This window comes from Klebsiella sp. PCX, from assembly GCF_021869705.1.
Lineage (GTDB): Bacteria > Pseudomonadota > Gammaproteobacteria > Enterobacterales > Enterobacteriaceae > Klebsiella > Klebsiella quasipneumoniae.
In genome coordinates this window covers 690,537-805,110 of the sequence record NZ_CP091527.1, presented here as the reverse complement: position 1 = coordinate 805,110, position 114,574 = coordinate 690,537, and the positions used below count along the sequence as shown (strand labels likewise).

Genomic DNA, 114,574 nt, shown 5'->3' with positions numbered 1-114,574 from the left:
GTCGAGTGGCTGATGGGCTACCTGACCAGCCATCGCTCGCAGAAGGTACTGGTGATTTGCGCCAAAGCCGCCACCGCGCTCCAGCTGGAGCAGGTGCTGCGCGAGCGCGAAGGTATCCGCGCCGCCGTGTTCCATGAAGGGATGTCGATTATCGAACGCGACCGCGCCGCGGCGTGGTTTGCCGAAGAAGACACCGGCGCCCAGGTGCTGCTGTGCTCTGAGATCGGTTCCGAAGGTCGTAACTTCCAGTTCGCCAGCAATCTGGTGATGTTCGATCTGCCGTTTAACCCGGATCTGCTGGAGCAGCGTATCGGACGTCTCGACCGTATCGGCCAGGCGCACGATATCCAGATCCACGTCCCGTACCTGGAAAAGACCGCGCAGTCGGTGCTGGTGCGCTGGTATCACGAAGGCCTCGACGCCTTTGAACATACCTGCCCGACCGGACGGACCGTCTACGACAGTGTCCATGACGAGCTGATCAACTACCTTGCGGCGCCGGAATCCACCGACGGCTTTGACGATCTGATCAAATCCAGCCGCCAGCAGCATGACGCCCTGAAAGCGCAGCTGGAGCAGGGCCGCGACCGTCTGCTGGAGATCCACTCCAACGGCGGCGAGAAAGCCCAGGCCCTGGCGGAGAGCATCGAAGAGCAGGATGACGACACCAGCCTGATCGCCTTCTCGATGAACCTGTTCGATATCGTCGGCATCAACCAGGACGACCGCGGGGAAAACCTGATCGTCCTCACCCCTTCCGACCATATGCTGGTGCCGGATTTCCCGGGCCTGCCGGAGGACGGTTGCACCATCACCTTCGAGCGTGACGTGGCGCTGTCCCGTGAAGACGCGCAGTTCATCACCTGGGAACACCCGCTGATCCGCAACGGCCTCGACCTGATCCTCTCCGGCGATACCGGCAGCAGTACTATTTCCCTGCTGAAGAACAAGGCGCTGCCGGTCGGCACTCTGCTGCTGGAGCTGATCTACGTGGTCGAAGCGCAGGCGCCGAAGCAGCTGCAGCTCAACCGCTTCCTGCCGGCGACCCCGGTTCGCATGCTGCTGGATAAAAACGGCAACAACCTCGCCGGCCAGGTGGAGTTTGAAAGCTTCAACCGCCAGCTGAGCGCGGTCAATCGCCACACCGGCAGCAAGCTGGTCAACGCGGTGCAGCAGGACGTTCATGCCATTCTGCAGCAGGGCGAAGCGCAGATCGCCAAGGCGGCGCAGGGGCTGATCGACGCGGCGCGTAGTGAAGCCGACGATAAGCTGACGGCGGAGCTCTCCCGTCTGGAAGCGCTGAAGGCGGTCAACCCGAACATCCGTGACGACGAACTGGCGGCGATTGAAAGCAACCGCCAGCAGGTGCTGGAGGCGCTGGGACAGGCCGGATGGCGTCTGGACGCGCTGCGTCTGATCGTCGTCACTCACCAGTAACGGAACGCGAAATGGCGATGGAAAACTACAATCCGCCGCAGGATCCCTGGCTGGTGATCCTGTATCAGGATGAGCACATCATGGTGGTCAACAAGCCGAGCGGCTTGTTGTCCGTGCCGGGTCGTCTTGATGAGCATAAAGACAGCGTGATGACGCGCATTCAGCGCGACTTCCCGCAGGCCGAATCGGTGCATCGCCTTGATATGGCCACCAGCGGCGTGATTGTGGTGGCGCTGAATAAGGCGGCGGAGCGCGAACTGAAGCGCCAGTTCCGCGAGCGCGAGCCGAAGAAGCAGTACATCGCCCGCGTCTGGGGCCATCCGCAGCCGGCGGAGGGCCTGGTGGATTTACCGCTGATTTGCGACTGGCCGAACCGGCCAAAGCAGAAGGTGTGTTATGAAACCGGCAAAGCGGCGCAGACCGAGTATGAGGTGCTGGAGTACGCGGAAGATAATACCGCCCGCGTGCGCCTGAAGCCAATTACCGGACGGTCACACCAGCTGCGCGTGCATATGCTGGCGCTGGGACATCCGATCCTTGGCGACCGCTTTTACGCCACGCCGGAGGCGCTGGCGATGGCCCCGCGCCTGCTGCTTCACGCCGAGACGCTCACCATCACCCACCCCGCCTACGGCAACGCGATGACCTTCCGCGCGCCGCTCGACTTTTAGGACCTCCCCGGCAGCGCTCTGCTGCCGGGGAATGCTAACCCGTTAATCGCGGGCAAACCACGCGTCAATCATCTGCTCAACGCGGGCAACGACGAGATCGGTGTCGTGACGACGGCTACGCGCGCAGGCGTGCGCCGGCTCATCGCACAGCAGGCAGCGGCGCTGCGACTCGCCCAGCGACTGGCGTCCCACCTGCCCGCTCTGCGGACAGATCACATCGATATCCCACAAGCGTCCCAGCGGATGGCTCTGCTCCAGCGTACTGCACATCGCTTTGATTTCGCTGGCCGGATGCGCCACGCACCACAGCGCTTCAGGCCCGGTCGGCAGCCACAGCACCTGACGATCCAGCGTTTGCCAGCGGTGCTTCCAAAGCAGCTGATCGCAGGCCTGGAGGGCTACGCCCATCATGTTGCGATAGCGAATGCTGTCCTTCACCGCCCCGGGGGTCACCAGGGTCAGGGAAATAACAGGCTGCTGATAATGGGCCAACCAGTCGGCCTGGCGGGCTGCACGCTGCTCTTTCGCCGCCAGCAATGCGTCGATGCTGACGCCCGCCTGGGCGGGAGTATCCACTGACATTAATTCCTCTCCTACATATGATAAATGCGACAGCGCCTGGACTGTCATAATGATGGTTGCGATAGCCGATCGCGCGCTGATTGTAACGCTAAATGCGGAGCATTTAGGATACAGAACGCAGATATTTTCGGCGTTCTGTAGCGGAAAATAGCAGTTTTATTGCTGAGCGTAGCGTTATATCACGCCTGATAGTGGCTGAGGAACAGCAACCCCAGAGAGACATTTATCGCCCCGCCAATCCGGGTAGCGATCTGCGCGAACGGCATCAGGCTCATGCGGTTACCAGCGGTCAGGATCGCCACATCGCCGGTGCCGCCCTGCCCGCTCTGGCAACAGGAGACAATCGCCACATCGATCGGGTGCATCCCTATCTTTTTACCGACCAGGAAACCGGTCGCCACCAGCGCGGAGACGGTGCTGACGATCACCAGCAGGTTAGTGAAAGTGAAGGCGTTCACCAGCTCCTGCCACGGGGTGATCGCCACACCAACGGCAAAGAGGATCGGGTAGGTGACCGCGGTGCGGAAGAATTTATACACCATCTGCGATCCCTCCTGCAGGCGCGGAGACACCACATTAGCCAGCTTTAACAGCACCGCGAGAAACAGCATGCCCACCGGCGCCGGCAGACCAATCAGTTTGTGGCCGAGCATCCCCATCATATACAGCAGTACCGCCAGCAGCGCGCCGGAGGCCAGCGTCCCGACGTCGGTTTTACCGCTCATGCCTTCACTCTCGCCGAGGCTGCGGGTTTCATGGCTACGGTTCGGCATCAGTTGCCCTTCGCCGGTCAGATGCGGGAAGCGCTTGCCGAGCTGGTTGAGGCAGCCGGAGATAACGATCGCCGTCAGGCTGCCGAGCATCACCATCGGCAACACCCGGCCCAGGGCCACCCCCTGCTCCATATGCATCAGCGCGGCATAGCCCATCGACAGCGGGATCGCCCCTTCCCCCACGCCGCCGGCCATGATCGGCAGCACGATAAAGAAGAACACCTGAAACGGCTCCATGCCCAGCAGCGTGCCAACGCCGATGCCCACCAGCATGCCGACCACCTCGCCGCACAGCATTGGGAAGAAGATCTTCAGGAAGCCCTGAATCAGGGTGGTGCGGTTCATACTCATGATGCTACCGACGATAATGCAGCAGATATAGAGATAGAGGATGTTGGTGGATTTATAGAATTTGGTGGTGGATTCCACGACCACGTCTGGCAGCAGGCCGTAATGGACCAGCGCGGAAGGAATAAAAGTGGCGCAGATCGCCGCCGCGCCGAGTTTCCCCAGCACCGGCAGGCGTTTACCAAACTCGCCGCAGGCGAAACCAAAGAAAGCCAGAGTGGCCACCATCACCACGATATCGCTCGGCAGTTTACCGCCAAGGCAGTCGAGGGCAATCAGCCCCCCGGCCAGCAAAAACAGCGGCAGCGGGACGATCCCTACCTTCCAGTTATCCATGATGTGCCACCAGCGCTGCCTGAGCGTGGCTTTCGGCGTATTGATCGGTTCAAGGGTTGCAGAGAATGCATTGTCTGTCGTGCTCATAAATTCAGCCCTGTCGTTATTATTCATTTTCAGCGTAAAGGGACAGCGGCGTCGTTAATGTGAAGCTCCCCGAATTAAAAAAGAAGTTTTAATGGTCACTATGGTTTTTATGGTTTCTATTCGCGGATCCGCGCAGGGGTGATATATCTCTGATTTATTATCGTGGTTTTTATGGTTTTTATTTCCCATCACGCCTTATATCCACCGCAACTGCTGGCGGCAGCCCGCGCCTGCGCCACTGATCACAACTTTCCTTTAACATTTACGTCACGTGACAGAAAAATGATAGAGTGCCGGTATGGTGAATACGTCGTCCGGGACCTATGAAATTATCTTTTCAATATAAGCTGTTTATTTCGCTGGTCGCTTTTTTCTCAGTCCTCTTTATCGCGCTGGGTATTTATTATTACTTTGATGCCAGCCGCCAGCTTTATCAGGAAATGAGCGCCCGGGCCAAAATTCAGGCCGAAGAGATAGCCCTGATGCCAAATTTACGTCAGCAGGTCAGCCGGCATGACCCACAGGCGATTCAGGCGTTTATGCAGCAAATCGCCGCCCATAGTGACGCCAGCTTTATCGTCATCGGCGACCGCCAGGGGGTGCATCTGTTTCATTCGGTCCATCCGGAGTGGGTCGGCACGCGGCTGGTTGGCGGCGACAACCAGGCGGTACTGGAGGGAAAATCCATTACCACCATTCGCAAAGGCGGACTTGGGGTCTCGCTGCGCAGCAAAACGCCGATCGTCGATGACGAGGGGCGGGTGATCGGCATTGTCTCCGTCGGCTACCTCACCAGCTATCTCGACAGCATTACCCTGACCAAAGTGATCAATATTTTTATCGCCGCCGTCCTGCTGCTCATCGCCCTGTTTATCTTCTCCTGGTACTTTACCCGCAGCATCAAAAAGCAGATTTTTTCGCTCGAGCCGCGGGAGATAGGCCTGCTGGTGCGACAGCAAAAAGCGATGATGGAGTCGATCTTTGAGGGGGTGATCGTCATCGATCGCCAGCGGCGCATTGAGGTGATAAACCATGCCGCCCGCAGCCTGCTGGGACTCAGCCAGCCCGCCAGTCAGCTGCGCGGTCAGTCGATTGACAGCGTGATTTCCCCGCAGCCCTTTTTCGCCAGCGGCGACATGCTTGAGCGCGACACCCACGATGAGCTGTGCCGCTTCAACCAGTTGACCGTGCTCGCCAGTCGGGTACGCATTATGCTGGAGAATACCCTGCAGGGCTGGGTGATCACATTCCGTGACCGCAATGAAATCAATGCCCTCACCGCCCAGCTGAGCCAGGTGAAGCGCTATGTCGACAATCTGCGCATCATGCGCCACGAGCAGCTCAACCGGATGACTACCCTCTCCGGCCTGCTGCATATGGGCCATTATGACGAAGCGATCCGCTATATTCAGGCCCAGTCGGAACATGCTCAGGAGCTATTGGACTTTATCTCCTCGCACTTCCACTCGCCGACGCTGTGCGGTCTGCTGCTCGGCAAAGCCACCCGCGCCCGCGAAAAAGGCGTGGCGCTGAGCTTCGACCCGGCCTGCCGCATCGACCGTCCCCTGCCGTCGCTGATGGAATCCGAGCTGATCTCCATCATCGGCAACCTGCTGGATAACGCCATCGAAGCCACGCAGCGCGCCGAGCTTCCGCATGAGCCGGTGGAAGTCCTGATCCAGCTCAACGCCCGGGAGCTGATTATCGAAGTGGCCGACCGCGGCGTCGGCATCCGCCCCGATATCCGCGAGCGCATTTTTGAACGCGGCGTCACCACCAAAACCCGTGGCGATCACGGCATTGGTCTGTATCTTATTGAACATTATGTCACTCAGGCGGGCGGCACCATCGAAGTCGCCGATAATGCGCCGCGGGGAACGATCTTCACCCTGTTTATCCCGGCCGACGCACCTGCCCGTCCGCACCCGGAGGCCCACGATGCATCATGACCTGGTCGATGTGCTAATCATTGAAGATGAGAGCGAGCTGGCGCGCCTGCACGCCGAGCTTGTGCAGAAACACCCGCGTCTGCGGCTGGCGGGCATGGCGGCCTCCCTCGCCCAGGCCCGCCAGTTGCTCCACGCCACCCCGCCGCAGCTGGTACTGCTGGATAACTATTTGCCGGACGGCAAAGGGGTGACGCTGATGACCGATCCGGCGCTGGCGACCAGCCAATGCTCGGTGATCTTTATCACCGCCGCCAGCGATATGGAAACCTGCAGCCAGGCTATCCGCAACGGCGCCTTCGACTATATTCTTAAGCCGGTATCATGGAAGCGGCTGAGTCAGTCGCTGGAGCGTTTTATCCAGTTCTACGATCAGCAGCGGGAGTGGAAAATCGTCGATCAGCAGAACGTCGATTCCCTCTATCAACTGCAGGCGAAGAACTATCGCGTAGATAGTGGCAGCAAGGGGATTGAAGAGAAGACGCTGGCGCTGGTGCAGGGTCTGTTTAGCGGCCGGGAAGCGCACTGCTTTTCCGTTGATGAGGTGGTCAGCGCCGCCGGACTCAGCAAAACCACCGCCCGCCGCTATCTTGAACACGGCGTTGAGACCGGGTTTCTGGAGGTGGAGATGCTGTATGGAAAAATCGGCCATCCGCGGCGGCTGTATCGCCGCGCACAGGCCAAACGCTAACCCCTCTCGCCGGGCGAGGGGCTGAAAAACTCAGAAGCCGCGCTGTTCTTTGATCAGCTCCCAGGCCTTCTGGATCTCCTGGGCTTTCTGTTTGGCCATCTCCATCATCTCCGGCGGCAGCCCTTTCGCCACCAGCTTGTCCGGATGGTGCTCGTTCATCAGCTTACGATAGGCGCGCTTCACCGTCGCCGCGTCGTCAGTCGGTTTCACCCCCAGCACGTTGCAGGCGTCCTCCAGCGTTGGCCCGCGCTGCGCCTGCTGCCAGCCGGCGTTGCCGCCGTGCTGACCATAAGATTGCTGCTGCGAACCGCCGCCAAACTGGGCGCCGCCCTGCATCATTCGCAGGAATTGATCGAACTGGGCGCGAGAGATGCCAAGCTCATCGGCGATGACGAACAGCACTTCACGTTCGTTAGGGTGCAGTTCGCCGTCAGCGAACGCCGCCTGCAGCTGAATTTCCAGAAACATCCGAATCAGATCGAAGCGGCCAAAGCAGACGCTGCGCAGCTGGCGCATCTTCTCGCGCAGCGGATAATTGTCGGCTTTGCCGTCGCGAAACGCCTGCTGCGCCGCGGTACGCGAAGCGCCGTGCAGATTCATGCGATCCATCAGCACATTGGCGACGTGAATATCCGCCTCGGTAACGCGACCCTTGGATTTGGTCAGATGCCCCATCACTTCAAAGGTGGTGGAAAAGAAGAGCGACTGACGCTCCTGTTGATTGGCGAAGAGATTCAACCGGCGGCTGCGCGCCCGGTCAAACATATGGCCGACCAGGAAGCCGAGCACCACGCCCCAGAACCCACCGCCCATCAGCAAAGCTACTGCCACGCCAATCACTTTACCCAAATACTGCATAGACTCCCCAACTGTTTGTCGCCGTTAAGCACGAATATGACCGCACGTTACCCGGCACTCGCGCCTCGGTCAATTGTGGGACATAGCCTATAATTTGCTTTATCATACTCGTCATTCAACAGGGTGCCTAACGCTCGGGCTCGAAACGGGCAGGATTAACACTAGCGTGATAAAGTTGAGTAAGTTAGGCTCTGACCGTTTGCAAGCCGCTGCCACAAGATGATGGAACAATAAATACAACGTATGAAAAAACGTATTCCCAGCCTCCTGGCTACGATGATTGCCAGCGCCTTGTATAGCCAACAAGGCCTCGCTGCCGATCTCGCAACGCAATGTATGCTTGGCGTGCCAAGCTTTGATCGTCCGCTCGTGGAAGGGCGGCCTGGCGATCTGCCGGTGACGATTAACGCCGATCATGCGAAGGGCAATTACCCGGACAACGCCGTCTTTACCGGCAACGTCGATATCAACCAGGGGAATAGCCGCCTCCGCGCCGACGAAGTTCAGCTGCATCAGCAGCAGGCCGCGGGCCAGGCGCAGCCGGTGCGCACGGTGGACGCGCTGGGCAACGTGCATTACGACGATAACCAGGTGATCCTCAAAGGACCAAAAGCCTGGTCGAATCTGAATACCAAAGATACCAACGTCTGGCAGGGCGATTATCAAATGGTCGGACGCCAGGGACGCGGTACTGCTGACCTGATGAAACAGCGCGGTGAAAACCGCTATACCATTCTGGAAAACGGCAGCTTTACCTCCTGTCTGCCGGGCTCCGACACCTGGAGCGTCGTGGGCAGCGAAGTTATCCACGATCGCGAAGAGCAGGTCGCCGAGATCTGGAACGCCCGCTTCAAGCTTGGCTCCGTGCCGATTTTCTACAGCCCCTACCTGCAGCTGCCGGTGGGCGATAAGCGTCGTTCAGGCTTCCTGATCCCGAACGCGAAATACAGCACCAAAAACGGCGTGGAGTTCTCCCTGCCGTACTACTGGAACATCGCGCCAAACTTCGATGCCACCATCACCCCGCACTATATGAACAAGCGCGGCGGCGTGATGTGGGAAAACGAATTCCGCTACCTGACCCAGCTCGGCAGCGGCTTAACGGAGTTCGACTACCTGCCGTCGGATAAAGTCTACGAAGATGACCACTCCAGCGACAGCAACAGCCGCCGCTGGCTGTTCTACTGGAACCACTCCGGGGTTATCGATCAAGTGTGGCGTCTGAACGCTGACTACACCAAGGTCAGCGATCCTGACTACTTCAACGATTTCAGCTCGAAGTATGGTTCCAGTACCGACGGCTATGCGACGCAGAAATTCAGCGCCGGGTATGTCAATCAGAACTTTGACGCCACGGTCTCAACCAAGCAGTTCCAGGTCTTCGATCGGGAGTCGAGCAATTCCTACTCGGCTGAGCCGCAGCTCGACATCAACTACTACCAGAACGATGTCGGTCCGTTCGATACCCATCTGTACGGCCAGGTCGCCCATTTTGTTAACTCGAATAACAACATGCCGGAAGCGACCCGCGTTCACTTCGAACCGACGATCAACCTGCCGCTGTCGAACGGCTGGGGCAGTCTGAATACCGAAGCCAAGCTGCTGGCGACCCACTACCAGCAGAGCAACCTCGATAAGTACAACGCCGCCAACGGCACGGACTACAAAGAGTCCGTTAGCCGCGTGATGCCGCAGTTTAAAGTCGACGGCAAAATGGTCTTCGAGCGCGACCTGCAGGAGGGATTCACCCAAACGCTGGAACCGCGCATGCAGTATCTGTATGTGCCGTACCGCGATCAGAGTGAAATCGGCAGCTACGACTCCACGCTGTTGCAGTCAGACTACTCCGGCCTGTTCCGCGACCGTACCTATAGCGGTCTCGACCGCATCGCGTCGGCCAATCAGGTCACTACCGGTATCACCTCGCGCGTGTACGACGCCGCCGCGGTGGAACGTTTTAACATTTCCGTTGGTCAAATCTACTATTTCACCGAGTCACGCACCGGTGATGACAACATCAACTGGGAGAACAACGACACCACGGGTTCACTGGTATGGGCCGGCGACACCTACTGGCGCATTGCCGATAACTGGGGTCTGCGCGGCGGGATCCAGTACGATACGCGTCTGGATAACGTCGCAACCGGTAACGGCACCATTGAATACCGTCGCGATGAAAACCGCTTAGTCCAGCTTAACTATCGTTACGCCAGCCCGGAATATATTCAGGCCACACTGCCGTCATATTCCACCGCGGCGCAATATAAAGAGGGTATCTCGCAGGTGGGGATGACCGCCAGCTGGCCGATCGTCGATCGCTGGTCCGTGGTCGGTGCCTACTACTACGATACCAATACCCGAAAAGCAGCAAACCAGATGTTGGGTGTCCAGTATAACTCCTGCTGCTACGCCATCCGTCTTGGCTACGAACGTAAAGTCAACGGCTGGGATAGCAACAACAACGGCGGCGAGAGCAAATACGACAACACCTTCGGAATCAATATCGAATTGCGCGGTCTGAGCTCTAACTACGGCCTCGGCACCCAGCAGATGCTGCGTTCGAACATTTTACCGTACCAGAGCTCCCTGTGATGCGGCTGGTTTACAACATCATCCGCATTTGCGGTTAATCGAAATGGAAAAAGTATGAAGAACTGGAAAACGCTGCTTCTCGGTATCGCCATGATCGCGAATACCAGTTTCGCTGCCCCCCAGGTGGTCGATAAAGTAGCGGCCGTCGTCAATAATGGCGTCGTGCTGGAAAGCGACGTCGATGGTTTGATGCAATCGGTTAAGCTCAATGCTGGTCAGGCTGGCCAACAGCTGCCGGATGACGCGACCCTGCGCCATCAGATCCTCGAAAGACTGATCATGGACCAGATCGTGTTACAGATGGGGCAGAAGATGGGCGTGAAGGTCTCTGACGACCAGCTCGATCAGGCCATCGCCAACATCGCTAAACAAAACAACATGACCATGGATCAGATGCGCAGCCGTCTGGCCTATGAAGGCATCAACTACAACACCTACCGTAACCAGATCCGTAAAGAGATGCTGATTTCGGAAGTGCGTAACAATGAGGTGCGTCGTCGCATCACCGTGCTGCCGCAGGAAGTGGAAGCGCTGGCCAAACAGATCGGCGACCAGAACGACGCCAGCACCGAGCTCAACCTGAGCCACATCCTGATCCCGCTGCCGGAGAACCCGACCTCCGATCAAGTCGCCGCGGCCCAGGAGCAAGCGAATGCTATCGTTGAGCAAGCGCGCAACGGCGCCAACTTCGGTAAACTGGCGATCACCTACTCCGCCGACCAGCAGGCGCTGAAGGGCGGCCAGATGGGCTGGGGTCGTATCCAGGAGCTGCCGGGCATTTTCGCCCAGGCGTTAAGCACCGCGAAGAAAGGGGATATCGTCGGTCCGATCCGTTCCGGCGTCGGCTTCCACATTCTGAAAGTGAACGATCTGCGCGGCGGGACCCAGAACATCTCCGTCACTGAAGTGCATGCCCGTCATATTCTGCTGAAGCCATCGCCAATCATGAACGATGCGCAGGCTCAGGCTAAGCTGGAGCAAATTGCCGCCGACATTAAGAGCGGGAAAACCACCTTCGCTAAAGCGGCGAAAGCGTATTCTGAAGATCCGGGCTCGGCGAACCAGGGCGGTGATTTAGGCTGGGCCACGCCGGATATCTTCGACCCGGCGTTCCGCGATGCGCTGATGCGTCTGAACAAAGGGCAGACCAGCGGACCGGTGCACTCCTCCTTCGGCTGGCACCTGATCGAACTGCTGGATAGCCGTCAGGTCGACAGAACCGACGCCGCGCAGAAAGATCGTGCTTACCGTATGCTGATGAACCGCAAATTCTCTGAAGAAGCGGCAACCTGGATGCAGGAACAGCGCGCCAGTGCGTATGTTAAAATTCTGAGCAACTAATATCGATGCCTGAAACCCGTAAAGTTGTTATCACTCCCGGCGAACCAGCCGGGATTGGCCCTGACCTGGTCGTGCAGCTTGCCCAGCGCGACTGGCCAGTTGAGCTGGTGATCTGCGCCGACGGCGCCCTGTTAACTGACCGAGCCCAAAGGCTCGGTCTTCCTTTATCTCTCCTGCCATACGATCCTGCGCAACCGCCCGTTCCGCAGCGTGCCGGTACGTTGACGCTGCTTAACGTCCCGCTGAGCGTCCCGGCGGAGCCCGGCGTGCTGAACGTACAGAACGGCGCCTACGTGGTCGAGACGCTGGCGCGCGCCTGCGACGGCTGCCTGAGCGGCGAATTCGCGGCGTTAGTGACCGGCCCGGTGCACAAAGGCAACATCAACGACGCCGGCATCGCCTTCACCGGTCATACCGAGTTCTTCGAAGAGCGCGCACAGGCCAGCAAAGTGGTGATGATGCTGGCGACCGAGGAGCTGCGGGTGGCGCTGGTGACGACCCATCTGCCGTTGAAAGCCATCAGCGAGGCGATAACGCCCGACCTGCTGCGCGAGATCATCACGATTCTCGATCACGACCTGCGCACGAAATTTGGTATTGCCCAGCCGCACGTGCTGGTTTGCGGGCTTAACCCGCATGCTGGCGAAGGCGGTCATATGGGAACGGAAGAGATAGACACCATCATTCCGGTGCTGGAAGAGATGCGCGCGAAGGGGATGAACCTCAGCGGTCCGCTGCCAGCTGACACCCTTTTCCAGCCCAAATACCTTGACCATGCCGATGCAGTACTCGCGATGTACCACGATCAGGGCCTGCCCGTGCTAAAATACCAGGGCTTTGGCCGCGGCGTGAACATTACGCTCGGTTTACCTTTTATTCGCACCTCCGTCGACCACGGCACCGCACTGGAATTAGCGGGCCAGGGAACAGCGGACGTCGGCAGTTTTATCACGGCGCTTAATCTCGCCATCAAAATGATTGTTAATACCCAATGAATAATCGAGTCCATCAGGGCCATTTAGCCCGTAAACGCTTCGGGCAGAACTTCCTCAACGATCAGTTTGTGATCGACAGCATCGTCTCGGCGATTAATCCGCAGAAAGGCCAGGCGATGGTTGAAATCGGCCCCGGTCTCGCCGCGCTGACCGAGCCGGTCGGCGAACGCCTTGACCAGTTGACCGTCATTGAGCTGGACCGCGATCTGGCGGCACGCCTGCAGACGCATCCGTTCCTCGGGCCGAAGCTGACCATCTATCAGCAGGATGCGATGACCATGAACTTCGGCGAACTGGCGGAGAAAATGGGTCAGCCGCTGCGCGTCTTCGGCAACCTGCCGTACAATATTTCGACCCCGCTGATGTTCCATCTGTTCAGCTATACTGATGCCATTGCCGATATGCACTTTATGTTGCAGAAGGAAGTGGTGAATCGTCTGGTTGCCGGACCGAACAGTAAGGCGTATGGTCGGTTAAGCGTGATGGCGCAATATTATTGCCAGGTGATCCCGGTACTCGAAGTGCCGCCGAGCGCATTCACCCCGCCGCCTAAGGTCGATTCCGCGGTGGTCCGTCTGGTGCCGCACAGCACGATGCCGTATCCGGTCAAAGAGATCCGGGTGCTGAGCCGCATCACCACCGAAGCGTTCAACCAGCGCCGCAAGACCATCCGCAACAGTCTCGGCAATCTGTTCAGTGTGGAAGTGCTGACCGAGCTGGGCATCGACCCGGCCATGCGTGCAGAAAATATTTCCGTGGCGCAGTACTGCCAGATGGCCAACTGGCTGTCTGACAATCTGCCATCGAAGGAGAGCTAACCATGATTAATTCGCCTCGTGTTTGCGTCCAGGTGCAAAGCGTCTATATCGAATCGCAATCTTCTCCGGAAGAAGAGCGCTACGTCTTCGCTTATACCGTCACCATTCGCAATCTGGGGCGGAGTCAGGTTCAGCTGCTTGGCCGCTACTGGCTCATCACTAACGGCCACGGTCGTGAGACTGAAGTTCAGGGTGAAGGGGTGGTCGGCGAGCAACCGCATATTCCCGCCGGTGGTGAATATCAATATACCAGCGGCGCGGTCATTGAAACGCCGCTGGGAACCATGCAGGGTCATTATGAGATGATCGATATCGACGGCGCGCCCTTCCGTATCGAGATCCCTGTTTTCCGTCTCGCAGTTCCAACGCTCATTCATTAAAACAATGTCAACATACCTTATTGGCGACGTTCACGGTTGCTACGATGAACTGATCGCATTATTAGCGCAGGTTGAATTCGACCCGCGGAGCGATACGCTGTGGCTGACCGGCGATCTGGTAGCCCGTGGCCCGGGGTCGCTGGAGGTTCTGCGCTATGTCAAATCTCTGGGCGACAGCGTGCGACTGGTGCTGGGCAATCACGATTTACACTTGCTGGCGGTCTTCGCCGGCATCAGCCGCAACAAGCCGAAGGATCGTCTGAAATCACTGCTGGAAGCGCCGGATGCCGATGAGCTGCTTAACTGGCTGCGTCGTCAGCCGCTGCTCCAGGTGGACGAAGAGAAAAAGCTGGTGATGGCCCATGCCGGCATCACTCCGCAGTGGGATCTGGAGACCGCCCAGCAGTGCGCGCGCGATGTTGAAGCGGTGCTCTCCAGCGACTCCTACCCTTTCTTCCTTGATGCCATGTACGGCGACATGCCGAATCACTGGAGCAACGAGCTGAGCGGCCTGGCGCGCCTGCGCTTTATCTCTAACGCTTTTACCCGCATGCGCTACTGCTTCCCGAACGGCCAGCTGGATATGTACTCGAAAGAAGCGCCCGAGGACGCCCCGGCGCCGCTGAAGCCGTGGTTTGCCATTCCTGGTCCGGTCAGCAGTGCCTACAGCATTGCCTTTGGTCACTGGGCGTCGCTGGAGGGACGCGGTACGCCGGAGGGCATTTACGCGCTGGATACCGGCTGCTGCTGGGGCGGTGAACTCACCTGCCTGCGCTGGGAGGATAAGCAGTACTTTACCCAGCCGTCGAACCGGCAGAAAAGCCTCGACGAAGGCGAAGCCGTCGCGTCCTGAAGAAACAGGCGCACTCCCCCGGGCCCGCGCAAGCGCAGCGCTGCCGGGCAAGAACTGCGGACGCGGAGCCGCTTTTGTGTCGGGTGGCGGCTAACGCCTTACCCGACCTACGTTTAGGTGCCATTTGTCAACCGGGCAGCACTCTGGAAAGACGCATCCCGCGACGGGTAACATGGCGCAGTCCCGTAGGCCCGCGCAAGCGCAGCGCCGCCGGGCAAGAACTGCGGGCGCGGAGCCGCTTTTGTGTCGGGTGGCGGCTAACGCCTTACCCGACCTACGTTTAGGTGCCATTTGTCGCCCCGGGCAGCGCTGCAGAAAAACGCCTCCCGCGACGGGTAACATGGCGCAAAAAAGTAGTGGCAGCGTCATCGGCGCTGAATTCACGCCAAAGAAAACCCCGGTCACGCCAGACGCGACCGGGGTTTTTCATTGCTATCCTTCCCGCTTAACGGCGTTCGAGGATCTCAAAGCAGTAGCTGTGGGAGTTCTGCGCGTCGGCGTCATGAAACTCGCTGAACACCGATTCCCACTGGTCCGGATCGTAATCCGGGAAATGGGTATCGCCTTCCACTTCCGCATCGATATGGGTCAGATAGAGCTTCTGCGCCTTTGGCAGGAACTGCTCATACACCCGACCGCCGCCGATCACCATGATCTCTTCCACATCGCCGCAGGCGGCAATCGCTTCGTCAACGGAGGAGACCCACTGCACGCGATCGTCGCTGCCTGGCTTGCTGCTGATCACGATATTTTTACGCCCCGGCAACGGGCGCCCAATGGATTCCCAGGTCAGACGCCCCATCACTACCGGCTTATTTAATGTGTTGCGTTTGAACCAGGCGAGATCGGCAGGCAGGTTCCATGGCATGGCGTTTTCCATACCAATGACGCGATCTACCGCTAACGCCGCAATCAGACTGATCATTCATTCATTCCTGAGTACAAAAAATTGTCGCCACTATACGGAAAGCGTACAACTTCGTCGACTGGCCGGAGGGTAAAGAATAAGAAAATTTTCTGATTTGCTGGCAAGCCCACGTTCACACCGTGGGCCGCCAGAACAGGATCCAAACGAAAACAGAATGTTACTGATTAGCGTCAGGCGGAGGGCTTATTTCCCGGCTCATCGGCGATATCGCCGGTATGCCTGCCCTCTTCCGTCCCCTGCCAACCGTGCCGCTGCACCAGCGACAGATGATGACGATCTTCGTTGATGATGCCGGTCAGCATATCGCTGGTCCGCTTGAAGACCGCCACCCGCGACGCCGCGTCGTTTTCCGCCATCGCCACCATCTCTTCGACCATCTGCAGGTTGAAACGACGGAACAGATCGGCCCGCTCGCGCGCTTCATACGCGCCGAGCCCCAGCGCCTCCAGGGTCATTCGGCCGGATTTCAGTGCCGCCTCGAAGGTTTCACGCTCCGGGGCATCAACGCCAGCCTGACGCAGCTGGATATAGTGATCGACATCGCGGGCGCGGGAGATAATCTGCAGATGCGGAAAATGCTCTTTTACCCTCGCCACCAGCTCCAGGCTGACGTGCGGATCGTCAATGGCATTGATCAGTACCTCCGCCTTTTCGGCGCCGGCCGACTCCAGCAGATCGACCCGGGTGGCGTCGCCGTAGAAGACCTTCATATCAAATTTGCGCAGAGTATCGACATGGTCCGGGTCATGATCGAGGATCACCATCTTCACCCCGCTGGAGAGCAGGAGTCGCCCGGCGATCTGCCCGAAGCGGCCAAAGCCGGCGACAATCACCCGCGGCTGCTCTTCATCAATCTCGTCCGCATCCCGCGCCTGGCCGCTGGACGATTTCTCCAGACGGGTCAACAGCACCAGCAGAATGGGGGTTGCCGCCATCGACAGCGCCACCGCCAGGGTCAGCGCCTTTGCCCATTCGCCGTCCAGCACCTCCGCCATCCGCGCGGCGCCAAAGACCACAAACGCGAACTCACTCCCCTGCCCCAGCAGCACCGCAAACCAGCGGCGCTGAGCGCGAGGCACGCCAAGCGGCCTGGCGATAAGCCACAGCATCAGCATTTTTATCGCCAGGAAACCCACCAGCAAAATCACGATACGCAGCGGATGGGTGACCAGGGTGCCGAAATCAATCGACATCCCGACGCCGATAAAAAACAGCCCCAGCAGCAGGCCTTTAAACGGCTCAATATCGCTTTCCAGCGCATGGCGATACTCGGAGCTGGCCAGCAACACCCCGGCGAGAAACGCCCCCATCGCCATCGACAGCCCCACCTCCTCCAGCAACAGCCCAAAGCCGAAGACCAGGAACAGGGCCACGGCGCTGAATACTTCGCGCAGACCGGAACGGGCGACAAAGCGCAGCAACGGACGGGTCAGATAGCGCCCCAGCACCACCACCAGCGCCAGCGCCGCGGCCACCTTCAGCGCGGAAAGGGCAAAAGCCATCAGCGAAGTGGCGCCGCCGCTGGCCGCCAGCAGCGGGATCATGGCCACCAGCGGGATCGCCGCGATATCCTGGAACAGCAGCACCGCGAAGGCGCTGCGCCCCATCTGCGATACCGTCAGATTGCGCTCATTCATCGCCTGCATGGCGATCGCGGTTGAGGAGAGCGCCAGGGTCATACCGATCAGCTCGGCCACCTGCCAACGCAACCCCAGCAGCATGCAGAAGAGGCCGATCAATACCCCACAGGCCACCATCTGCAGCGCACCGCCGCCAAACACCGAAGCGCGCAGCTTCCACAGACGCTGCGGATCCAGTTCCAGACCAATGACGAACAGCATCAGCACCACGCCAATCTCGGCAAAGTGCAGAATCGCCTCGGCATCGGTCACCAGCCGCAGCCCCCACGGCCCAATAATACAGCCGGCGATGAGATAGCCCAGCACCGACCCAAGCCCAAGGCGGACGGCGATGGGCACAATCAGCGCCGCGGCGCCCAGGTAAATCAGCGCCTGTATCAGCGTATGGCTATCCATTCTGATGTGCCTCCTGCCAGTCGATTAAGCGTTGACGATAATGGCGGGCCTGCGCCTGCAGCGTTTCGTCATCGCAGATAAAGGTGCAGTGCATGGCGAACGGCGGCAGCCATTTCATCCCGCAGTAGAGCGCCGTGGCCTGCAGCGGCTGCGCCAGCACCGGGAAACCGGGAAACGAACCGATATCAAAGTGGCTTTCACCGCCGCCGGTGGTCACCGCCCACATCAGCGATTTACCGCGCAGCGCAATACCGTTATGGCCATAGGCCCAGCCGTGCGACAGCACTTTGTCCATCCACAGCTTCAGCAGCGGCGGCACGCTATACCACTGCATCGGGTGCTGCCAGATAACCAGATCGGCACGGGCGAGCGCCGCCTGCTCGGCGGCGACATCGATATTAAAGTCGGGATAGAGTTGATAGAGGGAGCGTATCTCTACGCCTTCAAGCGTCCCTGCTTGTTCAAGCATTCGCTTATTCGCATGCGAATGCTGCGGATAAGGATGCGCATAAATTATCAGAATCATTGATTGGCCTGCGTTAGCTCTTGTCGTAATCAGCAAGAGTGTAGACAGTTAAATGAACCGCTTACAATGATAACTGTGATTTATGTCGCGGTGGTGGACACAACGCGCGCCTGAATGGCAAACGTCAGGCCTTAATTATCCAGCTCATCCATAGATTTCACCTGATCGCGGTTAATCTGCTCCACGCGTCCGGTTTCGGCATTTTTGTAAGAGACCAGACCGGTATCATCATCCACCTGCGGTTTACCGCTGGTGACAATGGTCTTGCCGTCGGTGGTTTTGATCGACTGATTCGATGAGCAGCCGGCCACGAACATGATTGCCGTCGCTGCCAGTGCGGATGCCACCAGAATATTGTTCCGCATTGTATCCTCCTGTCTTTTCATCAATAGGTATCGTTATGGTGCTAACTATAGTTAGCCTGACCCGACAGGGGGTTAAAAGCAGAACTCTCTGAAGATGGCCGCAGCCAAAAAAATGGGCTGACGAAGTCGTCAGCCCAGGTGTGTTGCTATCCGGCCAGGCCGGAGCGCTTATTTGGTGATTTGAGCGTGCATTTCCTGAACCGAAATCACCTTGTCGGTGGCGTCAGCGTTCAGCGCCATCGCGGTGGCAAAGCCGCCGTTCAGGGTGGTGTCATAGTGCACCTTGTACTGCAGCGCGCTGCGGCGAATCAGCTTGGAGTCTTCAATCGCCTGACGACCTGCGGTGGTGTTGATGATGTAGGTATATTCGCCATTCTTGATACGGTCCTGAATGTGCGGACGACCTTCATGCACCTTGTTCACCAGACGCGGGTTGATGCCCGCTTCACCCAGCACAATCGCCGTGCCGTGAGTCGCATCCAGCTCGAAGCCAAACTTCAGCAGCTTCGCTGCCAGGTCAACCACGCGCTCTTTGTCGCCTTCGCGGACGGAGAGCAGCGCGCGACCCTGTTTCTTCATGGTCGAGTTGCTGCCCAGCTGCGCTTTGGCGAACGCTTCGGCAAAGGTACGGCCAACGCCCATCACTTCACCGGTGGAACGCATTTCTGGCCCTAACAGCGGGTCAACGCCCGGGAATTTGTTGAACGGCAGGACCACCTCTTTCACCGAGTAGTACGGCGGGATGATCTCTTTGGTCACGCCCTGCTGCGCCAGCGTCTTACCGGCCATCACGCGCGCCGCCACTTTCGCCAGCGGTACGCCGGTGGCTTTGGAGACGAACGGCACGGTGCGCGCCGCACGCGGGTTGACTTCAATCAGATAGACTTCGTTATCTTTCACCGCGAACTGGACGTTCATCAGACCGCGAACCTGCAGCTCGAAGGCCAGCTTCTGCACCTGCTCGCGCATCACATCCTGAATCTCTTTGCTCAGGGTATAGGCTGGCAGGGAACAGGCGGAGTCGCCGGAGTGGACGCCTGCCTGTTCGATATGCTCCATGATGCCGCCAATCAGCACCATTTCGCCATCGCAGATGGCATCGACATCCACTTCAATCGCGTCGTCGAGGAAGCGGTCCAGCAGCACTGGCGCGTCGTTGGAGACGCTGACCGCAGTCTGGAAGTAGCGGCGCAGATCCTGCTCGTCATAGACGATCTCCATCGCCCGACCGCCGAGCACGTAAGACGGACGCACCACCAGCGGGTAGCCAATCTCTTTCGCTTTCTCTACCGCCTGCTCAATGGCGGTAACGGTGGCGTTCGCCGGCTGCTTCAGCTTCAGACGGTCAACCGCGTGCTGGAAGCGCTCACGATCTTCCGCCCGGTCGATAGCGTCCGGGCTGGTACCGATAACCGGTACGCCTGCGGCTTCCAGGGCGCGCGCCAGCTTCAGCGGAGTCTGCCCGCCGTACTGCACGATAACGCCTTTTGGCTTCTCGATGCGCACGATTTCCAGCACGTCTTCCAGGGTGACCGGCTCGAAGTACAGACGGTCGGAAGTGTCGTAGTCGGTAGAGACGGTTTCCGGGTTACAGTTGACCATGATGGTCTCGTAACCGTCTTCGCGCAGCGCCAGCGAGGCGTGTACGCAGCAGTAGTCAAATTCGATACCCTGACCGATACGGTTCGGGCCGCCGCCGAGGACCATGATTTTATCGCGGTCAACGGACGGGTTGGACTCGCACTCTTCTTCATAGGTGGAGTACATGTAGGCGGTATCGGTGGCGAATTCCGCGGCGCAGGTGTCCACGCGCTTGTAGACAGGGTGCAGGTCATACTGGTCGCGCAGTTTACGGATTTCCGCTTCCCGCACGCCAGCCAGCTTCGCCAGACGCGCATCGGCAAAGCCTTTACGTTTCAGGGTGCGCAGGAAGTCAGCGTCGAGGCCGTTGATGCCCACTTCCGCCACTTTCTCTTCCAGACGGACCAGCTCTTCAATCTGCACCAGGAACCAGCGGTCGATGTTGGTCAGGTTGAAGACGCCGTCAACCGAGAGGCCCGCGCGGAACGCGTCGGCGATGTACCAGATACGCTCAGCGCCGGCGTCTTTCAGCTCGCGGCGGATTTTGGTCAGCGCTTCCGGATCGTCGAGGCTCACTTTCGGGTCGAAGCCGGTGGCGCCCACTTCCAGACCGCGCAGCGCTTTCTGCAAGGATTCCTGCTGGGTACGGCCAATCGCCATCACTTCGCCGACGGACTTCATCTGGGTGGTCAGACGGTCATTGGCGCCGGCGAATTTTTCGAAGTTAAAGCGTGGGATTTTAGTGACCACGTAGTCGATGGACGGCTCGAAGGAAGCCGGGGTACGGCCGCCGGTGATGTCGTTCATCAGCTCGTCGAGGGTGTAACCTACCGCCAGCTTGGCTGCCACTTTGGCAATCGGGAAACCGGTGGCTTTGGAGGCCAGCGCCGAGGAGCGGGAAACGCGCGGGTTCATTTCAATAACGATCAGGCGACCGTTTTTCGGGTTGACCGCGAACTGAACGTTAGAGCCGCCGGTTTCGACGCCGATTTCACGCAGCACCGCCATCGAGGCGTTACGCATGATTTGGTATTCTTTGTCGGTCAGGGTCTGCGCCGGCGCAACGGTAATGGAGTCACCGGTATGGATCCCCATGGCGTCGAAGTTTTCGATAGAGCAGACGATGATGCAGTTGTCGTTCTTATCGCGCACCACTTCCATCTCATACTCTTTCCAGCCGATCAGCGATTCATCAATCAGCAGCTCGTTGGTAGGAGAGAGATCCAGGCCGCGGGTACAAATCTCTTCAAACTCTTCGCGGTTATAGGCGATGCCGCCGCCGGTGCCACCCATGGTGAACGACGGACGGATGATGCACGGATAGCCGACGTCAGCCGCTACCGCCAGCGCCTCTTCCATCGTATGGGCGATACCTGAACGCGCGGTGTCGAGACCGATTTTTTTCATCGCGATATCGAAACGGCGACGGTCTTCGGCCTTGTCAATCGCATCGGCGGTGGCGCCAATCATGGTCACGCCGAATTCAGCCAGCACCCCCTGACGCTCCAGCTCCAGCGCGCAGTTCAGCGCCGTCTGGCCGCCCATGGTCGGCAGCACCGCGTCCGGGCGCTCTTTTTCGATGATTTTGCGCACCACTTCCCAGTGAATCGGCTCGATGTAGGTGGCATCGGCCATTTCCGGGTCGGTCATGATGGTCGCTGGGTTAGAGTTCACCAGGATAACGCGGTAGCCCTCTTCGCGCAGGGCTTTACAGGCCTGGGCGCCGGAGTAGTCAAACTCGCACGCCTGACCGATAACAATCGGGCCCGCGCCCAGAATCAGGATACTTTTTATGTCTGTACGTTTTGGCATGGCTCTTTTACTCCTGATTATTTCGCGGACTGACGGTATTGCTCAATTAACTCGATAAAGTGGTCGAACAGCGGCGCGGCATCATGCGGCCCCGGGCTCGCTTCAGGGTGCCCCTGGAAGCTGAACGCCGGCTTGTCGGTGCGATGGATCCCCTGCAGGGTGCCGTCGAACAGCGACTTGTGGGTCACGCGCAGGTTGGCCGGCAGCGTCGCCTCATCCACGGCGAAGCCGTGGTTCTGGGCGGTGATCATCACCACGTTGTTATCAATATCTTTCACCGGGTGGTTGCCGCCGTGGTGGCCGAACTTCATCTTAATGGTCTTGGCGCCGCTCGCCAGCGCCAGCAGCTGATGGCCGAGACAGATGCCGAACACCGGAATATCGGTCTCGAGGAATTTTTCAATCGCCTCGATAGCGTAATCACACGGCGCCGGGTCGCCTGGGCCGTTGGAGAGGAAAATGCCGTCCGGATTCAGCGCCAGCACATCCGCCGCCGACGTCTTCGCCGGCACCACCGTCAGGCGGCAGCCGCGGTCAACCAGCATGCGCAGGATGTTGCGTTTCGCGCCGAAGTCATACGCCACGACGTGGAACGGCAGCTCGCTTTCCGCTTTCGCTTCCGGCAGGTCGCCCGCCAGGGTCCAGCTGCCTTGCGTCCAGCTGTAGGTTTCTGCGGTGGTCACTTCCTTCGCCAGGTCCATGCCGTTCAGGCCCGGGAACGCTTTCGCTTTTTCCAGCGCCAGCTGGGCATCCGGGCTGTCGCCCGCGATGATGCAGCCATTCTGCGCCCCTTTCTCACGCAGCAGACGCGTCAGCTTGCGGGTATCGATATCGGCAATCGCCACGATGTTATGGCGCTTCAGATAGGAAGAGAGGTCTTCGGTACTGCGGAAGTTGCTGGCAATCAGCGGCAGGTCGCGAATAACCAGACCCTGAGCATGTACCTGAGAAGATTCTTCATCGGCGGCGTTGGTGCCGACATTACCAATATGAGGATAAGTAAGAGTGACGATTTGGCGGGAATAGGAAGGATCAGTGAGGATTTCTTGATAACCGGTCATTGAAGTATTGAAAACGACTTCCCCAACCGCCGTGCCGGTTGCCCCGATGGCCCGACCGTGAAACTGGGTTCCGTCTTCCAGAACCAATAGCGCTGACTTAATCAAAACATCCTCCAGAGAATATCCACTCACTTTATTTGCATATTAATTCATAAACACGATCTGAATCAATGCAAATCTGTTGCCCGCAGATTTTTGGCAAACGGCGGCATTCTGGAGAGATGTCGGATAAAAGTCAACTTAAAGCGGAGATTTTTAATGTCATTTTACGCCACTGGCGCATAACACGTGATTTTTACGCCAAAAAGATCAACAAACCTGGCTGAGAAAACGCTTGCGGACGGCGAAGAGTGTAAAATCTGGCGCTGGACGGCAAAAAAGTGGACCAGATGGTCAAAATTTACATTTCATTCACTTAAAAACCGAACAATATCCTAACTTATAGCCGATTAAGAAAAATAACAACCTAAAGCAGCCAAAAATAAAAAAGGGCAACAAAATATTGCCCTTTGCATCAATAACTTATTGATAGCAATAACCACATCACGATGGGTAATAATCGTTATAAACTATTCAGATCCAGCACGTCACGCATATCAAAGAGTCCGCTTTTCTTGCCTTTCAACCACAATGCAGAGCGAACCGCGCCATTAGCAAAGGTCATTCGACTGGAGGCTTTATGGGTGATCTCGATACGTTCGCCAATATCAGCAAACATCGCCGTATGCTCCCCGACGATATCCCCCGCGCGGACGGTGGCGAAGCCAATGGTGCCCGGGACGCGTTCGCCAGTGTGGCCTTCACGGCTGTAGACCGCGCAGTCCTTGAGATCTTTGTTCAACGCTCCGGCGATCGCTTCGCCCATCGCCAGCGCGGTGCCTGACGGCGCATCCACTTTATGCCGATGGTGCGCTTCGATAATTTCGATGTCGGTGTAGTCGCCCATCACCTTCGCCGCCTTCTCCAGCAGCTTTAACAGGACATTGACGCCGACGCTAAAGTTAGCGGCGAAGACAATGGCAATCTCCTGCGCGGCGTCGCGAATCGCCTGCTTGCCGGCGTCGTCAAAACCGGTGGTGCCGATGACCATCCCTTTGCCGTGGTCGCGGCAAAACGCCAGATGGTTCAGCGTGCCTTCCGGGCGGGTAAAATCGATCAACACGTCGAAATCATCTTTTACCGCCGTCAGGCTGCTTTGCACCGTGACGCCCGCTTTGCCGGCACCCGCCAGCTCGCCGGCGTCGCTGCCCACCAGGCTGGACCCTTCGCGCTCCAGCGCCGCGCCCAGCGCCACTCCATCCATCTGCAGCGCAGCCTGAATTAACTGGCGTCCCATCCGGCCGCCCGCGCCGGCGATGGCCACGCGGATTTGTGCATCATGCATAGCTATTCTCTTTTGTTAACATTACGTAAATTGTTTTCAGAGTAACCAGCCCGTCAGCGGGCCGCTACTCAAAAACGCCGATAATTAGAAATTTATGACAAACGGCGGACGATATCAGTAAAAACTATACGATGGTGCCGCAATTCCTCGTTTACGCAGTGATAACCAGGATGGCGAATGATGATGCCCCGCCCGCACGGTGCGGGCGAAGGCCATGTTGCAGAGGGTTACAGCGGGAAAAGCGCGCCGGCGGGAAACGCGGATAAAAACCAGGTCACCGCCAGCAGATCGGCGCTACCGCCGGGGCTGAGATGGCGGGCAATCAGATCGTCATCAAACTGGCGCAGCGCCTCCAGGCCACCGTCAGCCAGTACGCCGCCCTGCCACAGCAGCCGCTGCGCCTCCTGCTGGACATAGTTCAGCCCGGCCAGCCCGCCGCGAGACACCAGATTGGTGTCATCATTCCATGCCATCAGATGCAGCAGGGTTTGCAGCAGCGCCAGATTGCTGTCGCCAGTCTCCTCCATCATGCGGTTAAAGACCGGTAACGCCTGGGTACGCACGGTCAGGAATCCGCTCTCCGCCTCGCCGCGGGCGCCGGAGAAACCGTAGCGCAGAAAATGAATCTCGCCTTTGCTCAGCCGTTCCCCGCTGGCGGAGGACAATTCCTGCATAACCATGCCGCGACAGAATCGCGCCACCTGGTCGCACAGCCGATGCTGTTCAATCGGCTCGCCTTTCGATACCAGCCTTCCCGCCGCCGCGCTCAGCAAACCGAAAGCGAAGATCGCCCCGCGATGGGTATTCACCCCGCCGGTGACCTCCAGCATATCGTTCTCGCAGGCCATTCCCACTGGACGCAGCATCATTAACACCTGTTCCGGCACGATCGCTGCGGTATCGTGGCCCATGATGAAAAATTTCTCCATCCACGGCGCCACCACCGCGGTACTGGCCTCAAACGAGGCCAGGTCCATATCGTGATGGGCGCCAGCGTTACGAATATCCACCAACCCGGGCTTTGGGGTCAGGCGAACTTCGGTCAACAGCGCGCGCTCTACCGCGCTGACCACCTCTTCAGCGTTCAGCGGTTTCACGCGCAGCGAACGCTGCGGATTGATTAACACTTCGCTCATTGCCCTTCCCCCCCTGCATTTAGTCGCTGTTTTTCACCTGACGAATAACATCAAGCACGGAGCCATCGCGATAGCGCACCACCGCCACCACCCGATCGGTAAACTCGATCGGCTGCGGCTTGCCGGTTAGCAGTTCCGCACGCTGCTGCAGTTCCTCAATAGTCATCAGCGGAATGCCCGCGTTGCGCAAATTGTCGATCAGATCCTGGCGCGCCGGGTTTACCGCAATGCCGTGGTCGGTGACCAACACATCTACGCTGGCCCCCGGCGTGACGCGGGTCAGTACTTTTTCCACGACGCAGGGAATACGGCCGCGAACTAACGGCGCGGTAATGATGGTCAAATCCGCGCCGGCGGCGGTATCGCTATGGCCGCCGGACGCGCCGCGCAGCACGCCGTTAGAGCCGGTCATCACGTTAACGTTAAAGTCGGTATCGATTTCCAGCGCGCTGAGCATCACCACGTTTAAGCGCTCGCAGGAGGCGCCTTTAGAGCCCGGGCTGGCATACTGGTTGGTGGAGATCTCAACGTGGTTTGGGTTCTGCGCCAATGAACGCGCCGCGTCGCCATCGAACGATTGGGTGTCGAGCAGCGTTTTAATCAGCCCTTTCTCATGCAGGTCGACCATCGTCCCGGTGATGCCGCCAAGGCCGAAGCTGGCGGTAATGCCGTTGCGGCGCATTTTGTCTTCCAGGAAGCGGCTCACCGCCAGCGAGGCGCCGCCGGTGCCGGTCTGCAGCGAGAAACCATCTTTAAAGTAACCGGAGTGTTCAACCACTTTCGCCGCCTGGCGGGCGATCAGCAGCTCGCGCGGGTTGCTGGTCAAACGAATGGCGCCCGCGGTGATTTTTTGCGGATCGCCCACTTCGTCCACCTGAACGATCAGATCCACCTGATCCTGGGCGATACTGGCCGGGTAGTTAGGGTAGTCCACCCACTCTTCGGTCAACAGCACGACGCATTTGGCATGTTCCGCATCAACGCGCGCGTAGCCCAGCGAGCCGCAGCGCGACTTACCGCTAAAGCCGTTGGCGTTGCCAAATTCATCGCAGCAGGGAACGCCGAGGAACGCCACGTCAATGGACAGCTCACCGCATTGGATCAGCTGTACGCGACCACCGTGAGAGTGGATCTGCACCGGATTTTCCATCAGGCCGGCGGAGATCTCCTCGCCAAGCTTGCCGCGCAGGCCGGAGGTGTAGATCTGACGGATCACGCCGTTTTTAATATGCTCAATCAGCGGCCAGTGGGCGTCGATCAGCGAACTGGACGCCAGGGTCAGATCGCGAAATCCCATCTCCGCTAGCTTCGCCACCACCATATTGACCACTTTGTCACCGCCGCGAAACGCGTGGTGGAACGAGATGGTCATGCCGTTTTGCAGGCCGGAGCGACGGATTGCCGTTTCCAGCGAGTCGCAGATTTTACGCTGACGCTTTTCCGTCTCACTAGCCAGCCACGGACTTTTCGCCGTCACGCCGTTGTAAGGGGTCAATCCTTCCGGCATCACGTACTGCTGATTAAGCATTGCTACTGTCTCTTTCATCTTATTCCCCTTAATCACGAATACCGGAAGCCGAAAGCGCCACCACTTTGCGCGCGTGGTCGATAATCGGTCCATCGATCATCTTACCGTTCAGCGACACCACGCCCAGACCGCGCGACTCTGCCTCTTCCGCCGCGGCAATCACCTCCAGCGCATGGTCGACCTCTTTTCGCGTCGGGGCATAGACCTGGTGCAGCAGTTCGATCTGGCGCGGGTTGACCAGTGATTTCCCGTTGAAGCCGAGGTTCTTCGCCAGATTCGCTTCCGCAAGAAAGCCCTCTTCATTATTAATATCCGACCACACCACGTCATAGGCGGCGATGCCGGCAACCCGCGCAGCATGCAGCACGGCGCAGCGGGCATAGAACAGCTCAGTGCCGTCGCCGCGGGAGGTGCCCATATCCATCACGTAATCGAAAGCCGCCAGCGCGATGGCCGACAGACGCGGGCTGGCGCGGGCGATCTCGACCGCGTTTACCACCCCCAACGCCGACTCGATGGCCGCCATGAGCCTGGTGCTGCCCACTTCGCGGCCGCACGCACGCTCAATACGCTCAACGTGAGCTTCCAGCTCATGGATATCTTCTTTGCTGTCGGTTTTCGGCAGGCGCACCATATCCACGCCCGCACGAACCACGGCTTCCAGATCGGCCAGTCCAAACGGGGTATTTAGCGGGTTAATACGCACCACCGTTTCGATATCCTGATACAGCGGGTGCTGCAGCGCCTGATACACCAGCAGACGAGCGGTATCTTTCTCGCGCAGCGAAACGGCATCTTCAAGGTCGAACATCACCGCATCGGCGCCGTAGACGAATGAAGTACTTAACATGGCGGCATTGGCGCCGGGGATAAACAGCATACTGCGACGTGGTTTCATAGCTGGCTCCATTGCAATTGAGACTGTTGCGCCGCGCGCAGGGCCGCAGCCTGAACTCGGGCGCGCAGAACGCACTCCAGCGCCCCTTTATCATCCACCACCACGTTGGCCTGGCTAACACCGAGCTGCATCAGGGTTTCTCTGACCACTCGCTCAATCGCATCGCCAAACTGCTGCTTCACAATGCTGTCGATCTCCAGTTGAATGCCCGGCTGCGTCGCCGGCCCAATCCTGACCATCACATCGCTGGACTCCAGCGTGCCGGCCAGGGCGTCAATCTTCATTTCCATAGAGGTAAATCCTTTGTTATGGCGTAAAAATCAGGCGGTTTGATGTTCGCTTTCCGCCAGTTGCATCAGAAAAGAGAGGGTTCCCGGCGGCACCAGCGCCGCCACCGCCTGCCAGTTGCGCTGCCGGTACAGTTCGCGCACCCTGGAAGCCGATATCGGCCCGCCGTTTTTTTCGATCCGCGCCAGCTCAACGACCTCAACAGGCGGCGCGTCGCCCGGCGCTGCCAGCAACGCTTTCATACGCTGGTTGTAATGGCGGGTCAGCGAACACAGCGGCTCGGTGCCGACAAAACGATGGGTTATCTTCAGCGCCGGGGCTAAATGTTCGCGGAACAGCTGGAGATCGATCTGGTTGTGGCAGTCATCCACCCCCCCCTGTTCTTTGAGGAAGTAGCCGGGGAAGGTGGCCCGCGAGATGAGGTATGCCGAACCGGGATGCAGCGTCACCTTGTCGATGCCGGCAATCCCTTTTTCGATTAGCGTGTAGCGATCCTGATACGTGAAACGGGAGGCATCCTCTTTCACCACAAACAGGTGTAGCCAGTCGCATTGACGGGCCGCCTGCTCCACCAGCCAGCGGTGGCCGAGCGTGAACGGGTTGGCGTTCATCACGATAGCGCCGATTTTGCGTCCCGGCTGACGGTACATCGCCAGCTGGCGGCAGTAGCGGGTCAGCCGTTCGCGGCTATTTTCCAGTAACACGGCGAGATTGCCGGCCTGCGCAATTGGCCAGAAGCCGGCGCCGGCAAAGAGCGCGGCGTTACAGGGCTTAGTGAATAAAAACAGTTCGCTGCGCCCCAGTTCGTAAGCCAGGGTGAGTAATTCTGTCAGTAGCTTAAGGCTCAGCCCCTCCCCCTGCAGCGAGGGGTCGATAGCGATGCACTTCAGCACGTTGCCGGCGATGGCGCCGCAGCCGACCAGCCGCTGCCGGTACTCGGCGATAATGGCCATTTCGCAATCAGCCTCTAATGAGAGCTGATGCTGACGGAGAAAGAGGTCAATCGCCTCTCGCCGCGATTTATCCTTCCGTAGCTGAACGCGTTTTAATATCAGAGTCATTTTTTAGCGCTTCGTTATTCCAAAACGACCTGTATTTCGCCAGCGTTCGGCTATCGATTCTTGTATTTAAATCACAGTTTTTCTCGTCGCTTAATTGGCTTTATGGTTTTTATGTTGTTAATTCATTCAGCATAATAAAAATAATTAAATTAATTAAAAACACGAGTATTCAGTGAAGGTTATCACACCTTAACACTGAGTCTATTTATTACTATGCGCCGGTCTTATTACTTCATTGATAAACAGGATAACGTTTATGACTAACATGAGCCAGGCTCCGGCGACGGAGAAAAAAGGCGTGAGCGACCTGCTGGGATTTAAAATCTTCGGCATGCCGTTACCCCTTTATGCGTTTGCGTTAATTACGCTATTACTTTCCCACTTCTTTAATGCGTTACCCACCGACCTGGTTGGCGGCTTTGCCATTATGTTTATTATCGGCGCCCTGTTTGGCGAAATAGGTAAACGCCTGCCGATATTCAACAAATATATCGGTGGTGCGCCAGTGATGATCTTTCTGGTGGCAGCATATTTCGTTTATGCCGGTATTTTCACGCAGAAAGAGATCGATGCCATCAGTAACGTCATGGATGAGAGTAACTTCCTTAACTTATTCATCGCCGTATTAATTACCGGCGCGATCCTGTCGGTAAACCGTCGTCTGCTGCTGAAATCGCTGCTCGGCTACATCCCGACCATTCTGATGGGCATTGTCGGCGCGTCGATTTTCGGTATCGTCATCGGCCTGGTGTTCGGCATCCCGATGGATCGCATTATGATGCTGTACGTCCTGCCGATCATGGGCGGCGGCAACGGCGCGGGCGCGGTACCGCTGTCGGAAATTTATCACTCCGTTACCGGTCGGTCTCGCGAAGAGTACTATTCAACCGCTATCGCTATTCTGACCATCGCCAATATCTTTGCCATCGTCTTTGCCGCCGTACTCGATATCATCGGTAAAAAACACACCTGGCTGAGCGGCGAGGGCGAGCTGGTGCGCAAAGCCTCGTTTAAAGTCGAAGAAGACGAAAAAGCGGGCCAGATCACTCATCGCGAAACCGCCGTCGGCATGGTGCTGGCCACCACCTGCTTCCTGCTGGCCTACGTGATGGCGAAGAAAATCCTGCCCAGCATTGGCGGCGTATCGATTCACTATTTTGCCTGGATGGTGCTGATCGTCGCGGCGCTGAACGCCTCTGGCCTCTGCACACCCGAAATCAAAGCTGGCGCCAAACGCCTGTCGGATTTCTTTTCCAAACAGCTGTTGTGGGTGCTGATGGTCGGCGTCGGCGTCTGCTACACCGACCTGCAGGAAATCATCAACGCTATTACCTTCGCTAACGTCGTCATCGCCGCGGTTATCGTCGTTGGCGCGGTGGTTGGCGCGGCCCTGGGCGGCTGGATGATTGGCTTCTTCCCGATTGAATCAGCGATCACCGCGGGTCTGTGCATGGCCAACCGCGGCGGTTCCGGTGACCTGGAAGTGCTCTCTGCCTGTAACCGTATGAACCTTATCTCTTATGCGCAAATCTCCTCCCGTTTGGGTGGCGGTATTGTGCTGGTCATCGCCAGCATCGTGTTCGGCATGATGATTTAACCCATTTGCACGATGGCGCCGTTGAACGGACGACGACTAGCATCGCCAGGGTCCAATGCCGGGAGCGGCAGAGGGAAATCCACCCTGCTCCTTAGCCGGGAATGCCAGAAACGTCGCCAGGCAGCGCGCCATCGTGCCCCTATTTTGAGAGGTATACATGACTGATGCTGCGCTGCTAGGCGAAGGCTTCACCCTGATGTTTCTCGGCATGGGCTTTGTGCTGGTGTTCCTGCTGCTGCTCATCTTCGCCATCCAGGGGATGTCCCTCGCCGTTAACCGTCTGTTTCCCGAGCCGCTTCCGGCGTCAAAACCGGCACCGGCCGCCGTCGCGCCCGCCGACGACTTCGCCCGCTTAAAGCCGGCGATTGTCGCCGCCATTCACCACCATCGCCGTTTGCACCCTTAATTCACGGAGGAATTCATGACCGTTGCCATTACCGATGTCGTCCTGCGCGACGCCCACCAGTCCCTGTTCGCCACCCGCCTGCGCCTCGACGATATGCTCCCCGTCGCCGCTCAGCTTGACGACGTCGGCTACCGCTCCCTCGAGTGCTGGGGCGGGGCCACCTTTGATGCCTGCATCCGCTTTCTCGGCGAGGACCCGTGGGTCCGCCTGCGCGAGCTAAAAAAAGCGATGCCGAAAACCCCGCTGCAGATGCTGCTCCGCGGCCAGAACCTGCTCGGCTACCGCCACTACGCCGATGACGTGGTGGCGCGCTTCGTGGAGCGCGCCGTCAAAAACGGCATGGACGTCTTCCGTGTCTTCGACGCCATGAACGACCCGCGCAACATGCAGGCCGCCCTGCAGGCGGTGCGCAGCCACGGCGCCCACGCCCAGGGCACGCTTTCGTACACCACCAGCCCGGCGCACACCCTGCAGACCTGGCTCGACCTCACCGAACAGCTGCTGGAGACCGGCGTCGACTCCATCGCCATCAAGGACATGTCCGGCATTCTGACGCCGCATGCCGCCTTTGAGCTGGTCAGCGAAATCAAAAAACGCTACGACGTCACCCTGCACCTGCACTGCCACGCCACCACCGGCATGGCGGAGATGGCCCTGCTGAAGGCCATTGAAGCCGGGGTCGACGGCGTGGATACGGCGATTTCGTCCATGAGCGCCACCTACGGCCATCCGGCAACCGAAGCGCTGGTGGCCACCCTCGCCGGCACGCAATATGACACCGGGCTGAATATCCACAAGCTGGAGAGCATCGCGGCCTGCTTCCGCGAGGTGCGTAAGAAGTACCACGCCTTCGAAGGGCAGCTGAAAGGCACCGACAGCCGTATCCTCGTCGCCCAGGTGCCGGGCGGGATGCTCACCAACCTCGAAGGCCAGCTGAAGCAACAGAGCGCCGCCCACCGTCTGGATGAAGTGCTGGCGGAAATCCCTCGCGTGCGCGAGGACCTCGGTTTCATCCCGCTGGTCACCCCGACCTCGCAGATTGTCGGCACCCAGGCGGTGCTCAACGTCCTCACCGGCGAGCGCTACAAAACCATCGCGAAGGAGACCGCCGGCATTCTGAAAGGTGAATACGGCCACACTCCGGCGCCGGTGAACGCCGCCCTGCAGGCGCGGGTGCTCGAGGGCGCAGAGGCCATCACCTGCCGCCCGGCGGACCTGCTGAAGCCGGAGCTGGCGCAGCTGGAAGCCGACGTCAGACGCCAGGCACAGGAGAAGGGCATCACGCTTGCCGAAAACGCCATCGACGACGTGCTCACCGTGGCGCTGTTCCCGCAGCCCGGCCTGAAGTTCCTCGAAAACCGCCACAATCCGGCAGCCTTTGAACCGCTGCCGCAGCTGGAAGAAGCCAGACCTGCCGCGAAGGCTGAGAAACCAGCCGCCTCCGGCGTCTACACCGTGGAAGTGGAAGGCAAGGCCTTTGTGGTGAAGGTCAGCGACGGCGGCGACGTCAGCCAGCTCAGCGCCGCGCCGGTGGCCGCTACGCCTGCTGCCGCCCCGGCCCCGGCCGGCGCCGGCACCCCGGTGACCGCCCCGCTGGCGGGCAATATCTGGAAGGTGCTGGCCGCGGAAGGCCAGGCGGTGGCCGAAGGCGAGGTGCTGCTGATTCTGGAAGCCATGAAGATGGAGACCGAAATCCGCGCCGCGCAGGCCGGCACCGTGCGCGGTATCGCGGTGAAGTCCGGCGACGCGGTGGCGGTCGGCGACACCCTGATGACCCTGGCGTAAGGACGAGGAGCGGAAATGGAAAGTCTGAACGCCCTGATTCAGGGGATGGGGCTGATGCACCTGGGGTTCGGCCAGGCGGTGATGCTGCTGGTCAGCCTCCTGCTGCTCTGGCTGGCGATTGCCAGGAAGTTCGAGCCGTTACTGCTGCTGCCGATTGGCTTCGGCGGCCTGCTCTCCAATATTCCGGAGGCCGGGCTGGCGCTCACCGCCCTGGAGAGCCTGCTGGCCCACCACGACCCGGCGCAGCTGGCGGTGATTGCCGCGAAGCTCCACTGCGCGCCGGACGTCCACGCCATTAAGGACGCGCTGGCCCTGGCCCTGCCGTCGGTGCAGGGGCAGATGGAGAGCCTGGCGGTGGACATGGGCTACTCCGCCGGGGTGCTGGCCATCTTCTATAAGGTGGCGATTGGCTCGGGCATCGCGCCGCTGGTAATTTTCATGGGCGTCGGGGCGATGACCGATTTCGGCCCGCTGCTGGCCAACCCGCGCACCCTGCTGCTGGGGGCGGCGGCGCAGTTCGGTATCTTCGCCACCGTGCTCGGGGCGCTGACGCTGAACTACTTCGGCATCATCAGCTTCACCCTGCCGCAGGCGGCGGCCATCGGCATCATCGGCGGCGCCGACGGCCCGACGGCTATCTACCTGTCGGGCAAGCTGGCGCCGGAGCTGCTGGGGGCCATCGCGGTGGCGGCCTACTCCTACATGGCGCTGGTGCCGCTGATCCAGCCGCCGATCATGAAGGCGCTGACCACGAATAAGGAGCGGAAGATCCGCATGGTGCAGCTGCGTACGGTGAGTAAGCGGGAGAAGATCCTCTTCCCGGCGGTGCTGTTGCTGCTGGTGGCGCTCCTGCTGCCGGACGCCGCGCCGCTGCTGGGGATGTTCTGCTTCGGCAACCTGATGCGCGAGAGCGGGGTGGTGGAGCGGCTGAGCGACACGGTGCAGAACGCGCTGATCAACATCGTGACCATCTTCCTCGGGCTGTCGGTGGGAGCCAAGCTGGTGGCGGACAAGTTCCTGCAGCCGCAGACCCTGGGGATCCTGCTGCTGGGGGTGATCGCCTTCTGCGTGGGCACCGCGGCCGGGGTGCTGATGGCGAAGCTGCTGAACAGGTTCAGTAAGAACCCGATCAACCCGCTGATCGGTTCAGCCGGGGTGTCGGCGGTGCCGATGGCGGCGCGGGTGTCGAACAAGGTGGGTCTGGAAGCGGACGGGCAGAACTTCCTGCTGATGCACGCCATGGGCCCGAACGTGGCTGGGGTGATCGGCTCGGCGATCGCCGCCGGGGTGATGCTCAAGTACGTGCTGGCGATGTAGGCCGGCATCCTCTCCGGAGGCGTGGCCGTTACCTCGCCTCCGGGTCAGGATTAACAGCGCCCCCTTGCCATCGATCACTTTTCTGAAATTAGCGGTTCTGTGCGCCATCTGCGGGTTCTCGGGCCGCGAAACGGGGAAACTAATCATTTAATGTCTATTGGCGCTATGTATACCCGAAAAATCACCCACTGGTTTGCCAGGCGATCGTTTCAGAATCGCATCTTCCTGCTGATCTTATTCACCTCGACGATCGTTATGCTGGCGATGTCATGGTATCTGACCGACATTACCGAAGAGCGTCTGCATTACCAGGTCGGGCAGCGGGCGCTGATTCAGGCAATGCAGATTTCGGCGATGCCGGAGCTGGTCGAAGCGGTTCAGAAACGCGATCTCGCCAGAATCAAAGCGCTTATCGATCCCATGCGTTCGTTCTCCGACGCCACCTATATCACCGTCGGTGATGCCAACGGCCAGCGCCTCTATCATGTTAATCCTGATGAAATCGGCAAATCGATGGAGGGCGGCGATAGCGATGAAGCATTGTTAAACGCGAAAAGCTACGTGTCAGTGCGCAAAGGCTCGCTGGGCTCCTCGCTGCGCGGTAAATCACCGATTCAGGACGAGACCGGCAAGGTGATTGGCATTGTGTCGGTAGGCTATACCATTGAACAGTTAGAGAACTGGCTCAGCCTGCAGATAAGCTCGCTGCTGATCCCGATGGCGATCATGTTACTGCTCCTGCTCTACTGCGCCCGCCGCTTCTCGTTGCATATCAAAAAGCAGATGCTGAATATGGAACCTCAACAGCTGTCGCAGCTGTTGATCCAGCAAAGCGTGTTGTTTGAATCCGTGTTCGAAGGGCTCATCGCCATCGACTCCCGTTACAAGATCACCGCGATTAATCAGACTGCCCGCCGGCTGCTCAACCTGAGCCAACCGGAACCGACGCTTATCGGTAAAGGGATCAGCAGCGTTATTTCTCAGGAGGCTTTCTTCTACGATGCGCCGCAGACCAATAAAAAAGACGAGATCGTCACCTTCAATCATATCAAAGTGATCGCCAGCCGGATGGCGGTGATCTTAAATAATGAGCCACAGGGCTGGGTGATCAGCTTTCGTAGTAAAGACGATATCAACACCCTCAGCCTGCAGCTCAGTCAGGTGCAACAGTATGCCGATAACCTGCGCGCCGTGCAGCATGAGCATCGCAATCTGATCTCCACCATCGCCGGCCTGCTGTTTCTTAAACGCTACGATCATGCGCTGGATCTGATCCAACAGCAGTCGGAAAGCCACCAGAAAGTGATCGATTTTATCGCGCGGAATTTCCAGGATAACCATCTGGCCGGGCTGTTGATCGGCAAGTATTACCGCGCCAAAGAGCTCGGTCTGGAACTGGTTTTCGATCCGGCCTGCTTCGTCGACAGATTACCCACCGCCCTTTCTCACAACGAATGGATCTCGATCGTGGGGAATCTGCTTGATAACGCCTACAATGCCAGCCTGCAACAGCCGCAGGGCTCAAAGCAGATAGAGTGCCTGATCAACAGCGACGGCCACGAAGTGATTATCGAGGTCGCCGATCAGGGATGCGGCATTGACGAGACGCTGCGCGATCGGATCTTCGAGCGCGGCGTCACCAGCAGCGTCAGCAAAGATCATGGCATCGGACTCTGGCTGGTTCGCAGCTACGTGGAACAGGCAGGCGGCAGCATCGTCGTCGAAAATAACCTTCCCTTTGGCACCATCTTTACTCTTTATATTCCCCTGACCCGAGATGAACATCATGGATAGCATCACCACTCTTATCGTTGAAGACGAACCTATGCTGGCGGAGATCCTGGTGGATAACATCAAACAGTTTCCCCAGTTCGACGTCATTGGCATTGCGGATAAACTCGAGAGCGCCAGGAAACAACTCAGACTGTATCAACCGCAGCTGATCCTGTTGGATAATTTCTTACCTGATGGCAAAGGTATCGATCTGATCCGCCATGCGGTCAGTACCCATTACAAGGGGCGGATCATCTTTATTACCGCTGATAATCATATGGATACCATCAGCGAAGCGCTGCGCCTGGGGGTGTTCGACTATCTAATTAAGCCGGTGCATTATCAGCGCCTGCAGCACACCCTGGAGCGCTTCGCCCGCTATCGCAGCTCGCTGCGTTCCAGCGAACAGGCCAGCCAGATCCACGTCGATGCGCTGTTTAATATTCAGGCTCGGGAACAGACGGAACCGGCCAGCGCACCGCTACGCGGGATCGATGAAAGCACCTTTCAGCGCGTACTCCAGCTGTTTGCCGACCCGGCGGTGGTACATACCGCCGACTCGCTGGCGCGTATCCTTGGCAGCAGCAAAACCACCGCTCGCCGTTATCTGGAACAGGGAGTGAAGAACGACTTTCTGGAAGCGGAAATCAGCTACGGCAAGGTTGGCCGACCGGAGCGTATTTATCGCGTCAAACAGACCTACCCTGAGCAGAACTGAAACGTTTACGTCAGGGAATAGCTGATCACCAGCTGCCCCTTCTTCATCTTAATCTGACTAATGACAATGTCGCCCAGCTCCGCCAGACGGGCGACGTGGGTGCCACCGCAGGGATAGGCGGGCAGCTCGCCGAATCCCACTTTGCGCATGCCGTCAGCGAACGTCACCTGACGCGGTAAATCCTGCGCCTGCCATGCCTTTACTAGCGCCAGTAGCGCACTGGCGTCCGGCAGCGCGGCGCTATTCCTGCTGGCAAAGGTTATCCGCCCTTCGCCGGGCCAGTGGTGCGCTTTCACCGGTTGCCAGCCAAGCTGTTCGCCCGCCAGGCCAAGCAGGTGGCCGGCAGAATGCAGACGAGCATGCAGCTGTCTCGCGGAGGCATCAATTTTCATCTCCACTTCACCGAGGGGAAGCAGTTGCGACAGAATATGCAGCACCCTGTCGCCGCGCACAACCACCGTCTCAACGGCCTGTCCGGCAATCCAGCCGCAATCCGCCGGTTGACCGCCCCCTTGCGGGTGAAACAGCGTCCGATCCAGTTCGATGGCGTAACGGCCATCCGCTTCTGCAGTGCAGGCGATGATCTGGGCGCGCCCGTCGGTAGCATCGCTGGTGTAATAAACCCGTTCAGTCATAGTGATTCTCCTCTCTGTTCGCCCAGTATATTATTAATACCGACAGCGATAATCCCATCATCCGCCAATGCACTCTTGCTCCAGGGGCACAAATGAATCTGAACCTCCTGCCCGACCTTGCCCTCTTCGTACAGATCGTCGACCAGGGCAGCTTCTCCGCCGTCGCCCGCCAGAGCGGCATTACCCCTTCCGCGGTTAGCCGTAGCGTGTCGCGGCTGGAGCGAGAGATGGGCTGCAAACTGCTGCAGCGTACCACTCGCAAGCTGCGTCTGAGCGATGCCGGGGAAACGGTTTACCAGCATGCCCAGCAGATGCTGGAAGCGGCGCGACAGGCGATGGATTCCGCCGGCAGTCGCCAAACGGTCGCCCAGGGAAAGCTGACGCTCAGCGTACCGAAAGCTATCGGCCGCTTTGTGATCCATCCGCTGATGATGGCGTTTTTTCACCGTTACCCGCAGGTTGACGTCTGCCTGCGGCTGGAAGATCGCCCTCTGGATTTTATCGATGACGGTATCGATCTGGCGCTACGCATCACCGATACCCCCTCGCCCGGCCTGCATGGCAAACCGCTGATGCCGGTCACGCACGTTATCTGCGCCACTGAAGCCTATTTACAGCGCCACGGTATGCCGCACACGCCGCAGGAACTGCGGGCGCACAGTTGCATCAGTCTTGGCGAAACGCCTGCCGACGCGCGCTGGAAGTTCCGTCGGGAAGGGAAAACCGAAACGGTGCAAACATACGGGCGGTACGCCGCCAACCATACCGCCGTGCGCCTCGACGCGGTTAAGCAGCATCTGGGGATCGGCAGCCTGCCGCTGTTCACCGCCCGCGAGGCGCTGGCGAATGGCGACATTGTGCAGGTGCTGCCCGAGTGGGAATTTATCAGCAGCTATTCCGGCGATCTGTGGCTGCTGTGGGCGGGAGATAAGCATATGCCCGCCAGAATGCGGGCGATGATTGATTATCTCAGCGAGACGGTGCCTACGCTGAACGCAGGCAGCACAGAGCCAGCGAAATAACCGCAAACCACGGAATGATAACCCCCAGCACGAACCAGATCCCGGAGCGGCCGATGTCATGCATCCGCCGGCAGCCAACTGCCAGCAGGGGGATCGCCATCAATAGCAGCCACAGCGCCGCAAAGGGTATGACCACAAAGCTGAGGATGCCGTAGCGAGGGTCTACGCGGGTCGCCAGGCACCAGACGGCCAGCGGCGCGCTGGCGATCAGTAGATTGATAAGAAAAAACGTCCAGAACTGCTGTCGGCTGGCCCGGCCGCTAAAATTAAAGGCCTCTTTCCAGCCGCTCAAATACGCCAGTCCATAGGTCATTGCTTCTCTCCTTGAAGATTGGGTGGGTATTACGGCGCCAGGGCAATCACCTCCGCCGCCCAGCGCTGAAACCCTTCCACGTCGATATCCAGCGCCACCTGGGCGTTCGCCGGCTGACCCAGTCGTCCTTCAATATCCACCACCGTGGTGCCGGCGGTCCAGGTGCCCTGCGTCTCCACCGCCACAAAACATGGCTGCAGAGTGAACAGTTCCGGGCGGGCCAGCCATGCGATAGCGCAGAGATCGTGCATTCGCAGACCACTGCTCATGCTGCCGCTGCGATAGTGGCTAAACAGCGCATGGAGCATTTTACCGGTCTGGTTCAGCGTCGGCAGGGTTGCCAGATAATCCGCCGTCAACAGCGCCCGATTGGTGACGTCCAGCCCGCACATCACAATCTCCAGCCCGCTGTGGAAGACTTTAGCGGCAGCTTCCGGGTCGATGGCAATATTGAATTCGGCATTCGGCGTAAAGTTGCCGCGGCCCGCCGAGCCGCCCATGATCACCAGCCGGCGAATGTTGAATACGCATTCCGGATACTGGGTCAGCAGCAGCGCAATATTGGTCAGCGGGCCAATCGCCACCAGAGTGATCGGCTCGGCAGCGTGCATAAGCGCATCACGGATCGCCTGGAAGGCCGGCTTCGCCAGCGGCTGACGTTGATGCTCAACAAAGTCATACCCTTCCATACCGGATTCGCCATGCACCGAAGCGGCATCGCGCAGGGGACGCACCAGCGGCATCGAAGCGCCCTGCGCCAGCGGCACATCGGCATGCCAGAAGTGCAGCAGCTGCAGCGCGTTACGGGTCGTCTTCTCCACCGAGACATTACCTGCCACGGTGGTCATCAGCTGCAGATCCAGCTCGGGAGCGAACAGCGCCGCAGCAATGGCGGCAGCGTCGTCGATGCCCGGGTCAGTATCAAGAATGATCGGTAAGCGCATGGTTTCTCCCTAAAAAAAATGCCAGACGTTAAGTCTGGCATCTTCTCATATTGCAGGCGGAAAGAACTTACTCTACTTCACGGACATCCACACGCAGCTCTTTCGGCACTTCAAAAACGATATTCTCTTCTCGGCCTTCCAGCGGCACCGCTTCGCCACCGCCCAGCTCCTGCAGCCGGGTGATAACGTTCTGCACCAGAATATCCGGCGCCGATGCGCCCGCCGTCACGCCAACGCAGGCCGCATCCTTGACCCAGGCTTCCTGAATATCGGAGGCATCGTCAATCAGGTAGGCTGCCTTACCCATCCGCTGCGCCAGTTCGGCGAGGCGGTTAGAGTTGGAGGAGTTTTTCGAACCGACCACCAGCACCACGTCAGCCTGCTCCGCCAGCGCGCGCACCGCTTCCTGACGGTTAGTGGTGGCATAGCAAATGTCGTCTTTGCGCGGGCCGACGATTTTCGGGAAACGCGCGCGCAGCGCGTCAATCACATCAGAGGTATCGTCCACCGAGAGGGTGGTCTGGGTCATAAACGACAGCCGGGCGTCGTTTTTGACTTCCAGCTTGAGAACATCTTCCGGCGACTCGACCAGGTACATGCCCCCTTGCGGGTTATTGTACTGCCCCATAGTGCCTTCGACTTCCGGGTGTCCGGCATGGCCGATCAGAATCGACTCTTCGCCACGGCGGCTGGCGCGGGCGACTTCCATATGCACTTTCGTCACCAGCGGACAGGTGGCGTCGAACACCGTCAGGTCGCGGCTCTTCGCTTCATTCCGTACCGCCTGCGATACGCCGTGAGCGGAGAAAATCAGGATCGCGCCGTCCGGTACTTCGCTGATCTGTTCGATAAATATGGCGCCGCGCTTGCGCAGGCTATCCACTACATAGCGGTTATGCACCACTTCATGACGAACATAGATCGGCGCGCCGTACAGCGTCAGCGCGTTTTCTACAATGCTGATAGCGCGGTCAACGCCAGCGCAAAAGCCGCGCGGGTTAGCCAACAGGATCTGCATGTTACTCCTCCAGCGCCGGATCGATCTCCAGCACTTCAATATCAAAATGAACGGTGCGCCCGGCCAGCGGATGGTTGAAGTCGACGGTGATGGAATCGCCGTTCACTTCACGGATCACGCCAGGCATTTCGCTGCCATCCATTGCGGTAAAGAGCATAATCGCGCCGATCTCCGGCTCGCCGGCGTCGATAAACTCGCGGCGAGAGAAATACTGAATCATGTCCGGGCTCGGGACGCCAAAAGCGGCGTCAGGCTCCAGCGAAAAGGCCTTTTTCTCGCCCTCTTTCAGACCAAGAAGCTGTTGCTCCAGCCCTTCAGACAGGGAGGTGTCGCCGAGGCGAAACAGCGCCGGTTTGCCATTGTTACGGGTGGACTCGGCGGTGGATCCATCGTCCAGCTTCAGCGTGAAGTGAACGAGAACCGCGCTGTTGCTCTGTACGGATTTAGACATGCAAATTGCTCGCTTGTTTTAGGTCACCTGTTGCCCGGAGGCGCTACGCTTACCGGGCGACGGGAGACCACACATTCTGTAGGCCGGGCAGGCGTGGCGCCACCCGGCATTAACATTTACACCTGCTCTTTTGCGGTCGGTTTCGGCAAGAAGCCTTCCAGCACAATCATCGCCGCGCCGATGCAGATAGCGCTATCGGCGAGGTTGAAAGTAGCGAAGTGCCAGTCGCCGACGTAGAAGTCGATCATATCGACCACAAAGCCGTGCCACAGGCGATCGAACAAGTTGCCCAGCGCGCCGCCGATAATCAGGGCGTAGGCAATATTGTTCAGCTTTTGCGACGCCTTCGAACGGTACATCAGCACCGTCAGCACCACGCAAATGCCGATCGCGATCCCGGAAAAGAACCAGCGCTGCCAGCCGCCGCTGTCGGCGAGGAAGCTAAAGGCCGCGCCATAGTTGCGGGCATAATGCAGATTAAGCGACGGGAACAGCGGAACCGTCTCCCCCAGAGCGAAGTTCTGGAGGATCAGGAATTTGCTGCCCAGATCGATAATCAGCACGGCTACGACCACCCACAGCCAGCGTAGCCCCGTTGAACAGATCGATTTACTCATCAGGCGAATTTACGTTGCTCGCCGTCACCGGCGACGTTGCTCACACAGCGTCCGCAGATTTCCGCGTGTTCCGCCACCTTGCCGATATCGGTGGTGTAATGCCAGCAGCGCGGGCATTTCTCACCTTCAGCTTTACTCAATGCGACTTTCAGCCCTTTGAGCAGTTCGCTCTGCTGCGCATCAGCAGATGCGCTCGCATAGTCTGCGACGTTCGCCCCGGAGGTCAACAGGACAAATCGCAATTCATCCCCCAGTGCGTTGAGCTTAGCGGCCAGGTCGGCATCAGCATACAGCGTCACCGCAGCTTCCAGCGAACCACCGACTTTCTTATCCGCACGCGCCTGCTCGATCACTTTGTTGACTTCGCCACGGACTTTCAGCAGCTCATCCCAGAAGCCGTCATTCATCGCTTCGTCGTCGGCCAGGCCGAAGAGACCCTGATACCATTCGCCGGTAAAGACGTATTTCTCACGCTCGCCCGGCAGGTAACCCCAGATTTCGTCCGCAGTGAAGGACATGATCGGCGCCATCCAGCGCACCAGCGCTTCCACGATGTGGAACAGCGCGGTCTGGCAGCTGCGACGCGCCACGCTGTCCGCCTTAGCGGTGTACTGGCGGTCTTTGATGATGTCGAGGTAGAACGAGCCCATCTCAATGGAGCAGAAGCGCATCAGGCGCTGCACCACTTCGTGGAAGTCGTAGGATTCGTAGGCTTTCAGGATATCTTCCTGTGCCGCCTGCGCGCAGCCGACCGCCCAGCGATCCAGCACCACCATCTCTTCCGGTTTGACCATGTCTTTTGCCGGATCGAAACCGTTCAGGTTCGCCAGCAGGAAGCGCGCGGTGTTACGGATACGACGATAGCTGTCCGCGGCGCGTTTGAGGATCTCGTCAGAGACCGCCATTTCGCCGGTGTAGTCGGTGGAAGCCACCCACAGTCGCAGGATGTCGGCGCCCAACTTGTTCATCACGTCCTGCGGGCTAACGGTGTTGCCGATAGACTTGGACATTTTGCGCCCCTGACCATCGACGGTGAAGCCGTGGGTCAGTACCTGACGATAGGGCGCTTTGCCTTTCATCGCCGTGGAAATCATCAGCGAGGACATGAACCAGCCACGATGCTGGTCGGAGCCTTCCAGATACATATCGGCGGCGTGACCGGCGAATTCCGGACGCACGTCAACCACGGAAGAGTGGGTCGATCCGGAGTCAAACCAGACGTCGAGGGTATCCGGCACTTTCTCGTAGCTGTCAGCGTCATCGCCAAGGATGTCGCGGGAATCGAGATCCCACCACGCCTGGATGCCGTCGACTTCAACACGCTTCGCGACTTCTTCCATCAACTCAAGGGTACGCGGGTGCAGTTCGTGGGTTTCTTTATGCACGAACAGCGACATCGGCACGCCCCAGGTACGCTGACGGGAGATACACCAGTCAGGACGGTTGGCGACCATCGATTCGATACGCGCCTGGCCCCAGTCCGGGATCCACTGCACGCCTTTGATCTCTTTCAGCGACTGCGCGCGCAGACCTTTCTGATCCATGCTCACGAACCACTGCGGGGTGGCGCGAAAGATGATCGGCGACTTGTGGCGCCAGCAGCACGGATAGCTGTGCTGCATTTTTTCCACATGCAGCAGCGCGCCGCGCTCACGCAGCATCTCAACGATGATATCGTTGGCTTTGAAGACGTTGATACCGTCCAGGGACGGATAGGTGCCTGGCAGATAAGCTCCGTCCGGGCCAACCGGGTTAGCGATTTCCAGACCGTATTTCTGGCTGATCGTGTAGTCGTCCGGACCGTGGCCGCCGGCGGTATGCACCGCGCCGGTACCGGCATCCAGCGTCACGTGGTCGCCAAGGATCGCCGGCACGTCGAAATCCAGGAACGGATGCTGGAAACGCATCAGTTCAAGCTCGGCGCCGTTCACCGCCGCCAGGATGGTGTAATCGGCCGCGCCAACGCGCTTCATCACGCTCTCGACCAGGTCTTTCGCCAGGATCAGCGCCTGACCGTCAACCTGCACCAGCGCATAGTCGAACTCCGGCGACAGGGAGATGGCGCGGTTAGCCGGCAGGGTCCACGGAGTGGTGGTCCAGATAACCAGCGACACCGGGCCGTTGACGTCGGCGACGCCGAATTTCGCCAGCACCGCGGCTTTATCTACCGCGTGGAACGCCACGTCGATGGATGGGGAAGTCTTGTCGTAATACTCCACTTCCGCTTCCGCCAGCGCGGAACGGCAGTCTACGCACCAGTGCACCGGCTTGGCGCCTTTATGCAGATGGCCGTTGCCGATGATTTTGCCCAGCGCGCGAATGATATTGGCTTCGGTTTTGAAGTCCATGGTCAGGTACGGATGCGACCAGTCGCCCAGCACGCCGAGGCGAATAAAGTCTTTACGCTGGCCGTCGATCTGCTCGGCGGCATATTCGCGGCACTTGGCGCGGAATTCTGCTGCGGTGAACTTCTCGCCCGGCTTGCCGTATTCCTGCTCTACTTTCAGCTCGATCGGCAGACCGTGGCAGTCCCAGCCCGGAACGTAAGGCGAGTCATAGCCCGTCAGTCCTTTGGACTTAACGATAATGTCTTTCAGAATCTTGTTTACCGAGTGACCAATATGAATGCTGCCATTCGCATAAGGAGGGCCATCATGCAGAATGAAGGTTTTTTTGCCTTTTTTGGCTGCACGAATGATGCCGTACAGGTCATCATCGGTCCAACGCGCCAGCATTCCCGGTTCGCGTTTGGCGAGGTCGCCACGCATAGGGAACCCTGTTTCCGGCAAATTCAGGGTCGATTTATAGTCACTCATCAGATTCTCGGTTCCGTATTTCGGTTTGATAAACACCAGTGGCTCAGGCCTGGCTGGTCAGCCCAAATAATTCGCGGGCCGTTAACTCATCACGTGCGATTTGCGCCTTCAGCTCGTCCAGCGACGCAAACCGCTGCTCATTACGTATCTTTTTACGCAGTACTACATTGATATGGCGACCGTAGAGGTCCATTACAACGTCCAACAGATGCACTTCGAGCTGCTGACGCACGCCCGCTACCGTTGGACGGGTGCCAATATTGGCGACACCGGCGATCGGTTTGTCGCCCAGACCTGTCACTTCTACCGCATAGACCCCTTTAACCGGGGAAACCTGACGACGCAGCGGTAAGTTCGCCGTCGGAAAACCTATGGTACGGCCCAGTTCGTCGCCATGCACGACGCGTCCGGAAATGCTAAACGGATGGCCGAGCAGCGTCTCCGCAAGAAGAAGATCGTCATCGGCCAGCGCCTGACGCACCGCCGTGCTGCTGATCCGCACCCCGCCTTCGCAGAAGGTTTGGGTGCTGGTGACGTCGAAGCCGTATTCCGCCCCCGCCTTTTGTAATAACAAGAAATCCCCCTGGCGACCAGCGCCAAAGCGGAAATCGTCACCGACGGCAAGGAACTGCACGCCCAGGCGGCGCACCAGCAGTTCACTGATAAAATCCTGCGCCGTCAGCGCGGCGAACCGGCGGTCGAAGCGAACGCACAGCACATAGTCGACCCCGCTTTCAGCCAGATAGCTCAGCTTTTCACGCAGGCGGGTCAACCGCGCCGGGGCTTTATCGGCGGCAAAAAGCTCGAGCGGCTGGGGTTCGAAAATCATCACCACCACCGGTAAACCGCGCTGGCGGCCCTCTTCGCGCAATCGCTGCAGCAGCGCCTGATGCCCACGATGCACGCCGTCAAAATTGCCAATGGTCAGCACGCACCCGTGCGGGGCCTGACTGAGATTATGTATGCCGCGTATCAGCTTCATGTCTGGCTCAAAACAGTGAAAATCGTCCGAGTATACCTTGTACAACTGTCAACGTTAACCAGCGATTGCTCCTCGGCAACGAAAGTTCTCAGGAATTCATTCACTCAGCGCGGGTAAGCGGGAAAACCGCCCGCCCCCGGCGATTTTTATGGTGGAAAAGCTGTATTCGCCTGCAACAAGCTGGTAGAATCTTGCGCCATCACTACGTAATGAAGCGCTGTGGTGTTAAACGGCGCTTATTTGCACAAATCCATTGACAAAAGAAGGCTAAACGGGCATATTCCTCGGCCTTTGAATTGTCCATATAGAACACATTTGGGAGTTGGACCTTGGCTAATATCAAATCAGCTAAGAAGCGCGCCGTTCAGTCTGAAAAGGCTCGCAAGCACAACGCTAGCCGTCGCTCTATGATGCGTACTTTCATCAAGAAAGTATACGCAGCTATCGAAGCTGGCGACAAAGCTGCTGCACAAAAAGCATTTAACGAAATGCAACCGATCGTGGACCGTCAGGCTGCTAAAGGTCTGATCCACAAAAACAAAGCTGCGCGTCATAAGGCTAACCTGACCGCTCAGATCAACAAACTGGCTTAATCGCTGCTTGTTGTCGCTTTGTGAAAAAACCCGCGAAAGCGGGTTTTTTTATGCCTGTCATCTTCCCCGCCCTGGCGCGACCTGAGCCACGCCAGCCACGCTTTCCGGCTATCTGGGTTCAGTAAACAGCGACGAATAATCGCGATTGCAGATGCGCTGTACCGCCGGATGCTGAATCATCCGTTCGGCGAAAATAGCGTGATACTCCTCCATCACGCTATCCATGCGGCCAATTTCGACAATCGATTCATCATGATAGAAATCATGCGCGTAGAGCGTCGGCGCGACAAATATCGCATTATGCGCAGCGCCAAAGGCTTTCATGAGCGCCGCGTCGTCAAACTCGCCGAGAATCTCCACCTTCAGACCCTGCACATTAATCCAGTTCAGCAGCTTACGTCCCAGCATCGATCGTCGGCCGGGGATTAGCAGCCGTCGCTCTTCGAGACAAGCCGGGAACGGCTTCGTCGGCGCCGGGTTCATACACCAGAAGCTGACGCTACACTCGCCAATCTTCACCGAAAACAGCCCTTCCTGCTGCGTCGAGTCGATCGGGCAGTCAGAGATAATCATATCGAGCTTATGCTGGCTCAACTGCTCCAGCAGCAGCTCATGGGTGGATTCAAAACAGCGCAGATGAATCTGCTCGCTTTCGACAACGGCGGCATCCAGCACGCCGCTGACCAGCCGCTTCGAGAGCGCATCGGCCACGCCGACGTCAAACAGCAGATTAGACTCTTTGCGATAGTTGACGATGTCGAGCATCTCCTGGCTCAGGGTAAACATCCGGTCGGCATAGCGGAAGACCAACTCCCCGAGCTCGCTCGGCTCCAGCCCTCTTCCCTTGCGCTTGAATAATTTACCCTGCAGACGCTCCTCCAGCGCTTTGATCTGCCCGGTAATGGTCTGCGGCGTCAGAAACAGCGCCTCCGCCGCGCCCACGACAGATCCTTCTTTATAGACGTGCCAGAAGTAGTACAGATGGTTGTAGTTGATATGTGACATGCTTCTCTCCCTGATAATGTCCTGGAGGGCCGGAGAGGCCCTCCGCAGAAAGGTTATACCGCGAGGCGAGTATCCGTCGCGCGCTGACGCAGTATGAGGTATCCGGTGACGGCCGATAACACTGAGCCGATCAAGATGCCAAGCTTGGCCCAGTTGATCAACGCGGGATCCACGTTGCCAAAGGCGAGACTGGCGATAAAAATCGACATCGTAAAGCCAATCCCGCACAGGATACCCACCGCCATAATCTGCCCGCAGGTGGTCCCCTCCGGCAGCGAGGCCCACTTCAGCTTCAGAGCCAGCCAGCAGAACAGGCTGATCCCCAGCGGCTTACCGATAAACAGGCCGGCCATGATGCCCAGAGGCAGCAGCGACGTCAGTCCATCAAGTGTGACCCCCTGCAACGAGACACCCGCGTTGGCAAAGGCAAACAGCGGTAGGATCATAAACGCGACCCACGGGTGCAGGACATGCTCAAGCGCTTTGGCCGGGGATTTACCCTGCTTTTCCTGTAACGGAATCATAAAGCCGACGATGACCCCGGCAAGCGTCGCGTGAACGCCGGACTTCAGCACCGCCGTCCACAGTACCGCGCCGACCAGAATATAGATCCCAGTGCGCCGCACGCCGCTCAGATTCAGGGCCACCAGCACCGCAATCGCCGCCGCCGCCACGCCCAACGAGAGCATTGACAGGTCGTGGGTATAAAACAGCGCGATAATCACGATAGCCCCCAGGTCATCAATGATCGCCAGCGCCATCAGGAAAATCTTTAGCGCCGTCGGGACGCGGCTGCCTAACAGCGCCAGCACGCCAAGGGCAAAGGCAATATCCGTCGCTGCCGGGATCGCCCATCCCTCTCTGGCGACAGGATCCTGAGCGTTAAAGGCCAGATAGACCAGCGCCGGGACGATCATCCCGCCGAGCGCGGCAATCACCGGAAAGACCGCCTGACGACGACTCGCCAGCGAGCCCTGAATCAGCTCGCGTTTGACCTCGAGGCCAATCAGCAAGAAGAACACCGCCATCAGGGCATCATTGATCCAGAGCAGCATATTCTTGTTGATCTCCAGCGCCCCCACCCGCAGCTGTACAGGCGTATCAAGGAAGGAGTGATACAGACCGCTGGTCACGCTGGTATTGGCCATGACCATCGCCAGCACCGCGGCGATGATTAAGACAATGCCGCCGGAAGCATCGCTACTGAAGAATCGTTGCAGATGTTTCACTTTTACTTTCATCCTGTTGGTGAATAACTCGATAAAAGCATAATACACAAACTGATAACTCGAAAAAATCAGATTTAAGTTGAGTAAACATTCGATTTTTACGAATCAAAGAGGAGCGATAAGACAAAAAAAGCCCGGGCAGCAAAGGCCCGGGCCAGGAGTCAGCGAAAGCGGAATTAGCGGGTCAAATCGTCGAAGAACTTCTTCACACCGTCGAAGAAGCTTTTCGAACGCGGGCTGTTGTTTTCCCCGGTCGGGCCGCCGAAGCTTTCCTGCAGCTCTTTCAGCAGCTGCTTCTGCTTCTCGTTCAGCCCCACCGGCGTCTCCACCACCACCCGGCACAGCAGATCGCCCTGCGCGCCGCCGCGAACGGATTTCACGCCTTTGCCGCGCATGCGGAACAGTTTGCCGGTCTGGGTTTCGCCCGGAATCTTGAGATTGACGCGGCCGTCGAGCGTCGGGACCTCAATCTCGCCGCCCAGCGCTGCCATGGTGAAGTTGATCGGCACTTCGCAGTACAGGTTATTGCCTTCACGCTCAAAGATAGCGTGCTGCTTCACCTGGACCTGAACGTACAGATCGCCTGCCGGTGCGCCATGCTCGCCGGCTTCACCTTCACCCGCCAGACGGATCCGGTCCCCGGTATCCACGCCCGCCGGGATTTTAACCGACAGGGTTTTGGTCTTCTCAACGCGGCCGTGACCATGACATTTATTGCACGGATCTTTAATCAGCGTACCGCGTCCCTGACAGTGCGGACAGGTCTGCTGTACCGCAAAGAAGCCCTGACGCATCTGGACCTGGCCTGCGCCATGACAGGTCGGACAGGTTTGCGGTTTGCTGCCAGCTTTGGCGCCGCTGCCGTGGCAGACGTCGCACTCTTCCAGCGTCGGAATACGGATCTCTTTGGTGACGCCACGTACCGCTTCTTCCAGCGTCAGCTCCATGTTGTAACGGAGATCGGCGCCGCGCGCCGCGCGCTGCCGGCCACGTCCGCCGCCAAAGATATCGCCGAAAACATCGCCAAAGATATCGCTGAAGTCCGCACCGCCGCCAAAACCGCCGCCGCCGCCCATGCCGCCCTGCTCAAAGGCCGCGTGGCCGTACTGATCGTAGGCCGCACGCTTCTGGGCATCAGTCAGGATTTCATACGCTTCTTTGATTTCTTTAAATTTGGCTTCGGCCTCTTTATCACCCTGGTTGCGGTCCGGGTGATACTTCATGGCCAGGCGCTTATAAGCCTTTTTGATTTCACGCTCTTCCGCTGTTTTGGAGACGCCTAAAATCTCGTAGTAATCTTGCTTTGCCATTGGTGTTTTTCAGCCCCTTAACATGCGTGCACGGGCGGAGAGGAAACCTCTTCGCCCGTGCCAGTGTTTTACCCGTTCAAAGGGCGATTATTTTTTATCTTTCACTTCTTCGAACTCAGCGTCGACAACATCGTCGTCTTTCGCGTTGCTCGCCTGAGCGTCAGCGGAACCCGCCTGCTGCTGAGCATGCTGCTGCTGGGCAATTTCCATCAGCTTCTGGGAAGCCTGCGCCAGCGCCTGCATTTTCGCTTCGATGTCCGCTTTGTCTTCACCTTTCAGCGAAGTTTCCAGCGCGGTCAGCGCAGACTCGATGGCAGTTTTGTCGTCAGCCGGCAGTTTATCGCCTGCTTCTTCAACCTGCTTGCGAGTGCTGTGCAGCAGATGGTCGCCCTGGTTGCGGGTCTGTACCAGCTCTTCGAACTTACGGTCAGATTCGGCGTTAGCTTCCGCTTCGCGAACCATTTTCTGAATTTCTTCTTCGTTCAGACCGGAAGACGCTTTGATGGTGATCTTCTGCTCTTTACCGCTGTTTTTGTCTTTCGCGGAGACGTGCAGGATACCGTCAGCATCGATGTCAAAGGTCACTTCGATCTGCGGCATGCCGCGCGGCGCCGGGTTGATACCATCCAGGTTGAACTGACCCAGAGATTTGTTATCAGACGCGCGTTTACGCTCACCCTGCAGCACATGGATGGTGACCGCAGACTGGTTGTCTTCAGCGGTAGAGAACACCTGGCTGTGCTTGGTCGGGATGGTGGTGTTTTTGCTGATCAGCGCAGTCATCACGCCGCCCATGGTTTCGATACCCAGCGACAGCGGGGTCACGTCGAGCAGCAGAACGTCTTTCACATCACCAGTCAGTACACCGCCCTGAACGGCAGCACCGATCGCCACGGCTTCATCCGGGTTAACGTCTTTACGCGGTTCTTTACCAAAGAACTCGGCCACTTTCTTCTGCACCATCGGCATACGAGTCTGACCACCAACGAGGATCACGTCGTTGATATCGGAAACGGACAGACCGGCATCCTGCAGGGCTACTTTCAGCGGCTCGATGGAACGGTTAACCAGGTCTTCTACCAGGCTTTCCAGTTTCGCGCGAGTCACTTTGATGTTCATGTGTTTCGGACCGGTCGCATCTGCAGTGATGTACGGCAGGTTAACGTCGGTCTGCTGAGCAGAAGACAGTTCAATCTTCGCTTTCTCAGCGGCTTCTTTCAGACGCTGCATCGCCAGCGGGTCGTTGCGCAGGTCAATGCCCTGATCTTTCTTAAATTCATCAACGAGGTAGTTGATCAGACGGGTATCGAAGTCTTCGCCGCCCAGGTGGGTGTCACCGTTGGTCGCCAGTACTTCGAAGGTTTTTTCGCCATCCACTTCGTCGATTTCGATAATAGAGATATCGAAAGTACCACCACCGAGGTCGTAAACCGCGATAGTACGGTTGCCCACTTCTTTATCCAGACCGTACGCCAGCGCGGCCGCGGTCGGTTCGTTGATGATACGTTTGACTTCCAGACCGGCGATACGGCCAGCATCTTTGGTGGCCTGACGTTGCGCATCGTTGAAGTAAGCCGGTACGGTGATAACCGCTTCAGTTACCGGTTCACCCAGGTAATCTTCAGCCGTTTTCTTCATTTTTTTCAGCACTTCAGCAGAGATCTGCGGCGGTGCAGTTTTGGTGCCTTTCACATCCAGCCATGCGTCGCCATTGTCTGCGGCAACAATTTTGTATGGCATGATAGAAACGTCACGCTGAACTTCTTCGTCCTGGAAGCGTCGGCCAATCAGGCGTTTAATCGCAAACAGGGTGTTTTGCGGGTTTGTCACTGCCTGACGTTTAGCCGGCTGACCAACCAGAGTTTCACCATCCTGGGTATAGGCAATGATAGAAGGCGTGGTGCGATCGCCTTCGGCGTTCTCCAGCACGCGTGCAGTAGTGCCATCCATAATCGCTACACAAGAGTTGGTAGTACCCAGGTCGATACCAATAATTTTACCCATCTAAACGTCTCCACTAAAAATTCGATCAACATGTGGTTGTGAACCTGTAATAAGGGCGAAACCTGCGGTTTCAACTGCCCAGACATCATTTTTTTTCAGGTTCTTCACTGCGGTTGACTACAAGATGGGGTCGCCCACTCCGGCATCAAGGGGCAAGTAGAAAAATTTTTTGCCGGGGACCAGCCGACGCCCTCGCCCCCTGTCGCCGATGGCTCAGCAAAGGATATTGCCGGGCGGCAAAAAAGATGGCGAATCACCCATACAAATAGCGAATAAAAAAACCAAATATATTCATAATATCATTGACATAAAACGCAATACTTGTGCGCTAAAAGCCCCGTTTTCGCAGTGATAAGATCCCCGCCCTCGCACTTTACTTATTCAGGGGACAGATTAATGAAATCACTATTCCGGCTTTCAGCGGGGCTTATCCTTAGCGTGTCAGTTATCACCTCGGCGGCCGCCAACGACCATAAGATCCTCGGCGTGATCGCCATGCCGCGCAATGAGACCAACGATCTGACGCTGAAGCTCCCCGTCTGCCGGGTGGTCAAACGTATTCAGCTCAGCGCCGAGCGCGGCGATATACAGCTCTTCGGAGCAACCGTCTACTTTAAGGCCAGCCACGGCGCCAGCCACACGCTGAACGTACCCGCCGGGATCAAAGAGGGCAACACCACCGGCTGGATCACCCTCAACAGCGATAACGACAACAAGCGCTGTGTGAAAAAAATCGCCTTCTCAGGCCACACGGTCAATTCCTCAGATATGGCCTCACTGAAAATTATCGGCGACGACTAACGTCGTCCCCTGCCCGAGAGAAAACGTTATGCGTATTAATTATCTGGATGATGACGATCTCGCCTTTCTGCCTGAGTGCAGCGAGGCGCATCTGGAAGCGTTTACCCGTATTCTGACCCACGGGGAAAATGGCAAACCCCGTCTCTCCAGTACGCTGCTGCGCAACGAAACCTTTCTGTCTATGGAGGGCCACCCGGAGCGCTATCGCCGCAACTGGCAGTTGATCGCCGGCGAGCTACAGCATTTCGGCGGCGACAGCATCGCCAATACGCTGCGCCGCCATGGCAAATTTTATCGCGCCATCCTGCTGGATGTGTGTAAGAGGCTGAAGGCAAAGGTCGATAAACAGATGACGACGCCGCAGATCGAGCAACAGTTGTTGACGCATTTTCTGCAGCACAGCTGGAATAAGCTGGATGCGGAACAAAAAACGCAGTTTCTCGCCGCGGTGGAGTGCCGGAGTCTTGAGCTGGAAAGCCTGCTGCCCCATCTGTTGAGACGCCGCAAGCTGAGTGAAGGCGTTGCCCTGCTACTGGATGAGCGGTTAACCGCCATCCTGCGCACGCACGCCGCCGTGAGCGTCATCGGTCATGGCCTGGTACGCGGCGCCGGGCTGGGGGGGCCGCTTGGCGCCGCGCTGAACAGCGTGAAAGCGGTGAGCGGCAGCGCTTATCGGGTCACCATCCCCGCGGTCCTGCAAATTGCCTGTTTACGACAAATGCTCCACTCGTCGTCGGGCGCAACTGAAATTGGTGAAAAATACCCCGCCAGATCATAGACAGCCTTTACGCGCCTCATTATTATGCCGCGCCCCGCCGCCAAGTCGCGGGGTAATGCTTCCCTTTTAATGATAATTTTGAGGAATTATGGGCAACACTAAGTTGGCTAATCCGGCACCGCTGGGCCTTATGGGCTTCGGCATGACCACTATTCTGCTTAATCTGGCGAATAGCGGCCTCTTCGCATTCGATGTAGCTATCCTGGCGATGGGCATTTTTTACGGTGGCATTGCGCAAATTTTTGCCGGCCTGCTGGAATACAAAAAAGGCAACACCTTTGGCTTGACCGCTTTTACCTCCTACGGCAGCTTCTGGCTGACGCTGGTTGCTATCCTTCTGATGCCGAAAATGGGCCTGGCTGATGCGCCGAACGCGCACTTCCTCGGTATGTATCTCGGCCTGTGGGGTATTTTTACGTTGTTCATGTTCTTCGGCACGCTGAAAGCCGCACGTATGCTGCAGTTCGTGTTCCTGAGCCTGACGGTGCTGTTCGCGCTGCTGGCGATTGGGCATCTGGTAGATAACGAAGGCATCGTGAAAGTAGCCGGCTGGATCGGCCTGATCTGCGGCGCCAGCGCCATTTACCTGGCGATGGGCGAAGTGCTGAACGAGCAGTTCGGCCGCACCGTGTTGCCGATCGGCGAACCGCGTTAATCTTCCGCCGCCGCCCTGTGACAGGGCGGCGGCTGGTCATCATCGGTAAACCCTGCTTAGCGCTGCAGCTCCCCTTCCGGCAACCTCGCAGCCGTGAGCCCCTGACGCAGCCAGATACCTAATCCCAAGCCCATCAGCGACAAGGCCAGAACATACCAGGCCGGGGCCATCGGCGACACCCCCATCAGCATCGTGACGGCAATCGGCGTCAGGCCGCCAAAAATCGCGTACGACAGATTGTAGGAAAAGGAAATGCCGGTGAAGCGCACTTCCGCCGGGAAGGCCCGCACCATGACATAAGGCACCGCCCCCACCACGCCCACGCAGAGTCCCACCGTACCGTACAGCAGAAACAGCCGCTGCGGGCTGGCGCCGGACAGGTGATAAAATGCCCAGCTGGCAACCGCCAGCAGCAGGCTGCCGACGATAAAGGTGCGGCTGGCGCCGAAGCGGTCCGCCGCCAGCCCGGCGAGCAGACAGCCGATGCACAACATAATCGTGGCAATGCTGTTGGCCTGCAGGGTCATCGCCGGGGCGAAGCCATAGTGTTTCTGTAGCCAGACCGGCGACATCAGGATCACCACCACCACGCCTGCCGACAGCAGCCAGGTCAGCAGCATAGAGACCGCCACCGCCTTCTGGTGCTTGAGGACGACCGCCTTTACCGGCAGTTCCTGCGCCAGCGCTTTGCGCTGCTGCATCTCAAGAAAAATCGGCGTCTCCTGCAGCCAGCGGCGCAGATACATCGCCACCAGGCCAAATACGCCCCCCAGCAGGAAGGGGATCCGCCAGCCGCCGTCGTGGATCCCCTGCGGCGTCAGGCTGGTGTTGATAAGCGTCGCCACCACCGATCCCAGCAGGATGCCTACGGTCAGGCCGGCCGTCAGCGTGCCGCAGGCGATACCAATGCGTTTTTCCGGAACATGCTCGGCGACAAACACCCAGGCGCCAGGCACCTCGCCGCCGATCGCCGCCCCCTGCAGAATACGCATCAGCAGCAACAGCAGCGGCGCGACGATACCCACCGAGCTGTAGGTCGGCAGCAGACCAATCGCCAGGGTCGGCACCGCCATCAGCAGAATGCTGAGGGTAAACATTTTCTTACGCCCTACCAGATCGCCAAAGTGGGCCATGATGATCCCCCCCAGCGGACGCGCCAGGTAACCGGCGGCGAAAATGCCAAAGGTCTGTACCTGGCGCAGCCATTCCGGAATATCCGCGGGGAAGAAGAGCTCGCCGACGACGGCGGCGAAGAAAACGAAGATGATAAAGTCATAAAACTCCAGCGCGCCGCCAAGGGCGGCCAGCGTTAGCGTTTTATAATCCTGGCGGTTGAGCGGTCGGTTTGCATATGACATAACGCGATTTCATCCTGAGGTGTGCAGCGTATTTTATAGTGTGTAAAGTAAACAGCACTATATCGTAAATAAAACGGCACACCATCAGCGATGCAGGTTATGTCACAAATGCATCAAATTCAGGATAAAGTTTCGCGTCTGGCGCTTTTTGGACGAAATGCTTCTACCACACGGCCATCGGTTTCCACATAAGGCCCCTCCAGCAACTGTACACAATAAGGTACACTTGCGAAAATACCGTGCACCAGCACGTTGCCGTCAGCATCTTTCACCCCTTCCAGGGTCTCCTGAATCGCTTTCGGTTGTCCTGGTAGATTGAGGATCAGCGCCTGCTTGCGGATCACCCCGACCTGCCGGGAAAGGATCGCCGTCGGCACAAAGTGTAGGCTAACCTGGCGCATTTGCTCGCCGAAGCCCGGCATCTCGCGATCGGCAATCGCCAGCGTGGCGTCGGGCGTCACATCGCGACGCGCAGGGCCGGTTCCGCCGGTGGTCAGCACCAGGTGGCACCCCATCTCGTCAACCAGTTCGCACAGCGTTTGCTCAATAATGACCTGCTCATCCGGAATCAGGCGAGTCTGCAGTTCAAAAGGGGTGGTGAGGGCACGCGCCAGCCACTCTTCCAGTGCCGGGATGCCTTTGTCCTGATAGACGCCGCTGGAGGCGCGATCGGAAATGGAAACTAAGCCGATTCGTAAGGTATTCATGGTTATTCCGTTCAAACTGTAGCGTTAAACGAAATGATACACTGCTGCTGGCGGGACAGACAGTGTAATGTGGCCGACGGGCGTCGGCCACCTGCGGGATTACAGCAGTTCGCCGATCATTTTTTCCAGTTTTTCCTGGTCGATCGCAAACTTACGGATACCTTCCGCCAGTTTGTCTACCGCCATCGGATCCTGGTTATGCTGCCACAGGAATTCAGATTCGGTAATACGCTCCGGACGTGCTTTCACTTCACCGGTGTACACCAGTTTACGCTCAACGGCCCCTTCGCTCTCGGACAGCTCTTTCAGCAGCGCTGGCGCGATGGTCAGGCGGTCACAGCCAGCCAGTTCGAGAATTTCACCAACGTTACGGAAGCTAGCGCCCATCACTACGGTTTCATAACCGTGCTGCTTGTAGTACTCGTAGATTTCGCTGACGGAAACCACGCCCGGATCTTCTGCCGGCGCGTACTCTTTCTTGTCGGTGTTGGCTTTGTACCAGTCGAGGATACGACCAACGAACGGCGAAATCAGGAAGACGCCTGCTTCGGCGCAAGCACGAGCCTGAGCGAAGGAGAACAGCAGGGTCAGGTTGCAGTTGATGCCTTCTTTTTCCAGCTGCTCAGCGGCGCGAATGCCCTGCCAGGTGGAAGCCAGCTTGATCAGAATACGATCGTTGCTGATGCCCGCGTCGTTATACAGCTTGATAATGCGCTTAGCTTTGGCGATAGACGCTTCGGTGTCGTAGGAGAGACGTGCATCCACTTCGGTGGAGATACGGCCCGGGATCAGTTTCAGAATTTCGAGACCGATGTTCACCGCCAGCTTATCGGAAGCATCAAGGATCTGCTGTGCGCGATCGCTGCTCTGGCTACGAGCCCAGGCCACAGCGTCGTCAATCAGCTTACGGTACTCAGGGATCTGAGCCGCGCCGAGGATCAGGGAAGGGTTGGTGGTGGCATCCTGAGGCTGATACAGCTTCATTGCCGCAATATCTCCGGTGTCAGCGACGACAGTGGTGTACTGACGCAGAGAAGTTAATTTATCCGTCATGATATATTTCTCTTAAACAGCAGTTAAGGGGATGTAACCGGTCTGCCCAGATGATAACACGCTGCCGGGTCAGCGCAACCGCCGACGAGAGAAGAGCGCAGAGTGTGATAAACTATGCAGATTAATTTGCTGAAAGCGCAAGGATTGTCACTTAATTGGTAACGCTTACACTGGCGTGCCGGCATGGACAAGAGGATGTTTAATGCCTGATTTTCTCTCATTTATCAATGAAATACTCTGGGGCTCAGTGATGATTTATCTGCTACTGGGCGCCGGCATCTGGTTTAGCTGGCAAACCCGGGGTATTCAGTTCCGTTACGTGCGCAAATTTAGCCGCAGTCTGAAAAAAAGCCTGCACCCGCAGCCGGGCGGTTTAACCTCTTTTCAGGCGTTATGTACCAGTCTTGCCGCCCGGGTTGGCAGCGGTAATCTTGCCGGCGTCACGCTGGCCATCGCCGCCGGCGGACCAGGAGCGGTATTCTGGATGTGGGTCTCCGCCCTGCTCGGCATGGCCAGCAGCTTCGCCGAATGTTCCCTTGCCCAGTTGTATAAAGAACGCGATAGCCACGGCCAGTTTCGCGGCGGCCCGGCCTGGTATATGGCGCGCGGGCTCGGCATGCGCTGGATGGGCGTGCTGTTTTCGATCCTCCTGCTGCTGGCCTATGGTTTTATCTTCAATACCGTGCAGGCTAACTCCGTGGCCCATGCCCTGCGCTATGCGTTCGATCTGCCGGCGGCGGTCAGCGGCGGCGTGCTGGCCGTTGTCGTTCTGCTGGCCATCCTCCGCGGTTTACGCGGCGTGGCGCGCCTGATGCAGTGGATAGTGCCCATCATGGCGCTGCTATGGATCGCCACCAGCCTGCTTATCGGCCTGTGGCATATCACCGCCCTGCCGACGATTTTCGCCACCATCTTTCGCTGCGCCTTCGGCTGGCAGGAAGCCGCCGCCGGCGCGGTGGGCTACACCATCAGCCAGGCGCTGACCAGCGGCTTTCAGCGCGGCATGTTCTCCAATGAAGCAGGGATGGGCTCTTCGCCTAACGCCGCCGCAGCCGCCGCCTCATGGCCGCCGCACCCGGCGGCGCAGGGTATCGTGCAGATGATAGGCGTGTTTATCGATACCATCGTGATCTGTACCGCCAGCGCGATTATCGTCATGCTGGCGCCGCGGCCCGACAATGAATATACGCTCAATGGTATTCAGGACTTGCAACACGCGATGAGCGTGCTGGTCGGCGGCTGGGGAGCGGATTTTATCGCCCTCATCGTGCTGCTGTTCGCTTTTAGCTCTATCGTGGCCAACTACGTGTATGCGGAAAATAATCTGATCTTTCTGCATCTGGATAAGCCGCGTTATATCTGGGGTCTGCGAATACTCACCGTCCTGATGGTGCTGTTGGGGACCCTGGTTAGCCTGCCGGTCGTCTGGCAGAGCGCGGATATCATTATGGCGCTGATGGCGATGACCAACCTGACGGCCATCCTGCTGCTCTCCCCGACGGTGCGAATTATCGCCAGTGATTATCTGCGTCAGCGCCAGCTGGGCATCCAGCCCACTTTTGATGCATCGCGCTATCCCGAGATTCACCAGCAGCTGGCCCCGGGCGCGTGGAATGAACTGCCGCGCGAATAACGCGGCAATCGCAGCTATCGATCCCACCATGCACTTTTTTTGTTAAAATTCGTCGAAATTACCTGCAAGGACTGGATATGCTGATTCTGATTTCACCTGCTAAAACGCTCGATTATCAAAGCCCGCTGGCAACGACTCGCTATACCCAGCCCGAACTCCTCGAGTATTCTCAAGAGCTTATCAGCATCGCCCGTCAGCTGACCGCGCCGCAAATCGGCAAGCTGATGAGCATCAGCGACAAGCTGGCGGATCTGAACGCCACCCGTTTCCACGACTGGCACCCTGACTTTACGCCGCAAAATGCCCGCCAGGCGATCCTCGCCTTTAAGGGCGATGTCTACACCGGCCTGCAGGCAGAGACGCTCACTGAGGACGACTTTGACTTCGCCCAGCGACACCTGCGCATGCTCTCCGGCCTGTATGGCGTGCTGCGCCCGCTGGACCTGATGCAGCCCTACCGCCTGGAGATGGGGATCCGTCTGGAAAACCCGCGCGGTAAAGATCTGTACCAGTTCTGGGGCGATACCATTACCGAGAAGCTGAATCAGGCGCTGCAGGCTCAGGGCGACGATATCGTCATCAACCTGGCTTCCGATGAGTATTTTAAATCGGTGAAAACGCAAAAATTGCAGGGCCAGCTGATCAAGCCGGTCTTCCTCGATGAGAAGAACGGCAAATTCAAAGTGATCAGCTTCTATGCCAAGAAAGCCCGTGGCCTGATGAGCCGCTACATTATTGAAAATCGCTTAACCCAGCCGGAGCAGCTGAAATCCTTTAATAGCGAAGGCTATTTCTTTGATGCGGAGGCTTCGGAGAAAGGCGAACTGGTGTTTAAACGCCACGAGCAGTAAGTAAGCGTCCCCCTGCGGCGTTCGACGCGACAGGGGGACGGTAAGGATTTAGCCCATCATCAGCTTACGCAGCGCGGCGAAATCCGCCGGCAGATTGTGAGACAGCAGCGGCAGGTCGGCGCGGTCGGCCAGCTCTTTCGGCAGCGGCAGGGTCTCCTGCAGGATCTCCTCCACGCTCTCTTTGAACTTCGCCGGATGGGCAGTGCCGAGGAACAGACCGTACTCTCCCGGCTGCAGCTGATCGCGCAGCGCGCGCCAGGCAATCGCCGCGTGCGGCTCAGAGATGTAGCCGATGGCCTTCAGCTCGCGCATTGCCGCTTTGGTGGTCTCATCATCGACCGCGGCATAGCCCAGCTCGCTGAGACGCCAGATTTTACGGCGGAACAGCTCTTCGACACGCGGCCAGTTGTTCGGCTGGCTGACGTCCATGGCGTTGGACAGCGTCGCCTGGGTGGCTTTTGGCGCCCACTCGCCGCCCTGCAGATAGCGCGGAACAGTGTCGTTGGCGTTGGTGGCAGCGATAAAGCGTTTGATCGGCAGACCCAGCGACTTCGCCAGCAGACCGGCGGTCAGATCGCCGAAGTTGCCGCTCGGCACAGAAATCACCAGCTGATTGCGGGCTTCCTGCGGCAGCTGCGCCGCCGCTTCGAAGTAGTAGCAGATCTGCGCCAGCAGGCGGCTGATGTTAATGGAGTTAGCCGAGTTCAGCCCCAGCGTCGCCTTCAGTTCTTCATCGTCAAACGCCTGCTTCACCAGCGCCTGGCAGGCGTCGAAGTCGCCGTCAATCGCCACGGTTTCGATGTTGCCGCCGAGAGTACAGAACAGCTTCTCCTGCAGCGGGCTGATCTTGCCGCGCGGATAGAGGATCACCACCTTAACGTTCGGCAGACCATAGAAAGCATGCGCCACCGCCGCACCGGTATCGCCAGAGGTCGCCGTGAGAATGGTGACCGGCTTGTCGCCCGCAATGTGGGTCAGCATCTGCGCCATAAAGCGGCCGCCGAAATCCTTGAACGCCAGCGTGGGGCCATGGAACAGTTCCAGACAGCCGACATCCTCCTGAACCTTGCTCACCGGCGCCGGAAACGCAAACGCCGCGCGGACCCGCTGCTGCAGGACATCCTGCGGGATCTCATCGCCGATAAAGGCGGATAAAATTTTGGCGCTGCGGGTGACAAAGTCCTGCGCCAGCATATCGTCGATTTCAGTCAGGCTGAATTCCGGCAGATCGTGCGGAAAGAACAGGCCCTGATGCTTGCCAAGTCCCTGGGTAACGGCCTGCGCAAAGCTGACCTGCTCATTGTGATCTTTTAAGTTATACAGTTTCATTGGTTATCCCACTACGCGTGCGCCCGCCGTATCCAGCCGGCAAATATGAACAAAGCCTTCCTGATTCTGTAGATAGTGCGCGCCAAGCCAGTCGGCGACGCGCTGTGCGGTGTCCGGCTTATCGCACAACGCGAATAGCGTTGGGCCAGAGCCGGAGATGCCGCAAGCCTGGGCGCCCATTTCCATGGCCGCCTGACGCGCTTCGCTAAAGCCCGGCAGCAGTTTGGTTCGGTACGGTTCGGCAATCACATCTTTCATCAATTTTGCCGCCAGCTGCGGCTGGCGGGTGTAGCAGGCATGAATAAAGCCCGCGAGGTGGCGACCATGGGCGATACAATCCTGACGGCGGTACTGCGCCGGCAGAATCGCCCGCGCTTCGGCGGTGGAGACTTTAATCCCCGGATAGGCCAGCACCCACAGCCACTCATCAAACCCGGGCACCTGCTGGCTGATAATCCCGTTCTCTTCGATCATCAACTGCATGCCGCCAAGATAGCACGGCGCCACGTTGTCGTAGTGAATGCTGCCGGAGATACGCCCTTCCATCTCCCCCATCAGCGCCAGCATGCGCGTCTCGTTCAGCGGCTTACCGCAAAACTCGTTCATCGCCACCAGCGCGGCGACCACCGAGCAGGCGCTGGAACCCAACCCGGAACCAATCGGCATGTTTTTTTCCAGCGTCATCGCCACCGGCACCGTCTTACCGATCTCCCGGCAAAAGCTTTCCCAGCACTGGTAAACAATGTTCTCCTGCGGCGCCGTCGGCAGTTTGCTGGCGAAGCGTCCCAGATTCTGCAGGCTGAATTGCCCCGCCGCTTCGACAGTGACATTGTCGCCAAGCAGCGTGCCATCGACCGGCGTGACCGCCGCGCCCAACACATCAAACCCGACGCTCATATTGGCACTGGAAGCCGGGGCATATACTTTGACCATCTTAAACTCCTAACTTCCAGGAAAGGGTGCGCAGCAGGTCGGCGAATACGCCGGCCGCCGTGACGTCGTTCCCGGCACCATAGCCGCGCAGCACCAGCGGCAATGGCTGATAATAGTGGCTGTAAAAGGCCAGCGCGTTCTCGCCATTTTTGACTTTGTACAGCGGATCGTTACCGTCAACGGCGGCAATTTTCACCCGGCAGGTACCATCCTCTTCGATGTTACCGACATAGCGCAAGACTTTACCTTCATCGCGCGCCTTAGCAATCCGCGAGGCGAACTCATCATCCAGCGACGGCAGGCGGGCCATAAAGGTCTCGACATCACCGCTGGCGTCGAAGTCCGCCGGCAGCGCCGACTCGACGATAATGTCCGACAGCTCCAGTTCACGTCCGGTCTCACGGGCCAGAATCAGCAGCTTACGCGCGACGTCCACCCCGGATAAATCGTCGCGCGGATCCGGCTCGGTATACCCCATCTCACGGGCCATTGCCGTCGCCGCCGAGAAACTCACGCCCTCATCCAGCTTGCCGAAGATAAACGACAGCGAACCGGAAAGGATCCCGGAGAAATGGCGCAGTTCATCGCCGGCGTTGAGCAGGTTCTGCAGGTTCTCAATCACCGGCAGGCCAGCGCCAACGTTCGTGTCATAGAGGAACTTGCGGCGCGAGCTGCTCGCCGCGTGGCGCAGCTGATGATAGTAATCCAGTGAAGAGGTATTGGCCTTTTTATTCGGCGTGACCACATGGAAACCTTCGCGCAGGAAGTCGGCGTACTGATCGGCGACCGCCTGGCTGGAGGTACAGTCGACGATCACCGGATTCAGCAGGTGGTACTCTTTTACCAGGCGGATCAGGCGGCCAAGATTAAAGGGTTCTTTCGCCTCCGCCAGCGCTTCACTCCAGTTTTCCAGATTCAGACCATGCACGCTGGTCAGCAGCGCCTGAGAGTTGGCCACGCCGCAAACGCGCAGATCGATATGTTTGCTCTTCAGCCAACCCTGCTGGCGTTTGATCTGCTCCAGCAGCGCGCCGCCGACGCCGCCGACGCCGATGACGAACACTTCGATCACCTGATCGGTGTTGAACAGCATCTGATGGGTCACGCGCACGCCGGTGGTAGCATCGTCATTGCTAACCACCACCGAAATGGAGCGCTCGGAGGAGCCCTGAGCAATCGCCACGATATTGATATTGGCGCGAGCCAGCGCGGCAAAAAACTTTGCCGAGATACCGCGCAGGGTGCGCATCCCGTCGCCCACCACCGAGATAATAGCCAGACGCTCCATAATGGCCAGCGGCTCCAGCAGTCCCTCTTTCAGCTCGAGGTAAAACTCATCTTCCATCGCCCGTTTGGCTCGCGCGCAGTCGCTCTGCGGCACGCAGAAACTGATGCTGTACTCGGAGGAGGATTGGGTGATCAGCACTACCGAGATGCCGGCGCGGGACATGGTGGCGAAGACGCGGGCGGCCATGCCGACCATGCCTTTCATCCCCGGCCCGGAAACGTTGAACATCGCCATGTTGTTGAGGTTAGAGATGCCTTTAACCGGCAGATCGTCCTCGTCGCGGCTGGCGCCGATGAGCGTTCCCGGCGCCTGCGGGTTGCCAGTATTTTTAATCAGACATGGGATTTGGAATTGGGCGATAGGGGCGATGGTGCGCGGGTGCAGCACTTTCGCGCCAAAATAGGAGAGCTCCATCGCCTCCTGATAAGACATCGATTTCAGCAGACGCGCATCCGGCACCTGGCGCGGGTCGCAAGTGTACACTCCGTCGACATCGGTCCAGATTTCGCAGCAATCGGCGCGCAGGCAGGCGGCCAGCACCGCAGCCGAATAGTCGGAGCCGTTGCGCCCCAGCACCACCAGCTCCCCCTTCTCATTGCCAGCGGTAAACCCGGCCATCAGGATCATATGGTCTGCCGGGATCTGGCTGGCGGCGATGCGGCGGGTGGATTCGGCGATATCGACCGTGGACTCCATGTAGTGACCAACGGCAAGCAGTTTTTCCACCGGGTTAATGACACTGACTTTATGACCACGGGCTTCCAGCAGACCCGCCATGATGGCGATGGAGAGCTTTTCGCCTCGGCAGATCAGCGCGGCATTGACGCTATCCGGGCACTGACCCAGCAGGCTAATACCGTGCAGGACATGCTTAATCTGAGCAAACTCCTGCTCAACAAAGGCTTTCAACTGGGCGAGCGGGAAAGCGGGCTGGGCGTCGGCAAGGCCCTGAAGAAGTTCGGCAAAAATGCGTTCAGCGTCGGCAATATTGGGGAGGGCATCCTGGCCGCCAATGGTCTTTTCAATCATCGCTACCAGATGGTTAGTGATCTTCGCCGGGGCAGACAGGACGGTCGCTACCTGCCCCTGCCTGGCATTACTCTCCAGAATATCGGCAACCCGCAGAAACCGTTCCGCATTTGCCACTGATGTACCGCCGAACTTCAACACTCGCATGGTTCTTACCCCTTGATCTCTTGTCAAAAAAAAAGCCCGCACTGTTCAGGTGCGGGCTTTTTTCTGTGTTTCCTGTACGCGTCAGCCCGCACCGTTACCTGTGGTAATGGTGGTGGTGATAATGGTGGTAATCATGCCGATGCGATTCATGGATGTTGTGTACTCTGTATTTTTATCTGTCTGTGTGTCCTGCCTATATTGGTTAAAGTATCTGCCGTCTTAAGTCAATGAATTTCTCAATTAACCCCATTTCAGCCGGCTTACGTATTGCGCCACCCCGACAAGAAAAAACACCCAGATTGGCGGAACACCTCCCGCAAAAACAGTACATGCAACCATAAATAAAAAATATGACAGAACTTTATTCTGGTAGGTTTTTTTCAATATCATGCAGCAAACGATGCAACATTGCCGTGTCTCGCTGCTGCAGCAGCCCCAATCGTTGCGACAGCCAGTCGGCCAGTTTGGCATCGTCCTCCACGCCCAGACGCGAAAGCAAGGCCATGGTGCGGAGGCGCAACGCCTGCAGCTGATGATGGTCTGCCGCGGCAGCGGCGGGAGCCGATTGTTGCATAAGCGATGCTAATTGATAGCAGTAAACCATCACCGACTGACCGAGGTTCAGCGACGGATAATCCGCGACCATCGGCACGCCGGTCAGCACATCGGCCAGGGCCAGCTCCTCATTGGTCAATCCGGCGTCTTCACGGCCAAATACCAGCGCGGTATGGGTCATCCAGTTCGCCTTCTCCTCCAGCAGCGGCAACAACTGCTGCGGCGTGGCGTAATAGTGAAACCGCGCGCGACTGCGGGCGGTGGTGGCGACGGTAAAATCGACGTCGTGCAGCGCCTCAGCAAGGGTGGAATAGGTGGTGATGCCATCGAGGATGTCGCCTGAGCCGTGCGCCACCCAGCGTGCCGCCGGCGCCAGATGGGCTTCACTGTCCACGATCCGCAGATCGCGAAATCCCATGGTTTTCATCGCCCTGGCGGCGGCACCGACGTTCTCGGCCCGGGCAGGACCGACCAAAATAATCGTTAAACGCATTGCGGTTTCATTCTCTCTCTCAGGCGTTGTCTGAGGCGCGGAGCCCCCCATTTTACGCGGTGAAAATTTACAAATTTGCAACAAAAATCACTAAAATTGCGTTTTCTTACCCATAAAAAAATCTAAACTGTTCTCAGGAGGCCATGACAAGGAGTATGTTAACAGAACCCATTTATCCATATGATGGGCAATGAAATTTCATCTGACGCATCGTTCCAGACATTGGATTCACTGTATTTATTAATTTATCCACGCAACTAGTTGAGCCGGGTAAAGATTGTGACTATAAAGAGCATGGCGATGCAATGATTTCACAAGACTGTTAACGTGCTACAATTGAACTTGATATATGTCAACGAAGCGTAGTTTTATTGGGTGTTCGGCCTCTCTTAGCCTGTTATGTTGCTGTTAAAATGGTTAGGATGTCAGCCGTTTTTGACACCGTCGGGTCCAGAGGGAAAGTACCCACGACCAAGCTAATGATGTTGTTGACGTTGATGGAAAGTGCATCAAGAACGCAATTACGTACTTTAGTCATGTTACGCCGCGCATGTTAATTTGCGACATGCACCAGGCAGGTCAGGGACTTTGGTACTTCCTGTTTCGATTTAGTTGGCAATTTAGGTAGCAAACATGCAGACCCCGCACATTCTTATCGTTGAAGACGAGTTGGTAACACGCAACACGTTAAAAAGTATTTTCGAAGCAGAAGGTTACGATGTATTCGAAGCGACCGATGGCGCGGAAATGCATCAGATCCTGTCTGAAAATGATATCAACCTGGTGATCATGGATATCAACCTGCCGGGTAAAAATGGTCTTCTGCTGGCGCGCGAGCTGCGCGAGCAGGCCGACGTCGCGCTGATGTTCTTAACCGGCCGCGACAATGAAGTGGATAAGATCCTTGGCCTCGAAATCGGCGCTGACGACTATATCACTAAACCGTTTAACCCGCGTGAACTGACTATCCGCGCGCGCAACCTGCTCTCCCGTACCATGAACCTCGGTACCGTGAGCGAGGAGCGTCGCAGCGTGGAAAGCTACAAGTTCAACGGCTGGGAACTCGATATCAACAGCCGTTCCCTGGTTAGCCCAAACGGCGAACAGTACAAGCTGCCGCGCAGTGAATTCCGCGCGATGCTGCACTTCTGCGAAAACCCGGGCAAAATTCAGTCTCGTGCCGAGCTGCTGAAGAAAATGACCGGTCGCGAGCTGAAGCCGCATGACCGTACCGTTGACGTGACCATTCGTCGGATTCGTAAACACTTCGAATCCACTCCGGATACTCCGGAAATCATCGCTACCATTCACGGTGAAGGTTACCGTTTCTGTGGCGATCTGCAGGAATAATGCGAGTTATTCCGCAGCTATGATGTGAAAACGGCGCCCCGAGGGCGCCGTTTTTTTATGCCGTCACTCTTTCCACAGGCGCAGTTTGTCGTCATCGGCAGACGGCGGCGGAGGCGCACTGCCTTTCGGTAACGATAACGCATACCAGTCCACTCGCCGGGTCAAAAACATCAGAATGCTCAGCGCCAGCGCCAGCACACCGGTCCCTAACAGCAGCGCGCTGTCCTCGGAGTGCAGCAGAAACCACATCACCCCATCCAGCAGCAGCAGCGCGACGACAAACAGCAGGCTGTTGCACCATCCCCTGAGCACCGCCTGGAGGTAGATCCCATTCATCACCGCGCCGCACAGACTGGCGGCCAGCCAGGCGGCGGTAAAGCCAATGTGCTCCGAAAGCGCCAGCAGCACCAGGTAAAACAGCACCAGCGATAAGCCCACCAGCAAATATTGCATCGGATGCAGGGGTCGATGGGTCAGGCTCTCGAAAGCGAAAAACGCCATAAACGTCAGCCCGATTAACAGGATGGCATATTTTGTCGCCCGATCGGTTAGCTGGTACTGGTCGGCAAGCGACATGACATCGGCACTGAACGCCGGTAAGCGCGACCACGGGATCTCCGTATCATCCTTGAAATAGCTGCCCATATCATTGGCGAACCAGCTGCTTTGCCAGTGGGCGCGATAGCCGGCAGCATTCACTTCGCGTTTCGTTGGCAGGAAGCTGCCGAGAAAGCCGGGATGCGGCCAGTTACTGGTCAGCTGCAGCTCGCTGTTGCGCCCGAGCGGCGCCAGTGAAAATGCGCCCGTCCCGTTCAGATCGAGCGAAAAAGCAATCTCAAGCGGCTTGTTGTCCTCCGCCAGCGCAGGCATCCGCATATGGATGCCCGCCCCATCGCCGCTGATCCCCAGCCCCGGCTCCACGCTTAATACGTTACCATTGACCTCCGGGGCATGGATGGCGCCAATGCCGCGGGCATCGCCAACGCTCACCACCAGCCGCGGTTGGCCCAGGGTGATATGCGTTTTTCGCAGCGACGCCAGACGCAGCGGATCGAAGGTGGCCTTAATCTGCAGGGCGCTATGCCATACCTGCCCGCTGTAGATGCCCACCCTTCTCGACTCCACGGTCTGTTTGCCGGTGACCGCCAGCGACTCCGGCAGCCAGTAGTACACCCAGCTACGCTGATAGGCGACCTCTTTTTGGTTCTCCCTGCGGGTCAGCGTCTCGGTTACCGGAATAGCGATCAGCGGCCCGGCGAGTTTTTGCGAACCGCTGGTGCTCTGCTCAATGGCGTCCACTACCTCGCTGCGATAATCAGCCCGCTCATTGATGAGCTCCCTGACCATCATTAAAGGTAGAGATAACAGCACAATACAGCCGATTAGCGTGGTGATTTTCCAGAATAACGGTGATTTCAACATAGCTTTCTCCCTATCGTGATGGCCTCACCATAGGGCGGCTGTGTGGGGAGAATTTGAAGCTATGTGAAGGGACGGTGAAGTCTCAGCGTAGCGACCACGCCGCCTTCGGGCCGATTGTGCAGACGGATATCGCCATGATGCAGGCGCGCCACTTCACGAACGAAGGCCAGCCCAAGGCCGCTGCTCTTGTGGCCGTCTTCACGCGGCAGCGAGTAGAACCGATCAAAGATCCGCGTCAGGGCATAGTCCGGAATACCGCATCCGTTATCCGTTACGCTCAGTTGCACCTCTGCATTTCGTTTCTCTACCCCCAGGGCGATCTCGCCGCCCTGGGGGGTAAAATCAATCGCGTTGTCGAGCAGATTACCCAGCGCCTGGGCCAGCAGTTCGCCATCGCCATTGACCAGCATCCCACTCGCCTGCCAGCGCAGAGTAATGGCTTTCGCCGCCAGGGCGATGTCGCGCTCCTCCGCCAGGCGTTGGTATAGCGCATCTATCGACACCGGCTGTAGCTTTATCTCCAGCCGGCTTTCCAGTCGCGCCTGCTGGAGTAACCGCTCCACCAGCAGCTGCATGCGGGTGTTCTGCGCAAGGATATTCTCAGTAAACCGCGCCGCCACCGCAGGCGGCGGCCCTTCGCGCAGAATCTCCGCCGCACCGCGAATAGCCGCCAGCGGACTTTTCAGCTCGTGCGTCAGGTCATAGACATAGTTTTCGATGGCGTTTTTGCCTTCGAGCTTCACCCGCATGCTCTCCAGCGCCTGGGCCAGCTTACGCAGTTCGCTGCTGCCGACCTCCGGCAACGGCAGCGGGCGGTCAGCGGTCACGGAGTCCGCATAGCGCACCAGCTTACCGATAGAGAAATTGATCCACCAGACGACGCCGCAGCCGATCAACAGCGCAATGCCCAGCAGGGCGCCGCCGGCCCAGAGGATCCGCCGCTCGCTGCGCTTAATGACCGGCGCCATCGCCAGGTTGGGTTTACCGACGCTCAGCACGCCGATAATCCGCCCCTTATCCATCACCGGCGCGGCGATATACATCACCGAGCTGGCTTCATCATGCGGATCGCTGCGCGAACTGCGCGCGCCGTACTGCCCGCGCAGGGTGAGCCAGACGTCGTTCCAGCGTGAATAGTCCTGCCCTGTCGCCTCTCCACTGGAGTCAAACACGACCTTGCCCCGGGCATCGGTCAGATAGACGCGGTACTCATTACGCACCTTTTTAATTCCGCCAATGTTGGCGTTTAGCCGCTGCTGGTTGAGCTGTTGAAAGGCCTGCGCCAGCCTGCCCTGCTGCGGGTTTGCCGCCAGCAGGTCCTCACGCGCCAGCGCCGCCAGCAGGGTGGCGGTATCGTTGAGGGTCCCCTCCGTCGCCCGGCGCACGCCCGGCTTCACTTCCTGGACAAAGATCGACAGTACAAACCACGCGGCGATCGCGACGATAAGGAAATAGCCCAGCAGCAGGCGCATGCCGATGCGCATCAGCTGCGCCCCAGGCTGTAGCCCATCCCGCGATGGGTATTGATTGGCGACAAATCAGGATTCACGGCCCGCAGTTTAGCGCGCAGGGTTTTGATATGGGTGTCGACGGTGCGGTCGAGGCTTTCCCAGGCATCGCTCCATACCCGCTCCATCAGCTGCTGACGGGAGAAAACGCGACCGGGCGCGTGAAGCAAAGTTTTCAACAGCAGAAATTCATAGCGCGTCAGGTTCAGGGGCTGGCCGAACCAGCTTATCGACGCCGCCTGCTCGTCAAGCACAAACTCGCCGACGCGAACTACCGACGAAGGCGCGGCAAATTTTTGCAGCCGTCGCAGCACGCTGCGCACCCGCGCGCAAACTTCGCGCGGCGAAAACGGCTTGGCGATGTAATCGTCAGCGCCGATTTCCAGCCCCAGCAGCTTATCGACCTCATCGCTCCGCGCCGTGAGAAACAGCACCGGCAGCGCCGGAAAGCGCGTCAGCAGGCGCCGACAGAGCTCGAAGCCGCTGATATCCGGCAAGCCAACGTCGAGGATGGCGACATCGGGTGCCTGATACGCCGCAGCCTCCAGCGCGGGCAACCCGCGGTCGAAGACGGTGACCTGGAAGCCCTCCTGCTGGAGCATATAAACCAGGGTATCGGCGATACTCTGTTCATCCTCAACTAACCAAATCCGTGGCTGCTGCATGCGCGCTCCCGTTTATTTATTCCAGGGCATAATCGGCACGGCGCTGATGGCGTTCTTCGGCGAACCATCAACTACTTTATCCGAATAGGTCAGGTAGACCAGCGCATTGCGTTTCGCATCATAGAAGCGAACGACCTGTAGCTTTTTAAACACCAGCGAGGTGCGCTTCTGGAACACCACGTCGCCCTGGCTTTTGCCATTTTTGATTTTGTCCGTCAGCTCAATCGGCCCGACCTGCTGGCAGGAGATGGCCGCGTCGGAGGTATCCTCCGCCAGACCCAGCCCGCCTTTGATCCCGCCGGTCTTCGCCCGGCTGATATAGCAGGTCACGTTCTGGACATCCGGATCGTCAAAGGCTTCGACGACAATTTTGTGATCCGGTCCTAACCATTTGAAGACCGTATCCACGGAACCAATCTGCTCCGCCTGAGCAATCTGACAGCCGGCCAGCAACAGCAGGCCCATCGCAAACTTCTTGTATTTCATATTGTTACCATTATTAAAAAATATAGCTAAGTGATTATCACGGACTTAGCAGAAAAGGTTTATAGATCACAGCTTTACAAAATTATCGTTCAGATCCACTGACCTACCGCATTTAAAAGCAAAAAAAACACTGAATGCTAAAACATCAAAAAATGCTATTATCCGCTACTTTAATATCAGGCACCTGTGTTTAAGGATGGGGACATTTTATGGATCAAGCAGGGATTATTCGCGATCTCCTTAGCTGGCTGGAAGGTCACCTGGATCAGCCGCTTTCTCTGGACAATGTGGCGGCGAAGGCAGGTTATTCCAAGTGGCATCTGCAGCGAATGTTTAAGGATGTCACCGGCCACGCTATCGGTGCCTATATTCGCGCGCGCCGGTTGTCGAAATCAGCTGTCGCATTACGCCTTACCGCCCGTCCAATCCTTGATATTGCGCTGCAGTACCGTTTCGACTCCCAGCAGACCTTCACCCGTGCGTTCAAGAAGCAATTCTCGCTGACGCCGGCTCTCTACCGCCGCTCGCCGGACTGGAGCTCGTTCGGTATGCGTCCGCCGCTACGTCTTGGCGAGTTTACCCTGCCGAAACATGAATTTGTCGCCCTACCCACGACTCAACTGCTCGGTGTGACTCAGAGCTATACCTGTAAGCTGGAGGAAATCTCCGACTTCCGCAACCAGATGCGGGTCCAGTTCTGGCGAGATTTCCTCGGCAACTCGCCGTCGATCCCCCCGGTGCTCTACGGGCTGCATGAACCGCGTCCGAGCCTGGAGAAAGACGATGAGCAGGAAGTGTTCTATACCACCGCGCTGACGCCGGAGATGGCTAACGGCCACCTGCAGAACGCCCATCCGGTGACGCTGGAGGGCGGCGAGTATGTCATGTTTACGTATGAAGGGCTGGGTACCGGCCTGCAGGAATTCATCCTGACGGTCTACGGCACCTGCATGCCGATGCTGAACCTGACGCGTCGCAAGGGGCTGGATATTGAACGCTTCTATCCTGAAGATGAAAGCCGGGATCAGGCCACGCCGATTCAGTTGCGCTGCGAGTATCTGATCCCGATCCGCCGTTAACGCTGCAGCTCGTCCATCGCGGGGGCGTCAAGATGCGAGACGTCGCCCGCCGTTTCCACCACCCAGCCGGAAGCCAGCCACGGGCTTTGCTGATAATCGACGCGCGAGATCGAGCAGTTGCGCAGGCGCAGACGACGCTCTGCGTATGCCGGCAGCCCTAAAATCGTACTCACCAGGCAGCCCAGCGCGATACCATGACTCACCAGCAGCGGTCGACTACCGGCCGGTAATTCCAGACAGGCGGCCAGCGCCGCATGCATACGTTCGCTAAGCTCCTGCATCGATTCGCCCTGCGGAATGCGACCATCCGGCGTGCCGTTGACCAACTGGCGGCGCCAGCCCTCTTCTTCTTCGCTGAGCGAGTCAATATGGCGCTTCTCCAGCACTCCCATATCCAGCTCGCGCAGGCGCGCATCAGCGATCACGCTGCAGCCGCAGGCTTCGGCGATAATCTCTGCTGTGCGACGGGTTCGCCCCAGATCGCTGGTAATGATATGGGTGATCCCCAGCGTTCTGGCGCGCTCGCCAACCTGCCAGGCCTGGCGCTCACCGTGTGCGGTCAGCGGGCTGTCGGACTGACCCTGAATACGTCGCTCGGCGTTCCACTGCGTTTCACCGTGGCGAACAAGGTATACCTGTAACATGCTTTTTTTCCGTTCTGAACTCGTTATCGACCGCTTGCGGGCATTACCGACTGCCCTGGGGGGGATTTAGAGTATACTGCGATGACGTTAGTTTATTCTGAGTTGTTTTGATTATGCACCATGTTGTCTCAGCGACCACTAATCCCGCCAAAATTCAGGCAATTCTGCAGGCTTTTGACGAGATTTTCGGCGAAGGATCCTGCCACATTGAGTCCGTCTCCGTCGAGAGCGGCGTGCCGGAACAGCCCTTCGGCAGCGAGGAAACGCGCGCTGGCGCACGAAATCGCGTCGCCAATGCGCGCCTCGCCCAGCCCCATGCCGATTTCTGGGTCGCCATCGAAGCCGGAATTGACGATGACAGTACCTTTAGCTGGGTGGTCATCGAAAGCGCCAGCCAGCGCGGAGAAGCGCGCTCAGCCACGCTGCCGTTGCCTGACGTTATTCTTGAGCAGGTTCGCGCTGGCGAAGCCCTCGGGCCGGTCATGTCGCAGTATACCGGCATCGATCAGATTGGTCGTAAAGAGGGAGCGATTGGGGTTTTCACCGGCGGCAAATTAACCCGCAGCAGCGTTTACCATCAGGCGGTCGTGCTGGCGTTAAGCCCGTTCCACAACGCTATTTATCGCTAGCCAACAGCGTCTGCTCCAGCCACTGGCGCAGCTCAACCGGCGCCGACTTCAGGCTGTTGGACCCGCGGGTAATGGTCGCAATGCCGGCACCGAGCTCATTTTTCAGCTCGCGCTGGCTCATCTCACCGCGCAGCAGCTCTTCGATAATGCGCACCCGAGTCCCCAGCGCTTCACGCTCATCAGGGGTCAGCATGAGCTGCAGCAACGGTAGATGCAGATCCTGCGCATAGGCCTGCTGTAGCAGCGCCACAAAGCGCAGCCACTCCTGATGACGTTGTTCGGCAACGGCCGCGGAATAGGGAGATTGTTGGGTCATATCGCGCCACCATATTGAGACGGGCAGCTTACGCTGCCCGTCGAATGTACTCATCAACGAGTACAAAGCATAACATACTTCCCGGCGATCAGTAACGCTGCCGCCACTCCGCATCGCTGAAGAGCTTATCCTGCTGACCCATAAAGTAGCGATAGTAGGCGTCATAGGAGAGGACATTCTTCACGTAGCCGCGTGTTTCCGAGAACGGAATACTCTCGACAAACGCCACGGCGTCGATCCGTCCGGCGCTGTTCCCCTGCCAGGTGCGTACCCGACCCGGCCCGGCGTTATAGGCCGCCGAGGCGTAGATGCGGTTATTACCGAACTGCTGGTAAACGTACTGCAGATAGCTGGTGCCGATGTTGATGTTGGTTTCCGGATCCAACAGCTGCGACGGGCCGCTGTAGCCGGGAATGCTGAACATGCTGACGGTATGCGTCGCGGTGCCCGGCATAATCTGCATCAGCCCGCTGGCGCCGACCGGCGAGCGCACTTTCGGGTTCCAGGCGCTCTCCTGGCGGGCAATCGCCATCGCGTAGCTCTGCGGAATATCTTTACCGCTGATATAGCGGGCAAACAGATCGTTATAGGCCAGCGGGAAGCGCTCCTCCAGCTGATCCCACAGTTTTCCGGCGATCGTCGCCTGCACGCTCAGATCCCACCAGTGTTGATCAAAAGCGTAACGCGCGAGCTGCGCCTGCTGGGATTTACTACGGCTGGTGACCAGGTTCGCCCATTCAGTGCGCGCGGTGTTATCCATATTCCAGTACATCAGCTCGCGCACCCGGGCCATCTCCGGACCGGAGGCCAGCGCCGGATCGAGCGTGCCAATCGCTTTATCAATGCGGAAGGTATACTCCTCGCCGAGACGCTGCGCAGCGACCATCGGGTAGAAACCCCGCTGCTGCATCAACGACCGGAGGATCGCCTGCGCTTCCTCGTCCCTGCCGCGCTCCAGCAACAGATCCGCCTGCCAGTAGCGCCATTCGTCTTTCTCTTTCGCCTCCATCGGCAGGCGCGCCAGCCAGGTATTCAGACCATGGCGATCGCCCGTCCCCAGCGCCATCCGTACCCGCCGCTCCACCAGCGGCGTGGACTGCGAGCGCATAATCGCATCGTCGCGCCAGATGGCCTGCTCTTCGGTCACATCGTTCCCCATCAGGCGCCAGGCGACAATATCGCGTAGCTCCTGGGTCTGATCCTCATTGAGCTGCTGGGCCTGCACCAGCGAAGGGATCATCAAACGGGCATTTTCCACATCCTGACGGGCGACGCTGGCGAAAGCGACGGCGGCCATCTGGCGGGTAAAGTCCGTCGCCCCGGTGGTGCGGGCAAAGGTCAGAACGCTGTTAGGATCGTTAGCCAGGGCGACCACGGCGCTGGCGATGCTCTGGTAGTTGGCAGGCATCTGCTGGGCCAGCGATTTCACCAACCCAATATTGCCGGCCTTCATCGCCAGGCGGATCCGTTCGAGATAGGCCAGCGGATCCTGTTGGCCGGAGTCGCGCCAGGCGCTGAACAGCGGTTCACAGGCGCCGGGCTGGTTCTTGCCCGTCAGCCAGAGCTCTTTCGCTCCGCTCCAGGCCTCCTGCGACTGACCCACGCTCAGTTTGGCGTAGTAGTAGTTGCACTGCGCCTCGGTGCTGGTCGGCTTATCGGGGCTAAACGCCAGCAAGCCGCGCCAGTCGCTGCGCCGGGCCAGTTCATTCACGAAACGCGAACGTAATGAACGCGCCGGGGGCAGCGTCGGGTTGGCGTCAATAAAGTTTTTCACCACCAGCGCCGGCTGGTTCATCAGATCGTCGGTAATCTGCCGGTACTGCAAATAGGGATACAGGGGATAGGTGCTTAACGTGGGCATCAGCTGGTCAACCACATCCATCTGCCGGTTATCCCACGCCTGCTTAATTTGTGCGTAGCGGCTGCGCTGTTCATCCAGTGAATCCGCATGCGCCAGCTGACTCAACGCCAACAGACCAACGCTGGCAGCCAAAAGATGCCACGCCATTTTTTTGGCTTTTTCCACAAGCTCTTCCTCTTTCAGGTGCATTTTCGCAGCATCGTGCCGCTTAAAAGCCCCTGCCGGTTCGGCAGGCGGCTTTACTTATGCTAATCAGACAACGCTAAACGCGCCATGTCCTGAACATTTTTTTACGCTTCTGTGAATCCTGTCGCCTCGCTGGGATTAGCGCGCGAAAAAGGCTACACTTCGGCTTTGAACTATCTATCAAAATAGAAAGAGGCGAAGTCCAACGTGGCTCAATTCGTTTATACCATGCATCGTGTCGGCAAAGTGGTTCCGCCGAAACGTCATATTTTGAAAAATATCTCCCTCAGCTTTTTCCCTGGCGCGAAAATCGGTGTGCTCGGTCTGAACGGCGCCGGTAAATCTACCCTGCTGCGCATCATGGCCGGTATCGACACCGAGATCGAAGGTGAAGCGCGTCCGCAGCCCGGCATTAAAATCGGCTACCTGCCGCAGGAGCCGCAGCTCAACCCGGAGCACACCGTGCGCGAGTCCGTGGAAGAAGCGGTCGCCGAAGTGGTTAACGCGCTGAAGGGTCTGGACGAAGTCTATGCCAAATACGCCGAGCCGGATGCGGACTTCGATAAGCTTGCCGCACAGCAAGGCAAGTTCGAAGAGATTATCCAGGCGCACGACGGCCACAACCTGAACGTGCAGCTGGAGCGCGCGGCCGACGCCCTGCGCCTGCCGGACTGGGATGCGAAAATCGCTAATCTTTCCGGTGGTGAACGCCGCCGCGTCGCGCTGTGCCGCCTGCTGCTGGAAAAACCGGATATGCTGCTGCTCGACGAACCGACTAACCACCTCGACGCCGAGTCCGTCGCCTGGCTGGAACGCTTCCTGCACGACTTCGAAGGCACCGTGGTGGCGATTACCCACGACCGTTACTTCCTCGATAACGTCGCCGGCTGGATCCTCGAACTTGACCGCGGCGAAGGTATTCCGTGGGAAGGCAACTACTCCTCCTGGCTGGAGCAGAAAGATCAGCGTCTGGCGCAGGAAGCTTCTCAGGAAGCCGCACGCCGCAAATCCATCGAGAAAGAGCTCGAGTGGGTACGCCAGGGCGCGAAAGGCCGTCAGTCTAAGGGCAAAGCCCGTCTGGCGCGCTTTGAAGAGCTTAACAACGTTGAATACCAGAAACGTAACGAGACCAACGAACTGTTCATTCCGCCAGGCCCGCGTCTGGGCGATAAAGTTCTGGAAGTCAGCCATCTGCGCAAATCCTACGGCGACCGCGTGCTGATCGACGATCTGAGCTTCTCGGTACCGAAAGGCGCTATCGTCGGCATCATCGGTCCGAACGGCGCGGGTAAATCCACCCTCTTCCGCATGATGTCTGGCCAGGAACAGCCAGATTCCGGCACCATCACCCTGGGTGAAACCGTTAAGCTGGCTTCCGTCGATCAGTTCCGCGACGCGATGGACAACAGCAAAACCGTGTGGGAAGAAGTGTCCGGCGGCCTGGATATCATGAAGATCGGCAACACCGAAATGCCGAGCCGCGCCTACGTGGGCCGCTTTAACTTCAAAGGCGTCGACCAGGGTAAACGCGTTGGCGAGCTGTCCGGCGGTGAACGCGGTCGTCTGCACCTGGCGAAGCTGCTGCAGGTCGGCGGTAACGTCCTGCTGCTCGATGAACCGACCAACGACCTGGATATCGAAACCCTGCGCGCGCTGGAAAACGCCCTGCTGGAGTTCCCGGGCTGCGCGATGGTTATCTCGCACGACCGCTGGTTCCTTGACCGTATTGCCACCCACATTCTGGATTACCAGGATGAAGGTAAGGTGGAGTTCTTCGAAGGTAACTTTACCGAGTACGAAGAGTACAAGAAACGCACTCTCGGCGCCGACGCGCTGGAGCCGAAGCGAATCAAGTACAAACGTATCTCAAAATAAAATGCAAAAAGGCAACGCAAGTTGCCTTTTTTAATGTTTGCTCCCTCTCCCTGTGGGAGAGGGCCGGGGTGAGGGCAAGGTAAAAGTAAAAAGGCAACGCAAGTTGCTTTTTTAGGGTTTGCTCCCTCTCCCACCGGGAGAGGGCCGGGGTGAGGGCAAGGTAAAAGTAAAAAGGCAACGCAAGTTGCCTTTTTTAGGGTTTGCTCCCTCTCCCTGTGGGAGAGGGCCGGGGTGAGGGCAACAGCCCGCAGAGGATCTACCCCTGCTCCCCCATCAGCTGCTTCACCAGCTCGACGCAGCGCAGGAAGCGCGTATCGTAGTCCGACTCCTTAACATGGACGAACTCGATCTCATTCTCTTTCAGCAGCGACACCAGCAGCGACTGAAACTCTTTACGATCCACGGAACTCCCAAGACTGCGTAACCCATCAGCCACCCACGGGGTGTTGTTCTCCAGCAGAATCACCAGGTCAAAGCGGTATTCATCAATCAGCGCCTGCACGAACGGGTGCTCACGCCCCTCGTACTTCAGACAGAACGCCTGAGTGCTGACGAAGTCGGTATCGATAAATGCCACCTTGTTGGCATATTTCACTGCGAAATCAATATACTGGGCATGACCGAGGGCAATTTTATCGTAATCAGAATACTGGAGCGCCATCTCATCGCCGCCGAGATGCGAAAAGACATAATCCCGGCCATATTCCCAGGCGCTGGTAGTATTGAAGATATTGGCGAGCTTATTGACCAGCGTTGATTTACCGCTCGACTCGCCGCCGAGGATCGCCACCGTCCGCACAAAGAACGGTTTCACTTCCGTCGGAATATATTCCCAGTAGCGGAACGGGTTCTCGCGGATCTGGCCGCCGCTAATATTCATAAAGGTCCGCTTAGGATCGATAAGCACCGTCTCGATCCCCAGATGCTCAAGGTACTGCGGCGCATCGGCCTCTTCCGAGGTATAGATCCGGTTCGGCTCGATCCCTTTTTCGCTCATAAAAGCGCGGATCCCATGACTCCACACATCCCAGCCGTGCGGATAGGGCTCCATCCCCTCTTCATTGAACGCATGGATGCGAATATTCTTCTGATATTTAAAGGTCTGTAGCAGCCAGCGCAGGCGGTCAGGCACCGTTGGCTGCTGCGACATGGCGCTCTCTTCAAACAGCTCGCGGTCGCGAGTATCGTCGTAGCCCATGATGATATGCAGCTCATCGACCTGGCTACAGGCGCGTTGAATCAAATAGATGTGCCCGGTATGCAGCGGGTAAAACTTACCAAACACCACGCCGACGCTTTTCTGTCGGCGGGGAAACTCCAGCCCGAGGAAGCGATGCAGCGCTTCAAGCTTCTGCGCGCTCGGGCTTTTGATTTTGGCGTTCAACAGCTGGCTGAGATACCCCTTGGTCATCCCGCTGGCTTCCGCCACCTGCTGCAGGGTACAGCCTTTCTGCTTTATGGCGCTTTTTAAATAGTCAAATGACGACATCGCTAATCTCCTTTTAACTTATTATAAGTCGTCAAAAACGCTTAGCGCGTCTGAAAGCTTTTTCACACCAAAGATTTGCATGCCTTCCGGCACTTTTTTCGGCACATTGGCCGCCGGGACGATGGCGCGGCGGAAGCCATGCTTCGCCGCTTCGGAGATACGCTCCTGACCGCTCGGCACCGGGCGAATTTCGCCGGCCAGCCCCACTTCGCCAAAGACCACCAGATCCTGCGGCAGCGGGCGATCGCGCAGGCTGGAGACCATCGCCAGCAGCAGCGCCAGATCGGCGCTGGTTTCCGTGACCTTCACCCCGCCGACCACGTTGACGAAAACGTCCTGATCGGCCATCTGCAGGCCGCCGTGGCGATGCAGCACCGCCAGCAGGATCGCCAGACGGTTCTGTTCCAGCCCCACCGCCACGCGGCGCGGGTTGGACATCATCGAGTGATCCACCAGCGCCTGGATCTCCACCAGCAGCGGGCGGGTCCCTTCCCAGACCACCATCACCGAGCTGCCGGAGGTGATTTCATCTCCCCGGCTGAGGAAGATAGCGGACGGGTTGCTCACTTCGCGCAGCCCCTGCTCGGTCATGGCGAAAACGCCCAGCTCATTCACCGCGCCAAAGCGGTTTTTGTGGCTGCGCAGAGTGCGGAAGCGGGAGTCGGCATCGCCGTCCAGCAGCACCGAGCAGTCAATACAGTGCTCCAGCACCTTCGGGCCGGCCAGCGAACCGTCTTTGGTGACGTGGCCGACCATAACGATCGCCACGCCGCGAGTTTTGGCAAAGCGCGTCAGATAGGCCGCCGTTTCACGTACCTGGGCGACGCTGCCCGGCGACGACTGAACGTCGGCCATATGCATCACCTGGATTGAGTCGATCACCATCAGCTGCGGTTTTTCTTCATCGGCAATCTGACAGATCTGCTCAATGCTGGTTTCCGAGAGCATGTTCAGGTTCGCCGTCGGCAGCCCAAGGCGATGGGCGCGCATCGCCACCTGCTGAAGGGACTCCTCCCCGGTGACGTACAGCGTTTTCATCCCTTCCGCCAGCTTGCACAAAGTCTGCAGCAGCAGGGTCGATTTCCCCGCGCCGGGGTTGCCGCCAATCAGGATCGCGCTGCCCGGCACCACGCCGCCGCCGAGTACGCGATCGAACTCTTTAAACCCGGTGGAGAAACGCGGCAGCGCTTCCAGGCTGATGTCTGACAGCTTCTGCACCTTCGAGACGCCGGCGTTACCGGCGTAGCCTGACAAACGCTCGTTTCTCGCCACCTGCGGCGACGCGGCGATGCGCATCTCGGTGATGGTATTCCAGGCATGGCAGGCGCTGCATTGCCCCTGCCACCGCGGATAATCCGCACCACATTCATTACAGACAAATGCGCGTTTTGGAGCTTTCGCCACGTTTACCTCTTACTTTTGGTTCATGCTGCCCGAGAGAATACAGAATACCCCCATCAGGTCAGCGTGGCGGATAGTCACTTCCGCCTGTTCATTCACTTTAGGCTTCGCATGATACGCGATGCCAAGCCCGGCAGCTTTAATCATCGGCAGGTCGTTGGCGCCATCGCCGATGGCCACGGTCTGCGCCGTTGGGATCTCATACTTTTCCGCCAGCTTGCGCAGCGTATTGGCTTTGTATTTGGCATCGACGATATCGCCGAGTACGTTGCCGGTAAGCTTACCGTCGCGGATCTCCAGTTCGTTGGCGAACACCGCGTCGAGATGCAGTTTGTCGCGCAGATACTCCGCAAAGAAGGTAAAGCCGCCGGAGGCGATCGCCACCTTCCAGCCCAGCGTTTCCAGCTTGAGCACCAGCTGCGCCAGGCCAGGCATCAGCGGTAGCGCGTCGCGAACCTGCAGCAGAATGTTGGCATCGGCGTCTTTTAGCGTCGCCACGCGCTGGCGCAGGCTGGCGGTGAAGTCCAGCTCGCCACGCATCGCCCGCTCGGTCACTTCCGACACCAGCTCGCCGGTGCCGGCCAGTTTCGCGATCTCATCGATGCATTCAATTTGGATCGCCGTGGAGTCCATATCCATCACCAGCAGCCCTGGGGTGCGCAGATGGGGGATTTTACCCAATGGCGCGACGTCCAGCCCCGCCTCATGCGCCAGTCGCGTCGCACGCGGGGTAAGCGAGCCCGCCAGGCGGATCACCTGGTAATCCTCGACCACCCAGGAGGCGACGATCACTAACGCGGCGCCCAGCTCGCGCTGCCACGCCGTCAGACGGCGTTTATCCAGCCCACGTCCGTACAGCAGCCAACCGCTGCGCCCGGCGTGATAATCCAGCGGCATGACCTCGTCACCGCTCAGGGAAAGCGGCAACCCAGGCCACAGGGAAACGTCTTCAGGCAGGTCGCACCAGGTCAAACTGTTAGGCATTACGGCTCCACATCTCTTCATTCAGGCGAGGAAAATAACGCATGAGGCTACCTTGTAACCAGCGCTTCTGGCAACATTAAGCTGCAAATTTTCAAAGGTGGAATATGGTTCGCGCAAAACTGAAATTCCGGCTGCATCGTGCGGTCATTGTCCTTATCTGTCTCGCCCTGCTCGTCGCGCTGATGCAGGGCGCCTCGTGGTTCAGTCAGAACAGTCAGAAACAACGCAATCCGCAGCTGGAAGAGCTGGCCCGCACGCTGGCGCAGCAGGTGGTGCTGAATCTCGCGCCGCTGATGCGCAGCGAGACGCCGGACGAGAAGCGCATCCATCAGCTGTTGACGCAGCTCACCCACAACAGCCGCGTACTTGACGCCGGGGTATATGACGAACAGGGCGACCTGGTGGCGCGCTCTGGCGAAAGCGTCGAGGTTCGCGACCGGCTGGCGCTGGATGGTAAGAAAGCCGGCGGCTACTTCAACCAGCAGATTGTCGAACCGGTGCCGGGAAAAAATGGCCCGCTGGGCTATCTGCGTCTGACCCTCGATACCCATACTCTGGCGACCGAGGCGAAGCAGGTGGATAATACCACCAATATCTTACGCCTGATGCTGTTGCTGTCCCTGGCCATCGGCGTGGTACTGACCCGCACGCTGCTGCAGGGCAAACGCACCCGCTGGCAGCAATCGCCCTTCCTGCTCACCGCCAACAAGCCGGTTGAGGATGAAGACGATGAAAAGAAAGGAAATCTATAATGTCCACACTGCGCCTCCTGCTTTCTGACTCTTACGACCCGTGGTTCAACCTGGCGGTCGAGGAGTGCATCTTCCGCCAGATGCCCGCCACCCAGCGGGTGCTGTTCCTGTGGCGCAATGCCGATACCGTGGTCATCGGCCGCGCGCAGAACCCGTGGAAGGAGTGTAATACCCGCCGAATGGAAGAAGATCATGTGCGGCTGGCCCGTCGCAGCAGCGGCGGCGGCGCGGTGTTCCACGACCTCGGCAATACCTGCTTTACCTTTATGGCTGGCAAACCGGAGTACGACAAAACCGTCTCCACCGCTATTGTGCTGGCGGCGCTCAATTCACTCGGCGTAACCGCCGAAGCCTCCGGGCGCAACGATCTGGTGGTCAAAACCGACAGCGGCGACCGCAAAGTCTCCGGCTCCGCCTATCGTGAAACCATGGACCGCGGTTTTCACCACGGCACCCTGCTGCTCAACGCCGATTTAAGCCGTCTTGCCAACTACCTCAACCCGGACCAGAAAAAGCTGCAGGCTAAAGGCATTACCTCGGTGCGCGGGCGAGTGGCGAATCTGGTTGAGCTACTGCCGGGCATTACCCATCAGCAAGTTTGCGAGGCGATCCAGGAGGCGTTCTTCAGCCATTACGGCGAACGGGTAGACGCCGAGGTGATCTCCCCGGACAACACGCCGGACCTGCCGAACTTTGCCGACACTTTCGCTCGCCAGAGCAGCTGGGAATGGAACTTCGGCCAGGCGCCCGCCTTTTCCCACCTGCTGGACGAGCGCTTCCCCTGGGGCGGCGTCGAGCTGCATTTTGACGTTGAGAAAGGCCATATCACCCGCGCGCAGGCCTTTACCGATAGCCTGAATCCGGCGCCGCTGGAGGCGCTGGCGGCACGCTTAGTCGGCTGTCAGTATCGGGCTGAGGTTTTGCAGCAGCAGTGTGAGGCGCTGGTCGGCGATTTCCCGGAGCAGAAAGCGGAACTGAAAGAACTGTCGGCATGGATTGCCGGCGCGGTGCGCTGATAAAAAAAGCCGGATGGCGGCTACGCCTTATCCGGCCTACAGATTTGACTCAAGCCCGGTAAACAAAGCGCCACCGGGCTATACCACGCTTACTCCTGGTCGCCCAGCAGTACCGATTCCAGCGCGATTTTAATCATGTCGTTGAACGTGGTCTGACGCTCCGCGGCAGTGGTCTGCTCGTGGGTACGAATATGGTCAGACACGGTGCAGATGGTCAGCGCTTTCGCCCCGAACTCCGCCGCCACGCCGTAGATACCCGCCGCTTCCATTTCCACGCCCAGGATGCCGTATTTTTCCATCACGTCGAACATGGACGGGTCCGGGGTATAGAACAGGTCTGCGGAGAAGATGTTGCCGACGCGCGCGTCAACGCCCAACGCTTTCGCCGCGTCTACCGCGTTACGCACCATGCCGAAATCGGCAATCGCCGCGAAGTCATGGTCTTTAAAACGCAGACGGTTCACTTTGGAGTCGGTGCAAGCGCCCATGCCGATCACCACGTCGCGCAGTTTGACGTCTTCGCGCACTGCGCCGCAGGAGCCAACGCGGATGATTTTCTTAACGCCGAAATCGGTGATCAGCTCTTTGGTGTAGATAGAGCAGGACGGGATACCCATCCCGTGGCCCATTACGGAGATTTTGCGGCCTTTATAGGTGCCGGTGAAGCCCAGCATGCCGCGCACGTTATTCACTTCACGCACGTCTTCGAGGAAGGTTTCGGCAATGTGCTTGGCGCGCAGCGGGTCGCCCGGCATCAAAACTACGTCAGCGAAATCGCCCATTTCTGCGTTAATGTGAGGAGTTGCCATCTTCAGTTCCTTTTATATTGTTGTTTTTGCCGGGTGGCGGCTACGCCTTACCCGGCCTACAAAATAGTAGGCCCGGATCGCTGTGCGCCACCGGGCAATGACCTCAGAACATGGCTTTGCCATATTCCATGTCAGACGTACCAAAGTATTTCGCGATAGTCTGGCCGATGTCCGCGAAGGTTTCACGGTGACCGAGCGAACCTGGTTTCACTTTCGGGCCGTACACCAGCACCGGAATATGCTCGCGGGTGTGGTCGGTACCGGTCCAGGTCGGGTCGCAGCCGTGGTCGGCGGTGAGGATCAGAATGTCGTCTTCCCCTACCAGCTCCATCAGCTCCGGCAGACGACGGTCGAACAGTTCCAGACCCGCCGCGTAGCCGGCGACATCGCGACGGTGGCCCCAGGAGGAGTCAAAGTCGACGAAGTTGGTGAAGACGATAGTCTCGTCGCCAGCTTCCTTCATCTCTTTAATGGTTGCGTCGAACAGCGCGTCCAGCCCGGTGGCTTTCACTTTTTTGGTGATGCCGCAGTTGGCGTAGATATCCGCTATCTTACCGACAGACACCACGTGGCCGTTCTTCTCGTCAACCAGCTTCTGCAGCACGGTCGGCGCCGGCGGTTCGACCGCCAGATCGTGACGGTTGCCAGTACGCTGGAAGTTGCCGGCTTTATCGCCGATAAACGGACGGGCGATGACGCGGCCAATGTTGTAGCCGCCTTCGGTCAGCTCTTCACGGGCGATTTCGCACAGCTCATACAGTTTGTCGAGGCCAAAGGTCTCTTCATGACAGGCGATCTGGAATACGGAGTCAGCGGAGGTATAGAAAATCGGTTTACCGGTTTTCATATGCTCTTCGCCGAGCTGATCGAGGATCACCGTCCCGGAAGAGTGGCAATTGCCGAGGTAGCCCGGCAGGTTGGCGCGTTTCACCAGCTTATCCAGCAGCTCCTGCGGGAAGCTGTTTTCGTGATCGCTGAAGTAGCCCCAGTCAAACAGTACCGGCACGCCAGCGATTTCCCAGTGGCCGGACGGCGTATCTTTACCAGAAGAGAGTTCATGCGCCCAGGCATAGGCGCCAATCACTTCGGCATTGCCATCCATTCCGGCGGCAATTTTACCGGTGGAGCCTTCATGCGCTTTCACCAGCCCCAGACGGGTCAGGTTCGGTAAATTCAGCGGGCCTTTGCGGCCGTGGTCAGCTTCGCCTTTGGCGCAGGCTTCCGCAATGTGGCCCAGCGTATCGGCGCCGACGTCGCCAAAGCGGTCTGCGTCTTCCGTTGCGCCAATCCCAAAGGAGTCCAGCACCATGATAAATGCACGTTTCATCTTGTTCTCCATACATCTTGCGCTGCAAAAAAGCGATCAGATCAGTATATCGCTATTCAGTGATACGGCGATAGACTGTCGGTGTAATTTCCGGAGCTTTATCGTCCAGTTTAATGGCCGCTTTGACCGCTTTCGCGGCCTCCTGCCAGCTGTTCTCGTCTTTGGCATGGATCACCGCCAGCGGACGCTGTCCGTCCACGCGGTCACCCAGACGCGCCATCTCGGTAAAGCCAACGCTATAGTCAATGGTGTCTGATGCCTGACGGCGGCCGCCGCCCATAGAAACCACTGCCATGCCCAGCGCGCGAGTGTCCATCGCGCTGATAAAACCTTCGGTATCAGCATAGACTGCTTTGCTCAGCATCGCCGTCGGCAGATAATGATCATAATTCTCGACAAAGTCGCTCGGTCCTTTCTGCGCCGCGACCATGCGACCAAAGACTTCCGCTGCTTTACCGTTATCCAGCACCGCCTGCAGTTTCGCCCGGGCTTCGGCGTCATCTTTCGCCAGATTGCCGGAAATCAGCATCTCCACACACAGCGCCATCGTCACGTCGAACAGGCGTGGGTTGCGGTATTCGCCGGTCAGGAACTGAACCGCTTCGCGAACTTCAACGGCGTTCCCGGCGCTGGAGGCCAGCACCTGGTTCATATCGGTCAGCAGCGCGGTGGTGCGCACGCCGGCGCCGTTGGCGACCCCGACGATCGCTTCCGCCAGCGCGGCGGAAAGCTCATAAGTCGGCATAAACGCGCCGCTGCCGACTTTAACGTCCATCACCAGCGCATCCAGCCCTTCCGCCAGCTTTTTGGCTAGGATCGAGGCGGTGATCAGCGGGATGGAGTCCACCGTCGCGGTAATATCGCGGGTGGCATAGAAACGTTTGTCCGCCGGAGCGAGGGAGCTGGTCTGCCCGATAATCGCCACGCCGACATCTTTAATAATCTCGCGGAAGCGGTTGTCGTCCGGGAAGATATCGAAGCCCGGGATGGCTTCCAGTTTATCCAGGGTACCGCCGGTATGGCCGAGGCCGCGGCCGGAAATCATCGGCACATAGCCGCCGCAGGCGGCCACCATCGGCCCCAGCATCAGCGAAGTGACATCCCCGACGCCGCCGGTGGAGTGTTTATCGACGATGGGGCCGTTAAGGTTGAGGCTTTTCCAGTCCAGAACGGTACCGGAATCCCGCATCGCCATGGTCAGCGAAACGCGCTCCGGCATAGACATATCATGGAAGAAGATGGTCATCGCCAGCGCGGCGATCTGCCCTTCTGAGATAGTATTGTCGCGGATGCCGTTGATGAAAAAGCGGATCTCTTCATCGCTTAATGCCTGACCATCACGTTTTTTACGAATAATTTCTTGTGCGAGAAACACGGTAACCCCCATGAGGAATCGGGTGAATGGTGGCGGGTGGCGCTACGCTTACCCGCCCTACGATCCTGTAGGCCGGATAAGTGAAGCCTCATCCGGCAATGTCTGACAATCAGTAGCTGCTGGCGCTCTTGCCGTCGCCGTGACCCAGGGCTTTCAACAGGCTGGCCAGCAGGCTGGAGGCGCCAAAGCGGTAGTGACGAGCATCGGCCCAGTCGGCGCCAAACAGCTCATCGGCGATCGCCAGGAACTGCTGCGCATCTTCCGCGCTGCGCACGCCGCCCGCCGGTTTGAAGCCAACGGTTTTCTCAACGCCCATATCACGAATGACTTCCATCATGATGCGCGCGCTTTCCGGCGTGGCATTCACCGGCACTTTACCGGTCGAGGTTTTGATGAAATCGGCCCCGGCTTTGATAGAGATTTCAGACGCTTTACGGATCAGCGCTTCTTCTTTCAGCTCACCGGTTTCGATGATCACTTTCAGCAGCACGTTGGCCGCCGCGCAGGCCTCTTTACAGGCTTTCACCAGCTCGAAGCCGACCTGTTCGTTACCGGCAATCAGCGCGCGGTACGGGAAAACCACGTCCACTTCATCAGCACCGTAAGCGATCGCCGCGCGGGTTTCCGCCAGAGCAATGTCGATATCGTCATTACCGTGCGGGAAGTTGGTGACCGTGGCGATGCGGATATCCGGCGTTCCCTGCTCGTTCAGCGTCTTACGGGCAATCGGGATGAAGCGCGGATAGATACAGACCGCCGCGGTGTTACCCACCGGGGTTTTCGCCTGATGACACAGGGCAATCACCTTCTCATTGGTGTCGTCGTCGTTCAGGGTGGTCAGGTCCATCAGTTTTAACGCGCGCAGGCTGCTTGCTTTTAAATCAGTCATTTCATACTCCGCCGGCGCAGTGCCGGTTCAATAGTTTGTTCACCTTGCGAGTCTGTTACTATTGTAACATTCACTCGCTGTTACACTTCGACATTCATCACAGTTAATGAAAACTACTTACTAATTTGCATTACTGTAATGTGATTTTAATCACGAAACATCGGTGCATACCGCGACAATTATCATCACGCCCCTCTTAAGCATAATCAAAACTCTGCAACCAATGGGGATGTGACAATTATAACACATAATAACAGCGCCACTCGACAACGTGGCGCACATTTTGTCCGCACTGCCGGTAATAAAATGATTATCATTTGAAATGTAAATGGTTTTTCAGAAAACCAGAAATGATGGAATTTTCACAAACTCAATAAAACCAGCGACGCGACGGCCGCTGGTTCAGGTAACAGGTTTAGAGGGCGAGGAAAACCCCGGCGATGGTGGCGCTCATCAGGTTAGACAGCGTCCCCGCCGCCACCGCACGCAGCCCAAGCTGGGCGATATCCTGACGCCGGTTGGGTGCCATCCCCCCGAGGCCGCCAATCAGGATGGCGATCGATGACAGATTGGCGAATCCGCATAGCGCGAAAGAGATAATGGCTTTGGTGTGATCTGAAATGACCTGCAGCCCGGCCGCCGCCACCTCAGCGTCCGCCTTCAGATACTCGCCAAAGTTCATATAGGCCACGAACTCGTTAATGATCAGCTTCTGGCCGATAAACGACCCCGCTACCGTCGCTTCGTGCCACGGCACGCCGATCACCCACGCCAGCGGTGAGAAGACCCAGCCGAGGATCATCTGCAGCGACAGCTCCGGATGGTTAAACCAGCCGCCGACGCCGGACAGAATGCCGTTCAGCAGAGCGATCAGCGCAATAAACGCCAGCAGCATCGCGCCGACGTTGAGCGCCAGCTGCATACCAGACGCGGCGCCGGAGGCGGCGGCGTCCAGCACGTTGGCCGGTTTATCCGCATCCGCGCTCTGGCGGTCATGAGCTGGGTTATCGTCCGGTTTCTCCGTTTCCGGTACGATAATTTTGGCAAACAGCAGTCCACCCGGCGCCGCCATAAACGACGCGGCAATCAGGTACTCCAGCGGAACGCCCATCTGCGCATAGCCCGCCAGCACGGAACCCGCCACCGAGGCCAGGCCGCCGCACATGACCGCAAACAGCTCCGAGCGGGTCATGGTGGCGATATAAGGACGCACCACCAGCGGCGCTTCGGTCTGACCAACGAAGATGTTCGCCGTGGCCGACAGCGACTCGGTACGCGAGGTCTTCAGAACCGCCCGCAGCGCGCCGCCGAGAATGCGAATGACCAGCTGCATAATGCCCAGGTAGTAAAGCACGGCAATCAGCGACGAGAAGAAAACGATCACCGGCAGCACGCGCAGGGCAAAGACGAAGCCGCCGCCGCCAAATACCTCGAACATTTTATCGGAAACCAGCCCGCCGAAGATGAAACTAATCCCTTCATTGCCGTAGGCAATAACGCTGGCGACGCCGTTCGACATCGCTAACAGCGCCGAGCGCCCGGCCGGTACATACAATATTAACGCGCCGATACCCACCTGGATTATCCAGGCGCCGAGCACGGTACGCAGGTTAATGGCTTTTCGATTATTGGAGAGCAGCACAGCAATGGCCAACAGCGCCACCATGCCGATAAGTCCCATGAGGATTTGCATACAGATTCCCTGTGTTTTGATAGTCCAGCACTAACGGCGTGATTATATCGGCCCGAAACTATCCTGCCCGCCTGGCTTCACACATTTTAAGCAAATCAATGATATGGATGGACAATTATGAGAATTCGATCACCATACAGTGGCTGAGGGTAAGGAAAACAAGGCGAGTGTGTTGCGCATTATCCCTTCGGCTATAGCTGCCGGAGGCTCAGGGCGCAGTTCGCACAGGGCCTCAAATACCCGCGCAGCTTGCTCCGGGCGATTGGGCAGTCCCTGAAAGCCATTGAGCGGCATATCCGGGGCATCGGTCTCCAGCAGCAGGGCTGAAAGCGGCAGACGCGCCATCACCTCGCGGGTTTTGCTGGCGCGGGGATAGGTAATGGTGCCGCCAACGCCGATCTTATAGCCAAGCTGCACAAAGCGCTCGGCCTGCTGCAGACTGCCGGCGAAGCCATGTACCACCCCGGTACGCGGCAGGGCATGTTTTTTCAGCAGCATCGCCAGCTTATCGTGGGTGCGTCGGGAGTGGAGAATCACCGGCAGATCGTAACGCTTCGCCAGACGCAGCTGCGCTTCCAGCAGCGCCTGCTGACGATCGAACTGCGGCTCGTCGCGATAGAGATCGAGACCAATCTCCCCCACCGCCACCAGTTTTGGCGGGCGCTGCGCCAGCGACGCCTCCAGTTGCGCCAGCCCCTCATCGGTATGCTGCTCAATGACAATCGGATGCAGGCCCAGCGCGGCATACAGCGCCGCGTGCTGCGCCGCCAGCGCCAGCACGCGGCTAAAACGCTCAGCGGAGATGGCCGGAACGATAATTCGTCCGACGCCGGCCTGCGCCGCACGCGCCAGGCTGGCGACCTCATCTTCCGCGAAGGGGGGAAAATCGAAGTGGCAGTGGGTATCGATAAAACGGTGCGTCACGCCAGATCCTCATGATTAAAGCTTGCGTCATTGGCCTGCGGCGCAGCGATGATGGTCGCCTGCGGCGCTTCATTGGCCACCGGCACCGGCGGCACCACCACCGGCGAGGGCCGGGCAACACGCGGCGCGTGGCGCAACAGCGGCGGCCGGTCGGCCAGCAGTTTACCCACGGTGGCCAGGAAATAACGGCCGCACTGGCGTCCGGTTTTGTAGTCCTCCAGCAGCGCCGGCAGTCGGCTGCCAAGCGCCATGCTGCGCAGCGGCCGCTGGGGATAGATTTCGAAGATCCGCAGCTTACCGGGCGGTTTCTCGATGAACTGCTGGATGGCGCGATAGGTGGTTTCGTGGTGATGCACCAGATTGACCAGCGGCTGCAGGCTGCTCTCCCCCAGCCAGCGCTCCATCCGCTTAAACCACTCCGGGGTATAAAACATCTGCGAGGGGACGGTGCGGATCACCACGATGGTCTGAGCGCCGCGGCGGGCCGCCTCCTGAACCGGGATCGCATCGCTGACGCCGCCGTCAAGGTAGCTGACGCCGTCAAGCAATACGCCGCTGCGATAAAATCCAGGGATGGCGCTGGAGGCGCGGATCAGATCCAGCCAGGTTTGCGGCGTTGGTGAAAAATAGCTGGCGGAGTAATCGTCGCCGCGACAGGCGCACATCCACAGCTCTTTTCCCTGCGCGAACTGCGTTTCAGCATAGTTCATGGCCAGCGGCATCTGCTGCGAGGTGGCCTCGACCAGCCAGTCGAGATCGATAAGGTTGCCGCCGCGCACAAAGCGCATCGGATCGAAAAACTGGCGTGAGGTGGTGTAGCGGGTGATGACTTTGCGGGCATAGCCTTGCTGATTACACATGTAGGCGGAGAGGTTTTGCGCCCCCGCGGAAGTCCCCAGCATCAGGTCAAAGGGGTTAAATCCGGCGCGCATGAATTCGTCCAGAACCCCGGCGGTGAAAATCCCTCGCTGTCCCCCGCCTTCACACACCAGCGCCAGCTTGCCTGGTCGGAAGGGTTTAACCGCCAGCGGGGCGATATTGCCCAGCGTGACGGGAATGCGTTGCCCCACCCTGCTTTCCTGTTCGATTGGTCTTCTCCTGACAAGGTAACGCAATTTGCCCGCCGCTTAAACCGCGAAAGCCAGTCCGCAGGACTGGCTTTGTGTAAGACGACGTGTCAGTAAAAATGCTCAGGCTTCAGCATCGCCCGCATCGCGGGCCACCTAAGGACGTCTGCGTCCAGTAAACAGGCTCACCAGGAACAGGATAATCCCGACGACAAAGACGATTTTCGCGGCGCCAGCGGCAGTACCCGCCAGACCACCGAAGCCCAGGGCCGCAGCAATTAATGCAATGACCAGAAAAATAATTCCCCATCGAAACATACTTTTCTCCTTACCATAATGGACGGTGAACAGCGGTTTGCGCACCCTTTCTGTCTAGCTCATCGCTCAGTGGATGCTGCTATTCGTTCGGCAACCTTGGCCAGACAACACTTTTGTTAATAACTCGATTTACTTCACGCTAAGATCGTTGCGGACGCTTTTCACACCGGAGACCGCTTTCGCAATCTCTGCGGCGCGCTCAGCCTGCGCAGCGGAAGCCACCGTACCGGTCAGATGCACGGCGCCGGCGTTAGTTTCTACTTTCACATTGCGCGAAGGGACAATGTCATCCGCCAGCAGCTTGGCTTTCACTTCGCTGGTAATAGCGGTATCCCCGGCATAGCCTTTCAGCGTCGCCGTCTCGCTCGACGATTTGTGCTGCACCGTCAGTTTGTCGTTAACCTGAGAGACGCCTTCGACCGCTTTTGCCACGCTCAGCGCCTGACTTTTCTGTTCAGCACTGGTGACGTCGCCGCTGAGGGTGACCACTTTGTTTTCCGTTTTCACCGAAATATCGCCGGAGTTAATATCCTTATGGTCGATCAACGCCGCCTTTACCCGCGCGGTAATGGTGCTGTCGTCCATAAAATCGCCGACTTTATTAATCGAATTGTCTACCGCCTCTCCCGCATTGCTGGCAGCTGACTTCGCACTGTCTACCGTTGTTTTTTCCGTCTCTGCCGAGGCGTTCAACGCGGCTAAGCCTAAGAAGAGCGCCAGCAACATATTGGCATTCTTTAGTCTGGTCATCGTGATGTCCTCGTTTTTTCACCAGCGCTGGCGTCTTATCGCAGTGAATTACGCCAGCATTTTTAAAAACACGAATTAAATATAGTAGACAGGCGAAGGGGTTGCGGAGGATATGGATAAAAAACAGACGAATTAGCGGCGTTTTAAGAACTTTCCAGAAGGAAGGAAGCGCGGGCAGAAGAAGAAAAAAGCGCGGCCTGCGCCGCGCTTCGTCAGGGATTAGTGCTCGCGCGTTTTGCGGAACACCACGTCAGGATAACGCTCCTGCGTCAGGTTCAGGTTGACCATCGTCGGAGCGATGTAGGTCAGGTTATCGCCGCCATCCAGTGCCAGCTGAACTTCGTTTTTACGCTTGAACTCTTCGAATTTCTTCACGTCAGTGGATTCAACCCAGCGCGCGGTGGCCACGTTGACCGATTCGTAAATCGCTTCCACGTTGTATTCGCTTTTCAGGCGCGCCACGACGACGTCAAACTGCAGCACCCCCACGGCGCCGACGATCAGATCGTTATTGGCGATCGGACGGAAGACCTGCACCGCGCCCTCTTCAGAGAGCTGAACCAGCCCTTTCAGCAGCTGTTTCTGCTTCAGCGGATCCTTCAGGCGAATACGACGGAACAGTTCCGGTGCGAAGTTCGGAATACCGGTGAACTTCATCATCTCGCCCTGGGTGAAGGTATCGCCAATCTGAATGGTGCCGTGGTTATGCAGGCCGATAATATCCCCAGGATAGGCTTCCTCGACGTGTGAACGGTCGCCGGCCATAAAGGTCAGCGCGTCGGAGATCACCACGTCTTTACCGATGCGCACCTGACGCAGCTTCATGCCTTTCTCATATTTACCGGACACCACGCGCATGAAAGCCACGCGGTCGCGGTGTTTCGGGTCCATATTGGCCTGAATTTTAAACACGAAGCCAGTGAACTTCTCTTCCGTGGCGTTGACTTCACGGGTGTCGGTGTTACGCGGCATCGGCGCCGGCGCCCACTCCACCAGGCCATCCAGCATATGGTCAACGCCGAAGTTACCTAATGCGGTCCCGAAGAACACTGGGGTGATTTCCCCGGCCAGGAACAGATCTTTATCGAACTCGTTCGACGCGCCCTGCACCAGCTCCAGCTCGTCACGCAGCTGCTGCGCGAGATCTTCCCCCACCGCCGCGTCAAGATCCGGGTTGTTGAGCCCCTTCACGATGCGCACTTCCTGGATGGTATGGCCTTTACCGGTCTGATACAGGTAGGTTTCATCTTTGTAGAGATGATAGACGCCCTTGAACAACTTACCGCAGCCGATAGGCCAGGTAATCGGCGCGCAGCCAATTTTCAGCTCGTTCTCGACTTCATCCAGCAGCTCCATCGGATCGCGGATATCACGGTCGAGTTTGTTCATAAAAGTGAGGATCGGCGTATCGCGCAGACGGGTGACTTCCATCAGCTTACGGGTCCGATCTTCGACGCCTTTTGCCGCGTCAATCACCATCAGGCAGCAGTCCACCGCCGTCAGGGTACGGTAGGTATCTTCGGAGAAGTCTTCGTGCCCCGGGGTATCCAGCAGGTTCACCAGACAGTCATGATACGGGAACTGCATTACCGAGGTGGTGATCGAAATACCACGCTGCTTTTCCATCTCCATCCAGTCGGATTTCGCGTGCTGGCTGGAGCCACGGCCTTTTACGGTACCGGCGGTCTGAATCGCCTGTCCGAACAGCAGCACCTTTTCGGTGATGGTGGTCTTACCGGCATCCGGGTGAGAGATAATGGCAAAAGTGCGGCGTTTGGCCACCTCTTGCAGATAAGGAGACAACGTCATAATTAATCTTCTAAGTAAACGCGGCCATGGGCCACGCATGTGGAATACGAAAAATTGCGGCTATTTTACCCATCAACGGGGGGGAGGCAATCAGTGTTTACACAGGAGCTGCTCCAGTTCGCTTAACGAGGTCACCGTCCAGTCCGGCTCGAGGTCCGCCGGCAGCTCGCGCTGATGCGCATTGAGCCAGCAGGTCGCCAGTCCGGCGTTCACGCCGCCGCGAATATCCGACTCGGCGGTATCGCCGACCATCAGCACCCGCGAGCGCGGTGGGTTACCCGCCTTCGCCAGCGCGTAATCGAAAATGCGCGCGTCCGGTTTAGCGACGCCCACTTCTTCAGAAATAATTAGCAAATCAAAGTGATCGCGTAAACCGGTCCGCTCCAGACGAGTCTGCTGCAGCGAGGTAAAGCCGTTGGTGATGATGCCCATTTTGACCTTGCCCTGCAGCGCGTTGAGCAGAGAGACCGCACCCGGCAGCGGCGCACAGATTTCCGCCATCGCATTCATAAACGCGTCGTTGAGCTCCCCCGGCGGCACATTCAAACGTTGCGCCCAGTTGTCAAAACGCTGGTGCTGCAGCTGCAGCGAGGTGATGGCGCCGTTTTGGTAATCCACCCATAGCGGCTTATTCACGGCCTGATAGTCCTGAAAATCTTCGGCGGTAAAGGTCACGCTGTAGTCGAGAAACATCCGCTGTAAGCCGCTGAAAGAATCAAACGTAAACAGCGTTTCATCGGCATCAAAGAAAATCCAGTCCCATTTCATCGTATCACCTTGTCTTACATACTGATTGGCAGAGCCATAACAATGGCGTCTTCGCGCCCGTCGGCCGTCGGGTAGTAGTTGCGGCGAATCGTCGCTTCATTGAAGCCTAAGCTTTCATACAGCGCGAGGGCGGCAACGTTGGAGGCGCGCACCTCCAGCCATAGCGTGACGACGCCGAGCTTTTCGACTTCATCAATGACATGTTCCAGCAGCGCTCGCCCCAGGCCACGGCGCTGGTAAGCGGGATCGACAGCGATATTGAACAGCGTCGCCTCATCCAGCACCACTTGCGTAATGGCGAAAGCCGCCATTTCGCCATCCACCGACAGCTGATAGTTGCGATAGCGTTCCCCCTGGTTACTGGCCAGGGTCTGTTCGCTCCACGGGAAAGCGTGGGCGCGGGTTTCGATTTGCCAGGCTCGGGTTAAATCAGCCGTGCTGAGGGTAGAAATCGTGTTCATGTGCGCAGATTTGTTGCCAGAGCGCCCTGCGAGCCGGCGCGCTGGTCTGGAGTTCATCAAAAGCGGGGGTGGACACCTGGGCGCCCGCCAGCGGCAGCGACGCCTCTGTGCCCAACCGCCAGCTGTTACAGCGGCTGTCCTGCGGCAGCATCGCCACCCGCTCCGGGGTCAGCTGCAGGACCTGATCTGGCGTTACGGCCAGCGCGCGCAATACGTCGCCAATCAGCGGCTCTGTCAGCGACGGCGGGGTTTCCGCCACCATCACCAAACGAATATGTTCAGGAAGCGAGATAGCGATTTCGCCCTGTAACGCCCCCGGTCGGCGCAGCGACCACTGGGTAATGCCCAGCTGCTGTAGTTGCCAGTCTCGTCGGGATGTCATAGCGAAACACTCCTGTTAAACAAGCGCGCAATATAGCAAATCCGTCGTATCTGCGCCAACAAACTACTATAATCGGCGCCAGTCTTAATGAAGGAGTGTTTCATGTCCGCTTTTACCCCGGCAAGTGAAGTCTTGCTGCGCCACAGTGATGATTTCGAGTCCGCCCGCGTTCTGTTTGCCGGTGACCTGCAGGATGACCTGCCTGCGCGTCTGGATACCGCGGCCAGCCGCGCCCACACCCAGCAGTTCCACCACTGGCAGGTCCTCAGCCGCCAGATGGGTGACACCGTCCGTTTTAGCTTAGTGGCTGAGGCGGCTGACGTCGCCGAGTGCGACACCCTGATCTACTACTGGCCAAAGAACAAACCAGAGGCGCAGTTCCAGCTGATGAACCTGCTCTCTCTGCTGCCGGTGGGAAGCGACATTTTCGTCGTCGGTGAAAACCGCAGCGGCGTCCGCAGCGCGGAGCAGATGCTGACTGAATACGCGCCATTAAACAAAGTGGATAGCGCTCGCCGCTGTGGCCTCTATCATGGCCGTCTGGAAAAGCAGCCCGCCTTCGACGCCGAAGCTTTCTGGGGCGAATACACACTGGATAATCTGACGATTAAAACCCTACCGGGCGTCTTCAGCCGCGACGGTCTGGACGTCGGCAGCCAGCTGCTGCTCTCCACCCTCGAGCCGCATACCAAAGGGAAAGTGCTGGACGTCGGCTGCGGCGCGGGTGTGCTGGCCGCCGCGCTGGCCAGCCATTCGCCGAAAGTGCGCCTCACCCTGTGCGACGTCAGCGCCCCGGCGGTTGAAGCCAGCCGCGCGACGCTTGCCGCCAACGGCCTGGCTGGCGATGTGTTTGCCAGCAACGTCTTCTCCGAGGTCAATGGTCGCTTCGACATGATCATCTCCAACCCGCCATTCCATGACGGCCTGCAGACCAGCCTCGAAGCCGCCCAGGCGCTGATCCGCGGCGCGGTTCGCCATCTCAACAGCGGCGGCGAGCTGCGCATTGTCGCCAACGCCTTCCTGCCGTATCCGCAGGTGCTGGATGAGACGTTCGGCTTCCATGAGGTGATCGCCCAGACCGGACGTTTTAAGGTCTATCGCACCATCATGACCCGTCAGGCGAAAAAATAATCGTCTTTTCACGCCGGCGGCCCGCTCCTGGTGCCGCTGGCGCTTCCCGCGGGCAAATCCGCCCATTTTTGCAGCAATCGATACAACCTGCATAATTAACTATTGACGTGTCGCCGAAAACCACTAGAATGCGCCTCCGTGGTAACGATACTTTCATAGTGTCGATGGTATGCGAAGGTGGCGGAATTGGTAGACGCGCTAGCTTCAGGTGTTAGTGTCCTTACGGACGTGGGGGTTCAAGTCCCCCCCCTCGCACCATAATCCACGAAGATATTGCTCGCACTGGGCGAAGGTGGCGGAATTGGTAGACGCGCTAGCTTCAGGTGTTAGTGTCCTTACGGACGTGGGGGTTCAAGTCCCCCCCCTCGCACCAACGAGGCAATATCCAAAGAAAGAATACTGTGCGAAGGTGGCGGAATTGGTAGACGCGCTAGCTTCAGGTGTTAGTGTCCTTACGGACGTGGGGGTTCAAGTCCCCCCCCTCGCACCAATATTCTTCCCTCTCCCGACGTTATCCTCTCAGCTTGATATCCACCATCATCAGCATTATCCCACCAATCAATGCAACGCACGATGGCAGCAGGATAAAATGGCGCAGTTGACGATGCCATATCATCACCGCGGACATCAGCATGCCCACCGCGACCAGCGTCCGCCATACGTCAGCCGACACCCCGGCATACCCGAGAGCGACAATCAGCGCGCCGGGAACGACGACTGCCCAACCGCTTCCTAATGCTCGCAGCAGCATGGTTTTACCTCTCACAACGATAATGATAACCAATATCATATGATAATTTTTATCATTTGTCATTTGCAAAGTGCTCTGTGCCTTATTCTTTACGTTCGCGGTAATGACATACATTCATGAAGGTGATAAATTAAGCGGATTATCGATATATATTAAATATTTTTCTTATTTTGCAAATAACCTTTTTTTGCACATTGTTATCAGACTCTTCATTTTTGGCTTTCATCATTTTGAAATTTAACGACTAATAATGATTCTTCCGATATGACTGCACAAACCTGGCGAGCACACTACGCACAAAAATATCAATATTCCTTACGGCTTTTTTTACTGCTTAATTTCATTTCTTCCTCTCTGTCGCTGGTCACCCCCCTATTTACGGTAGTTCGTTTCACGCTGCCCTGCGCCCTGATCGTGGCCTGCAGCGGGTTGCTGCTACTCTGGCACTGGAAATGGCCGCAATCGAAAATAAATATTTCCGCTATCTCGTTGTTATTTGGCATGCTATGGGCATGGCACGTAGTGACAAAGGCGATGCTATTGACACCGCCGCATTTTAACTATCTGGTGATCGCCCTATTAAGCATTCTGTTTATCGGCACCATCGCTTTTTCCAATAATATCACTGCCTTTACCCTCCACTCTTTACCGACTTTCCTTGCCTGCCTGATAATGGCGGAGGGAGAACAATGGTTGCGCATGACTTACTGTTTTATGCTGCCTATTGCCGGTATTACCCTGCAAAATATTATCCAGAAGCGCAGCGATGCCTTTACACAAGGATTAATGGATAAACTGATGCAGGAACGCAACACCCTCAACGATCTCAGTATGCTGGATCCCCTGACCGGTTTGTATAATCGCCGCGGACTGCAGAATCGCCTCGATACCCTGCTGGCGCTGGACGGCGATAACCACTTCGTGCTGCTCCTCGATATCGATCATTTCAAAGCCTATAACGATCACTACGGTCATATGATGGGCGATCAGGCGCTCATTCGCGTCTCTGCTGCCATTCGTAACGCCGTACGCTCGCGCGATATTGTCGCCCGCTTTGGTGGAGAGGAGTTTATGGTGCTGCTGACCAATAGCAGCGAAGAAACGGCCTGGCAGGCTGCCGAACGAATTCGACAGCGGGTCTATGACCTGAAAATCCCGCATATGTTTAATGAGAGCGTCGCCACCAACGTGACCATCAGTATTGGTCTGACGCCGCTCATTGATGACAATATTGAGCAAGCGCTGGCGCGAGCCGATGGCGCACTCTATGAAGCTAAAAATAAAGGCCGCAACATTATTTTGGCCAGTTAACCCGCGCGCGCTGCGGCATCGTGGCGCCGACAAAATTCTTGCCATGCCGCCTGCAAACAACTAATATCAGGAATCATTATCATTTAGATTTGTATCTGGAAATCGAATGGCCTGGCGTTCCCTTCCTCTCAGCGATGAACTTATCTGGCGGGCCCCTTTGCCGACGGCTGAGCGCGCCCTGGCGGAGAGTATTCGGGAAAAAATCGCCACCCTGCGCCCCCATCTGCTCGATTTCCTGCGCCTGGATGAATCCGCTCCCGGTCACGCGTTGACGCTCGCCGAGTGGTCGCAACCCACCGCCTTACGCTCCCTGTTGGCCACTTATTCCGATCATATCTATCGTCATCAGCCAACGCTGACACGGGAACAGAAACCTCTGCTCTCGCTCTGGGCGCAATGGTATATCGGTCTGCTGGTGCCGCCGCTGATGCTGGCGTTGCTCAATGAACCACAGGGTCTCAGCCTGGCGCCGGAACATTTCCACGTCGAATTTCACGAAAGCGGCCGGGCGGCCTGTTTCTGGATTGATGTCCATAGTGATGCCGGCATCGAGAGACTGTCACCGCTGTCGCGGATGGATGCCCTGGTGACGCGCACCCTGCAGCCGGTTATTGAGGCGCTGGAAGCGACGGGCGAAATCAATGGCAAACTTATCTGGAGCAATACAGGCTATCTGATTAACTGGTATCTTGGGGAAATGCGCGCGCTGCTGGGGGATGAGCAGCTTGCCGCCCTGCGCCAGCACTGTTTCTTTGAAAAACAACTCGCCGATGGTCAGGATAACCCACTATGGCGAACGGTCGTGCTGCGTGAAGGGCAGTTAGTCCGACGCACCTGCTGTCAGCGCTATCGCCTGCCGGACGTCCAACAGTGCGGCGACTGCACGTTAAAATAACGCCCTGTTCCCAATAAGCTACGGGCAGCCTGTGGCCGCCCGGTCACTATTTATGCGGTCTGCTGACTCTCCTGTTCCGCCCGTTCGGCCTCTTCCGCTTCCTGAGCAAGCAGCTGTTTCTCATACACCTTAAAGAACGGGAAGTAGATAATCGCCGACACGCAGGCCAGAACGATGACCAGAATTGCCGCCCGGAAATCCCAGCCCAGCGCCCAGGCACCGCCAATCGGCGCCGGCGCCGTCCACGGCACCACGGAGATGACGCGGCCGATCAGATCCAGCTTCATTGCCGCCCAGGCCAGCACCGCATTCACCATCGGCGCCAGCAGGAACGGAATAAAGAACACCGGATTCATGACAATAGGCGTCCCAAAGATGACCGGCTCGTTAATGTTAAACAGGCTTGGCACCACGCTCAAACGACCAATGGAGCGCAAATGCGCTGAACGACTGCGCAGATAGCAGAACACCAGCCCCATGGTGGCACCAGAACCTCCGACCACGATAAAGAAGGTCCAGAACGCCTCCATAAAGATATGCGGCAGAGGTGCGCCCTGGGCCAGCGCCTGCTGGTTCATACCGAGGTTGGTCAGCCAGAACATCTGCAGCATCCCGGAAACGATCGCCGCACCGTGGATCCCGGCAAACCACAGCAGGTGGCCGATGAGGACCGCCAGCAGGATCGCCGGCAGGGAATCGGCCGCCGAAACCAGCGGTTTGAAAATCGCCATAATGGCCTGCGGGATCAGCATGTCAAAATGGTGTTGAATAAACAGGCTCAGCGGATAGAGCGTCAGCACAACCACCAGCACCGGGATCAACAGATCAAAGGAATTTTTGATCATCGGAGGGACCTGATCCGGTAGACGGATACCGATGTTATGTGCCTTGAGAAAACGCATCATCTCCACACAGTAGATCGCCACCAGAATGGCGGTAAAGATCCCTGTTCCGCCGAGGCTATCCACCGGCAGCGTGCCATTCGTCTTCGGCGCGGCAATCAGTAAAAAAGCCATGATCGACAGCATCGCGCACATAAAGGGATCGAGCTGATTGGATTTCTCGTAGTGCTTACCGAGGTTGTAAGAGATTGCCGCGCAGATGTAGATCGACATGATCCCCATTGTCATATCAAAGGGGGTCAGAATGCGCCCCTCGAACTCTTTTGCCAGATCCAGCCAGGCGCGGGCGAAACCCCAGGTGGTATCCGGGGAAAAAGGAGGATAAGCAAACACCAGCAGAAACGATCCGACGATCATAAACGGCATGGCGGAGATAAAACCGTCACGGATAGCCATGACGTGACGCTGCGATGAGATCCGCCCTGCTATGGGGCTTATGTAATTTTCTACAAAGCGAAATATCAAATTAAACGCAGCATGGTTAGCAGACATAGTAGCCCTCCTGACAGGCTATTGATACTGGCCCAACAACGATTACCCTGCCGTTACGATGACCGCTTTTTGATGCAGCAGGCCGCGGGTGGATCACCGGCTATACTGCTCATAACACAACGATTCATACACGGCTCTTTTGTTATAAATAAAAGGAGAAGTGACTGTTCCAGTATTCATCTCAATGCAGATAACCGCAACCGGTTACAGTAACCGGTTACGGTGAATGTGAAGGAGATCGACAAAATAGAAAGAATCTGGATTGTCCGCGCCGATATTTACACTCCGCCAGGCTTGTGACAGATTTAACCAGGCTTAAATCAGGAGAATCCAATGAGTCTGCAGTCTGTACGGCAGTTCTTTGCCGAACACGCCCCCGATATCGAAATTATTGAGTTAAACCAGAGTACCGCCACCGTGGCGCTCGCCGCTGCCGCGCACAACGTTGAGCCGGGACAAATAGCCAAAACGCTGTCGCTCAAGATCAAAGATAAAATTGTACTGATCGTCGCCAGGGGCGATGCGCGGCTGGATAATAAAAAGCTGAAAGAAACCTTTGGCGCAAAAGCGCGTATGTTGAGCAGCGATGAGGTGGTGACCTGGACCGGCCATCCGGTCGGCGGCGTGTGCCCGTTTGGTCTGGAAAATCCGCTGGACGTCTTCTGTGACGTCTCGCTCAGGCACTATCAGGAGGTACTACCCGCAGCGGGGGCTATTCACAGCGCCGTTCGCATCGAACCAGAACGAATGGCGCAGCTCACCGACGCAACATGGGTAGACGTATGCATATAGCCGCGTTATGCCACCTGTTTAACGGCGCTGGTCGGGCCGTTTATCGGTAAATGCAGCAAGATATCCGCCGCGTTTAATAAACCAATGTCAGAGCGAACCCCGAGCTTGGTCATGGCGTTGAACTTATGCGCGCGGATGGTTTTAATGTTCCGGTTCAGCTGCACCGCAATTTCCGAAAGCGAATATCCCCACGACATATACCGAAGAATAGCGTGCTCCGTCGGACTTAGCGGATCGTTGCATGCCTCTCTGCCGCAAAAATGCTCTTTGCCGGCGAGGGAATGATTATCCAGCAGCTGTAATAAATGCTCCTGCAACCCGCGTCGCGGCGCAGATTTATTTAATATACCGTGCAGGCAGGACGGCATTAAATGGCCGATCAGGCGCATTTCGCTTTCATTATTAGCCAGAATAATCGTTTGGACTTCCGGTCGGATCCTCGCCATCTCGTGAAGAAAAAGCAGGCTCTCGGCTCTGGACGAACGACTCCCTGAAAGTGAAAAGATCATTGCTGACCATGGGAACGACGCTTCCACCGCCCTGAGCAAATTGATATTTTTAAAAAAATGAATGCGGTATTGGCTGTTATCTTCACGGCTAAAGATATAGCGCCAGGCCATTTCCGTCATCACACATTTTTCTACGATGGCGACATGACGGGTTGTGCTATTTTTTTCCATTCCATTTGCTCCCCGTAAGCTGAATTGATATTCAGCTCTTGCATTCCCTGCGCGCTGTTGATCCAGGCATACATTTCAGCGTTGCTGCGTAGCGATAAACGACGCATTGCGCTATTTTTCTGCGCGCTGATCGTCTTATTGCTCTTTTTCAACAGCGCGGCGATCTGGTTAATTCCCCATCCCTTCGCCAGAAGGCGCAGAACTTTTCGCTCTGACAGGGTCAGCATCGCCGCAGAGTGGTAGCTTGCGAAATCGCTGTCCTCATTCCCGGTAAACAGCGTACGGCTAATCTGCTCAGCTGCACGGCTACCGGCACAAATCACCTCAATCAGCCGGTTTACCGGCTCGCTCTCGGAGATGAGCGAGCTTTCGGGACGAATTAATAGCTCAACGGCTAATGGATAGAGGCTGTCGCTGACCATAAAAACCCAGTGAATATCACGATACTGGGTCATGAGGGAGTAATAACGCTCGCAGACGGCCCGGGGTTGCGAAATCTCGCCGGAGATATCCGCGACAACCAGCACCGCCCGCCGCAGTTGTAAAAGGGTGAGCTCATCATGAGAGCGACAAAAACTGAGTTCGTAATCCGGGAGGTTCTCATTGAAGATCACCTTTAACCCTGACTGCATGACGGGGATTTTACTAATAACGACGCCAAACTTACCTTGTCCTGGTAACATAACACCTCCGCTTCCTGTCGAAGTTCCTTCGCTTGCCCGTAAACGTTCGGCGAGTGACTCGATCGCCATACCATTTACTGGATGAATATTAAAAACATATTCATGGCCCGCGTACACGATATACTGAATGACCGAACCGTGGTCATACCGTGTAAATATTATTCCTGTGTATACTTGCGATGAATATTAGCACAGACGCCTCTGCGCTAATAAATTAGAAAAGATAAAACTATTATTTAGCAAAAATAATTTCAGGCTTGAAAATTATGAAGCATTCTCTTTAATTGCTTCTCTAAATGCTTTAGGCGACATACCACTGTAGCGGCGGAAAAAGCGAGAAAAATAGGCGGCGTCGCTAAAACCCAAATAATCAGACAGTTGCGTTACCGTCATGCGAGTGTACTGCAGGTTACGCCGCGCCTCAAGCATCAGTCGCTGATGCAGTACCCCGAGAGCGCTACAGCCATAGAACTCGCGACATAAATAGTTTAAATGCGTGACCGACAGCCCAATCAACTTCGCATACTCCGCCAGCGGGAGATGCTGCCGGTAGTGGCTCTCAATAAGCCGGGAAAAATGACGCATCATACTGCGCTTTCGCTCCGCTTTGTCTTCCGCGGGCGGTGCGGGGCGGCACTGCCGGTTCAGCCAGACCAGCAGCGTTCCCAGCAGCGAATAAAGCATCATTTCCCGTGCGTCATGATCGGCACTGTACTCCTCGCGAAGCGCTGAAAACAGCGTATGCATACGCCCCCGGGAACGCCCCACCGGCAGACACTGCGCTACGCTAAGCACATCCAGCGGCCGGCCGAACTGATTTTCAAAGCGGCTCAGCAGCGGCAGCGCCAGGGAGAGCACAAATCCGTTCGTCCCGGGTGAAAAATGAAAGCCATGAATGCAGAGGGCGGGCACCACCTGGATGCAGGATTCCGTCATCACCGCGGTGGTGCCTTCAATTTCGATCTCCGCCCGACCTTTGTGCAGATAGAGGAGCTGGACCATTTCGGCGTGCTGGTGGACGCGAATATGCCACTGATACAGGCTGCTGCGCTGCAAAATCGATTCGCAGTGCAGCAGGTCCGGCGTCGGCCAGCCGCGCTCCTCGCCATAGAGCTTAAATACCGGAACAGTTTGGACGGGCGACATAGTTACTCCTGTTCAGTCAGACGACGCGCTCCATGGGCAGGCCCACGTAGTTTTCCGCGATGGTGGTCAGCCCGGCGCGCGAGCCCAGATAGTAGCGGCGATCGGCCGCCTGCATTTTGGCGTCGAATTCGCTCTGCTGCGGGAAATCGTGCAGCAGGCGGGTCATGAACCAGCTAAAGCGTTCCCCTTTCCAGACCCGATCCAGCGCCAGTCGCGAATAGGTCGCGAGCAGATCGCTCCGGCCATGATGGTAGTATTCGCGAAGGATCCGCCACAGATAGTTCACGTCCGATGCCGCCAGGTTCAACCCTTTAGCGCCGGTCGGCGGTACGATATGCGCGGCATCCCCCACCAGAAACAATCGCCCATATTGCATCGGCTCTACGACGAAGCTGCGCAAGGGAGCGATGCTTTTCTCAAGTGAGTGACCAGTCACTAACTTTGATGACAGATCCGCCGGCAATCGGCATTTCAACTCCTGCCAGAAGCGTTCGTCCGACCAGTCTTCCACTTTATCACTCAGCGGAACCTGCAAATAGTAGCGGCTGCGAGTAAGTGAGCGCTGACTACATAAAACGAATCCCCGCTGATGATGCGCATAGATCAGCTCCGGATTGACCGGCGGCGTATCCGCCAACAGGCCTAACCAGGCGAACGGCCAGACGCTCTCGTAAGTTTTGAGGATGTCAGCGGGAATACTTTGCCGCGACACGCCATGGAACCCGTCGCAACCGGCGATAAAGTCACACTCCAGGCGGCAGAATTCACCTTCGCTAAGATAGGTGATCGTCGGCCGGTCGCTTTTCGCGTCATGGATAGTCACTTCGCTCACGCCGTACACGATCGGCGCGTCGCTGGCGGCCCGGGCAGCCATCAGATCGCGGGTCACTTCAGTCTGGCCGTAAACCATCACGCTCTTGCCGTCGGTCAGCTCGCTCAGTGAGACGGGCACCCGCTGGCCGTCAAAGAGAAACTCCACCCCATGATGCACCAGGCCTTCGACGTCCATTCGCTGCGCCACGCCCGCTTCGCGAAGCAGATCGACGGTACCGCTTTCCAGAATTCCCGCGCGGATGCGCCCCAGCACATACTGCGGCGTTTGACGCTCAAGAATGACCGTGTGGATGCCGGCGTTGTGCAGGAGCTGCCCCAGCAGCAGCCCGGAAGGGCCAGCGCCAATAATCGCGACCTGTGTTTTCATAGGATTGTCTCACTTTTGCAGGGTTAATTATTTGTATATTTTTTGTTTAATAAAAGTGCTTTCCTGCATTTTTGATAAGTCAGACGGGAAAAAGAAGGGATGAATGGCGACAAAAATTGCACTTTTCACCAAACTGGCAAAAGTGTGGGAAGCTTCAAATTCTGCCCCTCCGGCGGGCGGGAAATTTTTGCACATTATTTGATCCCACCCCCCTCAGCCGCCCAGGCGCTTCAGGTTAAAGTATCGGCAGATACCAGGCGTCGCGGACAGCAGAGGAAATATGCAGGTTGATCGGGCACAGCAGCGGGCAATCACACGATTATGCATCCAGTGTGGTCTTTTTTTGTTACAGCACGGCGCCGAAAGCGCGTTGGTGGAAGAGCTTTCAACGCGTCTCGGGCTGGCGCTGGGGATGGACAGCGTCGAAAGCGCCATTTCCTCCAACGCTATCGTCCTGACCACCATTAAGGATGGCGAATGTCTTACCTCCACGCGTAAGAATGTCGACCGCGGCATTAATATGCATGTGGTGACGGAAGTGCAGCATATCGTGATCCTCGCCGAGCATAAGCTGCTGGACTATCGCGACGTCGAGAAGCGCTTCGCGCAGATTAGGCCCCTGCGCTATCCCCGCTGGTTGCTGGTGATCATGGTGGGCCTCTCCTGCGCTTGTTTCTGTAAACTGAATAACGGCGGCTGGGATGGAGCGCTGGTCAGCTTCTGCGCCAGCACGGTGGCCATGTACATTCGCCAGGTGCTGACCCACCGTTCCATGCATCCGCAGATCAACTTCTGCATCACCGCCTTTGTGGCCACCACGATCTCCGGGCTGCTGCTGCGCCTCCCTACCTTTGCCAGCACCCCGACCATTGCCATGGCCGCCAGCGTCCTGCTGCTGGTCCCGGGCTTTCCGCTGATCAACGCCGTCGCCGATATGTTTAAAGGGCATATTAATACCGGCCTCGCCCGCTGGGCGATCGCCAGCCTGTTAACCCTTGCCACCTGCATTGGCGTAGTGATGGCAATGACCGTATGGGGGCTGCGGGGATGGGCATAATTTCGTTTATTTTCGCGCTGGCGGAAGACATGCTGCTGGCGGCGATCCCTGCCGTCGGGTTTGCGATGGTCTTTAATGTCCCGCAGCGCGCCCTGCGCTGGTGCGCGCTGCTGGGGGCCATCGGCCACGGTTCGCGCATGGTCATGATGAGCGCCGGTTTTAACATTGAATGGGCCACGTTTCTCGCCGCCCTGCTGGTGGGTTGCATCGGTATCCAGTGGTCGCGCTGGTATCTGGCGCATCCGAAGATTTTTACCGTTGCCGCCGTGATCCCGATGTTTCCCGGTATTTCCGCTTACACCGCGATGATCTCCGCGGTAAAAATCAGTCATTTTGGCTATTCTGAAGAGATGATGATTTTGCTGCTGAGCAATTTTTTAAAGGCCTCTTCAATCGTGGGCGCCCTCTCCATCGGCCTGTCGATACCCGGTCTGTGGCTGTATCGTAAGCGCCCTCGCGTCTAACCCCGGCGTCGCGGTAAAGCCGCGACGCTCCTTCCGCGACGGGCTCTGTGCTACTATGTGCAGATCACCCCACTCTTTGCAGTTCAGAGTTGAGATAGAGTTATGTCTTCGCGAATTTTAACCTCCCATTTTAGCGGCCTGGAAGAGTTCCTCCAGCAGCACGCGGCGCTGCTGGCGAAATCGACTGACGGCACTGTCGCCGTTTTTGCCAACAACGCCCCGGCGTTCTATGCGCTGACCCCAGACCGGCTGGCGCAGCTGCTGGAACTGGAAGCCAGGCTGGCGCGCCCCGGCAGCGACATCGCGCTTGACCCGCAGTTTTTCGACGAGCCCGCGGCGGCGCCCGTTGCGGTGCCGATGGGCAAATTTGCCATGTATGCGGCCTGGCAGCCGGACGCCGACTTTCAGCGTCTGGCCGCGCTGTGGGGCATCGCCCTGAGCCAGCCGGTCACCCCGGAAGAGCTGGCCGCTTTTGTCGCTTACTGGCAGGCGGAAGGTAAAGTGTTTCACCACGTGCAGTGGCAGCAGAAACTGGCTCGCAGCGTGCAAATCAGCCGCGCCAGCAACGGCGGGCAGCCGAAGCGCGATGTGAACAGCGTGAGCGAACCCGACAGTCATATTCCGCGAGGTTTCCGAGGATGAGCATGAAAAACGTTGGCGATCTGATGAAGCGCCTGCAGAAAATGATGCCGGCTCATATCGAACCGGCGTTTAAAACCGGCGAAGAGCTGCTGGCCTGGCAAAAAGAGCAAGGCAAGCTGCGTTCCGAAGCGCTGGAGCGGGAGAACCGCGCGATGAAAATGCAGCGCACCTTTAACCGCTCGGGGATCCGCCCGCTGCATCAGAACTGCTCCTTTGATAACTATCGCGTCGAGTGCGAGGGGCAGATGAACGCCCTCGCCCGGGCGCGTCAGTACGTGGAGGAGTTTGATGGCAATATCGCCAGCTTTATCTTCTCCGGCAAACCGGGCACCGGTAAAAACCACCTCGCGGCTGCTATCTGCAACGAACTGCTGCTGCGCGGGAAATCGGTCTTAATTATCACCGTGGCTGATATTATGTCAGCCATGAAAGATACCTTCGGCAATCGGGAGACGAGCGAAGAGCAATTACTGAGCGATCTCAGCAAGGTCGATCTTCTGGTGATTGATGAAATTGGTATGCAGACGGAGTCTCGCTATGAAAAGGTCATTATCAATCAGATAGTTGACCGCCGCTCTTCCTCCAAACGGCCTACCGGTATGCTAACCAACAGTAATATGGAAGAGATGAATAAGCTGCTCGGCGAACGGGTGATGGACCGTATGCGCCTGGGCAACAGCCTGTGGGTTATCTTCAACTGGGAAAGTTACCGGCACCGCGTCACCGGCAAGGAGTATTAAGAGATTTCCGGACAACGGCGGCGTTATACTAAAGTGATTCTTCAGTCACGCTTATGAGTCCGTCTATGAAATCGTTAAAAAATGGCTTACTTGCCGCGCTTACCCTCAGCGCATTTACCCTCTCCGGGGCCCACGCTGCCTCCTGGCAGGATTCTCTCAACAGCGCCGCCAGCCAGCTCAGCGGCGGCAGCACCCAGGCTGGCAGCGGCGGCATGTCCGTCTCCTCGCTAACCAGCCTGCTCAGTGGCAGCAGCCAGTCGCTGACCGCCAGCAGCATGAATAATGCGGCCGGGATCTTGTCATATTGCGCGCAACAGAAGCTGGCCTCCGTGACCAGCGCCGATAACGTCAAAAACCAGGTGCTGGATAAACTAGGACTCAGCACGCCGGAAAAACAGAAACAAGACACCAACTATCTCGATGGCCTGCAGGGGTTGCTCAACAGTAATAACGGCCAGCAGCTGGACCTGAATACGCTTGGCAACAGCTCGCTGGCGAAACAGGTGAAAACCAAAGCCTGCGATCTGGTCTTAAAACAGGGCGTTAACTTCCTCTCCTGATACGTACTGCTAATGCCGCGTTTGTCGCCTTCGCGACGGCAGCGCGGCCTGAAACGGCTTTTTTCTCCTTTTTCTCCTTGCGCTTCCCCGCCACGCCGGCTGCGACGCCGATCAAAAAAAGCAACTTCTAAACCAATTCTGAATAACTGCACACTTTCATGACGCTAGAATTGCAGCAAGATGGCGCTGCAATTACAGTGTGGCTTGAAAAGTAATCTGTTCTGCCAGCCGATAACTGGCGTTAATGAGGATGAGCTGTGTCAGAGTTGTTATCCATCGCCTTATTTTTAGCTTCGGTGGCGCTTTATGCCTGGAAAGCGGGTCGTAACACCTGGTGGTTTGCCGCCACGCTCACGGTGTTAGGCCTGTTCGTGGTGCTGAATATCACCCTCTACGCCAGCGACTACTTTACCGGCGACGGCATCAACGACGCGGTACTCTACACTCTGACCAACAGCCTGACCGGCGCCGGGATCGGCAAATACATTCTGCCGGGCGTCGGCGTGGCCGTCGCGCTGGTTGCCGTTTTTGGCGCCCTGGGGTGGGTGCTGCGCCGCCGTCGGCATCATCCTCATCACGTCGGCTACAGCCTGGCGGCGCTGCTGCTGGCGCTGGCCTCGGTCGACGCCAGCCCGGCCTTCCATCAAATCAGCGAGCTGGTGAAATCGCAATCACGGGAAGGAGACCCGGACTTTGCCGCGTACTACAAAGAACCGTCGAAGCGTATCGACAATCCGCAGCTGAATCTGGTCTATATCTATGGCGAAAGCCTTGAGCGCACCTATTTTGATAACGATGCGTTCCCCAACCTCACCCCTGAGCTTGGCAGAATTAAAGATGAGGGCATTGATTTCAGCAATACCATGCAGCTGCCGGGGACCGATTACACCATCGCCGGCATGGTCGCGTCACAGTGCGGCATTCCGCTGTTTGCGCCGTTTGAAGGCAACGCTTCGGCCTCCGTATCCAGCTTCTTTCCGCAGAATATCTGCCTTGGCGATATCCTGAAAAACTCCGGTTACGAAAACTATTTTGTGCAGGGAGCTAACCTGCGCTTTGCTGGCAAAGACGTCTTTCTCAAGTCCCACGGCTTCGATCACCTGTTCGGGGCGGAAGAGCTCAAAACCACGGTAGCGGATCCCGCCTACCGCAACGACTGGGGCTTCTATGACGACACGGTACTTGAGGAGACGTGGAAAAAATTCGAAGAGCTGTCGCAGTCCGGAAAACGCTTTTCGCTGTTCGCCCTGACGGTGGACACCCACCATCCCGACGGCTTTATTTCGCGCACCTGCGAGCGTAAACGCTATGACGTGGACGGTAAGAAAAACCTCTCCTTTAGCGCCGTTAGCTGCAGCCAGGAACATATCGCCGCGCTAATCGAGAAGATCAAAGCCTCTCCCTATTTCAAAAACACGGTCATCGTGGTCTCTTCCGACCACCTGGCCATGAAGAACAGCGCCTGGGATTACCTCAACAAGCACGATCGCAGCAATTTGTTCTTTGTCCTGCGCGGCGATCGGCCGCAGCAGGAGACCCTGGCAGTGAAACGCAACACCATGGATAACGGTGCGACGGTGCTGGATATTCTCGGTGGCGATAACTATATCGGCCTCGGGCGCAGCAGTCTCTCTGGCCAGTCGCTCTCCGGTATTTTCATCAATATGAAAGAGAAGATCCTGGCCTGGAAACCCGACGTGATCCGCCTGTGGAACTTCCCGAAAGAGATTAAAAACTTCACCATCGACTCGCAGAAGAACATGATCGCCTTCTCCGGCAGCCATTTCCGTCTGCCGCTGCTGCTCCGGGTGTCGGATCAGCGCGTTGAACCGCTGCCGGAGAGCGAATACTCGGCGCCGCTGCGCTTCCAGCTGGCCGATTTCGCACCGCGGGATAATTTCGTGTGGGTCGATCGCTGCTATAAAATGGGCCAGCTGTGGTCTCCTGAGCTGGCGCTCTCCACCGACTGGTGCGTCTCGCAGGGCCAGCTCGGGGGTGAGCAGAAGGTTCAGCACGTTGATAAGCCACAGTGGAAAGGCAAGACCGCCTTCAGGGACACCCTTATCGATATGGAGCGCTATAAGGGCAACGTCGATACGCTGAAAGTTGTCGACAACGATATTCGCTATAAGGCCGACAGCTTCGTGTTTAACGTTGCCGGCGCGCCGGAAGAGGTGAAACAGTTTAGCGGCATTTCGCGCCCCGAGTCCTGGGGTCGGTGGTCCAATGCCCAGCTGGGCAGCGACGTGAAGATTGAATATAAAGAGCCGCTGCCGGAGAAATTTGATCTGGTGATCACCGCCAAAGCCTACGGTCCCAATGCCAATAAGCCGATCCCGGTGCGGGTTGGTCAAAGTGAGCAAGTGCTTACTCTGGTCAATGATGTGACCACCACGACGCTGCATTTCGACAACCCGACGCGCAGCAACACGCTGACCATCACTCCGCCGGACCCGCAGTCCACCAACGAGGGCAATATCCTCGGCCACTCCCCGCGTCAGCTGGGGATCGGTATGGTGGAGATCAAAGTGGTGAAAAGCGAAGGTTAAAGCCACCTTGCCCGGCGGGTTTTGGCGCCGGGCAACGGTTTGGGTGGCGGGGTGTTAGCAATACAGCGGCTTGAGCTCGTCAGCCGACAGTCCGGTAATCTTCTGTACCGTCTCTTTGTCGAGGCCATTCTGTAACATGCTGCCGGCAATGCGCAGCGCCTCACGCCGGCTCCCTTCCTGTAAGCCCTCAAGGCGCCCTTCCTGTCGGCCCTCATGCCGACCTTCCTGTCGACCTTCCTGCTTAAGCTTTTGCGCGATAGACATCAATGTCTCCTCATACTGTGGCAGACGGCGGGCCAGCCGGCGGAGAAACACGCCCGGCTCGGCCGTGTTACCGTACTGCAGCATATAGTGAAACAGCATTCTCAACTGCCGGGGGCTAGTGTATCCCAGCATCACCACGGCCGCCAACGACTCCGTTATGTCGCTGAGATCGCGCTGGCGAATATGCTTTTGCATCAGCTCCAGCAGGGCGACCCGCCGATGCTGCACGATTTCATCGTCCGGCATGACCGTGACGTCGATCAATGGAAACTGACTGCCGTACAGCCTCTTCGCCAGCTGCGGGTCGGCAAATTCATCCAGCCAGTTGAGGGAAAAAGGATACGGACTGGTTGCGCCGTGATAAAACAGCATCGGCACCACCAGCGGCAGCGTTTTGTGCCCGGCGTCGAGGTGTCGCTGCATCGCGGCAATCGCATAGCGCATCAGACGAAAAGCCATATGGTTGTCCGGCGAGCTCTGATGCTCTATCACCACGTAAATATATCCCGCCCCGCAGGTGGTCCGCACCGACCACAGCACGTCCGAATACCAGGCGCGCAGATCCTCATCGATAAAACTCGCCGATTGCAGCCTCAGGGTAGCGAAATCGCACCGCTGGCGGATCGCTTCGGGAAGATAGAGCATGAGGAAATCATTCGCTGTCTCCGGGTGGCGAAGAAATCGTTTAAAGACCGCATCATGCGGCGTTGAGGTCATCCGTTTTTTCATGGCCATCCGCTTGCCTGAAAGAGAAGGAAAGCCGGACTCTACCACCGGTTTTTACCCGGCTGGATTTGACGATGATTTTCTGGGAAGCGCCTCGGAGAATAGCGGAGCGGCCAGTCTGACTGGCCGCCATGGGCAAGATTTAGTAATCAAACTGCCGGTAATAACGGCGGATATTCAGGTCGTGGCCGGTATGGTGCTCAAAGTGGGCCGCCAGCCGGTCCACCAGCAGAGTGGACACCACGCACGGCGCCATAATCCAGCGGAACGCATCATCAATGCCGTTCAGCGGATAGTCGCGTGGGTCGATCACCACCAGATGGTCAGTTATCTTTTCGGCAAAGCGTTCGACGCGCTCGTCCAGCGCCCGGCATTTCCCCTCGCCCTTCACCAGAAACAACGGGACCTCTTTTTCCAGCAGCTCCAGGGTGCCGTGGAAAAATTCAGCCGAGCTTACCGACTTCGTCCGCTTCCACTGCATCTCTTCGAGAATACACATCGAGAACAGGTAGACCTCACCCCACATTTCCGCGCCGCCAATCCACATCATATAGTCGCTGTCATGGTATTGCGCGGCAATGCTGTACGCCTGAGGATCGAACTGGCGCTTGGCCTCTAGCAGATTTTCCGGCAGCAATTCCAGCTGGCTGGCAAAACGCGCATATTCAGCAAACTCACCATGACGATAAATGACGCGGAAGAATAACCAGTACAGCAGCATATATTCATATTCCACGCCGTTCTTGTGGCACATCGGAATATGCCAGCTGGCGGCGGCAGCCAATGGCGAATCGGCATGACGGGTAATGGCTACCACGCGTATCCCCTGCGCCTTGCACCATTCAGCAATGGCCACCGACTCTTTGGTATCGCCGGATTTAGAGAGCGTGACGACAACCGCCTCTTTATTTAATTTTTTATGCCCGCGATGAATTAATTCCGCCGCCTGCTCAAGATAAACCGGCACGCTGGTTAATTCTTTGGCAAACTCATTAATAGCCATCATCGGGGCAAGGGAACCGCCAACCGAGGCAAAAAATAATGCGCTGCAGCCGCTGTCATAAATAGCGTCGGCCACGGTTTCAGCCTGTTTACGCGCAGCGATGATCTCGCGAGCACTGGTCAGGTACTCGTCCTGATTAAAACCCAACATAGTTTTCTCCTGAATAATCAGATTTTACTTTTTAAGACGCGGTCAAAATCGTCGAAAATACGTTTAGCCAGATCGATGCCTTTCAGTCCTGCGGTATGCCAGGCGAGCATCTGCACTGGGACAATCAGCAACAGCGGCGCCAGGTGATGCTCGCACGGGCAGTTTAGCGCCAGCGTTTGTTCATCCTCTTCGTCGCTCAACGTCAGGGTAAAGGCCCGGGCAATGGACGGCGCCATATAGTCGCGCAGCGCCCGGGTTCGCCCGTCCGGCGTATCTTCAATAAACAGCATCACATGGCGGGCATTGGCTTCCAGATAGGGGCCGTGCATATAGGCTTCCAGCTCAAAGCCGCTGGAAGGCACGCGCACCGTCTCGGTAAATTTGGTTTCGAACTCTTTCGCCACGCCAACCAGCGCGCCATAGCCGGTGGCGACAAAGCGCTCGCCGCGCCGCAGCGTTTCGCTATGCCGATCGATAAAGCGCGAAGTGCGGGCGATAACCTCCGGGATCGCCGCCGCCAGCCGCTGGAATTCGGCAAGATAGTGCTGCTCCTCGGCTTCGCTGGCCTTCCCCTGGCTGCGGGCAATCATCAGCGCTATCAGCAGCAAATTGAGCACCGTCGCGCTAAAGCCGCGGGTGACAAACCCTACGCTCTCGATCCCGGTATTGATATCCAGCACGCCATCGCAGGCGCGCCCGGTCGGGCTTTGCGGGTCGGAGGTCAGGGCAAATACCGGCAGTCC

At 57.7% G+C, this 114,574-nt stretch carries 108 protein-coding genes, 3 tRNA genes and 1 other annotated feature (2 of these 112 only partly in view); of the genes, 43 read left to right on the top strand and 68 right to left on the bottom strand.

Annotated features, from left to right (window positions below):
* Positions 1-1,437, top strand: the end of a protein-coding gene (gene rapA, locus GQR96_RS03755; protein WP_065904194.1) for an RNA polymerase-associated protein RapA. It extends 1,470 nt beyond the left edge of the window; only the last 1,437 of its 2,907 coding nucleotides appear in the window; the start codon falls outside the window, past its left edge; its stop codon occupies positions 1,435-1,437.
* A gap of 11 nt (positions 1,438-1,448) precedes the next feature.
* Positions 1,449-2,108, top strand: coding sequence for a bifunctional tRNA pseudouridine(32) synthase/23S rRNA pseudouridine(746) synthase RluA (rluA, locus tag GQR96_RS03750; protein WP_004204288.1), 660 nt, complete (start codon positions 1,449-1,451; stop codon positions 2,106-2,108).
* A 42-nt stretch (positions 2,109-2,150) separates the two neighbouring features.
* Here the strand turns inward: rluA and citX are convergent, their stop codons facing one another.
* Together citX and GQR96_RS03740 are read right to left on the bottom strand one after the other, a co-directional pair.
* Positions 2,151-2,690: a citrate lyase holo-[acyl-carrier protein] synthase gene (gene citX / locus GQR96_RS03745; RefSeq protein WP_004204286.1), complete on the bottom strand. Its 540-nt coding sequence runs from the start codon at positions 2,688-2,690 to the stop codon at positions 2,151-2,153.
* Between the two features lie 179 nt (positions 2,691-2,869).
* Positions 2,870-4,234, bottom strand: a complete 1,365-nt coding sequence (locus GQR96_RS03740) for a 2-hydroxycarboxylate transporter family protein (RefSeq protein ID WP_065904192.1) — start codon at positions 4,232-4,234, stop codon at positions 2,870-2,872.
* Between the two features lie 323 nt (positions 4,235-4,557).
* Between GQR96_RS03740 and GQR96_RS03735 the strand changes: the two genes are divergently transcribed.
* Both GQR96_RS03735 and GQR96_RS03730 read left to right on the top strand, forming a co-directional pair.
* The gene (locus GQR96_RS03735) at positions 4,558-6,183 is read left to right on the top strand and encodes an ATP-binding protein (protein ID WP_017901206.1); all 1,626 of its coding nucleotides are present in this window, start codon (positions 4,558-4,560) and stop codon (positions 6,181-6,183) included.
* Positions 6,173-6,871: a response regulator gene (locus GQR96_RS03730; RefSeq protein WP_004204282.1), complete on the top strand. Its 699-nt coding sequence runs from the start codon at positions 6,173-6,175 to the stop codon at positions 6,869-6,871. The genes GQR96_RS03735 and GQR96_RS03730 overlap by 11 nt, the downstream gene beginning before the upstream one ends.
* Before the next feature lie 30 nt (positions 6,872-6,901).
* Here the strand turns inward: GQR96_RS03730 and djlA are convergent, their stop codons facing one another.
* The gene (djlA, locus tag GQR96_RS03725) at positions 6,902-7,729 is read right to left on the bottom strand and encodes a co-chaperone DjlA (protein ID WP_008807470.1); all 828 of its coding nucleotides are present in this window, start codon (positions 7,727-7,729) and stop codon (positions 6,902-6,904) included.
* Between the two features lie 243 nt (positions 7,730-7,972).
* Here djlA and lptD point away from each other — a divergent pair, with 243 nt between their 5' ends.
* Genes lptD through apaH form a run of 6 tightly spaced genes read left to right on the top strand, consistent with a single transcriptional unit; the run spans position 7,973 to position 14,708 of the window.
* Positions 7,973-10,321 carry an LPS assembly protein LptD gene (gene lptD, locus GQR96_RS03720; protein WP_004204279.1) on the top strand — a complete coding sequence of 783 codons (2,349 nt, stop codon included), beginning with the start codon at positions 7,973-7,975 and terminating at the stop codon, positions 10,319-10,321.
* Between the two features lie 54 nt (positions 10,322-10,375).
* Positions 10,376-11,662 carry a peptidylprolyl isomerase SurA gene (surA, locus tag GQR96_RS03715; protein WP_004204278.1) on the top strand — a complete coding sequence of 429 codons (1,287 nt, stop codon included), beginning with the start codon at positions 10,376-10,378 and terminating at the stop codon, positions 11,660-11,662.
* Positions 11,663-11,667: 5 nt separating this feature from the next.
* Positions 11,668-12,657, top strand: coding sequence for a 4-hydroxythreonine-4-phosphate dehydrogenase PdxA (pdxA, locus tag GQR96_RS03710; protein ID WP_065802780.1), 990 nt, complete (start codon positions 11,668-11,670; stop codon positions 12,655-12,657).
* Positions 12,654-13,475: a 16S rRNA (adenine(1518)-N(6)/adenine(1519)-N(6))-dimethyltransferase RsmA gene (gene rsmA, locus GQR96_RS03705; protein ID WP_004204275.1), complete on the top strand. Its 822-nt coding sequence runs from the start codon at positions 12,654-12,656 to the stop codon at positions 13,473-13,475. Before pdxA ends, rsmA begins: the two co-directional genes overlap by 4 nt.
* 2 nt (positions 13,476-13,477) lie before the next feature.
* Positions 13,478-13,855: a Co2+/Mg2+ efflux protein ApaG gene (apaG, locus tag GQR96_RS03700; protein WP_004204274.1), complete on the top strand. Its 378-nt coding sequence runs from the start codon at positions 13,478-13,480 to the stop codon at positions 13,853-13,855.
* A gap of 4 nt (positions 13,856-13,859) precedes the next feature.
* On the top strand, positions 13,860-14,708 hold the full coding sequence (apaH, locus tag GQR96_RS03695; RefSeq protein ID WP_004204272.1) for a bis(5'-nucleosyl)-tetraphosphatase (symmetrical) ApaH: 849 nt from the start codon (positions 13,860-13,862) through the stop codon (positions 14,706-14,708).
* Between the two features lie 445 nt (positions 14,709-15,153).
* Here the strand turns inward: apaH and folA are convergent, their stop codons facing one another.
* The 12 genes from folA to citC all read right to left on the bottom strand — a co-directional run bounded on the left by folA (position 15,154) and on the right by citC (position 29,312).
* A complete protein-coding gene (gene folA / locus GQR96_RS03690) occupies positions 15,154-15,633 on the bottom strand; it encodes a type 3 dihydrofolate reductase (RefSeq protein ID WP_004204271.1) in 480 nt (159 codons plus the stop codon).
* 173 nt (positions 15,634-15,806) lie between these two features.
* Positions 15,807-17,672 (bottom strand): glutathione-regulated potassium-efflux system protein KefC, encoded by a 1,866-nt coding sequence (gene kefC / locus GQR96_RS03685; protein WP_032455542.1) that lies wholly within the window; start codon positions 17,670-17,672, stop codon positions 15,807-15,809.
* The gene (kefF, locus tag GQR96_RS03680) at positions 17,665-18,198 is read right to left on the bottom strand and encodes a glutathione-regulated potassium-efflux system oxidoreductase KefF (RefSeq protein ID WP_004204269.1); all 534 of its coding nucleotides are present in this window, start codon (positions 18,196-18,198) and stop codon (positions 17,665-17,667) included. Before kefF ends, kefC begins: the two co-directional genes overlap by 8 nt.
* Before the next feature lie 131 nt (positions 18,199-18,329).
* A complete protein-coding gene (locus GQR96_RS03675; RefSeq protein WP_002888059.1) occupies positions 18,330-18,563 on the bottom strand; it encodes a YgdI/YgdR family lipoprotein in 234 nt (77 codons plus the stop codon).
* A gap of 168 nt (positions 18,564-18,731) precedes the next feature.
* Positions 18,732-21,956: a carbamoyl-phosphate synthase large subunit gene (gene carB / locus GQR96_RS03670; RefSeq protein WP_004204267.1), complete on the bottom strand. Its 3,225-nt coding sequence runs from the start codon at positions 21,954-21,956 to the stop codon at positions 18,732-18,734.
* Between the two features lie 17 nt (positions 21,957-21,973).
* Positions 21,974-23,122, bottom strand: a complete 1,149-nt coding sequence (gene carA, locus GQR96_RS03665; protein WP_004212571.1) for a glutamine-hydrolyzing carbamoyl-phosphate synthase small subunit — start codon at positions 23,120-23,122, stop codon at positions 21,974-21,976.
* A gap of 457 nt (positions 23,123-23,579) precedes the next feature.
* Positions 23,580-24,401, bottom strand: coding sequence for a 4-hydroxy-tetrahydrodipicolinate reductase (gene dapB / locus GQR96_RS03660; RefSeq protein ID WP_004204265.1), 822 nt, complete (start codon positions 24,399-24,401; stop codon positions 23,580-23,582).
* 227 nt (positions 24,402-24,628) lie between these two features.
* Complete coding sequence (citG, locus tag GQR96_RS03655) at positions 24,629-25,537, bottom strand: triphosphoribosyl-dephospho-CoA synthase CitG (protein ID WP_065904186.1); 909 nt, start codon at positions 25,535-25,537, stop codon at positions 24,629-24,631.
* A gap of 19 nt (positions 25,538-25,556) precedes the next feature.
* Positions 25,557-27,083 (bottom strand): citrate lyase subunit alpha, encoded by a 1,527-nt coding sequence (citF, locus tag GQR96_RS03650; protein WP_065904184.1) that lies wholly within the window; start codon positions 27,081-27,083, stop codon positions 25,557-25,559.
* Positions 27,084-27,093: 10 nt separating this feature from the next.
* The gene (citE, locus tag GQR96_RS03645) at positions 27,094-27,963 is read right to left on the bottom strand and encodes a citrate (pro-3S)-lyase subunit beta (protein WP_032455538.1); all 870 of its coding nucleotides are present in this window, start codon (positions 27,961-27,963) and stop codon (positions 27,094-27,096) included.
* Positions 27,960-28,253, bottom strand: a complete 294-nt coding sequence (gene citD / locus GQR96_RS03640) for a citrate lyase acyl carrier protein (RefSeq protein ID WP_017901212.1) — start codon at positions 28,251-28,253, stop codon at positions 27,960-27,962. Before citD ends, citE begins: the two co-directional genes overlap by 4 nt.
* Before the next feature lie 30 nt (positions 28,254-28,283).
* Positions 28,284-29,312, bottom strand: a complete 1,029-nt coding sequence (gene citC, locus GQR96_RS03635) for a [citrate (pro-3S)-lyase] ligase (RefSeq protein ID WP_048322955.1) — start codon at positions 29,310-29,312, stop codon at positions 28,284-28,286.
* A gap of 256 nt (positions 29,313-29,568) precedes the next feature.
* On the opposite strand from citC, the gene citS reads away from it, so the two are divergent.
* From citS to GQR96_RS03605, 6 genes are all read left to right on the top strand, one after another.
* A complete protein-coding gene (citS, locus tag GQR96_RS03630; RefSeq protein WP_004204255.1) occupies positions 29,569-30,909 on the top strand; it encodes a citrate/sodium symporter CitS in 1,341 nt (446 codons plus the stop codon).
* Between the two features lie 157 nt (positions 30,910-31,066).
* Complete coding sequence (locus GQR96_RS03625; protein WP_004204254.1) at positions 31,067-31,315, top strand: oxaloacetate decarboxylase subunit gamma; 249 nt, start codon at positions 31,067-31,069, stop codon at positions 31,313-31,315.
* Positions 31,316-31,330: 15 nt separating this feature from the next.
* Positions 31,331-33,100, top strand: a complete 1,770-nt coding sequence (oadA, locus tag GQR96_RS03620; protein WP_065802783.1) for a sodium-extruding oxaloacetate decarboxylase subunit alpha — start codon at positions 31,331-31,333, stop codon at positions 33,098-33,100.
* 15 nt (positions 33,101-33,115) lie between these two features.
* The gene (locus GQR96_RS03615; RefSeq protein WP_004204249.1) at positions 33,116-34,417 is read left to right on the top strand and encodes an oxaloacetate decarboxylase subunit beta; all 1,302 of its coding nucleotides are present in this window, start codon (positions 33,116-33,118) and stop codon (positions 34,415-34,417) included.
* 165 nt (positions 34,418-34,582) lie between these two features.
* Positions 34,583-36,211, top strand: coding sequence for a citrate sensor histidine kinase CitA (locus GQR96_RS03610; protein ID WP_048322953.1), 1,629 nt, complete (start codon positions 34,583-34,585; stop codon positions 36,209-36,211).
* On the top strand, positions 36,204-36,908 hold the full coding sequence (locus GQR96_RS03605) for a citrate response regulator transcription factor CitB (RefSeq protein WP_004204247.1): 705 nt from the start codon (positions 36,204-36,206) through the stop codon (positions 36,906-36,908). Before GQR96_RS03610 ends, GQR96_RS03605 begins: the two co-directional genes overlap by 8 nt.
* 5 nt (positions 36,909-36,913) lie before the next feature.
* On the opposite strand, the gene GQR96_RS03600 is transcribed toward GQR96_RS03605, so the two are convergent.
* Positions 36,914-37,543 carry an alanyl-tRNA editing protein gene (locus tag GQR96_RS03600; protein ID WP_004204246.1) on the bottom strand — a complete coding sequence of 210 codons (630 nt, stop codon included), beginning with the start codon at positions 37,541-37,543 and terminating at the stop codon, positions 36,914-36,916.
* 92 nt (positions 37,544-37,635) lie between these two features.
* Here GQR96_RS03600 and GQR96_RS03595 point away from each other — a divergent pair, with 92 nt between their 5' ends.
* Positions 37,636-38,565, top strand: a complete 930-nt coding sequence (locus GQR96_RS03595) for a LysR family transcriptional regulator (protein WP_049093225.1) — start codon at positions 37,636-37,638, stop codon at positions 38,563-38,565.
* On the opposite strand, the gene GQR96_RS03590 is transcribed toward GQR96_RS03595, so the two are convergent.
* The 7 genes from GQR96_RS03590 to ribF form a co-directional block, all read right to left on the bottom strand.
* Positions 38,528-38,878, bottom strand: coding sequence for a DUF805 domain-containing protein (locus GQR96_RS03590; RefSeq protein ID WP_065903222.1), 351 nt, complete (start codon positions 38,876-38,878; stop codon positions 38,528-38,530). The two genes, GQR96_RS03595 and GQR96_RS03590, sit on opposite strands and share 38 nt — an antisense overlap.
* A gap of 29 nt (positions 38,879-38,907) precedes the next feature.
* On the bottom strand, positions 38,908-39,822 hold the full coding sequence (rihC, locus tag GQR96_RS03585; RefSeq protein WP_004204242.1) for a ribonucleoside hydrolase RihC: 915 nt from the start codon (positions 39,820-39,822) through the stop codon (positions 38,908-38,910).
* A 67-nt stretch (positions 39,823-39,889) separates the two neighbouring features.
* The gene (ispH, locus tag GQR96_RS03580; protein WP_002887979.1) at positions 39,890-40,840 is read right to left on the bottom strand and encodes a 4-hydroxy-3-methylbut-2-enyl diphosphate reductase; all 951 of its coding nucleotides are present in this window, start codon (positions 40,838-40,840) and stop codon (positions 39,890-39,892) included.
* Between the two features lies 1 nt (position 40,841).
* Entirely contained in the window at positions 40,842-41,291 is a 450-nt protein-coding gene (fkpB, locus tag GQR96_RS03575; protein WP_065903219.1) for an FKBP-type peptidyl-prolyl cis-trans isomerase, read from the bottom strand.
* A 116-nt stretch (positions 41,292-41,407) separates the two neighbouring features.
* Complete coding sequence (gene lspA / locus GQR96_RS03570) at positions 41,408-41,908, bottom strand: signal peptidase II (protein WP_004204239.1); 501 nt, start codon at positions 41,906-41,908, stop codon at positions 41,408-41,410.
* On the bottom strand, positions 41,908-44,724 hold the full coding sequence (gene ileS, locus GQR96_RS03565; protein WP_004204238.1) for an isoleucine--tRNA ligase: 2,817 nt from the start codon (positions 44,722-44,724) through the stop codon (positions 41,908-41,910). The genes lspA and ileS overlap by 1 nt, the downstream gene beginning before the upstream one ends.
* Before the next feature lie 43 nt (positions 44,725-44,767).
* Entirely contained in the window at positions 44,768-45,706 is a 939-nt protein-coding gene (gene ribF, locus GQR96_RS03560) for a bifunctional riboflavin kinase/FAD synthetase (protein ID WP_004204236.1), read from the bottom strand.
* A gap of 329 nt (positions 45,707-46,035) precedes the next feature.
* Between ribF and rpsT the strand changes: the two genes are divergently transcribed.
* A complete protein-coding gene (gene rpsT / locus GQR96_RS03555; protein ID WP_002887965.1) occupies positions 46,036-46,299 on the top strand; it encodes a 30S ribosomal protein S20 in 264 nt (87 codons plus the stop codon).
* Positions 46,300-46,407: 108 nt separating this feature from the next.
* On the opposite strand, the gene nhaR is transcribed toward rpsT, so the two are convergent.
* The 4 genes from nhaR to dnaK all read right to left on the bottom strand — a co-directional run bounded on the left by nhaR (position 46,408) and on the right by dnaK (position 51,847).
* On the bottom strand, positions 46,408-47,304 hold the full coding sequence (gene nhaR / locus GQR96_RS03550) for a transcriptional activator NhaR (protein ID WP_002887961.1): 897 nt from the start codon (positions 47,302-47,304) through the stop codon (positions 46,408-46,410).
* Between the two features lie 53 nt (positions 47,305-47,357).
* Positions 47,358-48,533: a Na+/H+ antiporter NhaA gene (gene nhaA, locus GQR96_RS03545; RefSeq protein WP_017901221.1), complete on the bottom strand. Its 1,176-nt coding sequence runs from the start codon at positions 48,531-48,533 to the stop codon at positions 47,358-47,360.
* Between the two features lie 176 nt (positions 48,534-48,709).
* A complete protein-coding gene (gene dnaJ / locus GQR96_RS03540; RefSeq protein WP_002887955.1) occupies positions 48,710-49,843 on the bottom strand; it encodes a molecular chaperone DnaJ in 1,134 nt (377 codons plus the stop codon).
* Positions 49,844-49,930: 87 nt separating this feature from the next.
* A complete protein-coding gene (gene dnaK, locus GQR96_RS03535) occupies positions 49,931-51,847 on the bottom strand; it encodes a molecular chaperone DnaK (RefSeq protein ID WP_004204234.1) in 1,917 nt (638 codons plus the stop codon).
* A gap of 396 nt (positions 51,848-52,243) precedes the next feature.
* Between dnaK and GQR96_RS03530 the strand changes: the two genes are divergently transcribed.
* The 3 genes from GQR96_RS03530 to satP all read left to right on the top strand — a co-directional run bounded on the left by GQR96_RS03530 (position 52,244) and on the right by satP (position 54,081).
* Entirely contained in the window at positions 52,244-52,648 is a 405-nt protein-coding gene (locus GQR96_RS03530) for a DUF2541 family protein (RefSeq protein WP_049093221.1), read from the top strand.
* 28 nt (positions 52,649-52,676) lie between these two features.
* Complete coding sequence (msyB, locus tag GQR96_RS03525; protein ID WP_004204232.1) at positions 52,677-53,426, top strand: acidic protein MsyB; 750 nt, start codon at positions 52,677-52,679, stop codon at positions 53,424-53,426.
* Between the two features lie 88 nt (positions 53,427-53,514).
* Complete coding sequence (gene satP / locus GQR96_RS03520) at positions 53,515-54,081, top strand: acetate uptake transporter (protein ID WP_004204231.1); 567 nt, start codon at positions 53,515-53,517, stop codon at positions 54,079-54,081.
* A gap of 56 nt (positions 54,082-54,137) precedes the next feature.
* Here the strand turns inward: satP and GQR96_RS03515 are convergent, their stop codons facing one another.
* The 3 genes from GQR96_RS03515 to tal form a co-directional block, all read right to left on the bottom strand.
* On the bottom strand, positions 54,138-55,439 hold the full coding sequence (locus GQR96_RS03515; RefSeq protein ID WP_004204230.1) for an MFS transporter: 1,302 nt from the start codon (positions 55,437-55,439) through the stop codon (positions 54,138-54,140).
* A gap of 119 nt (positions 55,440-55,558) precedes the next feature.
* Positions 55,559-56,146, bottom strand: a complete 588-nt coding sequence (gene mog / locus GQR96_RS03510; protein WP_004204229.1) for a molybdopterin adenylyltransferase — start codon at positions 56,144-56,146, stop codon at positions 55,559-55,561.
* Between the two features lie 99 nt (positions 56,147-56,245).
* Positions 56,246-57,199, bottom strand: a complete 954-nt coding sequence (tal, locus tag GQR96_RS03505) for a transaldolase (RefSeq protein ID WP_004204228.1) — start codon at positions 57,197-57,199, stop codon at positions 56,246-56,248.
* A gap of 202 nt (positions 57,200-57,401) precedes the next feature.
* Here tal and GQR96_RS03500 point away from each other — a divergent pair, with 202 nt between their 5' ends.
* A complete protein-coding gene (locus tag GQR96_RS03500; RefSeq protein WP_065903217.1) occupies positions 57,402-58,832 on the top strand; it encodes an alanine/glycine:cation symporter family protein in 1,431 nt (476 codons plus the stop codon).
* A gap of 77 nt (positions 58,833-58,909) precedes the next feature.
* Positions 58,910-59,683, top strand: coding sequence for a peroxide stress protein YaaA (yaaA, locus tag GQR96_RS03495; protein ID WP_009309177.1), 774 nt, complete (start codon positions 58,910-58,912; stop codon positions 59,681-59,683).
* 48 nt (positions 59,684-59,731) lie between these two features.
* On the opposite strand, the gene thrC is transcribed toward yaaA, so the two are convergent.
* The 6 genes from thrC to yjjY all read right to left on the bottom strand — a co-directional run bounded on the left by thrC (position 59,732) and on the right by yjjY (position 65,995).
* Positions 59,732-61,012: a threonine synthase gene (gene thrC / locus GQR96_RS03490; RefSeq protein WP_002887863.1), complete on the bottom strand. Its 1,281-nt coding sequence runs from the start codon at positions 61,010-61,012 to the stop codon at positions 59,732-59,734.
* 3 nt (positions 61,013-61,015) lie between these two features.
* On the bottom strand, positions 61,016-61,945 hold the full coding sequence (gene thrB, locus GQR96_RS03485) for a homoserine kinase (RefSeq protein WP_032424583.1): 930 nt from the start codon (positions 61,943-61,945) through the stop codon (positions 61,016-61,018).
* A 1-nt stretch (position 61,946) separates the two neighbouring features.
* The gene (gene thrA, locus GQR96_RS03480; protein WP_009309175.1) at positions 61,947-64,409 is read right to left on the bottom strand and encodes a bifunctional aspartate kinase/homoserine dehydrogenase I; all 2,463 of its coding nucleotides are present in this window, start codon (positions 64,407-64,409) and stop codon (positions 61,947-61,949) included.
* Positions 64,410-64,434: 25 nt separating this feature from the next.
* Positions 64,435-64,552: a sequence feature (Thr leader region), on the bottom strand.
* The gene (thrL, locus tag GQR96_RS03475; RefSeq protein WP_004222578.1) at positions 64,491-64,559 is read right to left on the bottom strand and encodes a thr operon leader peptide; all 69 of its coding nucleotides are present in this window, start codon (positions 64,557-64,559) and stop codon (positions 64,491-64,493) included. (Overlaps the previous feature by 62 nt.)
* A gap of 211 nt (positions 64,560-64,770) precedes the next feature.
* Entirely contained in the window at positions 64,771-65,457 is a 687-nt protein-coding gene (locus GQR96_RS03470) for a tRNA/rRNA methyltransferase (protein WP_004204223.1), read from the bottom strand.
* Positions 65,458-65,854: 397 nt separating this feature from the next.
* Positions 65,855-65,995, bottom strand: coding sequence for a YjjY family protein (gene yjjY, locus GQR96_RS03465; protein ID WP_004146984.1), 141 nt, complete (start codon positions 65,993-65,995; stop codon positions 65,855-65,857).
* 95 nt (positions 65,996-66,090) lie between these two features.
* On the opposite strand from yjjY, the gene arcA reads away from it, so the two are divergent.
* Positions 66,091-66,807: a two-component system response regulator ArcA gene (arcA, locus tag GQR96_RS03460; RefSeq protein WP_002887843.1), complete on the top strand. Its 717-nt coding sequence runs from the start codon at positions 66,091-66,093 to the stop codon at positions 66,805-66,807.
* A gap of 63 nt (positions 66,808-66,870) precedes the next feature.
* Here arcA and creD read toward each other — a convergent pair whose 3' ends face one another.
* Genes creD through creA form a run of 4 tightly spaced genes read right to left on the bottom strand, consistent with a single transcriptional unit; the run spans position 66,871 to position 70,888 of the window.
* Positions 66,871-68,229 (bottom strand): cell envelope integrity protein CreD, encoded by a 1,359-nt coding sequence (creD, locus tag GQR96_RS03455; RefSeq protein WP_065903214.1) that lies wholly within the window; start codon positions 68,227-68,229, stop codon positions 66,871-66,873.
* A gap of 59 nt (positions 68,230-68,288) precedes the next feature.
* Complete coding sequence (gene creC / locus GQR96_RS03450; RefSeq protein WP_065903212.1) at positions 68,289-69,713, bottom strand: two-component system sensor histidine kinase CreC; 1,425 nt, start codon at positions 69,711-69,713, stop codon at positions 68,289-68,291.
* Complete coding sequence (gene creB / locus GQR96_RS03445) at positions 69,713-70,402, bottom strand: two-component system response regulator CreB (protein WP_032455528.1); 690 nt, start codon at positions 70,400-70,402, stop codon at positions 69,713-69,715. Before creB ends, creC begins: the two co-directional genes overlap by 1 nt.
* A gap of 12 nt (positions 70,403-70,414) precedes the next feature.
* Complete coding sequence (gene creA / locus GQR96_RS03440; protein WP_004204218.1) at positions 70,415-70,888, bottom strand: protein CreA; 474 nt, start codon at positions 70,886-70,888, stop codon at positions 70,415-70,417.
* A gap of 209 nt (positions 70,889-71,097) precedes the next feature.
* On the opposite strand from creA, the gene robA reads away from it, so the two are divergent.
* A complete protein-coding gene (gene robA / locus GQR96_RS03435; protein WP_004204217.1) occupies positions 71,098-71,967 on the top strand; it encodes an MDR efflux pump AcrAB transcriptional activator RobA in 870 nt (289 codons plus the stop codon).
* Here the strand turns inward: robA and gpmB are convergent.
* Entirely contained in the window at positions 71,964-72,611 is a 648-nt protein-coding gene (gene gpmB, locus GQR96_RS03430; protein ID WP_004204216.1) for a 2,3-diphosphoglycerate-dependent phosphoglycerate mutase GpmB, read from the bottom strand. The genes robA and gpmB overlap by 4 nt on opposite strands.
* Before the next feature lie 113 nt (positions 72,612-72,724).
* Here gpmB and yjjX point away from each other — a divergent pair, with 113 nt between their 5' ends.
* Positions 72,725-73,240: an inosine/xanthosine triphosphatase gene (gene yjjX / locus GQR96_RS03425; protein WP_004204215.1), complete on the top strand. Its 516-nt coding sequence runs from the start codon at positions 72,725-72,727 to the stop codon at positions 73,238-73,240.
* Here the strand turns inward: yjjX and trpR are convergent.
* Positions 73,227-73,556, bottom strand: coding sequence for a trp operon repressor (trpR, locus tag GQR96_RS03420; protein ID WP_004204213.1), 330 nt, complete (start codon positions 73,554-73,556; stop codon positions 73,227-73,229). The genes yjjX and trpR overlap by 14 nt on opposite strands.
* Before the next feature lie 88 nt (positions 73,557-73,644).
* A complete protein-coding gene (gene sltY, locus GQR96_RS03415; protein ID WP_043522404.1) occupies positions 73,645-75,582 on the bottom strand; it encodes a murein transglycosylase in 1,938 nt (645 codons plus the stop codon).
* 228 nt (positions 75,583-75,810) lie between these two features.
* On the opposite strand from sltY, the gene ettA reads away from it, so the two are divergent.
* Entirely contained in the window at positions 75,811-77,478 is a 1,668-nt protein-coding gene (gene ettA / locus GQR96_RS03410; protein ID WP_004204211.1) for an energy-dependent translational throttle protein EttA, read from the top strand.
* A gap of 256 nt (positions 77,479-77,734) precedes the next feature.
* Here ettA and nadR read toward each other — a convergent pair whose 3' ends face one another.
* The 3 genes from nadR to serB are packed head-to-tail and all read right to left on the bottom strand — an operon-like array spanning position 77,735 to position 81,352.
* Positions 77,735-78,967, bottom strand: a complete 1,233-nt coding sequence (nadR, locus tag GQR96_RS03405) for a multifunctional transcriptional regulator/nicotinamide-nucleotide adenylyltransferase/ribosylnicotinamide kinase NadR (RefSeq protein WP_004886547.1) — start codon at positions 78,965-78,967, stop codon at positions 77,735-77,737.
* Positions 78,968-78,988: 21 nt separating this feature from the next.
* Positions 78,989-80,371 carry a DNA repair protein RadA gene (radA, locus tag GQR96_RS03400; RefSeq protein WP_002887800.1) on the bottom strand — a complete coding sequence of 461 codons (1,383 nt, stop codon included), beginning with the start codon at positions 80,369-80,371 and terminating at the stop codon, positions 78,989-78,991.
* Between the two features lie 9 nt (positions 80,372-80,380).
* Positions 80,381-81,352 carry a phosphoserine phosphatase gene (gene serB / locus GQR96_RS03395; RefSeq protein WP_004886545.1) on the bottom strand — a complete coding sequence of 324 codons (972 nt, stop codon included), beginning with the start codon at positions 81,350-81,352 and terminating at the stop codon, positions 80,381-80,383.
* 104 nt (positions 81,353-81,456) lie between these two features.
* Between serB and GQR96_RS03390 the strand changes: the two genes are divergently transcribed.
* Positions 81,457-82,104, top strand: a complete 648-nt coding sequence (locus GQR96_RS03390; protein WP_017901229.1) for a YtjB family periplasmic protein — start codon at positions 81,457-81,459, stop codon at positions 82,102-82,104.
* Positions 82,104-83,120, top strand: coding sequence for a lipoate--protein ligase LplA (gene lplA, locus GQR96_RS03385; RefSeq protein ID WP_004886541.1), 1,017 nt, complete (start codon positions 82,104-82,106; stop codon positions 83,118-83,120). Before GQR96_RS03390 ends, lplA begins: the two co-directional genes overlap by 1 nt.
* Before the next feature lie 89 nt (positions 83,121-83,209).
* On the opposite strand, the gene deoD is transcribed toward lplA, so the two are convergent.
* The 13 genes from deoD to GQR96_RS03320 all read right to left on the bottom strand — a co-directional run bounded on the left by deoD (position 83,210) and on the right by GQR96_RS03320 (position 95,692).
* Positions 83,210-83,929 (bottom strand): purine-nucleoside phosphorylase, encoded by a 720-nt coding sequence (gene deoD / locus GQR96_RS03380; RefSeq protein WP_004886539.1) that lies wholly within the window; start codon positions 83,927-83,929, stop codon positions 83,210-83,212.
* A 103-nt stretch (positions 83,930-84,032) separates the two neighbouring features.
* Positions 84,033-85,256 carry a phosphopentomutase gene (gene deoB, locus GQR96_RS03375; protein ID WP_004886536.1) on the bottom strand — a complete coding sequence of 408 codons (1,224 nt, stop codon included), beginning with the start codon at positions 85,254-85,256 and terminating at the stop codon, positions 84,033-84,035.
* A 52-nt stretch (positions 85,257-85,308) separates the two neighbouring features.
* Positions 85,309-86,631 carry a thymidine phosphorylase gene (deoA, locus tag GQR96_RS03370; protein WP_004886532.1) on the bottom strand — a complete coding sequence of 441 codons (1,323 nt, stop codon included), beginning with the start codon at positions 86,629-86,631 and terminating at the stop codon, positions 85,309-85,311.
* Positions 86,632-86,740: 109 nt separating this feature from the next.
* Positions 86,741-87,520 carry a deoxyribose-phosphate aldolase gene (deoC, locus tag GQR96_RS03365; protein ID WP_004886530.1) on the bottom strand — a complete coding sequence of 260 codons (780 nt, stop codon included), beginning with the start codon at positions 87,518-87,520 and terminating at the stop codon, positions 86,741-86,743.
* Between the two features lie 415 nt (positions 87,521-87,935).
* Complete coding sequence (locus GQR96_RS03360) at positions 87,936-89,213, bottom strand: NupC/NupG family nucleoside CNT transporter (protein WP_017901232.1); 1,278 nt, start codon at positions 89,211-89,213, stop codon at positions 87,936-87,938.
* 129 nt (positions 89,214-89,342) lie between these two features.
* Entirely contained in the window at positions 89,343-90,137 is a 795-nt protein-coding gene (locus tag GQR96_RS03355; protein WP_065878083.1) for a metal-dependent hydrolase, read from the bottom strand.
* Positions 90,134-91,207, bottom strand: a complete 1,074-nt coding sequence (locus GQR96_RS03350) for a patatin-like phospholipase family protein (RefSeq protein ID WP_004886521.1) — start codon at positions 91,205-91,207, stop codon at positions 90,134-90,136. The genes GQR96_RS03355 and GQR96_RS03350 overlap by 4 nt, the downstream gene beginning before the upstream one ends.
* A gap of 153 nt (positions 91,208-91,360) precedes the next feature.
* Positions 91,361-91,522 carry a DUF1328 domain-containing protein gene (locus tag GQR96_RS03345; RefSeq protein WP_002887716.1) on the bottom strand — a complete coding sequence of 54 codons (162 nt, stop codon included), beginning with the start codon at positions 91,520-91,522 and terminating at the stop codon, positions 91,361-91,363.
* 129 nt (positions 91,523-91,651) lie between these two features.
* Entirely contained in the window at positions 91,652-92,272 is a 621-nt protein-coding gene (gene osmY / locus GQR96_RS03340) for a molecular chaperone OsmY (protein ID WP_017901234.1), read from the bottom strand.
* A gap of 219 nt (positions 92,273-92,491) precedes the next feature.
* Complete coding sequence (prfC, locus tag GQR96_RS03335) at positions 92,492-94,081, bottom strand: peptide chain release factor 3 (RefSeq protein WP_004886513.1); 1,590 nt, start codon at positions 94,079-94,081, stop codon at positions 92,492-92,494.
* A 90-nt stretch (positions 94,082-94,171) separates the two neighbouring features.
* On the bottom strand, positions 94,172-94,849 hold the full coding sequence (gene yjjG / locus GQR96_RS03330) for a pyrimidine 5'-nucleotidase (protein ID WP_004886511.1): 678 nt from the start codon (positions 94,847-94,849) through the stop codon (positions 94,172-94,174).
* A 14-nt stretch (positions 94,850-94,863) separates the two neighbouring features.
* Positions 94,864-95,310, bottom strand: coding sequence for a ribosomal protein S18-alanine N-acetyltransferase (rimI, locus tag GQR96_RS03325; RefSeq protein WP_004886508.1), 447 nt, complete (start codon positions 95,308-95,310; stop codon positions 94,864-94,866).
* Entirely contained in the window at positions 95,279-95,692 is a 414-nt protein-coding gene (locus GQR96_RS03320) for a DNA polymerase III subunit psi (RefSeq protein WP_004886506.1), read from the bottom strand. The genes rimI and GQR96_RS03320 overlap by 32 nt, the downstream gene beginning before the upstream one ends.
* A gap of 102 nt (positions 95,693-95,794) precedes the next feature.
* On the opposite strand from GQR96_RS03320, the gene rsmC reads away from it, so the two are divergent.
* The 4 genes from rsmC (at position 95,795) to GQR96_RS03300 (ending at position 97,313) form a co-directional block, all read left to right on the top strand.
* On the top strand, positions 95,795-96,823 hold the full coding sequence (gene rsmC, locus GQR96_RS03315) for a 16S rRNA (guanine(1207)-N(2))-methyltransferase RsmC (RefSeq protein ID WP_065878081.1): 1,029 nt from the start codon (positions 95,795-95,797) through the stop codon (positions 96,821-96,823).
* Between the two features lie 171 nt (positions 96,824-96,994).
* A tRNA-Leu gene (locus GQR96_RS03310) sits at positions 96,995-97,081 on the top strand.
* A 28-nt stretch (positions 97,082-97,109) separates the two neighbouring features.
* Positions 97,110-97,196, top strand: a tRNA-Leu gene (locus GQR96_RS03305).
* Between the two features lie 30 nt (positions 97,197-97,226).
* A tRNA-Leu gene (locus tag GQR96_RS03300) sits at positions 97,227-97,313 on the top strand.
* A gap of 21 nt (positions 97,314-97,334) precedes the next feature.
* Here GQR96_RS03300 and GQR96_RS03295 read toward each other — a convergent pair.
* Positions 97,335-97,574 carry a DUF1435 domain-containing protein gene (locus GQR96_RS03295; protein ID WP_004886500.1) on the bottom strand — a complete coding sequence of 80 codons (240 nt, stop codon included), beginning with the start codon at positions 97,572-97,574 and terminating at the stop codon, positions 97,335-97,337.
* A 70-nt stretch (positions 97,575-97,644) separates the two neighbouring features.
* On the opposite strand from GQR96_RS03295, the gene GQR96_RS03290 reads away from it, so the two are divergent.
* The 3 genes from GQR96_RS03290 to fhuF all read left to right on the top strand — a co-directional run bounded on the left by GQR96_RS03290 (position 97,645) and on the right by fhuF (position 99,780).
* A complete protein-coding gene (locus tag GQR96_RS03290) occupies positions 97,645-97,815 on the top strand; it encodes a hypothetical protein (protein WP_072096669.1) in 171 nt (56 codons plus the stop codon).
* 23 nt (positions 97,816-97,838) lie between these two features.
* Positions 97,839-98,885, top strand: coding sequence for a GGDEF domain-containing protein (locus GQR96_RS03285; protein ID WP_004886496.1), 1,047 nt, complete (start codon positions 97,839-97,841; stop codon positions 98,883-98,885).
* Positions 98,886-98,991: 106 nt separating this feature from the next.
* Positions 98,992-99,780, top strand: coding sequence for a siderophore-iron reductase FhuF (gene fhuF / locus GQR96_RS03280; RefSeq protein WP_023319688.1), 789 nt, complete (start codon positions 98,992-98,994; stop codon positions 99,778-99,780).
* A gap of 50 nt (positions 99,781-99,830) precedes the next feature.
* Here fhuF and GQR96_RS03275 read toward each other — a convergent pair whose 3' ends face one another.
* Complete coding sequence (locus GQR96_RS03275) at positions 99,831-101,174, bottom strand: PTS cellobiose transporter subunit IIC (protein ID WP_002887650.1); 1,344 nt, start codon at positions 101,172-101,174, stop codon at positions 99,831-99,833.
* A gap of 333 nt (positions 101,175-101,507) precedes the next feature.
* On the opposite strand from GQR96_RS03275, the gene GQR96_RS03270 reads away from it, so the two are divergent.
* The gene (locus GQR96_RS03270) at positions 101,508-101,966 is read left to right on the top strand and encodes a YbaK/EbsC family protein (RefSeq protein WP_004886490.1); all 459 of its coding nucleotides are present in this window, start codon (positions 101,508-101,510) and stop codon (positions 101,964-101,966) included.
* 5 nt (positions 101,967-101,971) lie between these two features.
* Here the strand turns inward: GQR96_RS03270 and bglJ are convergent, their stop codons facing one another.
* From bglJ to pobA, 4 genes are all read right to left on the bottom strand, one after another.
* Positions 101,972-102,646, bottom strand: coding sequence for a DNA-binding transcriptional activator BglJ (gene bglJ / locus GQR96_RS03265; RefSeq protein WP_023319687.1), 675 nt, complete (start codon positions 102,644-102,646; stop codon positions 101,972-101,974).
* Entirely contained in the window at positions 102,607-103,329 is a 723-nt protein-coding gene (locus tag GQR96_RS03260; RefSeq protein ID WP_049004604.1) for a helix-turn-helix transcriptional regulator, read from the bottom strand. Before GQR96_RS03260 ends, bglJ begins: the two co-directional genes overlap by 40 nt.
* A 264-nt stretch (positions 103,330-103,593) precedes the next feature.
* Positions 103,594-104,475: a helix-turn-helix domain-containing protein gene (locus GQR96_RS03255; RefSeq protein ID WP_048322929.1), complete on the bottom strand. Its 882-nt coding sequence runs from the start codon at positions 104,473-104,475 to the stop codon at positions 103,594-103,596.
* Between the two features lie 16 nt (positions 104,476-104,491).
* Complete coding sequence (pobA, locus tag GQR96_RS03250) at positions 104,492-105,676, bottom strand: 4-hydroxybenzoate 3-monooxygenase (protein WP_069734373.1); 1,185 nt, start codon at positions 105,674-105,676, stop codon at positions 104,492-104,494.
* 280 nt (positions 105,677-105,956) lie between these two features.
* Here pobA and GQR96_RS03245 point away from each other — a divergent pair, with 280 nt between their 5' ends.
* The 6 genes from GQR96_RS03245 to opgB all read left to right on the top strand — a co-directional run bounded on the left by GQR96_RS03245 (position 105,957) and on the right by opgB (position 111,688).
* On the top strand, positions 105,957-106,733 hold the full coding sequence (locus tag GQR96_RS03245) for a threonine/serine exporter family protein (RefSeq protein ID WP_004886474.1): 777 nt from the start codon (positions 105,957-105,959) through the stop codon (positions 106,731-106,733).
* Positions 106,724-107,197: a threonine/serine exporter gene (locus GQR96_RS03240; protein WP_004886472.1), complete on the top strand. Its 474-nt coding sequence runs from the start codon at positions 106,724-106,726 to the stop codon at positions 107,195-107,197. The genes GQR96_RS03245 and GQR96_RS03240 overlap by 10 nt, the downstream gene beginning before the upstream one ends.
* 102 nt (positions 107,198-107,299) lie before the next feature.
* Positions 107,300-107,839, top strand: coding sequence for a primosomal protein DnaT (gene dnaT / locus GQR96_RS03235; protein WP_017899103.1), 540 nt, complete (start codon positions 107,300-107,302; stop codon positions 107,837-107,839).
* 2 nt (positions 107,840-107,841) lie between these two features.
* On the top strand, positions 107,842-108,579 hold the full coding sequence (dnaC, locus tag GQR96_RS03230) for a DNA replication protein DnaC (protein ID WP_025999144.1): 738 nt from the start codon (positions 107,842-107,844) through the stop codon (positions 108,577-108,579).
* Positions 108,580-108,644: 65 nt separating this feature from the next.
* Complete coding sequence (locus GQR96_RS03225) at positions 108,645-109,139, top strand: YjjA family protein (RefSeq protein WP_004886462.1); 495 nt, start codon at positions 108,645-108,647, stop codon at positions 109,137-109,139.
* A gap of 257 nt (positions 109,140-109,396) precedes the next feature.
* Positions 109,397-111,688 (top strand): phosphatidylglycerol--membrane-oligosaccharide glycerophosphotransferase, encoded by a 2,292-nt coding sequence (opgB, locus tag GQR96_RS03220; RefSeq protein ID WP_017899105.1) that lies wholly within the window; start codon positions 109,397-109,399, stop codon positions 111,686-111,688.
* Between the two features lie 54 nt (positions 111,689-111,742).
* Here the strand turns inward: opgB and GQR96_RS03215 are convergent, their stop codons facing one another.
* From GQR96_RS03215 to GQR96_RS03205, 3 genes are all read right to left on the bottom strand, one after another.
* Positions 111,743-112,687 carry an Rpn family recombination-promoting nuclease/putative transposase gene (locus GQR96_RS03215; protein WP_074384302.1) on the bottom strand — a complete coding sequence of 315 codons (945 nt, stop codon included), beginning with the start codon at positions 112,685-112,687 and terminating at the stop codon, positions 111,743-111,745.
* Between the two features lie 133 nt (positions 112,688-112,820).
* Positions 112,821-113,831: an SIS domain-containing protein gene (locus GQR96_RS03210; protein WP_065903207.1), complete on the bottom strand. Its 1,011-nt coding sequence runs from the start codon at positions 113,829-113,831 to the stop codon at positions 112,821-112,823.
* Between the two features lie 17 nt (positions 113,832-113,848).
* Positions 113,849-114,574, bottom strand: the 3' portion of a protein-coding gene (locus GQR96_RS03205; RefSeq protein ID WP_065903204.1) for an SIS domain-containing protein. It continues 336 nt past the right edge of the window; 726 of the gene's 1,062 nt are visible here — the last part of the coding sequence; the start codon falls outside the window, past its right edge; it ends in the stop codon at positions 113,849-113,851.

Bases quoted from the DNA above. Each gene is read 5' to 3' on its own strand.
- nadR (WP_004886547.1), bottom strand. From the start codon at position 78,967: ATGTCGTCATTTGACTATTTAAAAAGCGCCATAAAGCAGAAAGGCTGT.
- creA (WP_004204218.1), bottom strand. From the start codon at position 70,888: ATGAAATACAAGAAGTTTGCGATGGGCCTGCTGTTGCTGGCCGGCTGT.
- GQR96_RS03225 (WP_004886462.1), top strand. From the start codon at position 108,645: ATGAAATCGTTAAAAAATGGCTTACTTGCCGCGCTTACCCTCAGCGCA.
- surA (WP_004204278.1), top strand. From the start codon at position 10,376: ATGAAGAACTGGAAAACGCTGCTTCTCGGTATCGCCATGATCGCGAAT.
- yjjX (WP_004204215.1), top strand. From the start codon at position 72,725: ATGCACCATGTTGTCTCAGCGACCACTAATCCCGCCAAAATTCAGGCA.
- tal (WP_004204228.1), bottom strand. From the start codon at position 57,199: ATGACGGATAAATTAACTTCTCTGCGTCAGTACACCACTGTCGTCGCT.
- GQR96_RS03735 (WP_017901206.1), top strand. From the start codon at position 4,558: ATGAAATTATCTTTTCAATATAAGCTGTTTATTTCGCTGGTCGCTTTT.
- GQR96_RS03255 (WP_048322929.1), bottom strand. From the start codon at position 104,475: ATGTCGCCCGTCCAAACTGTTCCGGTATTTAAGCTCTATGGCGAGGAG.
- deoB (WP_004886536.1), bottom strand. From the start codon at position 85,256: ATGAAACGTGCATTTATCATGGTGCTGGACTCCTTTGGGATTGGCGCA.
- oadA (WP_065802783.1), top strand. From the start codon at position 31,331: ATGACCGTTGCCATTACCGATGTCGTCCTGCGCGACGCCCACCAGTCC.
- GQR96_RS03210 (WP_065903207.1), bottom strand. From the start codon at position 113,831: ATGTTGGGTTTTAATCAGGACGAGTACCTGACCAGTGCTCGCGAGATC.
- robA (WP_004204217.1), top strand. From the start codon at position 71,098: ATGGATCAAGCAGGGATTATTCGCGATCTCCTTAGCTGGCTGGAAGGT.
- GQR96_RS03610 (WP_048322953.1), top strand. From the start codon at position 34,583: ATGTATACCCGAAAAATCACCCACTGGTTTGCCAGGCGATCGTTTCAG.
- GQR96_RS03285 (WP_004886496.1), top strand. From the start codon at position 97,839: ATGACTGCACAAACCTGGCGAGCACACTACGCACAAAAATATCAATAT.
- apaG (WP_004204274.1), top strand. From the start codon at position 13,478: ATGATTAATTCGCCTCGTGTTTGCGTCCAGGTGCAAAGCGTCTATATC.
- rsmA (WP_004204275.1), top strand. From the start codon at position 12,654: ATGAATAATCGAGTCCATCAGGGCCATTTAGCCCGTAAACGCTTCGGG.
- kefC (WP_032455542.1), bottom strand. From the start codon at position 17,672: ATGGATAGCCATACGCTGATACAGGCGCTGATTTACCTGGGCGCCGCG.
- creD (WP_065903214.1), bottom strand. From the start codon at position 68,229: ATGTTGAAATCACCGTTATTCTGGAAAATCACCACGCTAATCGGCTGT.
- dnaT (WP_017899103.1), top strand. From the start codon at position 107,300: ATGTCTTCGCGAATTTTAACCTCCCATTTTAGCGGCCTGGAAGAGTTC.
- pdxA (WP_065802780.1), top strand. From the start codon at position 11,668: ATGCCTGAAACCCGTAAAGTTGTTATCACTCCCGGCGAACCAGCCGGG.
- arcA (WP_002887843.1), top strand. From the start codon at position 66,091: ATGCAGACCCCGCACATTCTTATCGTTGAAGACGAGTTGGTAACACGC.
- citX (WP_004204286.1), bottom strand. From the start codon at position 2,690: ATGTCAGTGGATACTCCCGCCCAGGCGGGCGTCAGCATCGACGCATTG.
- thrC (WP_002887863.1), bottom strand. From the start codon at position 61,012: ATGAAACTGTATAACTTAAAAGATCACAATGAGCAGGTCAGCTTTGCG.
- lptD (WP_004204279.1), top strand. From the start codon at position 7,973: ATGAAAAAACGTATTCCCAGCCTCCTGGCTACGATGATTGCCAGCGCC.
- GQR96_RS03675 (WP_002888059.1), bottom strand. From the start codon at position 18,563: ATGCGGAACAATATTCTGGTGGCATCCGCACTGGCAGCGACGGCAATC.
- fhuF (WP_023319688.1), top strand. From the start codon at position 98,992: ATGGCCTGGCGTTCCCTTCCTCTCAGCGATGAACTTATCTGGCGGGCC.
- GQR96_RS03260 (WP_049004604.1), bottom strand. From the start codon at position 103,329: ATGTTACCAGGACAAGGTAAGTTTGGCGTCGTTATTAGTAAAATCCCC.
- GQR96_RS03270 (WP_004886490.1), top strand. From the start codon at position 101,508: ATGAGTCTGCAGTCTGTACGGCAGTTCTTTGCCGAACACGCCCCCGAT.
- mog (WP_004204229.1), bottom strand. From the start codon at position 56,146: ATGAATACCTTACGAATCGGCTTAGTTTCCATTTCCGATCGCGCCTCC.
- nhaR (WP_002887961.1), bottom strand. From the start codon at position 47,304: ATGTCACATATCAACTACAACCATCTGTACTACTTCTGGCACGTCTAT.
- GQR96_RS03470 (WP_004204223.1), bottom strand. From the start codon at position 65,457: ATGCGTTTAACGATTATTTTGGTCGGTCCTGCCCGGGCCGAGAACGTC.
- GQR96_RS03730 (WP_004204282.1), top strand. From the start codon at position 6,173: ATGCATCATGACCTGGTCGATGTGCTAATCATTGAAGATGAGAGCGAG.
- pobA (WP_069734373.1), bottom strand. From the start codon at position 105,676: ATGAAAACACAGGTCGCGATTATTGGCGCTGGCCCTTCCGGGCTGCTG.
- folA (WP_004204271.1), bottom strand. From the start codon at position 15,633: ATGATCAGTCTGATTGCGGCGTTAGCGGTAGATCGCGTCATTGGTATG.
- dapB (WP_004204265.1), bottom strand. From the start codon at position 24,401: ATGCATGATGCACAAATCCGCGTGGCCATCGCCGGCGCGGGCGGCCGG.
- GQR96_RS03345 (WP_002887716.1), bottom strand. From the start codon at position 91,522: ATGTTTCGATGGGGAATTATTTTTCTGGTCATTGCATTAATTGCTGCG.
- citF (WP_065904184.1), bottom strand. From the start codon at position 27,083: ATGAAAGAGACAGTAGCAATGCTTAATCAGCAGTACGTGATGCCGGAA.
- GQR96_RS03740 (WP_065904192.1), bottom strand. From the start codon at position 4,234: ATGAGCACGACAGACAATGCATTCTCTGCAACCCTTGAACCGATCAAT.
- GQR96_RS03390 (WP_017901229.1), top strand. From the start codon at position 81,457: ATGGTTCGCGCAAAACTGAAATTCCGGCTGCATCGTGCGGTCATTGTC.
- GQR96_RS03590 (WP_065903222.1), bottom strand. From the start codon at position 38,878: ATGACCTATGGACTGGCGTATTTGAGCGGCTGGAAAGAGGCCTTTAAT.
- osmY (WP_017901234.1), bottom strand. From the start codon at position 92,272: ATGACCAGACTAAAGAATGCCAATATGTTGCTGGCGCTCTTCTTAGGC.
- GQR96_RS03595 (WP_049093225.1), top strand. From the start codon at position 37,636: ATGAATCTGAACCTCCTGCCCGACCTTGCCCTCTTCGTACAGATCGTC.
- ribF (WP_004204236.1), bottom strand. From the start codon at position 45,706: ATGAAGCTGATACGCGGCATACATAATCTCAGTCAGGCCCCGCACGGG.
- deoC (WP_004886530.1), bottom strand. From the start codon at position 87,520: ATGACTGATTTAAAAGCAAGCAGCCTGCGCGCGTTAAAACTGATGGAC.
- GQR96_RS03215 (WP_074384302.1), bottom strand. From the start codon at position 112,687: ATGGCCATGAAAAAACGGATGACCTCAACGCCGCATGATGCGGTCTTT.
- creB (WP_032455528.1), bottom strand. From the start codon at position 70,402: ATGCAGCAGCCACGGATTTGGTTAGTTGAGGATGAACAGAGTATCGCC.
- GQR96_RS03360 (WP_017901232.1), bottom strand. From the start codon at position 89,213: ATGCAAATCCTCATGGGACTTATCGGCATGGTGGCGCTGTTGGCCATT.
- apaH (WP_004204272.1), top strand. From the start codon at position 13,860: ATGTCAACATACCTTATTGGCGACGTTCACGGTTGCTACGATGAACTG.
- msyB (WP_004204232.1), top strand. From the start codon at position 52,677: ATGCGTATTAATTATCTGGATGATGACGATCTCGCCTTTCTGCCTGAG.
- trpR (WP_004204213.1), bottom strand. From the start codon at position 73,556: ATGACCCAACAATCTCCCTATTCCGCGGCCGTTGCCGAACAACGTCAT.
- GQR96_RS03320 (WP_004886506.1), bottom strand. From the start codon at position 95,692: ATGACATCCCGACGAGACTGGCAACTACAGCAGCTGGGCATTACCCAG.
- thrA (WP_009309175.1), bottom strand. From the start codon at position 64,409: ATGCGAGTGTTGAAGTTCGGCGGTACATCAGTGGCAAATGCGGAACGG.
- GQR96_RS03275 (WP_002887650.1), bottom strand. From the start codon at position 101,174: ATGTCTGCTAACCATGCTGCGTTTAATTTGATATTTCGCTTTGTAGAA.
- rimI (WP_004886508.1), bottom strand. From the start codon at position 95,310: ATGAACACGATTTCTACCCTCAGCACGGCTGATTTAACCCGAGCCTGG.
- GQR96_RS03245 (WP_004886474.1), top strand. From the start codon at position 105,957: ATGCAGGTTGATCGGGCACAGCAGCGGGCAATCACACGATTATGCATC.
- kefF (WP_004204269.1), bottom strand. From the start codon at position 18,198: ATGATTCTGATAATTTATGCGCATCCTTATCCGCAGCATTCGCATGCG.
- GQR96_RS03515 (WP_004204230.1), bottom strand. From the start codon at position 55,439: ATGTCATATGCAAACCGACCGCTCAACCGCCAGGATTATAAAACGCTA.
- fkpB (WP_065903219.1), bottom strand. From the start codon at position 41,291: ATGTCTAAATCCGTACAGAGCAACAGCGCGGTTCTCGTTCACTTCACG.
- satP (WP_004204231.1), top strand. From the start codon at position 53,515: ATGGGCAACACTAAGTTGGCTAATCCGGCACCGCTGGGCCTTATGGGC.
- yjjY (WP_004146984.1), bottom strand. From the start codon at position 65,995: ATGACTAAAGTACGTAATTGCGTTCTTGATGCACTTTCCATCAACGTC.
- GQR96_RS03625 (WP_004204254.1), top strand. From the start codon at position 31,067: ATGACTGATGCTGCGCTGCTAGGCGAAGGCTTCACCCTGATGTTTCTC.
- dnaK (WP_004204234.1), bottom strand. From the start codon at position 51,847: ATGGGTAAAATTATTGGTATCGACCTGGGTACTACCAACTCTTGTGTA.
- GQR96_RS03600 (WP_004204246.1), bottom strand. From the start codon at position 37,543: ATGACTGAACGGGTTTATTACACCAGCGATGCTACCGACGGGCGCGCC.
- rihC (WP_004204242.1), bottom strand. From the start codon at position 39,822: ATGCGCTTACCGATCATTCTTGATACTGACCCGGGCATCGACGACGCT.
- GQR96_RS03615 (WP_004204249.1), top strand. From the start codon at position 33,116: ATGGAAAGTCTGAACGCCCTGATTCAGGGGATGGGGCTGATGCACCTG.
- lplA (WP_004886541.1), top strand. From the start codon at position 82,104: ATGTCCACACTGCGCCTCCTGCTTTCTGACTCTTACGACCCGTGGTTC.
- GQR96_RS03240 (WP_004886472.1), top strand. From the start codon at position 106,724: ATGGGCATAATTTCGTTTATTTTCGCGCTGGCGGAAGACATGCTGCTG.
- citG (WP_065904186.1), bottom strand. From the start codon at position 25,537: ATGAGCGAAGTGTTAATCAATCCGCAGCGTTCGCTGCGCGTGAAACCG.
- dnaJ (WP_002887955.1), bottom strand. From the start codon at position 49,843: ATGGCAAAGCAAGATTACTACGAGATTTTAGGCGTCTCCAAAACAGCG.
- dnaC (WP_025999144.1), top strand. From the start codon at position 107,842: ATGAAAAACGTTGGCGATCTGATGAAGCGCCTGCAGAAAATGATGCCG.
- yaaA (WP_009309177.1), top strand. From the start codon at position 58,910: ATGCTGATTCTGATTTCACCTGCTAAAACGCTCGATTATCAAAGCCCG.
- rluA (WP_004204288.1), top strand. From the start codon at position 1,449: ATGGCGATGGAAAACTACAATCCGCCGCAGGATCCCTGGCTGGTGATC.
- creC (WP_065903212.1), bottom strand. From the start codon at position 69,713: ATGCGCATCGGCATGCGCCTGCTGCTGGGCTATTTCCTTATCGTCGCG.
- GQR96_RS03500 (WP_065903217.1), top strand. From the start codon at position 57,402: ATGCCTGATTTTCTCTCATTTATCAATGAAATACTCTGGGGCTCAGTG.
- ispH (WP_002887979.1), bottom strand. From the start codon at position 40,840: ATGCAGATCCTGTTGGCTAACCCGCGCGGCTTTTGCGCTGGCGTTGAC.
- yjjG (WP_004886511.1), bottom strand. From the start codon at position 94,849: ATGAAATGGGACTGGATTTTCTTTGATGCCGATGAAACGCTGTTTACG.
- citE (WP_032455538.1), bottom strand. From the start codon at position 27,963: ATGAAACCACGTCGCAGTATGCTGTTTATCCCCGGCGCCAATGCCGCC.
- djlA (WP_008807470.1), bottom strand. From the start codon at position 7,729: ATGCAGTATTTGGGTAAAGTGATTGGCGTGGCAGTAGCTTTGCTGATG.
- thrB (WP_032424583.1), bottom strand. From the start codon at position 61,945: ATGGTCAAAGTATATGCCCCGGCTTCCAGTGCCAATATGAGCGTCGGG.
- lspA (WP_004204239.1), bottom strand. From the start codon at position 41,908: ATGAGTAAATCGATCTGTTCAACGGGGCTACGCTGGCTGTGGGTGGTC.
- citS (WP_004204255.1), top strand. From the start codon at position 29,569: ATGACTAACATGAGCCAGGCTCCGGCGACGGAGAAAAAAGGCGTGAGC.
- GQR96_RS03530 (WP_049093221.1), top strand. From the start codon at position 52,244: ATGAAATCACTATTCCGGCTTTCAGCGGGGCTTATCCTTAGCGTGTCA.
- citD (WP_017901212.1), bottom strand. From the start codon at position 28,253: ATGGAAATGAAGATTGACGCCCTGGCCGGCACGCTGGAGTCCAGCGAT.
- deoD (WP_004886539.1), bottom strand. From the start codon at position 83,929: ATGGCAACTCCTCACATTAACGCAGAAATGGGCGATTTCGCTGACGTA.
- GQR96_RS03295 (WP_004886500.1), bottom strand. From the start codon at position 97,574: ATGCTGCTGCGAGCATTAGGAAGCGGTTGGGCAGTCGTCGTTCCCGGC.
- gpmB (WP_004204216.1), bottom strand. From the start codon at position 72,611: ATGTTACAGGTATACCTTGTTCGCCACGGTGAAACGCAGTGGAACGCC.
- ileS (WP_004204238.1), bottom strand. From the start codon at position 44,724: ATGAGTGACTATAAATCGACCCTGAATTTGCCGGAAACAGGGTTCCCT.
- citC (WP_048322955.1), bottom strand. From the start codon at position 29,312: ATGACTCTGATATTAAAACGCGTTCAGCTACGGAAGGATAAATCGCGG.
- bglJ (WP_023319687.1), bottom strand. From the start codon at position 102,646: ATGGAAAAAAATAGCACAACCCGTCATGTCGCCATCGTAGAAAAATGT.
- serB (WP_004886545.1), bottom strand. From the start codon at position 81,352: ATGCCTAACAGTTTGACCTGGTGCGACCTGCCTGAAGACGTTTCCCTG.
- carB (WP_004204267.1), bottom strand. From the start codon at position 21,956: ATGCCAAAACGTACAGACATAAAAAGTATCCTGATTCTGGGCGCGGGC.
- GQR96_RS03605 (WP_004204247.1), top strand. From the start codon at position 36,204: ATGGATAGCATCACCACTCTTATCGTTGAAGACGAACCTATGCTGGCG.
- rsmC (WP_065878081.1), top strand. From the start codon at position 95,795: ATGTCCGCTTTTACCCCGGCAAGTGAAGTCTTGCTGCGCCACAGTGAT.
- prfC (WP_004886513.1), bottom strand. From the start codon at position 94,081: ATGACGTTGTCTCCTTATCTGCAAGAGGTGGCCAAACGCCGCACTTTT.